At 63.2% G+C, this 109,981-nt stretch carries 119 protein-coding genes, 1 tRNA gene and 2 pseudogenes (1 of these 122 cut by a window edge); 55 read left to right on the forward strand and 67 right to left on the reverse strand.

Translation table 11 applies throughout. The features are described from left to right. Positions 1-160 precede the first annotated feature (160 nt). From NKJ75_RS20940 to NKJ75_RS20975, 8 genes are all read right to left on the reverse strand, one after another. The gene (locus NKJ75_RS20940; protein WP_352500134.1) at positions 161-361 is read right to left on the reverse strand and encodes a hypothetical protein; all 201 of its coding nucleotides are present in this window, start codon (positions 359-361) and stop codon (positions 161-163) included. Continuing rightward, entirely contained in the window at positions 358-795 is a 438-nt protein-coding gene (locus tag NKJ75_RS20945; protein ID WP_352500135.1) for a hypothetical protein, read from the reverse strand. The genes NKJ75_RS20940 and NKJ75_RS20945 overlap by 4 nt, the downstream gene beginning before the upstream one ends. Beyond that, positions 792-1,628, reverse strand: a complete 837-nt coding sequence (locus NKJ75_RS20950) for a hypothetical protein (RefSeq protein WP_502903904.1) — start codon at positions 1,626-1,628, stop codon at positions 792-794. Before NKJ75_RS20950 ends, NKJ75_RS20945 begins: the two co-directional genes overlap by 4 nt. Positions 1,629-1,657: 29 nt before the next feature. Next, entirely contained in the window at positions 1,658-1,837 is a 180-nt protein-coding gene (locus tag NKJ75_RS20955) for a hypothetical protein (protein WP_352500136.1), read from the reverse strand. Beyond that, positions 1,837-2,034 (reverse strand): helix-turn-helix transcriptional regulator, encoded by a 198-nt coding sequence (locus tag NKJ75_RS20960; RefSeq protein WP_352500137.1) that lies wholly within the window; start codon positions 2,032-2,034, stop codon positions 1,837-1,839. Before NKJ75_RS20960 ends, NKJ75_RS20955 begins: the two co-directional genes overlap by 1 nt. Positions 2,035-2,121: 87 nt before the next feature. Beyond that, positions 2,122-2,799, reverse strand: a complete 678-nt coding sequence (locus NKJ75_RS20965) for a hypothetical protein (protein WP_352500138.1) — start codon at positions 2,797-2,799, stop codon at positions 2,122-2,124. A gap of 23 nt (positions 2,800-2,822) precedes the next feature. Further along, positions 2,823-2,899 (reverse strand) — tRNA-Arg (locus NKJ75_RS20970). Positions 2,900-3,094: 195 nt separating this feature from the next. Beyond that, positions 3,095-4,627, reverse strand: coding sequence for an ATP-binding protein (locus NKJ75_RS20975; RefSeq protein WP_023728827.1), 1,533 nt, complete (start codon positions 4,625-4,627; stop codon positions 3,095-3,097). A gap of 301 nt (positions 4,628-4,928) precedes the next feature. Between NKJ75_RS20975 and rpmH the strand changes: the two genes are divergently transcribed. From rpmH to yihA, 6 genes are all read left to right on the forward strand, one after another. Continuing rightward, complete coding sequence (gene rpmH, locus NKJ75_RS20980) at positions 4,929-5,063, forward strand: 50S ribosomal protein L34 (RefSeq protein ID WP_008833937.1); 135 nt, start codon at positions 4,929-4,931, stop codon at positions 5,061-5,063. Between the two features lie 16 nt (positions 5,064-5,079). Next, entirely contained in the window at positions 5,080-5,433 is a 354-nt protein-coding gene (gene rnpA / locus NKJ75_RS20985; protein WP_352500139.1) for a ribonuclease P protein component, read from the forward strand. 14 nt (positions 5,434-5,447) lie between these two features. Further along, complete coding sequence (gene yidC, locus NKJ75_RS20990) at positions 5,448-7,262, forward strand: membrane protein insertase YidC (RefSeq protein WP_023828837.1); 1,815 nt, start codon at positions 5,448-5,450, stop codon at positions 7,260-7,262. Positions 7,263-7,602: 340 nt separating this feature from the next. Beyond that, complete coding sequence (locus NKJ75_RS20995; RefSeq protein ID WP_023696020.1) at positions 7,603-8,169, forward strand: fasciclin domain-containing protein; 567 nt, start codon at positions 7,603-7,605, stop codon at positions 8,167-8,169. A gap of 319 nt (positions 8,170-8,488) precedes the next feature. After that, the gene (locus NKJ75_RS21000) at positions 8,489-9,127 is read left to right on the forward strand and encodes a CatB-related O-acetyltransferase (RefSeq protein WP_023744902.1); all 639 of its coding nucleotides are present in this window, start codon (positions 8,489-8,491) and stop codon (positions 9,125-9,127) included. Then, positions 9,124-9,783: a ribosome biogenesis GTP-binding protein YihA/YsxC gene (gene yihA, locus NKJ75_RS21005; RefSeq protein ID WP_352500140.1), complete on the forward strand. Its 660-nt coding sequence runs from the start codon at positions 9,124-9,126 to the stop codon at positions 9,781-9,783. The genes NKJ75_RS21000 and yihA overlap by 4 nt, the downstream gene beginning before the upstream one ends. A gap of 66 nt (positions 9,784-9,849) precedes the next feature. Here the strand turns inward: yihA and NKJ75_RS21010 are convergent, their stop codons facing one another. Continuing rightward, positions 9,850-10,593 (reverse strand): TetR/AcrR family transcriptional regulator, encoded by a 744-nt coding sequence (locus NKJ75_RS21010; RefSeq protein ID WP_023748263.1) that lies wholly within the window; start codon positions 10,591-10,593, stop codon positions 9,850-9,852. Between the two features lie 146 nt (positions 10,594-10,739). On the opposite strand from NKJ75_RS21010, the gene NKJ75_RS21015 reads away from it, so the two are divergent. Further along, positions 10,740-11,921, forward strand: a complete 1,182-nt coding sequence (locus NKJ75_RS21015) for an HlyD family secretion protein (RefSeq protein ID WP_023732747.1) — start codon at positions 10,740-10,742, stop codon at positions 11,919-11,921. Between the two features lie 21 nt (positions 11,922-11,942). Further along, positions 11,943-13,544: a DHA2 family efflux MFS transporter permease subunit gene (locus tag NKJ75_RS21020; protein ID WP_023755369.1), complete on the forward strand. Its 1,602-nt coding sequence runs from the start codon at positions 11,943-11,945 to the stop codon at positions 13,542-13,544. A gap of 117 nt (positions 13,545-13,661) precedes the next feature. On the opposite strand, the pseudogene NKJ75_RS21025 reads toward NKJ75_RS21020, so the two are convergent. The 5 genes and pseudogenes from NKJ75_RS21025 to NKJ75_RS21045 form a co-directional block, all read right to left on the reverse strand. Then, a pseudogene (locus tag NKJ75_RS21025) lies at positions 13,662-13,796 on the reverse strand (aromatic-ring hydroxylase C-terminal domain-containing protein); the annotation flags it as partial. Between the two features lie 7 nt (positions 13,797-13,803). After that, a complete protein-coding gene (gene msrB, locus NKJ75_RS21030; RefSeq protein WP_023834591.1) occupies positions 13,804-14,298 on the reverse strand; it encodes a peptide-methionine (R)-S-oxide reductase MsrB in 495 nt (164 codons plus the stop codon). Between the two features lie 211 nt (positions 14,299-14,509). Beyond that, positions 14,510-15,067 (reverse strand): fasciclin domain-containing protein, encoded by a 558-nt coding sequence (locus NKJ75_RS21035; protein WP_023739778.1) that lies wholly within the window; start codon positions 15,065-15,067, stop codon positions 14,510-14,512. Positions 15,068-15,290: 223 nt separating this feature from the next. Further along, a complete protein-coding gene (locus NKJ75_RS21040; protein WP_023736962.1) occupies positions 15,291-16,013 on the reverse strand; it encodes an anti-sigma factor in 723 nt (240 codons plus the stop codon). After that, positions 16,010-16,549 (reverse strand): sigma-70 family RNA polymerase sigma factor, encoded by a 540-nt coding sequence (locus tag NKJ75_RS21045; RefSeq protein ID WP_023673234.1) that lies wholly within the window; start codon positions 16,547-16,549, stop codon positions 16,010-16,012. Before NKJ75_RS21045 ends, NKJ75_RS21040 begins: the two co-directional genes overlap by 4 nt. A gap of 410 nt (positions 16,550-16,959) precedes the next feature. On the opposite strand from NKJ75_RS21045, the gene NKJ75_RS21050 reads away from it, so the two are divergent. Both NKJ75_RS21050 and argB read left to right on the forward strand, forming a co-directional pair. Next, complete coding sequence (locus NKJ75_RS21050; protein WP_023732753.1) at positions 16,960-17,118, forward strand: hypothetical protein; 159 nt, start codon at positions 16,960-16,962, stop codon at positions 17,116-17,118. A 100-nt stretch (positions 17,119-17,218) separates the two neighbouring features. Further along, positions 17,219-18,112 carry an acetylglutamate kinase gene (gene argB / locus NKJ75_RS21055; protein ID WP_013528489.1) on the forward strand — a complete coding sequence of 298 codons (894 nt, stop codon included), beginning with the start codon at positions 17,219-17,221 and terminating at the stop codon, positions 18,110-18,112. 42 nt (positions 18,113-18,154) lie between these two features. Here argB and NKJ75_RS21060 read toward each other — a convergent pair whose 3' ends face one another. From NKJ75_RS21060 to NKJ75_RS21070, 3 genes are all read right to left on the reverse strand, one after another. Further along, a complete protein-coding gene (locus tag NKJ75_RS21060) occupies positions 18,155-18,553 on the reverse strand; it encodes a RidA family protein (protein ID WP_352500141.1) in 399 nt (132 codons plus the stop codon). A gap of 108 nt (positions 18,554-18,661) precedes the next feature. Further along, the gene (gene bchE, locus NKJ75_RS21065) at positions 18,662-20,209 is read right to left on the reverse strand and encodes a magnesium-protoporphyrin IX monomethyl ester anaerobic oxidative cyclase (protein ID WP_023834589.1); all 1,548 of its coding nucleotides are present in this window, start codon (positions 20,207-20,209) and stop codon (positions 18,662-18,664) included. A 111-nt stretch (positions 20,210-20,320) separates the two neighbouring features. Beyond that, the gene (locus tag NKJ75_RS21070; RefSeq protein WP_023834588.1) at positions 20,321-20,797 is read right to left on the reverse strand and encodes an Lrp/AsnC family transcriptional regulator; all 477 of its coding nucleotides are present in this window, start codon (positions 20,795-20,797) and stop codon (positions 20,321-20,323) included. A gap of 139 nt (positions 20,798-20,936) precedes the next feature. Here NKJ75_RS21070 and phhA point away from each other — a divergent pair, with 139 nt between their 5' ends. Then, complete coding sequence (phhA, locus tag NKJ75_RS21075; protein WP_023834587.1) at positions 20,937-21,773, forward strand: phenylalanine 4-monooxygenase; 837 nt, start codon at positions 20,937-20,939, stop codon at positions 21,771-21,773. Positions 21,774-21,970: 197 nt separating this feature from the next. On the opposite strand, the gene NKJ75_RS21080 is transcribed toward phhA, so the two are convergent. The 3 genes from NKJ75_RS21080 to NKJ75_RS21090 all read right to left on the reverse strand — a co-directional run bounded on the left by NKJ75_RS21080 (position 21,971) and on the right by NKJ75_RS21090 (position 24,516). Next, positions 21,971-23,410 carry a GMC oxidoreductase gene (locus NKJ75_RS21080; protein WP_023744895.1) on the reverse strand — a complete coding sequence of 480 codons (1,440 nt, stop codon included), beginning with the start codon at positions 23,408-23,410 and terminating at the stop codon, positions 21,971-21,973. Beyond that, positions 23,407-23,577 carry a hypothetical protein gene (locus NKJ75_RS21085; protein WP_023673226.1) on the reverse strand — a complete coding sequence of 57 codons (171 nt, stop codon included), beginning with the start codon at positions 23,575-23,577 and terminating at the stop codon, positions 23,407-23,409. The genes NKJ75_RS21080 and NKJ75_RS21085 overlap by 4 nt, the downstream gene beginning before the upstream one ends. Positions 23,578-23,754: 177 nt before the next feature. Then, positions 23,755-24,516, reverse strand: coding sequence for a GGDEF domain-containing protein (locus NKJ75_RS21090; RefSeq protein ID WP_023681345.1), 762 nt, complete (start codon positions 24,514-24,516; stop codon positions 23,755-23,757). A gap of 175 nt (positions 24,517-24,691) precedes the next feature. Between NKJ75_RS21090 and NKJ75_RS21095 the strand changes: the two genes are divergently transcribed. After that, a complete protein-coding gene (locus NKJ75_RS21095) occupies positions 24,692-25,411 on the forward strand; it encodes a pyrimidine 5'-nucleotidase (protein ID WP_023834586.1) in 720 nt (239 codons plus the stop codon). Positions 25,412-25,491: 80 nt separating this feature from the next. On the opposite strand, the gene NKJ75_RS21100 is transcribed toward NKJ75_RS21095, so the two are convergent. Continuing rightward, entirely contained in the window at positions 25,492-26,337 is an 846-nt protein-coding gene (locus NKJ75_RS21100; protein WP_023681343.1) for an LOG family protein, read from the reverse strand. Positions 26,338-26,484: 147 nt separating this feature from the next. Here NKJ75_RS21100 and dapD point away from each other — a divergent pair, with 147 nt between their 5' ends. Genes dapD through NKJ75_RS21115 form a run of 3 tightly spaced genes read left to right on the forward strand, consistent with a single transcriptional unit; the run spans position 26,485 to position 28,532 of the window. Beyond that, complete coding sequence (dapD, locus tag NKJ75_RS21105) at positions 26,485-27,339, forward strand: 2,3,4,5-tetrahydropyridine-2,6-dicarboxylate N-succinyltransferase (RefSeq protein WP_023744894.1); 855 nt, start codon at positions 26,485-26,487, stop codon at positions 27,337-27,339. After that, a complete protein-coding gene (locus NKJ75_RS21110; RefSeq protein ID WP_081726158.1) occupies positions 27,336-27,740 on the forward strand; it encodes a DUF805 domain-containing protein in 405 nt (134 codons plus the stop codon). The genes dapD and NKJ75_RS21110 overlap by 4 nt, the downstream gene beginning before the upstream one ends. A gap of 21 nt (positions 27,741-27,761) precedes the next feature. Beyond that, positions 27,762-28,532, forward strand: a complete 771-nt coding sequence (locus NKJ75_RS21115; protein WP_023732758.1) for a hypothetical protein — start codon at positions 27,762-27,764, stop codon at positions 28,530-28,532. Positions 28,533-28,597: 65 nt separating this feature from the next. On the opposite strand, the gene NKJ75_RS21120 is transcribed toward NKJ75_RS21115, so the two are convergent. Next, positions 28,598-29,611 carry a 2-dehydropantoate 2-reductase gene (locus NKJ75_RS21120; RefSeq protein WP_023744892.1) on the reverse strand — a complete coding sequence of 338 codons (1,014 nt, stop codon included), beginning with the start codon at positions 29,609-29,611 and terminating at the stop codon, positions 28,598-28,600. A 115-nt stretch (positions 29,612-29,726) separates the two neighbouring features. On the opposite strand from NKJ75_RS21120, the gene dapE reads away from it, so the two are divergent. After that, the gene (dapE, locus tag NKJ75_RS21125; RefSeq protein ID WP_023732760.1) at positions 29,727-30,917 is read left to right on the forward strand and encodes a succinyl-diaminopimelate desuccinylase; all 1,191 of its coding nucleotides are present in this window, start codon (positions 29,727-29,729) and stop codon (positions 30,915-30,917) included. A gap of 2 nt (positions 30,918-30,919) precedes the next feature. Further along, complete coding sequence (locus NKJ75_RS21130) at positions 30,920-31,525, forward strand: hypothetical protein (protein WP_023696038.1); 606 nt, start codon at positions 30,920-30,922, stop codon at positions 31,523-31,525. Here NKJ75_RS21130 and truA read toward each other — a convergent pair. The 6 genes from truA to def form a co-directional block, all read right to left on the reverse strand. Continuing rightward, positions 31,522-32,277 (reverse strand): tRNA pseudouridine(38-40) synthase TruA, encoded by a 756-nt coding sequence (truA, locus tag NKJ75_RS21135; RefSeq protein ID WP_352500142.1) that lies wholly within the window; start codon positions 32,275-32,277, stop codon positions 31,522-31,524. The two genes, NKJ75_RS21130 and truA, sit on opposite strands and share 4 nt — an antisense overlap. An 11-nt stretch (positions 32,278-32,288) precedes the next feature. Continuing rightward, positions 32,289-32,795 carry a GNAT family N-acetyltransferase gene (locus NKJ75_RS21140; protein WP_023692998.1) on the reverse strand — a complete coding sequence of 169 codons (507 nt, stop codon included), beginning with the start codon at positions 32,793-32,795 and terminating at the stop codon, positions 32,289-32,291. Continuing rightward, the gene (gene fmt / locus NKJ75_RS21145; protein WP_023725313.1) at positions 32,792-33,742 is read right to left on the reverse strand and encodes a methionyl-tRNA formyltransferase; all 951 of its coding nucleotides are present in this window, start codon (positions 33,740-33,742) and stop codon (positions 32,792-32,794) included. Before fmt ends, NKJ75_RS21140 begins: the two co-directional genes overlap by 4 nt. A 38-nt stretch (positions 33,743-33,780) precedes the next feature. Next, positions 33,781-34,206 carry a type II toxin-antitoxin system VapC family toxin gene (locus NKJ75_RS21150; protein ID WP_023732763.1) on the reverse strand — a complete coding sequence of 142 codons (426 nt, stop codon included), beginning with the start codon at positions 34,204-34,206 and terminating at the stop codon, positions 33,781-33,783. Next, positions 34,203-34,490, reverse strand: a complete 288-nt coding sequence (locus tag NKJ75_RS21155) for a hypothetical protein (protein ID WP_023739789.1) — start codon at positions 34,488-34,490, stop codon at positions 34,203-34,205. Before NKJ75_RS21155 ends, NKJ75_RS21150 begins: the two co-directional genes overlap by 4 nt. Before the next feature lie 99 nt (positions 34,491-34,589). Then, positions 34,590-35,120: a peptide deformylase gene (def, locus tag NKJ75_RS21160; protein ID WP_023739790.1), complete on the reverse strand. Its 531-nt coding sequence runs from the start codon at positions 35,118-35,120 to the stop codon at positions 34,590-34,592. A 103-nt stretch (positions 35,121-35,223) separates the two neighbouring features. Between def and NKJ75_RS21165 the strand changes: the two genes are divergently transcribed. Next, positions 35,224-36,477: a DNA recombination protein RmuC gene (locus NKJ75_RS21165; protein WP_023692996.1), complete on the forward strand. Its 1,254-nt coding sequence runs from the start codon at positions 35,224-35,226 to the stop codon at positions 36,475-36,477. Positions 36,478-36,576: 99 nt separating this feature from the next. Here NKJ75_RS21165 and NKJ75_RS21170 read toward each other — a convergent pair whose 3' ends face one another. The 4 genes from NKJ75_RS21170 to NKJ75_RS21185 all read right to left on the reverse strand — a co-directional run bounded on the left by NKJ75_RS21170 (position 36,577) and on the right by NKJ75_RS21185 (position 39,821). Next, complete coding sequence (locus NKJ75_RS21170; protein ID WP_023687477.1) at positions 36,577-37,383, reverse strand: class I SAM-dependent methyltransferase; 807 nt, start codon at positions 37,381-37,383, stop codon at positions 36,577-36,579. A gap of 81 nt (positions 37,384-37,464) precedes the next feature. After that, entirely contained in the window at positions 37,465-37,869 is a 405-nt protein-coding gene (locus NKJ75_RS21175; protein ID WP_352500143.1) for a GFA family protein, read from the reverse strand. 78 nt (positions 37,870-37,947) lie between these two features. Beyond that, complete coding sequence (locus NKJ75_RS21180) at positions 37,948-38,901, reverse strand: cation diffusion facilitator family transporter (RefSeq protein WP_023687479.1); 954 nt, start codon at positions 38,899-38,901, stop codon at positions 37,948-37,950. Positions 38,902-39,011: 110 nt separating this feature from the next. Further along, positions 39,012-39,821, reverse strand: a complete 810-nt coding sequence (locus NKJ75_RS21185) for a transglutaminase-like domain-containing protein (protein ID WP_023687480.1) — start codon at positions 39,819-39,821, stop codon at positions 39,012-39,014. Between the two features lie 212 nt (positions 39,822-40,033). Between NKJ75_RS21185 and NKJ75_RS21190 the strand changes: the two genes are divergently transcribed. Together NKJ75_RS21190 and sugE are read left to right on the forward strand one after the other, a co-directional pair. After that, positions 40,034-40,159, forward strand: a complete 126-nt coding sequence (locus NKJ75_RS21190) for a hypothetical protein (protein ID WP_006200611.1) — start codon at positions 40,034-40,036, stop codon at positions 40,157-40,159. Positions 40,160-40,365: 206 nt separating this feature from the next. Beyond that, positions 40,366-40,680 carry a quaternary ammonium compound efflux SMR transporter SugE gene (sugE, locus tag NKJ75_RS21195; RefSeq protein ID WP_023681326.1) on the forward strand — a complete coding sequence of 105 codons (315 nt, stop codon included), beginning with the start codon at positions 40,366-40,368 and terminating at the stop codon, positions 40,678-40,680. Between the two features lie 85 nt (positions 40,681-40,765). Here the strand turns inward: sugE and NKJ75_RS21200 are convergent, their stop codons facing one another. Then, a complete protein-coding gene (locus tag NKJ75_RS21200) occupies positions 40,766-41,194 on the reverse strand; it encodes a DUF6481 family protein (RefSeq protein ID WP_023673205.1) in 429 nt (142 codons plus the stop codon). 234 nt (positions 41,195-41,428) lie between these two features. On the opposite strand from NKJ75_RS21200, the gene NKJ75_RS21205 reads away from it, so the two are divergent. The 7 genes from NKJ75_RS21205 to pmtA all read left to right on the forward strand — a co-directional run bounded on the left by NKJ75_RS21205 (position 41,429) and on the right by pmtA (position 49,438). Further along, entirely contained in the window at positions 41,429-42,490 is a 1,062-nt protein-coding gene (locus NKJ75_RS21205; protein WP_023744890.1) for an LLM class flavin-dependent oxidoreductase, read from the forward strand. Positions 42,491-42,600: 110 nt separating this feature from the next. Beyond that, positions 42,601-43,770 carry an AI-2E family transporter gene (locus NKJ75_RS21210; protein ID WP_023741322.1) on the forward strand — a complete coding sequence of 390 codons (1,170 nt, stop codon included), beginning with the start codon at positions 42,601-42,603 and terminating at the stop codon, positions 43,768-43,770. Positions 43,771-43,852: 82 nt separating this feature from the next. Continuing rightward, positions 43,853-44,056 carry an arylamine N-acetyltransferase gene (locus tag NKJ75_RS21215; protein WP_023703806.1) on the forward strand — a complete coding sequence of 68 codons (204 nt, stop codon included), beginning with the start codon at positions 43,853-43,855 and terminating at the stop codon, positions 44,054-44,056. Positions 44,057-44,078: 22 nt separating this feature from the next. Next, on the forward strand, positions 44,079-45,077 hold the full coding sequence (locus tag NKJ75_RS21220) for an LLM class flavin-dependent oxidoreductase (protein ID WP_023744889.1): 999 nt from the start codon (positions 44,079-44,081) through the stop codon (positions 45,075-45,077). 371 nt (positions 45,078-45,448) lie between these two features. Next, on the forward strand, positions 45,449-47,365 hold the full coding sequence (dnaK, locus tag NKJ75_RS21225; protein WP_023673200.1) for a molecular chaperone DnaK: 1,917 nt from the start codon (positions 45,449-45,451) through the stop codon (positions 47,363-47,365). A gap of 219 nt (positions 47,366-47,584) precedes the next feature. After that, positions 47,585-48,715: a molecular chaperone DnaJ gene (gene dnaJ, locus NKJ75_RS21230; RefSeq protein WP_023681322.1), complete on the forward strand. Its 1,131-nt coding sequence runs from the start codon at positions 47,585-47,587 to the stop codon at positions 48,713-48,715. Between the two features lie 117 nt (positions 48,716-48,832). Then, positions 48,833-49,438 carry a phospholipid N-methyltransferase PmtA gene (gene pmtA, locus NKJ75_RS21235; protein WP_023687484.1) on the forward strand — a complete coding sequence of 202 codons (606 nt, stop codon included), beginning with the start codon at positions 48,833-48,835 and terminating at the stop codon, positions 49,436-49,438. A 95-nt stretch (positions 49,439-49,533) separates the two neighbouring features. On the opposite strand, the gene NKJ75_RS21240 is transcribed toward pmtA, so the two are convergent. Then, the gene (locus tag NKJ75_RS21240; protein ID WP_023681320.1) at positions 49,534-50,442 is read right to left on the reverse strand and encodes a LysR family transcriptional regulator; all 909 of its coding nucleotides are present in this window, start codon (positions 50,440-50,442) and stop codon (positions 49,534-49,536) included. Positions 50,443-50,564: 122 nt separating this feature from the next. On the opposite strand from NKJ75_RS21240, the gene NKJ75_RS21245 reads away from it, so the two are divergent. The 4 genes from NKJ75_RS21245 (at position 50,565) to NKJ75_RS21260 (ending at position 52,904) form a co-directional block, all read left to right on the forward strand. After that, positions 50,565-51,176 carry a LysE family translocator gene (locus tag NKJ75_RS21245; protein WP_023687486.1) on the forward strand — a complete coding sequence of 204 codons (612 nt, stop codon included), beginning with the start codon at positions 50,565-50,567 and terminating at the stop codon, positions 51,174-51,176. Positions 51,177-51,296: 120 nt separating this feature from the next. Next, the gene (locus NKJ75_RS21250; RefSeq protein WP_352500144.1) at positions 51,297-51,893 is read left to right on the forward strand and encodes an NADPH-dependent FMN reductase; all 597 of its coding nucleotides are present in this window, start codon (positions 51,297-51,299) and stop codon (positions 51,891-51,893) included. Further along, the gene (gene pyrF, locus NKJ75_RS21255; protein ID WP_023725308.1) at positions 51,890-52,603 is read left to right on the forward strand and encodes an orotidine-5'-phosphate decarboxylase; all 714 of its coding nucleotides are present in this window, start codon (positions 51,890-51,892) and stop codon (positions 52,601-52,603) included. Before NKJ75_RS21250 ends, pyrF begins: the two co-directional genes overlap by 4 nt. Before the next feature lie 13 nt (positions 52,604-52,616). Beyond that, positions 52,617-52,904, forward strand: a complete 288-nt coding sequence (locus tag NKJ75_RS21260; RefSeq protein ID WP_023687489.1) for a DUF1330 domain-containing protein — start codon at positions 52,617-52,619, stop codon at positions 52,902-52,904. Between the two features lie 18 nt (positions 52,905-52,922). Here the strand turns inward: NKJ75_RS21260 and NKJ75_RS21265 are convergent, their stop codons facing one another. The 8 genes from NKJ75_RS21265 to NKJ75_RS21300 all read right to left on the reverse strand — a co-directional run bounded on the left by NKJ75_RS21265 (position 52,923) and on the right by NKJ75_RS21300 (position 62,107). Continuing rightward, positions 52,923-54,176 carry a low temperature requirement protein A gene (locus NKJ75_RS21265; RefSeq protein ID WP_352500145.1) on the reverse strand — a complete coding sequence of 418 codons (1,254 nt, stop codon included), beginning with the start codon at positions 54,174-54,176 and terminating at the stop codon, positions 52,923-52,925. Between the two features lie 90 nt (positions 54,177-54,266). After that, a complete protein-coding gene (locus tag NKJ75_RS21270) occupies positions 54,267-55,328 on the reverse strand; it encodes a D-alanine--D-alanine ligase family protein (protein ID WP_023696052.1) in 1,062 nt (353 codons plus the stop codon). 103 nt (positions 55,329-55,431) lie between these two features. Next, on the reverse strand, positions 55,432-56,307 hold the full coding sequence (locus NKJ75_RS21275) for an SMP-30/gluconolactonase/LRE family protein (RefSeq protein ID WP_352500146.1): 876 nt from the start codon (positions 56,305-56,307) through the stop codon (positions 55,432-55,434). Next, positions 56,307-56,948 carry a 2-dehydro-3-deoxy-6-phosphogalactonate aldolase gene (locus NKJ75_RS21280; protein ID WP_023741331.1) on the reverse strand — a complete coding sequence of 214 codons (642 nt, stop codon included), beginning with the start codon at positions 56,946-56,948 and terminating at the stop codon, positions 56,307-56,309. Before NKJ75_RS21280 ends, NKJ75_RS21275 begins: the two co-directional genes overlap by 1 nt. A gap of 22 nt (positions 56,949-56,970) precedes the next feature. Then, positions 56,971-57,915 (reverse strand): 2-dehydro-3-deoxygalactonokinase, encoded by a 945-nt coding sequence (locus tag NKJ75_RS21285; RefSeq protein WP_031246042.1) that lies wholly within the window; start codon positions 57,913-57,915, stop codon positions 56,971-56,973. 5 nt (positions 57,916-57,920) lie between these two features. After that, on the reverse strand, positions 57,921-58,688 hold the full coding sequence (locus NKJ75_RS21290) for an SDR family NAD(P)-dependent oxidoreductase (RefSeq protein ID WP_023741333.1): 768 nt from the start codon (positions 58,686-58,688) through the stop codon (positions 57,921-57,923). A gap of 169 nt (positions 58,689-58,857) precedes the next feature. Continuing rightward, the gene (locus NKJ75_RS21295) at positions 58,858-60,207 is read right to left on the reverse strand and encodes a putative bifunctional diguanylate cyclase/phosphodiesterase (protein WP_023681311.1); all 1,350 of its coding nucleotides are present in this window, start codon (positions 60,205-60,207) and stop codon (positions 58,858-58,860) included. Between the two features lie 100 nt (positions 60,208-60,307). Further along, positions 60,308-62,107 (reverse strand): GtrA family protein, encoded by a 1,800-nt coding sequence (locus tag NKJ75_RS21300; protein ID WP_352500147.1) that lies wholly within the window; start codon positions 62,105-62,107, stop codon positions 60,308-60,310. Between the two features lie 124 nt (positions 62,108-62,231). On the opposite strand from NKJ75_RS21300, the gene NKJ75_RS21305 reads away from it, so the two are divergent. From NKJ75_RS21305 to gshB, 3 genes are all read left to right on the forward strand, one after another. Further along, positions 62,232-63,236 carry a glycosyltransferase gene (locus NKJ75_RS21305; protein WP_023673183.1) on the forward strand — a complete coding sequence of 335 codons (1,005 nt, stop codon included), beginning with the start codon at positions 62,232-62,234 and terminating at the stop codon, positions 63,234-63,236. Positions 63,237-63,240: 4 nt separating this feature from the next. Next, positions 63,241-63,615, forward strand: a complete 375-nt coding sequence (locus NKJ75_RS21310) for a GtrA family protein (protein ID WP_023703819.1) — start codon at positions 63,241-63,243, stop codon at positions 63,613-63,615. A gap of 134 nt (positions 63,616-63,749) precedes the next feature. Further along, complete coding sequence (gene gshB, locus NKJ75_RS21315) at positions 63,750-64,703, forward strand: glutathione synthase (protein WP_023673181.1); 954 nt, start codon at positions 63,750-63,752, stop codon at positions 64,701-64,703. Between the two features lie 92 nt (positions 64,704-64,795). Here gshB and NKJ75_RS21320 read toward each other — a convergent pair whose 3' ends face one another. After that, positions 64,796-65,869 carry a glycosyltransferase family 2 protein gene (locus NKJ75_RS21320; protein ID WP_352500148.1) on the reverse strand — a complete coding sequence of 358 codons (1,074 nt, stop codon included), beginning with the start codon at positions 65,867-65,869 and terminating at the stop codon, positions 64,796-64,798. Positions 65,870-66,053: 184 nt separating this feature from the next. On the opposite strand from NKJ75_RS21320, the gene NKJ75_RS21325 reads away from it, so the two are divergent. Both NKJ75_RS21325 and NKJ75_RS21330 read left to right on the forward strand, forming a co-directional pair. Next, positions 66,054-67,118, forward strand: coding sequence for a glycosyltransferase (locus NKJ75_RS21325; RefSeq protein ID WP_155923590.1), 1,065 nt, complete (start codon positions 66,054-66,056; stop codon positions 67,116-67,118). Positions 67,119-67,366: 248 nt separating this feature from the next. Next, complete coding sequence (locus NKJ75_RS21330) at positions 67,367-68,899, forward strand: YifB family Mg chelatase-like AAA ATPase (RefSeq protein WP_023819274.1); 1,533 nt, start codon at positions 67,367-67,369, stop codon at positions 68,897-68,899. Between the two features lie 205 nt (positions 68,900-69,104). On the opposite strand, the gene NKJ75_RS21335 is transcribed toward NKJ75_RS21330, so the two are convergent. Beyond that, positions 69,105-71,276: a malate synthase G gene (locus NKJ75_RS21335; protein WP_352500149.1), complete on the reverse strand. Its 2,172-nt coding sequence runs from the start codon at positions 71,274-71,276 to the stop codon at positions 69,105-69,107. Between the two features lie 123 nt (positions 71,277-71,399). Next, positions 71,400-73,421 carry a hydantoinase/oxoprolinase N-terminal domain-containing protein gene (locus NKJ75_RS21340; RefSeq protein WP_023832234.1) on the reverse strand — a complete coding sequence of 674 codons (2,022 nt, stop codon included), beginning with the start codon at positions 73,419-73,421 and terminating at the stop codon, positions 71,400-71,402. 195 nt (positions 73,422-73,616) lie between these two features. Here NKJ75_RS21340 and NKJ75_RS21345 point away from each other — a divergent pair, with 195 nt between their 5' ends. The 3 genes and pseudogenes from NKJ75_RS21345 (at position 73,617) to NKJ75_RS21355 (ending at position 75,600) form a co-directional block, all read left to right on the forward strand. Next, the gene (locus tag NKJ75_RS21345; protein WP_023673293.1) at positions 73,617-74,594 is read left to right on the forward strand and encodes a threonine ammonia-lyase; all 978 of its coding nucleotides are present in this window, start codon (positions 73,617-73,619) and stop codon (positions 74,592-74,594) included. A gap of 8 nt (positions 74,595-74,602) precedes the next feature. After that, positions 74,603-74,983: pseudogene (locus NKJ75_RS21350) on the forward strand (nuclear transport factor 2 family protein). A 17-nt stretch (positions 74,984-75,000) separates the two neighbouring features. Then, complete coding sequence (locus tag NKJ75_RS21355) at positions 75,001-75,600, forward strand: DNA-3-methyladenine glycosylase (protein WP_023681283.1); 600 nt, start codon at positions 75,001-75,003, stop codon at positions 75,598-75,600. Between the two features lie 4 nt (positions 75,601-75,604). On the opposite strand, the gene NKJ75_RS21360 is transcribed toward NKJ75_RS21355, so the two are convergent. The 4 genes from NKJ75_RS21360 to NKJ75_RS21375 are packed head-to-tail and all read right to left on the reverse strand — an operon-like array spanning position 75,605 to position 79,309. Further along, complete coding sequence (locus tag NKJ75_RS21360) at positions 75,605-76,741, reverse strand: ABC transporter permease (RefSeq protein ID WP_023805820.1); 1,137 nt, start codon at positions 76,739-76,741, stop codon at positions 75,605-75,607. After that, the gene (locus NKJ75_RS21365; RefSeq protein ID WP_023805821.1) at positions 76,738-77,658 is read right to left on the reverse strand and encodes an ABC transporter ATP-binding protein; all 921 of its coding nucleotides are present in this window, start codon (positions 77,656-77,658) and stop codon (positions 76,738-76,740) included. The genes NKJ75_RS21360 and NKJ75_RS21365 overlap by 4 nt, the downstream gene beginning before the upstream one ends. Next, positions 77,655-78,608 (reverse strand): HlyD family secretion protein, encoded by a 954-nt coding sequence (locus NKJ75_RS21370; protein ID WP_023805822.1) that lies wholly within the window; start codon positions 78,606-78,608, stop codon positions 77,655-77,657. The genes NKJ75_RS21365 and NKJ75_RS21370 overlap by 4 nt, the downstream gene beginning before the upstream one ends. After that, positions 78,605-79,309: a CerR family C-terminal domain-containing protein gene (locus NKJ75_RS21375; protein WP_023805823.1), complete on the reverse strand. Its 705-nt coding sequence runs from the start codon at positions 79,307-79,309 to the stop codon at positions 78,605-78,607. The genes NKJ75_RS21370 and NKJ75_RS21375 overlap by 4 nt, the downstream gene beginning before the upstream one ends. 92 nt (positions 79,310-79,401) lie before the next feature. Here NKJ75_RS21375 and NKJ75_RS21380 point away from each other — a divergent pair, with 92 nt between their 5' ends. The 3 genes from NKJ75_RS21380 to NKJ75_RS21390 all read left to right on the forward strand — a co-directional run bounded on the left by NKJ75_RS21380 (position 79,402) and on the right by NKJ75_RS21390 (position 81,793). Next, positions 79,402-79,899: a CYTH domain-containing protein gene (locus NKJ75_RS21380; protein WP_023681278.1), complete on the forward strand. Its 498-nt coding sequence runs from the start codon at positions 79,402-79,404 to the stop codon at positions 79,897-79,899. A gap of 86 nt (positions 79,900-79,985) precedes the next feature. Beyond that, positions 79,986-80,924, forward strand: coding sequence for a CHAD domain-containing protein (locus NKJ75_RS21385; protein ID WP_023825829.1), 939 nt, complete (start codon positions 79,986-79,988; stop codon positions 80,922-80,924). A 41-nt stretch (positions 80,925-80,965) separates the two neighbouring features. Further along, positions 80,966-81,793 (forward strand): C40 family peptidase, encoded by an 828-nt coding sequence (locus NKJ75_RS21390; protein WP_023710375.1) that lies wholly within the window; start codon positions 80,966-80,968, stop codon positions 81,791-81,793. 50 nt (positions 81,794-81,843) lie between these two features. On the opposite strand, the gene NKJ75_RS21395 is transcribed toward NKJ75_RS21390, so the two are convergent. Next, positions 81,844-83,220, reverse strand: a complete 1,377-nt coding sequence (locus tag NKJ75_RS21395) for an adenylate/guanylate cyclase domain-containing protein (protein ID WP_352500150.1) — start codon at positions 83,218-83,220, stop codon at positions 81,844-81,846. A gap of 116 nt (positions 83,221-83,336) precedes the next feature. After that, positions 83,337-84,137: a helix-turn-helix domain-containing protein gene (locus NKJ75_RS21400; RefSeq protein WP_352500151.1), complete on the reverse strand. Its 801-nt coding sequence runs from the start codon at positions 84,135-84,137 to the stop codon at positions 83,337-83,339. A gap of 115 nt (positions 84,138-84,252) precedes the next feature. Here NKJ75_RS21400 and NKJ75_RS21405 point away from each other — a divergent pair, with 115 nt between their 5' ends. Then, positions 84,253-85,110: an SMP-30/gluconolactonase/LRE family protein gene (locus NKJ75_RS21405; protein WP_352500152.1), complete on the forward strand. Its 858-nt coding sequence runs from the start codon at positions 84,253-84,255 to the stop codon at positions 85,108-85,110. Positions 85,111-85,128: 18 nt separating this feature from the next. Here the strand turns inward: NKJ75_RS21405 and NKJ75_RS21410 are convergent, their stop codons facing one another. The 4 genes from NKJ75_RS21410 to NKJ75_RS21425 all read right to left on the reverse strand — a co-directional run bounded on the left by NKJ75_RS21410 (position 85,129) and on the right by NKJ75_RS21425 (position 88,544). Continuing rightward, a complete protein-coding gene (locus NKJ75_RS21410; RefSeq protein ID WP_352500153.1) occupies positions 85,129-86,850 on the reverse strand; it encodes a SulP family inorganic anion transporter in 1,722 nt (573 codons plus the stop codon). Positions 86,851-86,929: 79 nt separating this feature from the next. Beyond that, a complete protein-coding gene (locus NKJ75_RS21415; RefSeq protein ID WP_023673276.1) occupies positions 86,930-87,199 on the reverse strand; it encodes a helix-turn-helix domain-containing protein in 270 nt (89 codons plus the stop codon). A gap of 288 nt (positions 87,200-87,487) precedes the next feature. Then, positions 87,488-88,198: a phosphatase PAP2 family protein gene (locus NKJ75_RS21420; RefSeq protein WP_023687516.1), complete on the reverse strand. Its 711-nt coding sequence runs from the start codon at positions 88,196-88,198 to the stop codon at positions 87,488-87,490. A 4-nt stretch (positions 88,199-88,202) separates the two neighbouring features. Further along, positions 88,203-88,544 (reverse strand): hypothetical protein, encoded by a 342-nt coding sequence (locus NKJ75_RS21425; protein WP_023681268.1) that lies wholly within the window; start codon positions 88,542-88,544, stop codon positions 88,203-88,205. 230 nt (positions 88,545-88,774) lie between these two features. Here NKJ75_RS21425 and NKJ75_RS21430 point away from each other — a divergent pair, with 230 nt between their 5' ends. Further along, the gene (locus NKJ75_RS21430; RefSeq protein WP_023673272.1) at positions 88,775-88,999 is read left to right on the forward strand and encodes a hypothetical protein; all 225 of its coding nucleotides are present in this window, start codon (positions 88,775-88,777) and stop codon (positions 88,997-88,999) included. A gap of 119 nt (positions 89,000-89,118) precedes the next feature. Here the strand turns inward: NKJ75_RS21430 and NKJ75_RS21435 are convergent, their stop codons facing one another. The 3 genes from NKJ75_RS21435 to NKJ75_RS21445 all read right to left on the reverse strand — a co-directional run bounded on the left by NKJ75_RS21435 (position 89,119) and on the right by NKJ75_RS21445 (position 91,821). Next, positions 89,119-89,799, reverse strand: coding sequence for a GNAT family N-acetyltransferase (locus NKJ75_RS21435; protein ID WP_352500154.1), 681 nt, complete (start codon positions 89,797-89,799; stop codon positions 89,119-89,121). Next, positions 89,796-90,281: a MarR family winged helix-turn-helix transcriptional regulator gene (locus NKJ75_RS21440; RefSeq protein WP_023687520.1), complete on the reverse strand. Its 486-nt coding sequence runs from the start codon at positions 90,279-90,281 to the stop codon at positions 89,796-89,798. Before NKJ75_RS21440 ends, NKJ75_RS21435 begins: the two co-directional genes overlap by 4 nt. Positions 90,282-90,675: 394 nt before the next feature. Further along, positions 90,676-91,821, reverse strand: coding sequence for a flavin-containing monooxygenase (locus NKJ75_RS21445; protein WP_352500155.1), 1,146 nt, complete (start codon positions 91,819-91,821; stop codon positions 90,676-90,678). Between the two features lie 187 nt (positions 91,822-92,008). Here NKJ75_RS21445 and NKJ75_RS21450 point away from each other — a divergent pair, with 187 nt between their 5' ends. Then, complete coding sequence (locus NKJ75_RS21450; protein WP_023703862.1) at positions 92,009-93,040, forward strand: phosphatidylglycerol lysyltransferase domain-containing protein; 1,032 nt, start codon at positions 92,009-92,011, stop codon at positions 93,038-93,040. Between the two features lie 192 nt (positions 93,041-93,232). Here NKJ75_RS21450 and NKJ75_RS21455 read toward each other — a convergent pair whose 3' ends face one another. Together NKJ75_RS21455 and NKJ75_RS21460 are read right to left on the reverse strand one after the other, a co-directional pair. After that, on the reverse strand, positions 93,233-93,994 hold the full coding sequence (locus tag NKJ75_RS21455) for an ABC transporter permease (RefSeq protein ID WP_023703863.1): 762 nt from the start codon (positions 93,992-93,994) through the stop codon (positions 93,233-93,235). Next, complete coding sequence (locus NKJ75_RS21460; RefSeq protein WP_023692970.1) at positions 93,991-94,917, reverse strand: ABC transporter ATP-binding protein; 927 nt, start codon at positions 94,915-94,917, stop codon at positions 93,991-93,993. The genes NKJ75_RS21455 and NKJ75_RS21460 overlap by 4 nt, the downstream gene beginning before the upstream one ends. Before the next feature lie 270 nt (positions 94,918-95,187). On the opposite strand from NKJ75_RS21460, the gene NKJ75_RS21465 reads away from it, so the two are divergent. After that, positions 95,188-96,549 (forward strand): cytochrome ubiquinol oxidase subunit I, encoded by a 1,362-nt coding sequence (locus tag NKJ75_RS21465; RefSeq protein WP_352500156.1) that lies wholly within the window; start codon positions 95,188-95,190, stop codon positions 96,547-96,549. A 108-nt stretch (positions 96,550-96,657) separates the two neighbouring features. Next, entirely contained in the window at positions 96,658-97,662 is a 1,005-nt protein-coding gene (locus tag NKJ75_RS21470; RefSeq protein ID WP_023673264.1) for a cytochrome d ubiquinol oxidase subunit II, read from the forward strand. Positions 97,663-97,827: 165 nt separating this feature from the next. Here NKJ75_RS21470 and msrA read toward each other — a convergent pair whose 3' ends face one another. The 3 genes from msrA to NKJ75_RS21485 form a co-directional block, all read right to left on the reverse strand. Beyond that, positions 97,828-98,553, reverse strand: a complete 726-nt coding sequence (gene msrA, locus NKJ75_RS21475) for a peptide-methionine (S)-S-oxide reductase MsrA (protein WP_352500157.1) — start codon at positions 98,551-98,553, stop codon at positions 97,828-97,830. 111 nt (positions 98,554-98,664) lie between these two features. Next, entirely contained in the window at positions 98,665-98,949 is a 285-nt protein-coding gene (locus tag NKJ75_RS21480) for a hypothetical protein (RefSeq protein WP_023816156.1), read from the reverse strand. 78 nt (positions 98,950-99,027) lie between these two features. Further along, positions 99,028-99,729, reverse strand: coding sequence for a DUF1223 domain-containing protein (locus NKJ75_RS21485; RefSeq protein ID WP_502896468.1), 702 nt, complete (start codon positions 99,727-99,729; stop codon positions 99,028-99,030). Positions 99,730-99,923: 194 nt separating this feature from the next. Here NKJ75_RS21485 and NKJ75_RS21490 point away from each other — a divergent pair, with 194 nt between their 5' ends. From NKJ75_RS21490 to NKJ75_RS21515, 6 genes are all read left to right on the forward strand, one after another. Further along, positions 99,924-100,295 (forward strand): endonuclease domain-containing protein, encoded by a 372-nt coding sequence (locus NKJ75_RS21490; RefSeq protein ID WP_023681256.1) that lies wholly within the window; start codon positions 99,924-99,926, stop codon positions 100,293-100,295. 141 nt (positions 100,296-100,436) lie between these two features. After that, positions 100,437-102,242, forward strand: a complete 1,806-nt coding sequence (gene lepA / locus NKJ75_RS21495) for a translation elongation factor 4 (RefSeq protein ID WP_023824050.1) — start codon at positions 100,437-100,439, stop codon at positions 102,240-102,242. A 1,077-nt stretch (positions 102,243-103,319) separates the two neighbouring features. Next, positions 103,320-103,652, forward strand: coding sequence for a hypothetical protein (locus NKJ75_RS21500; protein ID WP_352500158.1), 333 nt, complete (start codon positions 103,320-103,322; stop codon positions 103,650-103,652). A 1,150-nt stretch (positions 103,653-104,802) separates the two neighbouring features. Beyond that, the gene (locus NKJ75_RS21505; RefSeq protein WP_352500159.1) at positions 104,803-105,060 is read left to right on the forward strand and encodes a hypothetical protein; all 258 of its coding nucleotides are present in this window, start codon (positions 104,803-104,805) and stop codon (positions 105,058-105,060) included. Positions 105,061-105,463: 403 nt separating this feature from the next. Further along, positions 105,464-105,811, forward strand: a complete 348-nt coding sequence (locus tag NKJ75_RS21510; protein WP_352500160.1) for a hypothetical protein — start codon at positions 105,464-105,466, stop codon at positions 105,809-105,811. Positions 105,812-106,129: 318 nt separating this feature from the next. Beyond that, positions 106,130-106,501, forward strand: a complete 372-nt coding sequence (locus tag NKJ75_RS21515; protein ID WP_023701920.1) for a hypothetical protein — start codon at positions 106,130-106,132, stop codon at positions 106,499-106,501. A 194-nt stretch (positions 106,502-106,695) separates the two neighbouring features. Here the strand turns inward: NKJ75_RS21515 and NKJ75_RS21520 are convergent, their stop codons facing one another. Continuing rightward, positions 106,696-107,016, reverse strand: coding sequence for a hypothetical protein (locus NKJ75_RS21520; RefSeq protein ID WP_023692961.1), 321 nt, complete (start codon positions 107,014-107,016; stop codon positions 106,696-106,698). 164 nt (positions 107,017-107,180) lie between these two features. Between NKJ75_RS21520 and mbfA the strand changes: the two genes are divergently transcribed. Beyond that, on the forward strand, positions 107,181-108,164 hold the full coding sequence (gene mbfA / locus NKJ75_RS21525) for an iron exporter MbfA (RefSeq protein WP_023681248.1): 984 nt from the start codon (positions 107,181-107,183) through the stop codon (positions 108,162-108,164). Positions 108,165-108,323: 159 nt separating this feature from the next. Here mbfA and NKJ75_RS21530 read toward each other — a convergent pair whose 3' ends face one another. From NKJ75_RS21530 to NKJ75_RS21540, 3 genes are all read right to left on the reverse strand, one after another. Next, the gene (locus NKJ75_RS21530) at positions 108,324-108,668 is read right to left on the reverse strand and encodes an antibiotic biosynthesis monooxygenase family protein (protein WP_352500161.1); all 345 of its coding nucleotides are present in this window, start codon (positions 108,666-108,668) and stop codon (positions 108,324-108,326) included. Beyond that, complete coding sequence (locus NKJ75_RS21535) at positions 108,665-109,021, reverse strand: NIPSNAP family protein (protein ID WP_352500162.1); 357 nt, start codon at positions 109,019-109,021, stop codon at positions 108,665-108,667. Before NKJ75_RS21535 ends, NKJ75_RS21530 begins: the two co-directional genes overlap by 4 nt. An 84-nt stretch (positions 109,022-109,105) precedes the next feature. Further along, positions 109,106-109,252: a DUF1127 domain-containing protein gene (locus NKJ75_RS21540; protein ID WP_352500206.1), complete on the reverse strand. Its 147-nt coding sequence runs from the start codon at positions 109,250-109,252 to the stop codon at positions 109,106-109,108. Between the two features lie 126 nt (positions 109,253-109,378). Here NKJ75_RS21540 and NKJ75_RS21545 point away from each other — a divergent pair, with 126 nt between their 5' ends. Further along, positions 109,379-109,981: the 5' portion of an ArsR/SmtB family transcription factor gene (locus tag NKJ75_RS21545; RefSeq protein WP_352500163.1), read on the forward strand. Its footprint extends 102 nt past the window's final position; 603 of the gene's 705 nt are visible here — the first part of the coding sequence; its start codon is at positions 109,379-109,381; the stop codon falls past the right edge of the window.

Genomic DNA, 109,981 nt, shown 5'->3' on the forward strand with positions numbered 1-109,981 from the left:
GTCGCTCGGCGGGTCGGGAAAAAACCCACTTCCGATATTTCCGGGCTGCGCAAATTTTTCGTGAACATGAGCCCCGAGCGGTTGGACCCCCGTGACCGCCCAGAGATTGACCTCCCCCCCCCCGGGGTGGGTCCTTCATTCCCTTCCGGGCGCGGTTGGGTCATTCGATGACCTCCCGATCTCGCCGCTGCAATTCGCGGTCAAGCACGCCGGCGACGAGATCACCGGCGGCCGATCGGCCTGACCTGGCGATGTCGTCGAGCTCGGCCCGCAGGGTGCGCGACGGCATCTCCTGCGCTCGCTCGGCGAGCTCGGCGAGCGCGTTGTCGACGAGGCGGAGAGCGAGCGCGGCGGCGGTCATGCGGCTCTCTCCATCGCGTTGTGCTTGTGCACGAGGTCCACAAACCACTTCTGTTGCTTCTCGGTGAGCCAGACTTGATCATCATCGCCGCCCGCCAGAGCGGTTCGAATCACGAAGGCAACAAAGCCAGCTTCCTTGTCCGGCAATCGGCATTTGTGCAGGAGGAAGCGCGCCAACTTCAGCACATCGCCGCGACAGAGCGGCTCCAGTTGATCAGCGCACCTTGGGCTTTGCTGGACAGGGCGATCGCGATAGACGATGCGGTCGAGCGCCGGCCTGTCGAGCGCAGCAACCAGGTCGTGCAGGTCGGCGCCGGCAGCGCCGAGCGTTCTGATGATGGCGCGCGCTGTGGCGACGACCTCTCCATCGTGATCACTTGCGAGGCGCGGGATTAGCTTTCCGATCTTGGCGATTTGCTCCCGACCTATGGTCATTGTGGAGGTTCTTTCGTTACTCGACGCGTGTCTGTTTCGGTCGCGCGGCTGTAGTGCGAGTCAGTTGGAGACTGGCTTGAAGGGCGCGGCGTTGCCGGTGGGCGTGGCGCATTGCCGAAAAGCCATTGCCCGAACGATTCACCGTTGGTGGGGCCCGCAGAGGTCTTGGTGTGTGGATCTCTCGGAGTGCCAGAGCGATTACTCGCTGCGTGCTCGATGTCGGTGAGCGCGCCCCGGAGGGCGCGCGCCGCCTCGGCTTCAGTCGCGAACCGACCGAGGGTAAAATCAACGCCGTCAAGTCGAACCGCTGCACGCCACGCTGAACGTTTTCGATCCAGCCAGACACGGCCGGAGGTGTGGTGATTTAAGCCGACTTTTGAGGGTATAGATTCTACTTCCCCGCGCGAGGGCTTGGGAGCAACCGCTTTTCGTGCCGGTAACAATGCCGGTTGCACCCACGTTTCCGTGCCGGTTGCACCCACATGGTGTAACCGGTCTTTCGTGCCGGTTGCACCCACACTTCTAAGCGAGGTCACTACCTCCCGAGAAAGGTCGAACGACTGCTCGATTGACAGGTGAACGAGGTCAGTCATTCGACCGGCCTTGCCGCCGCTGCTGCGTCGGTCCCGGGTGATCATGCCTACATGATCGAGCAGCTTGATCGAGTTGCGAACTGCTCGCTCTCCAAGGCCGGCATGGTGCGCGATTCCTGTCTGGGACTTGTTGCAGCGGCCGTTTTTATCAGCGAGGTCAGCCATGGCGCGCAGCACCAGGAGCAGCGTGCCGTCGGCGACGTGCTGTCGATCCAGCCACTTTCGTGCCGCTGCGCTCACGATCGATCAACCAATCCGTCGGCGCCGCGTCACGCGGACACCTCGCGCCTGTGCGGCGAAGCCTCGCGCAGGATCGCAACGGCCTCGATCGGACCGGCGTCGAAGCGCCTCCGGATCATCGGGATCAATGGACGTTCGGCCGTCGACCAGTTCTCACGCAGCCAGGCGACGGCGCTCGCATGGTCGGCCGGCGTGAGAGACGTGGTCATCACGCAGCAGCTCTGTCGCGCGCTTCGATCCGAGCCTGAAGCCAAGCTTCGATATCGGCTTCCGGCCAGCCAACACGACGGGCCGTGAGTTGGATAGGCTTCGGGAAGCGTCCATCCGATATTTCTTGGTAGAGGGTGCGACGCGAAAGACCGGTGCGGTCAAGCACCCCATCGATGGGAAGAATACGAGTCGACATCAAATGCGCTCCATTTTCTGAAGGAGTGCATGGAAGCGCTAATTCGTGCCGTTGTGCAGTGGCGAGAGTTAGCTGGGTTTAGGCGCGTTATTCCGCCACGTCCCGGATCGCGGCTAAGATGGCTCGGCTACCTTCCTCCTGATTTCGAGAAAAGCGCTGATAATCCCGGATCGCATGTGACGACATTTCCGGCGTCATGCTTCCGCCCAGGTTCTCAGGCGCGCGGACCAGCTTTACCGGGCCGGCCGCAGCGACCAAGAACGCGACCATTGGACCGCCGACCTCGTCGCGCTTCTGGCGCCGACCGACCGGCTGGCCGAGACGGCGGTCCCAGAAATGGCAGAGCTCCCATAGGAATTGCCGCCACGACCAGTTGGCATTCGCATGGGGGATTTCGTCCTCGGCGTGGGCGGCCGCATGCTCTGACCAGTTCGCCAGCCCGAGCAGCTGAGATATTAGGTCCGATCGCTCCGGGTAGTCGTCCACCCATTGTTCTTGCGACCAGTGCCCGCCGGCCTCGAGCTCCTCGAGCAGCTGCACTGCGGCCGCATTGATGCGCCGGCAACTGGCCTGAAATTCGGTCCAGCTTTGCTTCCGTTCCACCGTCGTCGGCGTTTGGAGGTAGTGGTGGGCAAGCATTTCGAGGGATTCGACCTCCGGGCATCCAGCCGCCAGCAAGGCGGCACGCTCGTCGACGGAATAGCGGAAACCAAGGCGTTCCTGTGCCCCCTGTGTGCCCCCAGCTATTTCGCGACTTTCGGGCATTGGGCTCAAACCCTTGGAAAATATGGCGCGCCCGAAGAGATTCGAACTCCTGACCCCCAGATTCGTAGTCTGGTGCTCTATCCAGCTGAGCTACGGGCGCGCAACAGGCCATGCTTTACATAGCCCCGCTAACCGATCCTGACGACCGGCCGCGACAAGACGTGTTCCCTAGCGACTGAATTTCCGAAAAGCAAGCCAATCCGGCAAAAGTTTTGTCGCAGCTGCTTTCGACGGTGCCGATCAAGGTGTGCTGAGATTCAGCTAAGTCCGACTTCGGCTGAATATCAAATACAGCTCAGGCCGGGCGGCGCAGGCCGCTGCGGGCCTGGTCGAGGCGGACCGGCTGGTCGGGGATGGTGACGGCGAAGGTGGTGCGTCCGCCGATCGATTCGACCAGCTCCACCGTGCCGCCATGGGCGCGGATCAGTTCATGCGCGATGGCCAGGCCAAGGCCGGTGCCGCCGCTGCGGGCCGAGCCGCGAAACGCCGCGAACAGGTTTTCTCGCGCCTTCGCCGGCAGGCCGGGACCGGTGTCGGTGACAATGATGCGGCTTACGCTGCCTATGCGCTCGGCCGATACGGCGAGCCGGCGCACCAGCGCGCTCTCGGCGTCGGCCGCCATCGCCTGGACCGCGTTGCGACACAGATTGGTGAGCACGCGAAACAGCTGGTCGGAATCGGCATCGACCTCGAAGGCGAGCTCGACGGCATTGACGAATTCGATGCCGTCCTCGATGTCGAGCAGGCCGTGGACGTCGTCGACCAGCTGGCGCAGCCGCAAGCGGCGGCGTGAGGGCGCCGGCTCCTGCGTGCGGCCATAGTGGAGCACGCCTTCGGAATAGGAGACGGCGCGGTCGAGCGCGCGCAAGAGCTTTGGCGCGAAGGCCTGCACGGTCGGGTCCTTGACCAGGCGCAGGCGGTCCGACATCAGCTGCGCCGAGGCCAGGATGTTGCGCATGTCGTGGTTGATCTTGGAGACGGCGAGGCCAAGGTCGGCAAGGTGCTTCTGCTCCGACAGCATCTTTTGCAGCCGTTCCTGCATCTGCGACAGTTCGCGCTCGGCAACGCCGATCTCGTCGGCGCGGGCGGCCGGGTGGATGATGCGCCCTGGATCGTCGGGCGCCTCGGAGAAGGACAGCATCGAGCGCGTCATGGTGCGGATCGGGCCGATCATGATCAGGTCGATCGCGGCATAGACCAGCATTGCGGTGAACAACGAGATCAGCAGCGAGACGAAGGCGACGTTGCGCGAATAGCGCAGCATGGCGTTGCGCAGGGAATAGTCGGGCATGATCAGCTCGAATTCCTTGTCGCTGTCGCCGACCGGGCCGAACACCCTGAGCATGCGCTTGCCGCCGAAGAACAGCGTATCCAGCGCCCCGGTCATGCCCTTGATCATGCCGACATTGGCGATATCGATATGCTCGTCGACCTGCGGCGGCATCTCGGCCACCACCAGCAGGCGCGACACGCCGCCGTCGCGCACCGCGATCGCCTTGGCGCCGATTGCCATCAGCACGTCGTTCTGGGCGGCGCGGGAGAGCGAATTGGGCTCGCCCTGCACCAGCACGATCGACACCGCGGCAGCGGTGCTTAGCCGCTCCTTCAGCCAGGCCAGGCGGTAGCTGGCGATCCAGGGCAGGAAAATGAGGACTTCGGCCAGGAGCACGAAGACAATGGTGAGCAAGAGCAGCTTGGTCGACAGGCCGCGCGCCAAGGGCACTGAACGATTGGGCACCGAACGGCTCGCAACCGGGCGAACGGTCGCCGGGCTGGCATCGGCTGTCGCCGGGCCGCTCCCTTCATCCGCTGATGCAACTTCGCTCATTAAGGCCTGTCTTCACAAACGCTTGATCGGTTGAGATTAGGCGATTGCGGCTTTTTTGCCAATTTCATCCTTCGTTGGACGATGGTGCCAGCAATAAAAGACCGCCTCGAACTGGGTGTTCGCGCTGCGACGAACTCATAGTTCGCGCTGGATTGACTCCCAAAACCCTTCTTTCTATAAGCCGCTCACGCTCGGGCCATTCGTCCCGGCGCGGTTTCGATCGCGCCAATGCCGGCCCGGCAAAGCTCCTGTTACACAGTGACAGAATCAAGAAGGGCCGCACCCCGCGGTATTAAAACAAATGAAGCGTACCTACCAACCGTCCAAACTCGTCCGCAAGCGCCGGCACGGTTTCCGTGCTCGCATGGCCACCAAGGGTGGTCGCGGCGTCGTCGCAGCTCGCCGCAACCGCGGCCGCAAGCGGCTCAGCGCCTGAACGGAAGACGAGATCGTTGCCCGCAACCGGCAAGCCAGTGGGACCAAACCCCAAGCGGCTTCTGAAACGTGCGGAATTCCTGGCCGTCCGCCGCGGTGAAAAGCGGCGCGGGCGGCTTTTTCTCGTCGAAGTTCTCGACCGCAATGACGGCCTGCCGCCGCGCGTCGGCTTCACCGTCACCAAGAAGGTCGGCAATGCGGTTGTCCGCAACCGCGTCAGGCGGCGGCTGAAAGAAGCCGTGCGCACCCATGCCGCAAGTGACATGGCGCCCGGCAATGACTATGTCATCGTCGGGCGTGAAGACGTGCTCACCATTCCGTTCGGCCAGTTGGAGGCCGAACTCTCCCGCCGTCTCAGCGGAACACGATAGGCCAAGGGCTTTCGATGGAAAACAACCGGAACTTCTACATCACCATCGTCTTGTCGGTGCTGATCCTCGGGCTGTGGCAATATTTCTATGTGCTGCCGCGCAGCGAACAGCAGCGCGAGGCGGCCCGCATCGAAGAGCAGCGGGCGGCGGAGCAGAAGAAGGCGGCCGAGGCCGCCAACCCCGGCGGCACGCCGGCGCCCGCAGCGCCCGGCGCCATTCCAAACGCGCCCGGCACCTATGTCACGACGCCGGAAGGCCGCGCGCAGGAAGTGGCCAAGACGGCCCGCGTCAACATCGACACGCCGAGCCTGTCGGGCTCGATCAACCTCACCGGCGCCCGCCTCGACGACCTAAAGCTCAAGCACTACACCGAGACGGTCGACAAGACATCGCCGCAGATCCAGCTGCTCAATCCGCAGGCGCTGCCCACCGGCTATTATGCCGAGATCGGCTTTGTCGGCAGTGACACGACCGGCACGGTGCCAGGCCCGGAAACGGTCTGGAGCGTCGACGGCAATGCGACTCTGACGCCGGCGACGCCAGTGACGCTGACCTTCACCAACGACAAGGGCCTGACCTTCAAGCGCACGATCTCCGTCGACGGCGACTACATGTTCACCGTTTCCGATGCGGTGCAGAATTCAGGCTCGGCCCCGGTCACGCTGTCCAATTACGGCCGGGTCATCCGTTTCGACAAGCCGGCCGTCGCCAGCTCCTATGTGCTGCATGAAGGGCTGATCGGCGTCACCGGCACGGAAGGCCTGCAGGAGCACAAATACGCCGACATCGAGAAGAACAAGCTCTATACGCCGAGCAAATCGACCGATGGCTGGCTTGGCATCACCGACAAATATTGGGCGGTTACCCTGGTGCCGACCGAGAAGCAGCCGTTCCAGCCGCACTATGCCTATTACGACAATGGCCGCCCGCGCTACCAGTCGGACTTCCTCACCGACCCGATCACCATTGCCGCCGGGCAGTCGGCGACGGTCGAGACCGAGATCTTCGCCGGCGCCAAGGAAGTCAACAAGATCAACGCCTACGCCCAGGACCGCCAGATCAGGCTGTTCGACCGGCTGATCGATTGGGGATGGTTCATCTGGATCACCAAGCCGATGTTCTACCTGATCGACACGCTGTACAAATTCTTCGGCAATTTCGGTCTGGCCATCCTTGCCACCACCGTCGTCGTCAAAACCCTCTTCTTCCCGCTCGCCAACAAATCCTATGCGTCGATGGCGAACATGAAGAAGGTGCAGCCCAAGATGCTCGAGATCCGCGAGAAATACGCGGACGACAAGATGAAGCAGCAACAGGCGATGATGGAGCTGTACAAGACCGAGAAGATCAATCCGCTCGCCGGCTGCTGGCCGGTGGCGCTGCAGATCCCGGTGTTCTTCTCGCTCTACAAGGTGCTCTACATCACCATCGAGATGCGGCACGCGCCGTTCTTCGGCTGGGTCCAGGATCTGGCCGCGCCCGATCCGACCTCGGTCTTCAACCTGTTCGGCCTGCTGCCCTTCGCGCCGCCGGCATTCCTGCCGCATATGGGCGCCTGGGCGGTGGTCATGGGCATCACCATGTTCCTGCAGATGCGCATGAACCCGACGCCGCCGGATCCGACGCAGGCGCAGATCTTCACCTGGATGCCGGTGATCTTCACCTTCATGATGGGCAGCTTCCCGGCCGGTCTCGTCATCTACTGGGCCTGGAACAACACGCTGTCGATCCTGCAGCAGGGCGTGATCATGAAGCGCCAGGGCGCCAAGATCGAATTGTGGGACAATCTGACGGCATTGTTCCGAAAGAAACCCTCGCCGGCTGAATAAACGGCGTGGCAATCAAAGCCCCGGCTCGTCCGGTGTTTTTTGTGGACGAGGCGCTCATCACGTTCCCGTGAGGCGCGAAACTTGCGGCGTGCAACCGGCGTGGCTGCTGCTTGTACCGCCAAGGCCGATCAACACCGATCAGCCCTAATCCGAAGACCGTTGTTTTTGATCCGTGACCCCGTCATGTCCATCGCGGGGATGCGGCGCGTGGAATGGGCATTCTCCTTTAAGTATTTGTTATCATTATCATTTTTTACGCTGCACCGAAACTTTCCCGCAATCGCCGCGTAACTCTTCCCGACAATCGAATCAACAATTGTCGCACCAGAAGGGTTCTCCAATGGCAAAGTCCATCCTCAAGGCATTATGCTTTTCCGCCGGCCTGGCTCTATCGGGCCTCGCAGCGACGACGGCCTATACGCTCGCCAATCCCGCCGTTGGCGGCGCTGCGATGCTGACCTCCAAGAACATCGTCGAGAACGCCCTCAACTCGCCGATCCACAAGACGCTGGTTGCCGCCGTCAAGGCCGCCGGCCTGGTCGACACGCTGGAAAGCGCGGGACCCTTCACGGTGTTTGCGCCGACCGATTCCGCCTTCAAGAAACTTCCGGCCGGCACCGTCGCCACGCTGGTGAAGCCCGAAAACAAGGACAAGCTGACCAAGATCCTGACCGCCCATGTCGTGGCCGGAAAGATCTCGGCCAAGGAGATGATGACCAAGGCCAAGGCGATGGGCGGCAAGTATGAGATGAAGACCGTTAGCGGCGACACGCTGATCGCCGAGGTCAAGGGCGGCTCGCTCTACATCGTCGACGAGTCCGGCGGCGCCGCCAAGGTGACGGTCGCCGACGTCAACCAGTCGAACGGCGTCATCCACGTCGTCAACAAGGTGCTGTTGCCGAAGTAACGGCTTTACGCAACGGGGAATGACGGCGGGCTACGACGGGCTTTCTCGGTCTGCCTTCCCCACCTCACGAGGAGGTGCCATTCTTTTGAAGCCGTCTTCGACACCACCGGGGTCCTGCTTGTCCTTCGCAGGGCCCCGTTTTTTTGGGTTTCAGGGCGCCTTAGCCGACGGCGGCGGTCGACCTGATCGTGATCTGCCGCGGCACGAACTGAACATCGAAGCCCAGCAGGGCTCGCTCATCGGGCGATTGGTGCTATAGGGCGGATCACGCCATCTAGAATGGCGGCTTTAATTTGCGCCACTCTCGACGGATCTCGCCATGGACGGACCCAACCCAGACATCAAACACCCCATCCCGATGCACACCCGCGTCGGCTTCCTCAAGCCCCTGGTCACCGCGCCGAATATCGAGATCGGCGAGTTCACCTACTATGACGATCCTGACGGACCGGACAAATTCGCCGAGCGATGCGTGCTGCATCATTATCCCTTCATCGGCGACAAGCTGATCATCGGCAAGTTCTGCGCCATCGCCGAGGGCGCGCGCTTCATCATGAACGGCGCCAACCATGCCATGTCCGGCTTTTCCACCTATCCGTTCAACATTTTCGGCCATGGCTGGGAGCAAGGCTTCGACCCGAAGACGTGGTCGCAGGAAGTGCGTGGCGACACGGTGGTCGGCAATGATGTATGGATCGGCATGGATGCGGTGATCATGCCCGGCGTGTCGGTCGGCAATGGCGCCATCGTGGCGGCGAAATCGGTGGTGACGCATGACGTGCCGGACTATGCGATCGTCGCCGGCAATGCGGCAAAGGTGGTGAAGATGCGTTTCGACGACAGGACGGTGCGGCGGTTGCTGGCTGTGGCGTGGTGGAATTGGCCGGTGGACAAGATCGGCCGCAACCTCAACGCCATCCGAGGCGCCGATATTTCCAGGCTGGAGGCAGCAATTTGAACGCGCCGGGCAACACCGTCATCGGCACCGACCTGTTCACCAAGGGGTGGATCTTCATCCGCGGCGTGCCGGCGATGAAGTTCCTGCCGCCGGAGGGGCCGCCGGAGATCGCCTTTGCCGGCCGCTCCAATGTCGGCAAGTCGTCGCTGATCAATGCGCTGGTCGGCCATAACGGGCTGGCGCGCACCTCCAACACGCCGGGCCGCACGCAGGAGCTCAACTATTTCGTGCCGGGCGGGTTTTCCGGCGAAGGCGCCGACTTGCCGCCAATGGCGCTGGTCGACATGCCGGGCTACGGCTATGCCAGCGCGCCGAAGGAAAAAGTCGACGATTGGACCAAGCTGGTCTTCGATTATCTCAAGGGCCGCGTGACGCTGAAGCGAGTCTATGTGCTGATCGATTCCCGGCATGGCATCAAAGCCAAGGACGACGAGGTGCTGTCACTGCTCGACAAGGCGGCGGTGTCCTACCAGATCGTGCTGACCAAGACCGACAAGATCAAGGCCGCCGGCGTGCCGCGGCTGATCGAAGAGACATTACTGAAGATCAAGAAGCGACCGGCGGCGTTTCCGTTCGTGCTCGCCACGTCGTCGGAAAAGGGCGAGGGTCTGGACGAACTGCGCGCGGCGATCGTGCTGGCGGCCAATGGCGGTTAAAAGCAACTCCGGGAAAAGTGTGAAGCGGTTTTCCGTCCGGAGTTGCGAAAAAAGACCTTTGGCTAACTAGGCCTTTGCCTTTGGCTTCGCCTCCACGGCGATCATCTGGTGGCTTTCTTCCTCGGCAAGCTTTTCGGTGCCGTAGGACTTCAGGAACAGGCTGACGCCCGACCGCACGATGTGGTCGATTTCATCCTGGCTCGGCGCCTTGGTGCGGTAGGCGAAGATGCACTGGCGAAACAGGCCGGCGAGGCACAGTTCGGTGAATTGATAAGCGGCAAGATCGACATCATCGATCTTGAGCAGGCCGCGTTCGATGGCTGCATTGAGGAACTTGACCACCTTGTCGTGGCCGCGTTTGGGGCCACGTTCGTAAAACCGCGCGCCCATGTCCGGTATCCTGTCGGAGGCGCCGATCACGGTGCGTTGCGCCTGGATGACCTTGGCCGAGGTGATCTTCATCGACAGCACCTTGCCGAATTTCACCAGCGTCTGGCGCAGATCGTCGGCGCGGTCGAGCATGTCGTACATGTTCTTGAAGATGGTGCCGCGCTCTTCCTCGATCAGCGCCTCGAACAGCTCTTCCTTGTTGGCGAAGTAGACATAGATCGTGCCCTTGGAGACGCCGGCCTCGCGGGTAATGTCGTTCATCGACGCCGCTTCGAAGCCCTTGTCGATGAACACGCGCCGCGCGCCCTCAATGATCTGGCTGCGCTTGACCGGATCCTGGCCCGCCGCCGGGCGGCCGCGACGCGCACTATCCAGCACATCGCAGGGATCATTTTCGACGTCGGGTAACGTGTCGGCCATTAAAGTCACACCTCGCGAAATAATTCGAACCGAGCGGTTCGATTGCTCTTGATATGGGCCTGCTTTAGCGCTATGTCAACGTTCGCATCGAACCGAACGGTTCAGTATAACACATTTTCCTTATGTAGCTACGGTAGCGAGATATCATGTCCTCGAACACGCCAACCACCGCCGAAGTCCGCCCCTTTCCCAACGCCAAGGTCTCGCCGGTTATCGAAGCGCCGGAAGCGCCCATCAAGCCTGCCGCCGAAGTTTTGGCCGAGGTGCCGGCCAAGAAGAAGCGGTCGGCTCGCTCGTTCATGCTGCCGATCATCGGCCTCGCTCTGCTCAGCGCCGGCGCCTGGTATGGCTATAATTACTGGACCGACGGCCGGTTCCTGATCTCGACCGACGATGCCTATGTCCAGGCCGACATGTCGTTCGTCTCGCCGAAGATTTCCGGCTATGTCGATCAAGTCAAGGTCTCGGAGAACCAGCAGGTCAAGGCCGGCGATCCGCTGCTGACGATCGACGACGGCGACTACAGAATAGCCGTTGCCCAGGCGGAGGCGCAGATCGCCACGCTGGCCAAGACGCTCGACCGTATCGACGCGCAGACCAAGGCGGCGCAAGCTTCGCTGCAACAGGCGCAGGCGCAGAAGGTCGCCGACCAGGCGGCAGCCGACAACGCCGCTCGCGCCCAGCAGCGCGCCGCGCAACTGGTCAAGACGCATGTCGGCACGCAGGCGCAACTGGACGATGCCCAGACCGCTCTCGACCAGGCCAATGCGGCCCTTGTCGGCGCCGACGCGCAGATTGCAGCCGCACAGGCCAATATCGGCGTGTTCGAAGCGCAGCGCGCCGAATCGGCCAGCACGCTGGCTTCGCTGCGGCTGAACCGCGACAAGGCCGCGCGCGATCTTTCCTTCACCGTGCTCAAGGCGCCTTATGACGGCGTGGTCGGCAACCGCTCGGTCGAGCAGGGCGACCTCGTCAGCCCCGGCCAGAAGCTCGCCGTCGTGGTGCCGCTGGACAAGCTCTACATCGTTGCCAACTTCAAGGAGACGCAGCTGGCCAAGCTGGTGCCCGGTGAGAAGGTGCGGGTCTCGGTCGACGCCACGGACGGCCATGATTTCGAAGGCACGGTGTCGTCTCTGGCGCCGGCTTCGGGTGCGGTGTTCTCGCTGCTGCCGCCGGAAAATGCCACCGGCAACTTCACCAAGGTGGTGCAGCGCATCCCGGTTCGCATCGACGTGCCGGCCGATGTGCTGAAGGCAGGCAGGCTGCGCGCCGGCCTGAGCGTCGTCGTCGCCGTCGACAGCCGCACGGCTCCGGCTACGGCGAACTGAGCGAAAGCCGGGAGCAACGCCATGGCAACCGCAACCATAACTGCAGGAGCGGCGCCGGCGCCTGCCATGCCGGCGGTACCGACGACCATCTCGACGCGCCGCCTCATCGCCTTCCTGGCGATGGTGTTCGGCATGTTCATGGCGATCCTCGACATCCAGATCGTCTCAGCCTCGCTGGCCGAGATCCAGGCCGGCCTCAGCGCCAGTTCCGACGAAATCCCATGGGTGCAGACCGCCTATCTGATCGCCGAAGTGGTGATGATCCCGCTGTCGGGCTTCCTCAGCCGGATGCTGTCGACGCGCGTGCTGTTTGCAGGCGCTGCGGCCGGCTTCACGGCGGCCAGCGCGCTGGCCGCGACCGCCACCAACATCGACCAGATGATCGTCTACCGAGCCATCCAGGGCTTTATCGGCGGCGGCATGATCCCGAGCGTTTTCGCCGCCGCCTTCACCATTTTCCCGCCGTCGCGCCGCGCCATGGTGTCGCCGATGATCGGCCTGGTGGCGACGCTGGCGCCGACCATCGGCCCGACCGTCGGCGGCTATATCAGCCATGCCATGTCGTGGCACTGGCTGTTCCTCATCAATGTCATTCCAGGCATTCTGGTGACGGTCACGACTTGGACCCTGATCGATTTCGACAAGCCCAATCTCGGCCTGTTCAGCAAGTTCGACTGGTGGGGCCTTGCCGGCATGGCGGCGTTTCTCGGCTGCATGGAATATGTGCTCGAGGAAGGTCCGAACCATGACTGGCTGCAGGAACAGGCCGTGTTCATCTGCGCCATCATCATGGTTGTCGGTGCGGCGCTGTTCTTCTGGCGTGCCTTCACCGCCGAGGAGCCGATCGTCGATCTCAGGGCCTTCACCAACGTCAATTTCGCCTTCGGTTCGTTGTTCTCTTTCGTCATCGGCATCGGCCTGTACGGTCTGACCTATCTCTACCCGGTGTTCCTCGGGCGCATCCGCGGCTACGATTCCTTGATGATCGGCGAAGCCCTGTTCGTCAGCGGCCTGGCGATGTTCGTCACTGCGCCGATTTCCGGCATCCTGTCGAGCAAGATGGATTTGCGCATCATGATGATGATCGGGCTGTTCGGTTTCGCTGCCGGCACATGGTGGATGACGCATCTGACCGCCGACTGGGATTTCTGGGAATTGCTGATCCCGCAGATCCTGCGCGGCAGCTCGATGATGCTGTGCATGGTGCCGATCAACAACATTGCGCTCGGCACCTTGCCGCCGGACCGGCTGAAGAACGCGTCGGGCCTGTTCAACCTGACCCGCAACCTCGGCGGTGCGGTCGGCCTTGCCGTCATCAACACCGTGCTGATCGATCGCAGCGCCTTCCACTACGCCAGGCTGGCCGAGCATGTGGAATGGGGCAGTGCGGCGGCGCAGACCAAGCTGCAGAACATGACGCTCGACTTCCAGCAGACGCCTGGTCTCGACGCCACCAAGGCCGCGATCTCCAAACTGTCGGGCATGGTCCAGCAGCAGGCGTCGCTGCTGTCGTTCATGGATGTGTTCACCATGCTGACCGTGCTGTTCGCGACCATGGCGGTCTTCACCCTGGTCATCGCCAAGCCGGCGCCGCCCGCGGGCAGCGGTGGCGGAGGCCATTGAGCGCGCCGGACCCCCCGCCTGGCGCCCTCATGTGTGACGCCGGAAATCACCCCCGATTTCCGGGGTCACGCTTAAGCATCGATCGTTATCAAGCTCCTTGGTCGAACACCCGGCGCGCTATGCTGCGGCAGGCGGCCCAAACCATTTGGTCAGCGAGTCGGTTAGCCCGGCTGCTTCAGGGCCGCCGACCCAGGCCACATAACCGTCAGGCCGGACCAGCACAGAGCCGGGTGCTTTGACCGCGCCCAGCACCGAACGGTCAGGCAGTGGCCGGCTTGAAGCTGAGCGCCACGCCGTTGATGCAATGGCGCAGGCCGGTCGGCGCCGGGCCATCGTCGAAGACATGGCCGAGATGGCCGCCACAGCGGCGGCAGTGGACCTCGGTACGGGTCATGCCGAGCGAACGGTCCTCGGTCTTGCCGACGGCGTTGGCAATCTCCTGCCAGAAGCTCGGCCAGCCGGTGCCGGACTCGAACTTGGTCTCCGAGGAATAGACCGGCAGGTCGCAACCGGCGCAGGCGAAAATGCCCTTGCGGTGCTCGTTCAGCAGCGGGCTGGTGCCGGGATATTCGGTGCCTTCCTTGCGCAGCACGTTGAAGGCTTCGTCGGACAGGATGGCGTGCCATTCGGCGTCGGTCTTGGTGACCTCGAAGGTTTCGGCAGCCTTAGCGGGCCCGCCCATGCGCAACGTTGCCGCCGCGCCGGCCACGGCAGCGATGGCGGCGCCGCTCAAAAGCAAATCTCGACGGTTCATGACAGAAATCCTCCTGCGGGTTGTTTTGCCAAATTTGGCCGCCACTGGAAAATCAAAAGCCGGTGACGGTTGTCCTGCAAACGAACGCTCCACACCGGCTCCGCGCTTGTTGCGGACGGGATGGAGCGCTCGGTCGTTTGCTCGGCCCACGGGGGCGGGGCCGCGCAATCTGCAGGAGCTTACCGCCTGTTCGTCGGCGGCAGGGGCTTTGTTACATCTTCGGCAGCAGGACCTTGTCGATGACGTGGATGACGCCGTTCGACTGCTCGACATCGGCGATCGTGACATTGGCGACATTGCCGTTCTCGTCGGCTACGGTGACCTTGCCGCCATCGGCCTTGAGCGACAGCTCGCAGCCGCCAACCGTCTTGACCTTATGGGTTCCGCCATCGGCCTTGGCCATCGAGGCGACATCGGCGCCCATCGCCTTGGCGCCGATGACATGGCAGGTCAGAATCTTGGTGAGCTTGTCCTTGTTCTCGGGCTTGAGCAGCGTCTCGACCGTGCCAGCCGGAAGCGCGGCGAACGCCTCATTGGTCGGCGCGAAGACGGTGAACGGGCCGGCGCCCTGCAGTGTCTCGACCAGGCCGGCAGCCTTGACCGCGGCGACCAGCGTGGTGTGATCCTTCGAATTGACGGCGTTCTCGACGATGTTCTTGTTGGCGTACATGGCGGCGCCGCCAACCATCGGATTCTCGGCATAGGCGATTGTGGCGAGGGCGGAGACGGCAATGGTACCGGCGAGCAAAAGGGTGGCGATTCTACGCATAGGTTCGAACTCCTCGGGGTTATTGTTTCCTCTTTCGGGAACATGAGGAGATACGGAATAGAACTGCCTGAGTTTCCGCGCGCCGGGAAAAATTTATCCTTTATCTTGTCGGCGAATTATCTCCGGAGATCGAATCTCTAATCTCCAGCAGCGTATCCAAAACGAAAACAGCGGAAGATCTACTTCCGCTGACTTCATTATCACGTCATGGTTTTACGATCTATCAGATGCCCTTCAGGTCGCCCGCGGCAACGACCGGTCCGGTCGGCTGTCCCGTCGTCGAACCGCCCGTCGGCTCGACGCTGACAGCAAGCACGGCGCCCTGCGCCAGCTTCTGCTGCACGGCCGGGGTAACCGGGATATGGGCGACCTGGCCGGCGGGGATGACGCCCATCGAGACCGGAGCATTCTTGCCTTCGATCATCCACAGTTCGAAGTCCTTGCCGGCGGCGCGTTCGCCCGAAACCAGCGACAGGCCGACATCGCGGCGGGAAGCGTCGTAGACGACAAGGTATTTGACATCGCTGCCTTCGGCAGCCAGCGAGGCGACGAGGCGCTCCTGCGGCACGACGACCGGCGACCTGACGTAAGGCACGGCGACATAGAGCACCAGGGCCGCGAGAGCCGCTGCGGTGAGGCCGCGCCAGAAGCTAAGGCTGGACCACAGGCTGCCGCTCGGGGCCGTCGTCGACGCCGCGGTGGAGGAGAACAGCCGGCGATCGATAGCCGGCTTGATGGTGGCCGGCGGCTCTACCTCAGCATAAGCGGCAGCCATCGGCGAGAGATTCACTTCCCAGGAATCGACGAGACGGGCAAAGCCGGTCTCCGCGTCGATGCGTCCGGAGGCTATCTGGCGCTCATCCGCCGGCAGCACGCCGAGAACGTATTCGGCTGCGAGCAGGTCGTCGCCTCCACGTTCCGGTCCATTTTCTTCTGCCAGGGTCATCTTTCCAGACATTCTCTAAGTTTCAACAGGCTGCGGCGCAGCCATGTCCGCATCGTGTTGAGCGGAACCTTGTGACGTTCCGCGAGCTCGGCGTAACTTTCGCCGTTCAAATACGCACCCCGAACGGCTTGCGCCCGGTCTTGTTCCAACTCTTCAAGGCACTGATAGATGCGCTCGGATTCACCGCCCGCAACAACCATAGCCTCTGGCCCGGGACCGGGGTCAGCCACGTCGAGCGCGGCATCGATATCGGCAGCAGGCTTGCGTCGCGACCGGATGCGATCAATCGCATGATTGCGTGCTATGGCCACCAGCCAGGAGATTGGGCTGAGATCAGAAACAGCGAAACGATCCGCCTTCGTCCACACTTTGACGAAGACCTCTTGCAGCGCTTCTTCCGCATCTCCGCGATCCTTCAATACACGAAGGCACACGCCGAAAAGTTTCGCACTGGTTTGCCGGTAAAGCAGATCGAACGCAGTCCGATCCTTCATCGAGGTCCGGACAATCAGGGTGGAGATATCCTGCGGCGTCATACGGACAAGCTAAGCGATCACAATTTGTTTGCAAAGGCAGAAATCTTGTTGTCCACGCAATCGATGTCGCGCCCAATCGCCAGTAATCGCCGGTCGGTTGCCAAGGAAATCGGCTGTCGTTAGCCTCCCGCAAATAGGGGAACAGCAATGTCGGCCGAACGGATGCTGTGGGAGAACGATGCGACCGGCTTGGCAGAGCTGTTGCACAGAGGCGAGATCTCGCCGCCGGACGTTGTCGATGCTGCGATCGCGCGCGCCGAGGCAACCCGATCATTGCGCATCCGCCGCTTGCCTGCGCGCCATGGACCCGAAGAGGGCCGACGAGCTCATCGAAACCTGCTCGAAAAATTGCATCTGACCCGTGCCTTGGAGATCAGATCCCTGTTTGGGCGATTGATGGACAAGAGCCTGTGGTTCACCACTGGCCGGCGATCCAGAATGGCCTGCCGCTCGACATCCAGGGCGTCGGCCGCCCCGGCGACGAGCAGACGGTTTTGTCGCTCGCCGCGCAGATGGAGAAGATTTCCGGGTGGCTGACGCGGCGGGCGCCGCTCAAGGTGCCGGCCTGATCCGGCAGATTTCATCATCGTGATAGCAAAGCTGTTTGCGGCCTGGGCCAATTCCCGCTAAGACGCCGCCGTCCTTACCCACATCCAGGGAACCATGCCGATGACGGAGATCACCGCCACCGCCGAAATGCAGGCCGCCCTGCTCTCGCGGGCCCTGCCCTATATGCAGCGCTACGAGCACAAGACGGTGGTGGTGAAATATGGCGGTCATGCCATGGGCGATATCGAGCTCGGCAAGGCTTTCGCCCGTGACATCGCGCTGCTGAAGCAGTCCGGCGTCAACCCGATCGTCGTCCATGGCGGCGGGCCGCAGATCGGCGCCATGCTGGCCAAGATGGGCATCGAATCCAAGTTCGAAGGCGGCCTGCGCGTTACCGACCAGAAGACGGTCGAAATCGTCGAGATGGTGCTGGCCGGTTCGATCAACAAGGAGATCGTCGCGCTGATCAACGCCGAGGGCGAATGGGCGATCGGCCTGTGCGGCAAGGACGGCAACATGGTGTTCGCCGAAAAGGCGCGCAAGACCATGATCGACCCGGACTCCAACATCGAGCGTGTGCTCGATCTCGGTTTCGTCGGCGAGCCGGTCGAGGTCGACCGCACCCTGCTCGACCTGCTGGCACGCTCGGAAATGATCCCGGTGCTGGCGCCGGTGGCGCCGGGCCGCGACGGCCACACGTACAACATCAATGCCGACACCTTCGCCGGCGCCATCGCCGGCGCCTGCCAGGCGACGCGCCTTTTGTTCCTGACCGACGTGCCCGGCGTGCTCGACAAGAACAAGAAGCTGATCGACGAACTGACAGTGGCCGAAGCCAAGGCGCTGATCAAGGACGGCACGGTGTCGGGCGGCATGATCCCCAAGGTCGAGACCTGCATCGAGGCGATCGAGCGCGGCGTCGAAGGCGTCGTCATCCTCAACGGCAAGACGCCGCATGCGGTGCTTTTGGAACTGTTCACGGAACACGGCGCCGGCACGCTGATCGTGCCCTGAGGTGCAACTGGCTTGGCGGCCAGTCGATCGGCTGGCCAGCCGTTAGGCAGGCTGGGGCAGGCGCGCGATGACCTTTATCTCGAAGTCGAAGCCGGCTAACCAGTTGACGCCGACCGCCGTCCAATTGGTGTAGGGCGGTTCACCGAACACCTTCAGCTGAACGGCATCGATCACGGGCCATTGCGCTGCCGGATCCGTGTGGAAGGTGGTCACGTCGACTATATCGTCGAACGTGGCGCCCGCTGCTTTCAGCACGGCCGCGAGATTATCGAAGGCAAGCTGGACCTGCTTTTCGAAGACAGGTTCGGGCGACCCGTCCTCGCGGCTGCCGACCTGGCCCGAGACAAACAAAAGATCGCCTGATCGGATTGCAGCAGAATAGCGATTTATCTCGTAGAGAGCCTGCCGGCCGGCAGGAAAGATCGCGTCGCGTTTTGTCATTTTCACTCCATTGTCCGGGGCACTCACATACGTCCCGTATGCATGAGGTAGGTACATACGCTGCGTATGTCAATATGCATACGGTAGGTATGAAGGGCAGCGAGCCCGTCAGGCGCCGGCCGAGATCGCGACAGCCGCTTCGGCCGGCTTGAGCGGCGGGCGCATGACGACCATGGATTCCTCATCGGCATCCTGCGGCGCGCCCCAGAACTCAGCCAGCGTCGGACCATCCTTGAGGCGGCGGTCGCGGGCCAGAAAACCCCAGACCTCGCGGAACCACACGCGGCGGCCCATTTGCGTGTACCAGCGCATCGAATGGCGCTGTTCGGGATCGGGGTGGAAGAGAATGCGCGTCAGCGCCTTCGGCCGCGACTGCACCGCGACCTCGATCAGCTTGATCGAGAAGAACAGCATCCACGGTTTCAGCCGGGTCATCTGCAGCACCTGGTGCTTGTAGTCCCACAGCCGGGCATCCGTCTGAATCACCTTGCGGTTCTTGGCGATGCGGAAGAACGGCGTCCAGCGGTGCGGCGTGACATAGAGCGCCTGGATCTGGTCGGGGTCATAGGCAAGCAGCTGGCGAAAGCCGCGCCACAGATCGCGAAAGGTCTCATCCTCGAACCCGGCCACCCAGGTCGCCATGGACAGTATGCCATGCTGGCGGAGCAGCCGGACTGCCTCGCGGTCGGATGAGGTGCTGCCGCCCTTGCGGATTAATTGAAACGTCTGTTCGTCGGTGTTTTCCATGCCGAGCAGCCAGCGGATGACGCCGGCCTTGCGATAGAGGTGCAGGATGTCGGCATCGCGCACGATGTCATCGGCCCGGGTCGAGCCGACGATCAGCACCGGCACGTTCTCGGCGATCAGCGCATCGAGAAAGGCGCGCCAAACCTTCTTCGACACGGTCGGGTTTTCGTCGGCGAGGTTGATCAGTTCGACGCCGTGCTGGCGGTGCAGCCAGGCAATCTCCTGCGCAAATTTCTTGGGGTCGCGATGCCGCCAGCGGGTCCAGAAACCGCGTTGGCCACAATAGTTGCACAGATGCGGGCAGCCCCGCGAAAACTGCATGACCACGGCGCGCTTGCCGCCCCAATAGCTGTAGCGGCGGTGATCGATCAGCTCCCAGCCGACGCGGTACTCGTCCAGATCGGCAATGGTCCCGGCCGGCCGCGTCGCGAAGGGGCGGCCGAGATCGTCGCGATAGGCGATGCCCGCGACATCGGCCAGTGGCCGGCGATTGTCCAGTGCCACGACCAGGGCAAGGATGGTTGCCTCGCCCTCGCCGCGCACGATGAAGTCGAAGACATCGCTCGCCGCCAGTATGTCGCGCCAGTGATAGGTCGGGAACACGCCGCCATAGATCACCAGCGTCGCCGGCTCGAGCGCCTTGACCATGCGGGCGATCGCGAGCGCGGTGGGATGCGCCGAGGTCGAGCCGGAATGGCCGATCAGGATGCAATCGGGCTGGCCGCTGAGCGCATCGCGCACCAGCGTTTCCAACGGCATCGGCCCGAATTCGGCATCGACCAGCCGGACTTTATGGCCGGCTTCGATAAGCGGGCCGCCCAGTGCCAGCAGGCCGAGCGGTGGCAGATGGTCATCGGGCACGCGGCTGCCGATGGCGGTGTGCGGCGGATTGATCAGCACGATGTTCATGACGGACCTTTGAGCGACGGTCCGCATGGCGTAGCCGGCGTTTCAGTTTCGCATTTGGGCTCCGTTCAGCAGTTTGCGTGCAGCTTTTCCGCAGAAATGGCGGTGCGTGTCCTACCGCCTGAGGTGGGCGAGCGGCACGTGGCCCGGGCCCTTGATGTTCTGCAGCACCAGCTGGGTGTGAACGTCGCGCACGCCGGCAAGGCGCATCAGGCGGTGCATGACGAAGGCGTTGAGTTCGTCGACCGACGGCACCATGACGTGCAGCAGGAAATCGTGGTCGCCGGTCATCGTCCAGCATGACGACACTTCATCCATGCGTTGCACGGCGGCGATGAAGGTTTCGGGCGAACCGTCGCTGTGGCTGGTGAGCCGCACCTGGATGAACACCTCGACCATCAGGCCGACGGCGCGGCGGTTGAGCACGGCGGCAAAGCCCTTGATGATGCCGGCCCCCTGCAGCGCCTCGAAGCGGCGGGCGCAAGGCGTCGTCGACAGGCCGATCTCCTGCGCCAGTTCGGACACGGGCTTGCGTCCATCGCGCTGAAGCACATCCAGCATCTTGATCTCGAAATCGTCGAACTGAGGCATTTTCACTCTCTTTCAGCTTCTGTTCGGTGGTTTTTACCTCAAATCATGGACCCAAGCCATCATCAAAGCTGAATTGCCTCGCCGGCCGCCGCTAGACTCTGCGGACAGATTAAAGTGTCACGATCAGGGGAGAAGAACCATGACGACGATGAGCGTTGCCGAATATGCCCGTGATTGCGCGGCGCAAGGCCTGCGTGGCGACTATTCGGTCTGCCGTTCCGATTTCACCGTGGCGCAGGGCTACAACTACAGCGCTGACGAACAGGCGGTGTGGCGCACGCTGTGCGACCGGCAGACCAAGCTGACGCAGAAGCTGGCGCACCATTCCTATCTCGATGGGGTCGCCGCACTCGGCCTGCTCGACAAGATCCCGGATTTCGGCGCGGTCTCAGACAAGCTGCGCAAGCTGACCGGCTGGGAAATCGTCGCCGTGCCTGGCCTCATCCCGGCCGCGCCCTTCTTCGACCATCTCGCCAACCGCCGCTTCCCCGTTACCAACTGGCTTCGCACCAAGGACGAGCTCGACTACATCGTCGAACCCGACATGTTCCACGACTTCTTCGGCCATGTGCCCATACTGACGCAGCCGGTGTTTGCCGACTTCATGCAGATATATGGCGAAAAGGCCGAGAGCGTGATTGCGCTGGGCGGTGACGAGATGATCACCCGTCTCTACTGGTACACCGCCGAATACGGCCTGATACAGGAGGAGGGCCAGAAGCTGAAAGCTTTCGGCGCCGGGCTGATGTCGTCGTTCACCGAATTGCAGTTCGCCGTCGCGAGCGCGGACGCGCACCACGTGCCCTTCGACCTCGAAACGGTGATGCGCACCGGTTACGAGATCGACAAGTTCCAGCGCGCCTATTTCGTGCTGCCGTCTTTCGACGTGTTGCGCGATGCGTTCCGGACCGCCGATTTCAAGGCGATCGTCGCCCGCCGCAAGGGGCAGCCGGCGCTGGACCCAGCGACGGTTTAGCAAATCCTGAAGGGTTGCGCGGCACCTATCCCCACCCTTAATCCCTCCCCACAAGGGGGAGGGAGATCTCGTTGGCGCTGATTTCCGAGGGTTTCGACACCAAGGCATGGGTAGCGCCGGCAGCAATCCTGTCGCGCCGTTCGCTTTTTTGACAATCAGACGGTGATGACTTCGTCACACCCGGGGGGATGACTTCGTCACACCGTGATTACTTTGGTCAGATGGTCGCCTAGCCGGCAGGCAAGTGCGGTGATCGTCGTCGTCGGGTTGCATTCGCCCGACGTGCAGAATACCGAGGAACCGCCGACATAGAGATTGTCCATGCCGTGCACCTTGCAGTTGGCGTCGACCACGCTCTTGGTGACATCGGTGCCCATGCGCGTGCCGCCCATATGATGGTGGCCGGCCAGTTCCTCATCCGTCGGGTAGTCCTCGCCATTGGTCAGCCAGTCCATGATGCGGACGCGGCCGAGGTCCTTCTCGATCAGCGTCGTTCCGAACAGCTTGAGCCCCTCGAGGATGGTGCGGCGCTCCAACGGCGACTTCTTCCAGTGCAGCTCGATGCGCGGCACGCCGGCACGGTCGACATCGGTCTTCGACAATTCGATATGGTTCGAGGCCAGCGGCGCCTGTTCCCAGGCGACGTAGAGCTGGGCCGCACAGCGCAGGTTTTGGCTGAGCTGGTAGGCGACCCATTCGGCGGCCTCGGGCGCGGTGCAGGCGAGGTCGGCAATCAGGCTCTTGACGCCGGCATAGGGCATCTCGATCAGGCGTATGCCGAAATTCATGATCTGCAGCCGCTCCATGGCGGCGAGCGTCGGCGAGAAGAACGCCTCGTTGACGGCGTCAACCTCGAACTCCCTGTAATCGGCCAGGATGGCATTGCCGCCCTCGAAGGTCGGGTGCTCCATCCAGTAGCGGCCAAGTGCCGTGGCGTTCGGCACCACGCCGCCATTCGAGCGCTGGTTCGACCATAGAAGCAGCCGCGAATTCTCCAGCCCGCCGGCGCAGACGATGAAATAATCGGCGCTGAAGGCGCCGGCATCCTTGCCGTTCGACCACAGCCTGGCGCCGGTCACTCGTTTGCCGTCCCCGGCAAGTTCGGTGGCATAGGTGTTGAGCACGAGCGCTATGTTCTTGCTCTTGTCGAGCTCGTCGGAGAATTTCTCGCCAAAGCGCACGGCCGGGCTCTTGATCAGCTGCACCCAGCGTATGTCGTCTGAAATCGGCACATCGGGCTTGAAGTCGGGAAGCTCGAGTATGTCGTGCACCTCGGACAGATAGGGCTCGATGTCGGTCCGGGCGATTGGCCAGCCGGTGTCCGGCGCCCATGCCTTGGGCTCAAAGTCCTGCTTGTCGAGCACGCGGCACCAGCCGGCCCAGTGGTTCGACGACCCGCCCATGAAGCGCAGCCGGGTGATGTCGAGATCGAAATATTGATCGCCGACCGTGGAGCCGCGATAGAAATCCTGAGATTCATCGCTGAATTCACGGGAACCGGCTTCCAGCATCACCACCGGAATGCCGGCGGCGCCGAGCTTTCTGGCGATGGTGGTGCCGGCAGGCCCGGAGCCGAGAATGCAGACCTTGGGCTTGAAATCCGAGGCTCGAAACGCCTCATAGCTGTCGAAGATCATGCCAGGTCGCTCCGCTTCAGGATCCAGCCATTGACCACGACGATCTCGTCGGGATCGGCCGGGGGGCGGTCGCTGTCAGGCAGCTTGCGAAAAAGCTGTAGCGCCGGCATCGCAATCAGCGCCTGCACGATGGTGCGGCGCGACATTTTCCTGATGAAGAAACTCATGACACGTCTCTGGATGGGGGCTTCGATCCACGCATGGCGTTCCCTGAACGGCACAGGTACCGGCCAGACATGCCATTCCCGTGCCAAGCCTTGCCTGTAAACGAGTTACAACCCGGTAAACGGCGCAGTTGCGTGGAAACAATGTTGGCGAACCGTTAACAGCCCCACCACCAACACCTAGGCAGCTTCGGAAATGTCCCGGTCGAGGATCGACAAATTGCGGCCGCGGTGCTTGGCCTCGTAGAGCCGGCGGTCGGCGGCGCGCATCAGGTCCGAGACATCGGCATCTTGCGCACAGGTGATGCCGCCGATCGAGACGGTCAGCGGCACCGTGCGCTCGTCGACCGGACGAAAGCGGACCAGCTCGACTTCACGGCGGATGCGCTCGGCCACGCGCCGGGCTTCGGCTTCCGTAGCGCCGACCAGGAAGGCGCCGAACTCCTCACCGCCAATGCGGCCGAGCACGTCGCCGCTGCGGACGCCGCGCTCGATGGCGCTGGCGATCAACACCAGTGCGTCATCGCCGGTCAGATGGCCGAAACTGTCGTTGATCGCCTTGAAATGGTCGGCGTCGATGATCAGCAGCGCGCCGCGATCGGATTTGCGCCGCGAGCCGTCCAACGCGGCAAAGAAGCTCTCGCGGTTGAGCATGCCGGTCATGTCGTCGCGGCTCGCCTTCGCCGACAGGCGCCGATGCGCGGCGGCGAGCTGGGCATGCGCGCGGGCGAGATCGCGATGCGCGTTTTTCAGTCGGTCGCTCTGCCAGAAGGTGCTGGCGCAGGCGATCCAGGCGAGCGCCAGCGGGCACACCGTCGATGTCAGCCAGACAGTGCGGTCGACCGGAAAACCCATGGCGGGAACGATGATCAGCGTCAGCAAAAGCGAGATGGCTACCGAGCCGAATGCGACCGCGGCGGACTTTAAGACTATGCGACTCATCGCTGGCTCCCACTGAACCGTCTCTGTGCCAGCAAGCCCTGAAGGCCACCTTTCCGTGATGGCTAAAATTTGAATGGTGAGCCCATTTTTACAACTCTAGATGCACATAGGTTGTGGATAAGCTCTACATCAGAAAGGGGTTCGAACGGCAGATATTTCATGCCATAAGGACGCCATGACCACGCTGCCCGATCCCGCCCGCTTCGCCCATGTCACCGACTGGGTGTTCGACCTCGACAACACGCTTTATCCGCACCATTCGAATCTGTTTTCGCAGATCGACGTCAAGATGACGGCCTATGTCGGAGAACTGCTCACGCTGCCGCGCGAGGAAGCGCGCAAGCTGCAGAAGGAACTCTATCTCGAATATGGCACGACGCTGAACGGGCTGATGACGCGTCACGGCATCGACCCCGACGACTTTCTCGAAAAGGTGCATGATATCGACTATTCGTGGCTGGTGCCGGATCCGGTGCTGGGCACCGCTATCCGCCAGCTGCCCGGCCGCAAGTTCATCTTCACCAATGGCGACCGCAGGCACGCCGAGCGCACCGCGCGCCAGCTCGGCATACTCGACCATTTCGACGACATTTTCGATATCGTCGCCGCCGGGCTGACGCCGAAGCCGTCGCGGCAGACCTATGAGAAGTTTGCCGAACTGCACGCCGTCACCGGACACAATGCGGTGATGTTCGAGGATCTCGCCCGCAACCTCGAGGTGCCGAAATCACTGGGCATGACCACGGTGCTGGTGGTGCCGCGCAATTTCGAGCCGACCTTTGCCGAGATCTGGGAACGCGATCCGGCCAATGAGGACGACGTCGATTTCGTCACCGACGATCTCGCGGCGTTTCTGACGGGGATAGTGGAGGGGGTAGAGGAATTGAGGAGCTGAAGAATTGAAGAACTGGTGAAAGGGAGACCGATCCGGACCTCCTTTTCCTCAATTCTTCAGTTCTTCAATTCCCGGTTCCCCTACTCCCCCAACTTGTAGAAGCGGCTGATGATCCCCCAGGCCTCGTCGGCGGTGTCGACAAAGTCGATGATATCCTGGTCGCCGGGCGTGATGGTGCCTTGTTCGGCCAGGAAATCGAGGTCGATCGCGCGCTGCCAGAACGCCTTGCCGAACAGGATCACCGGCACGCGCTCCATGCGGCCGGTCTGGATCAGCGTCAGCGTCTCGAAGAATTCGTCCATGGTACCGAAGCCGCCCGGAAACACCGCGACGGCCTTGGCGCGCATGACGAAATGCATCTTGCGGATGGCGAAATAGTGGAAGTTGAAGCACAGCTCCGGGGTCACATAGGCGTTCGGCGCCTGCTCGTGTGGCAGGACGATGTTGAGGCCGATCGACGGCGCGCCGACATCGTCGGCGCCGCGATTTCCCGCCTCCATCACGCCTGGGCCGCCACCGGTGACGACGACGAATTCGCGGTAGTAGGACGTGGCCGATTGCTGTGAGCAGAGGCGGGCGAATTTGCGCGCCTCCTCGTAATATTTGCTGTTTTCCTCGAGGTTTTTCTTCTGCGTCTCGTTCTTGGCGGCCCAGGCCTCGCCGCCGGGCTCGGGAATACGCGCGCCGCCGAACAGGATCACCGTCGAGCGGATGCCGCGCTCGGCCAGGATCATTTCGGGCTTCAAGAGCTCAAGCTGCAAGCGCACAGCGCGCAACTCCCGGCGCGTCATGAAGTCGGGATCGTTCCAGGCCAGCCGGTAGGTTTCGGCGCGAGTCTGCGGCGTGTCGGGTACGCTTTTCGAGCGCTCCAGATCCTCGTCCGAATGCGGCAGCGGCGTCCATCCCGCCTTTTCCATAGGAGTCATATGCTTCTACCCGTCCCAACAGTTCACTTGCGCCGTCCCATGGCGCACCCGCGATTGACCCCCAATACGCCTTAACATAGGGTCCGCGCGACTTTCAAAACAAGGTTAAGGCCGACGGCCTTAACAGCGTGGTAACGGAGCGAATTCATGTCGAAGCCTGATCTGGCCAGCCTCGAAAAGATCATCGAGAAGGCCTTCGAGGAGCGCGACACGATTTCGACCGCGACCCGTGGCGAAACGCGCGACGCCATCCAGTCCTCACTCGACCTGCTCGACCGTGGCACCGTGCGGGTCGCCGAGCGCCAGCCGGATGGCAAATGGCATGTCAACCAGTGGCTGAAGAAGGCGGTGCTGCTCTCCTTCCGGCTCTATCCGATGGAGATCATCAAGGGCGGCCCCGGCCAGGCGGTCTGGTGGGACAAGGTGGCGTCGAAGTTCGACGGCTGGAGTGCGGTCGATTTCGAGAAGGCAGGCTTCCGCGCCGTGCCGTCTTCGATCGTGCGCCGTTCTGCCTATGTCGCGCCGGGCGCGGTGCTGATGCCGTCCTTCGTCAATGTCGGCGCCTATGTCGACAGCGGCACCATGGTCGACACCTGGGCCTCGGTCGGCTCCTGCGCCCAGATCGGCAAGAATGTGCACCTCTCGGGCGGCGTCGGCATCGGCGGGGTGCTGGAGCCGATGCAGGCCGGCCCAACCATCATCGAGGACAATTGCTTCATCGGCGCGCGCTCCGAAGTGGTCGAGGGCTGCATCGTGCGCGAAGGCTCGGTGCTCGGAATGGGTGTGTTCATCGGCCAGTCGACCAAGATCGTCGACCGCGCCACCGGCGAAGTGTTTTATGGCGAGGTGCCGCCTAATTCGGTCGTCGTCGCCGGCTCGATGCCGGGCAAGGCCTTTCCGAACAACGAGCCGGGCCCTGGCCTCTACTGCGCCGTCATCGTCAAGCGCGTCGATGCCAAGACCCGGTCGAAAACCTCGATCAACGAACTGCTGCGTGATTGATCCTGTCCGAGCAACCAGAGCGCTCCAGATTGCCCAACACACCACCACTTCCCTGGCTTTTCTTCAGCCTCTCAGGGCGCGTCAGCCCAAGTGCCTACGTGCTCGCCGGGCTGCTGCTGGTGCTTGCACAGTTTTTCCCGCTCTACCAGTTGTCGAGACTGGAACCCGGCACCGCAACCAGCCAGAACTGGGCACTTGTGTTCTGGGTCGTTTTGCTGATCTCGACATGGTCGAGCTTTGCGGTAACCGCAAAGCGGTTTCATGATTTCGGCAAGCCGACTTATTTCGCGTTGATCTCTCTTATCATCGGCCCCATTCTTCTCATCGTTCTAGCGTGTTTCCGCGGTGACCCCGGTCCGAACCGCTACGGCAAACGCAGCAACGCGCCGGCTGAACCATGAGCGCCGACCGGATATCTCGCCATGCGCTACCGCACGCTTGATCCGAAACTGATCATCGACACCGCCGAGCGGCTGGAAGAGCGCGTCGCCGAGCGTTTTCCCGATGCCGGCCTGCGCGGCGTCGCCGCCGAACTGGTGTCGCTGTCGCGCGACCTGGCCAAGGCGGCGCAGGCGCTCGAAGCGCCGATCTGGTGGCTCCGCGGCGCCATCGTCGCCGCTGTTGCCGCCGGCGCGCTGATCTTCCTGTTCGTCGGCACCATCCTGCCGCTCATCCATATCTCGCAGGCCGACGATGCGGTGCAGTCGGTGCAAGGCATCGAAGCCACGATCAACATGATGATCCTTGCCGTGCTTGGCCTGCTGGCGCTGATCCGCACCGAGGAGCGCATCAAGCGCAAGCGGGTGTTTCGCCAGCTGCATGGGTTGAGATCGCTGATCCATGTCATCGACATGCACCAGCTGACCAAGGATCCGGCAGCATTGTCCGCCAATTTCAGGCCGACCGCGCATTCGCCGGCGCGCATCACCAATGCCGCCGACCTGGCGCGCTACCTCGACTATTGCTCGGAGATGCTGTCGATCACCGGCAAGATCGCGGCGCTGTTTGCGCAGTCGGTCAATGACGATGTGGTCATCGACGGCGTCAACGACGTCGAGAACCTGGCGTCCAACCTGTCGCGCAAGATCTGGCAGAAGATCACGCTGATCGAGAACCACCCGGCTGCGCAGCCCCTGCCGGCGCCAGGCTCGGCGAGCAAAGCGCCGGCTCCGAGGCGCGCACCAAAGCTGTGACGCGGCGGGCCCACGCGCCTATTTTCGGGCTATGCGGGCCAAGGCCCGAGGCTCGCGCAAGCAGACTATCCAGTGACGGCTTCCGGCGTCAGCCCGGGTGAGCCGCGCTTTTCCCGCTCGGCCTGCTGCACCAGCGCGGTGACCCGCTTCAGCAGAGGCGCCGGCGTGCCGGCCTTTTCGGCGAGGCTCAGGACGGCCCCCTGCAGGTCACCGATCTCGGTCGGCCGACCGCGCTGGAGGTCGTCCCACATGGACGAGCGCGCCTGCGGGTCGATGGCGAGCATGCGGCGGGCGACCAGCCGGAACAGCCAGTCCGGCAGCCGGAGCAGCTTCGACAGCAGGCCGGGACGCAAGCCGCCGATCCGCGCCGGCGCGATATGTAACGCCTTCATCGCCGCCAGGGCCTCGTCGATCTGACCGGCCAGGATCCGCCGCCAGCGGCGGTCGGCAAGTTCGCTCGCCAGCGGCAGGCCGGACAAGGCGACAAGCGCGTTGTTGAGGTTGATCAGCAGCTTGCCCCACTGAACGGCTTTCATGTCGGGATGGGTTTCCACGCCAAGCCCTTCGACATCGAGAAGGCCGGCAAGGCCGGTCACGCCATCTTCGATCATGACCTTGCCGTCGCTGGCGCGATGCACGTGAAGCGGCAAATTGCCTATGGCCGACTGGACGACATTGAACGGCACCATGCCGGCGAGTACAGTCCGGCCACCGAGCACGGCGCGTAACCGGTCGGCATTGCCGACGCCGTTCTGCAGGCTGACCACCACGACATCGCCGCGCGCATGTCCGGCAACAAGCGACGCCATCTCCTCGGTAGCGCCGTTCTTGACCGTCACCAGCACCACGTCGGCGCTGGCGAGGGCAGCGGCGGGATCGGTGGTGACGGACTCCGGCCGGATGGATCGGTCGCGACCATCGAGATCGGTGATGCGCAGGCCACCGCCCAGCAAGGCCGTCGCTATGTCTGGCCGCGCCAAAAACACCACCTTGCGTCCGGCCAGCGCCAGGCAACCACCGACATAGCAGCCGATGCTGCCGGCGCCGGCAATGACGATGGTCTTTTCGGCGTTGGCCATGCGATTATCTCGTGTTGGCCTGCACTATACGACAGGAAAACCATAATGTCGGCGGCAGGATCGGTCATCATCTCTGGCCGTGACAGGCCTTTCGCTTTCGACTATCGCTTTGCCCATGAAACTGCCGACCGATCCCGCCGCCAACCTCGCGACCCTCATACGCTGCGCCTCCGTAACGCCCGCCGAGGGCGGCGCGCTGGCTGCCTTGGAAGGCATGCTGAAGCCGCTCGGCTTTTCCGTCGAACGCCCTGTGTTTTCCGAAGACGGCACCCCCGACATCGAGAACCTCTACGCGCGTCGCTCCGGCAACGGGCCGCATCTGATGTTTGCCGGCCATACCGACGTGGTGCCGGCGGGCGACGAGGCGTCGTGGACGCATCCGCCCTTCGCCGCCGAGATCGCCAAGGGCGAGATGTACGGCCGCGGCGCCGTCGACATGAAGGGCGGCATTGCCTGTTTCATCGCTGCCGTGGCGCGCCATGTCGAGAACAAGGGTGGTCCGAAAGGCTCGGTCTCGCTGCTGATTACCGGCGACGAGGAGGGGCCGGCCATCAACGGGACGACAAAACTGCTCGACTGGGCGGCGGCCAGGGGCGAGAAATGGGACGCCGCGATCGTCGGCGAGCCCACCAATCCGGACACGCTCGGCGACATGATCAAGATCGGCCGGCGTGGCTCGATGTCGGGCAGTGTCACGGTCAACGGCCGCCAGGGCCATGTCGCCTATCCATTGCTCGCCGACAATCCGGTGCGCGGCCTGATCAGCCTGGTCGACGCCTTGCTGTCGCCCGTCTTCGACAAGGGCACGAAGGATTTTCAGCCGACCAATCTGGAAGTGACCTCGATCGATGTCGGCAACCCCGCGACCAATGTTATTCCGGCCAAGGCGACAGCCACCTTCAACATCCGCTTCAACGACACATGGACTGCCGAGACGGTGCAGGCCGAGATCCATAACCGCCTCGACCAGGCGGCGAAGCGCAAGAAATACCGGACCGGCAAGACGCCGGTCGACTACGAGTTGATCTGGCGCGACCGGCCGAGCCATGTCTTCCTGACGCGCGACGACAAGCTGATCGGGACGCTGCGCGGCTCGATCAAGGCGACGGTCGGCAAGGAGCCGGCGCTGTCCACCTCGGGCGGAACCTCGGATGCGCGTTTCATCAAGGACTATTGCCCGGTGGTCGAGTTCGGCCTGGTCGGCAAGACCATGCACATGGTCGACGAGCGCGTCGCACTGGCCGACCTCGAGACGCTGACCCAAATCTACCAGCGCTTCATCGATGACTGGTTCGAGCAGGGCTGATCATGCTTTCGGTTGACGAGACCTCTTCATCGCTTAACGGCGCCTGGCGGCTGATGCTCGGAAAGGCCGACGGCTTGCGGCTGCTCGACCTTTCGGCGGACGGCTTCTGGAATTCCTTCTTCGCCATCGTCGTCGCAGCGCCGGCGATGATCGTCGGGTGGGTCGGCACGGCCAACGAGATCGGCGATCCCAATGCGTTCGCCGGCCGGCTGGGCATGTTGGTTCGCCTGGCGACCGTCGACCTCGGCTCGTGGCTGCTGCCCCTGTTTGTGCTTGCCCTGGTCGCATCGCGCGCCGGCATCGGCGACCGCTTCGTCCACTATGTCGTTGCCAGCAACTGGGCGTCGGCGATCACCGCCTGGATGCTGCTGCCTTCAGCGCTGATCAGGCTTTTCCTGCCGTCCGGCAACCCGGTTGCCGAATTGGTGTGGCTGGTTCTGGTGGTGCTTTCGCTGGTACTCTCCTGGCGGATGACCAACGCCGCGATCGGCAAGGGCGCGGCTGTCGGCAGCGCCGTGTTCGCAGGCATGTTGGTGGTGTCTCTGGCCGTGTTGTTCGGCCTGGTGGCGCTGCTCGGCATCACTGTGCCGACCGCCGCTCCGGCCTAGAACTTTTCCGGATAGTCTACACCGACGAGAAAAAGCCCGTCGGGCGGCGCCACCTGGCCGCAGGCGGCGCGGTCTTGTGCAGCGAGCGCGGCCTTGAGGTCGGCGGCGGTCCAGCCGCCGTCGCCGACGCGTTTCAGCGAACCGACCATGGAGCGCACCTGGTTGTGCAGGAAAGAGCGCGCCGAGGCCCTGACTTCGATCAGGTCGCCCTGGCGGCTTACATCGAGCCGCTCCAGCGTCCGCACCGGACTATTGGCCTGGCATTGCGTCGAGCGGAAGGTGGTAAAGTCATGTCGGCCGAGCAGGACTTTCGCCGCTTCGTGCATGGCGTCCGCATCGAGCCGCTTCGGCACCCACCAGACCTTGCCCTTTTCCATCGCTGCAGGCGCGCGCCGGTTGAGGATGCGGTAGAGATAGTGCCGTCCGGTGGCCGAGAAACGGGCGTCGAACTCATTGGGGACAACCGTGGCCTGCAGGATGGCGATGCGCGCGCCTGCCGCCTGCAGGTGCGCGTTGACGGCGTCGCGCACCTTGTGGTTTGGCCATGCCTTGGCGAGGTCGACATGCGCCACCTGGGCGGTCGCATGCACGCCGGCGTCGGTGCGGCCGGCGGCGCGTATCCGCACCGCCTCACCGCAAAATTTCTCGATCGCCTGCTCTATCGCCTGCTGCACCGAAGGCTGATCCGCCTGGTGTTGCCAGCCGGCGAAGAGGCTGCCGTCATATTCGATATCGAGACGAAAACGCGGCATACACCCTTCGTTCAGGCGGCGAGTGCGGTAAAGGCCTGGGCGTAGACCAGTTTGCCTTTTTCGGGTGCGTCACCCCAGGCCAGCGCCTGCAGCGCTTCGCCCTGATATTCGCTCTCGAACTTTTCGGCGCGCGCATGGCTGTAGCCGAAGCGGCCGTAATAGGCCGGATCGCCCAACACAACGGCGAGCGTCTCGGCGCCATCCCTGAGGCGGATATGCGCCTCGCGGATCAGCGCACCGCCAATGCCCGAGCCGTGGAACGAAGGTTCCACCGCCAACGGCGCCAGCGCCACGGCTGCGAACTGCTTGCCGCCGTTCTGGACGAACAGCCTGGAAAACAGGATGTGGCCGACCACCTGGCCGTCTTCTTCCGCCACCAGTTCGACAACGGCGTCGCCGCCGGTGACCAGAGCGTCGACCAGCCCGGCCTCCGCCTGCTGGCCGAATGCGTGTTCCTCGACCAGGCGTATGGCCTCGCGGTCCCGCGGCGTCGCGCCGCGTATCGACATCATGCTCATGAGAACTTCATTCCTTTTTCGATCTTGGCCCCGCGCAGAAACTCCTGCGCGGCAGCGGGCTTTCCGCCTGCCCGTTGAACTTCGACCAGCCTGACCGCGCCCGACCCGCAGGCGACCGTCAGCCGGTCATCGAGAATTCCTCCCGACTCGCCCATGCTTTCAGAAAGCGTGCCTTCCAAAAGCGTCGAGCGAAGCAGTTTCAGCCGTTCCGTGCGGCCGCCGATGTCGGCCTCGCACCAGGCGCCGGGAAATGGCGACAGGCCGCGAATGTGATTGTGGACCTCCGCAGCCGGGCGCGTCCAGTCCACACGTGTCTCCGACTTATCGATTTTCCTGGCGTAGGTCACCCCGTCAGCCGCCTGCAAAGTCGATGCCAGGGTATTTGTCTCCAATCGGGACAGCGCTTCCACCATCAGCGTGGCAGCAATGTTCATCAAGCGGTCGTGCAGATCGCCGGCCGTCATGTCGGGCTCTATGGCGCATTTTTCAACCAGTGCCACCGGACCGGTGTCCAGGCCCTCTTCCATGCGCATCACCATCATGCCGGTTTCGACGTCGCCGGCCATAATGGCTCGCTGGATGGGAGCTGCACCACGCCAACGCGGCAAAAGCGAGGCGTGGCCATTGAGGCAGCCGAGGCGCGGAGCCTCCAGAATAGCCTTCGGCAACAGCAAACCATACGCGACGACGACTGCGACATCGGCACGCAACGCATGGAAAGCAGCTTGCTCGCCCTCGCCCTTCAGCGACAGCGGCGTGCGCACTTCGATGCCCAGCCGCTCAGCCTCGCGCTGCACCGGCGACGGTGTCAGCTCCAGCCCGCGGCGGCCCGCGGCGCGCGGCGGCTGCGTGTAGACGGCTGCTATCTCGTGCCCGGCCTCGGCAATCGCGCGCAGCACCGGCACCGAAAACTCCGGCGTGCCCATGAAGATGACGCGAAGCGGCATTTTTCGTCCAGTATCCTGTTCTGCGCGCGGCAGTCCGCTCAAGCGTCTGCTTCAAACGGGTTTACGATCTTGAGGTCAAGCTCTTCGAAGTCCTTAATATTGCGCGTCGCCAGCATAGCGTCGTGCGACAGGCAGATGGCAGCGATCATGGCATCGGAAAGGCTGATCGGCCGGCCGATAGTTTCCCGCATTGCCCGGAGCTTGCCCGCCAGACGGGGAATGGGACCGGCAAATTCGACGACACGTCCCGAAAACTGCTTCGAAACCAGGTGGTCAAGTGCACGGACGTGGCGGTCCGAGCCGGTCTTGTTCAGAAACCTTTCGGCTCCAAAGGACTGCTCCATGACAACAGGACCGCAGAGATAGAGGTCGAGCAGGTCCTGTCTGCGAAACCACTTAGCGACGTTTGGATCGGGCGCGGGCCGGCTCGCTTCCGAGACGACATTGGTATCGAGGATTATCACTCGAAATTCTCAATGGTGCGGCCAAAGTCGCGTTTCCGTTCCGCTTCGATCTCATCCATCATCTGCGCAAATTCGTCGCTGATTGCATTTTCCGAGGCGAAGGCAGCGCGAATCGCATCCCAAGCCGTGAGTCCAGGCTCGGCCTTGCCTTCTTTTTCCGCAACCATGCCTTTTCGCAATAAATCGATCGCCTTGAGCGAGAGGCTTTGGCCGCCCTTGCGTGCCGCATGCTCGATTTCACGCTTCAACGGCTCGGGAATATCTCTGATCAACATATCGCCCATCTGAGTCTCCAGTCTGATATCAATGATATCACGCAAGGAAGCGTCTCTCAATAGGGGCGGGTCGAGACGGGATTTTGTGCGAGTCGCCGAAAGCAGGGCCTATCCCACCAGCTTGCCCGGCCCCTTGTCCTTGGCGAGCTTCTTGAACTTCTTGACCACCATGTCGCGCTTCAGCTTCGAGATGTGGTCGATGAACAGCACACCGTTGAGATGGTCGATCTCGTGCTGCAGGCAAGTCGCCATCAGGCCTTCGGCCTCGATCTCCTGCAGCTTGCCGTCGCGGTCGAGATATTTCACGCGCACCGAGGCGGGACGCTCGACCTCGGCGTAATAGTCCGGGATCGACAGGCAGCCTTCCTCGTAGACCGAGCGGGCGTCGGCGCTTTCGAGGATTTCGGGATTGATGAAGACATGCGGCGCCGGCGGCTCGTCTTCCTTGGCGAGGTCGATGACCAGCATGCGCAGCGGCTCGCCGATCTGGATTGCGGCCAAGCCGATGCCCGGCGCATCATACATCGTCGCCAGCATGTCATCGGCCAGTTTGCGCAAAGGCGCGTCGACGCGTTCGACTGGTTTGGAAACCTGGCGCAGGATGGGATCGGGAAGGATGATGAGCGGCTTGATCGACATGGCGCCTCACCTAAAACGTCGCAGGAGAAGCGTCAACCGGTGCGAATCGGTCTCGTTCACGTTTTGATCTGTGCCAGGTCTGCGAATCGGCTATGCTGGCGGGATGAACGACCTGAGCACCATCCTTTCCGAACCCGTTGCCCGGCTTGGCGCCACGACGATCACGCTCGGCCATGCACTGGCCCTCGGCGCGCTGGTGTTTCTCGGCCTGTTCCTGGCGCTTGTCGTGGCGCTGTGGCGATCGGCCAAGGCGCGCACCATCGCCGCGGCGGAAGCCGCCGACCACGCCCGCGACGCCGAGGCGCGGATGGCCGGCATTTTGCAAAGCCAGGCCGAGATGCAGGGCCGCATGGGCGCCATCGCCGACGTGTTCGGCGCAAGGCAGGCCGAACTCAACCAGTCGATCGGCCAGCGCCTCGACGCCATGACCGGCAGGCTCGGTCAAACCATGACCGAACAGACCAAATCGACGCATGAGAGCCTCGCCAAACTGCAGGAACGGCTGGCGGTCATCGACACCGCGCAAGGCAACATTCAGTCGCTGGCCGGCCAGGTCGTGCAATTGCAGGCGATCCTGTCCAACAAGCAGACGCGCGGCGCCTTCGGCCAGTCGCGCATGGAGGCGATCGTCGCCGACGGCCTTCCGATGGGCGCCTACGAGTTCCAGGCAACACTGTCAAACGGCAGCCGTCCCGACTGCCTGGTCAGGATGCCGAACGGTGCGCCGCAGCTTGCCATCGACGCCAAGTTTCCGCTGGAAGCCTGGAACGCCATCCGCGCCGCCGATGGCGCCGAACAACAGAAGATCGCGGCCCAGGCTTTCCGCCGCGACATCGAAATTCACGTCCGCGATATCTCGGAAAAATACCTGATCCAGGGCGAGACGCAGGACACCGCCTTCATGTTCGTGCCGTCCGAATCGGTGTTCGCCGAAATCCACGAGAATTTCGACGCCGTGGTCCAGAAGGCGCACCGGGCGCGTGTCATCATCGTCTCGCCGTCGCTTTTGATGCTGTCGATCCAGGTCATCCAGGCCATCCTCAAGGACGCCCGCATGCGCGAACAGGCGCATCTGATCCAAGGCGAGGTGATCCGGCTGATGGAAGACGTCGCGCGCGTCGACGAACGCGTGCGCCGGTTGCAGACGCATTTTGGCCAGTCGGCCAAGGATATCGACGAGATACTGGTGTCGACGTCGAAGGTGACCAAGCGCGGCCAAAAGATCGAAGCGCTGGAGTTTGGCGAAAGCGAAGCCGAAGTGCGCGGTGGCGGACCCGCCAAGGCCGAAGCCGGGGTGCGGGTGGCGGATTCCAAGACGGGGCAGCTCAGGCTACGTGTCGTCGAAGGCGACGATTAAAGCGCGTCGCGCTGAAACGGATTCATACGACGCGCTTAAGTCTTTGTTTTGATGCATGTCGTTGTCCCGGAACCGCGGCACACTTCTGGGCGACATGCATTAGACCGTAGCCACGATCACGTGCGCCTGGATCTTGGCCGCAACCTCGCCGCTGCCGTGCCTGGCTGCAATCACGGACGCGGCGTGATCGGTTGCGGCTTCCAGTTTTCCTCTGGCCTCGATTTCGTTGCGAAGCGGAGTTCCCTGGCAATAGGCAACCGCCGGAAGGCGCGGCGAGGAGGCACGGCTTTGTTCGGCCCTCGTCTCGATCACCACACGGGAGAAACCTGCGGCTTCCAACTCGCCGCGGATCAATGCAGTGTCATTGTAGCCGTGCGGCGTGCGGGCGAGAAAGCGGGGCGGATCGTTCGGAAAAATCTCCGCAAGAGCATTCGTCACATCATTGGCGAATACATTCTCTTCGATGCGATCCCACACGTTGAACAGGAAATGGCCGCCGGTCTTCAGGACCCGCTTTGCTTCGCGATAGCCGGCGGCTCGGTCGGGAAAGAACATCGCGCCGAACTGACAGCAAACGAGATCGAAAGCCGCATCTTCGAACGGCAGCGCCAGAGCATCCGCCTGACGCCATTGTATGCGACTGTCGGGAGCTTGTCGCGAGGCCGCGTAGTCGAGCATAGGCTGGTTGAGGTCGGTCACGACATAGCTTGCGCCAGGGGACAGTTTCGGCGCCAATGCGCGGGTGACAACGCCGGTGCCGGCGGCGACTTCCAGGACGGCGCCGGGCGACAAGGACGCTGCCCGTCGTGCCAAATCCGCGGCGAACGGCTCGAAGATCAACGGCACCATGTAGCGGTCGTAGTTTTCCGGAATCGAGCCGGCAAACACTTTGTCCGTTTCCGACATTGCTATCCCCCGCCATCCGTTTGATGGCGAGCCTAGCACATAATTGGCTGGTTTGGGCCGCGTTTAACCGGGAGGCAGGTGCTACTGCGCCTCTACGATGCTTACGCCCTCGAATTCCGGAAGCCAGTGCAGGGCCGATCGGTGCCATTTCTGTTGGGTCGGAACGAGATCCTCGCGTTGCCGCGCGGTCCCCGCCCTGATCCCATAGACCTTCGGCCCGTCGTCAACCGACGTTGCGTAAAGATGCGAACCGCAGTCGCCGCAGAACGCCTGGGCACGCTTGGCGCCGCTCGATCCCGTCTTGATATAGACCTTCGGTGTGCCCTTGGTGATCCTGTAATGATCCTCAGGCGCGGGAACAGTGACACGAAAGGCCGCGCCGGTCAGTTGCTGGCAGTCGGTGCAATGACAGATAGAGGTCTTTTCCGGGTCGACGTCTGCTTCATAAGTTATGGCGCCGCAATGGCACCCACCATCGATTTTCATGGTTGATTCTCCGAAATCCGTCGAGTGATCTTAGCGGGACCAGGCGATGGGGCCAACGGTGGACTGCTGGTCCAAGAACTAGTCCGACGCCGCCTCGACCTGCTTGCGCCGGTGCTCCCAGGTTCCGGTCGTCTGCGGCTTGACGAACAGTCTGGTGATCTCCGGCATTTCTTTTTTCAAGAGCGCCTCGATGCGCTCGACACAGGCTTCGATCTCAGGCGCCGTCAGATGGTCCTCGAATTCGATGCTCAGCCCAGCGACGATCTGTTGCGGGCCGAGATGGACGGTGAGAACGCCGTTGGCCCGCTGCACCGCCGGATCCTGCTGGGCGATGGCCAGCACCTTGGCCTGCACTTCCGCCGAGGCCGGCTCACCGATGAGCAATCCCTTGCTTTCGCGCGCCAGAAAGATGGCGGTGGCGCCGAGGATCATCGCGATGCCGATCGAGGCGACGCCGTCGAGTTCGGGCATGTCGAGGAGTTCGGCCGCCAATATGCCGGCGAAGGCGACGAACAGACCGAGCAGGGCGGCGCTGTCCTCGAACAGGATCGTGTAGACGCTCGGATCCTTGCTCGATTGCACGGCCTGCAGCCAGCCTTGCTTGCCCTTCTGCTGGCGGAACTCCTTCAGCGCCACGTACCAGGAGCTGCCCTCGAACAGCATTGAGAGGCCCAGCACGATGTAGTTGATTTTGGGATTGGCGACCGGCTCAGGCGCCATGATGTGGACGACGCCTTCATAGAAGGACACGCCGGCGCCGAGCGCGAATACGAGCAGGGCGACAATGAAGCTCCAGAAATACAGCTCGCGGCCATGGCCGAGCGGATGCGTGCGGTCCGGCGGGCGGGCGGCGCGGTGCATGCCGTAGAGCAGCAGCCCGCCATTGCCGGTATCCACCAGCGAGTGCACGCCTTCCGACAGCATCGCCGAGCTGCCGGTGAAGAAGGCGGCGACGAATTTGGTCACAGCAATAGCGAGATTACCGGCGAGCGCCGCGTAGATGACCGTCTTCGACCCGCCATGTGCTGCCATGCTGTCCCTCCAAGGAACCTGATGTAACGCCCCTGAGCTCCACAGGCATCACAACGCACGAATCGCCCGGTCGTTCAGGGTCTTGTAGGCCAGCTTGCGGAAAGACGCCCCTATTCGATGATCTCGTCCGTCCACACCTTGAAACCAGCCAGCGTGCCCGGTCCGAAGATGTGGGTCAGCGGCACGTCGGCGGCGTCGCGGCCGGAGGCGATCAGGATGCGGCCGATGCGTGGCGAATTGTTGCGCGGGTCAAAGACATGCCAGCGGCCACCGAGATAGACCTCCATCCAGGCTGCGAAATCCATGCTCGCCCAAGGTTTGGGCAGGCCGATGTCGCTGATGTAGCCGGTGCAGTAGCGGGTCGGGATGTTGAGCGCACGGCAGAAGGTGACGGCGAGGTGGGCAAAGTCACGGCAGACGCCGCTTTGCTCCCGATAGGCTTCCGCCGCGGTGCGGGTCGGCCGCGCATTGCCGTAGCTGAAGACGATGTGGTTGTGGACGAAGTCGCAGACCGCCTGGACGCGCGCAATGCCAAGCGGCGTATGCCCGAACAGCCGCCAGGCTTCGCTGGCCAGCAGATCGCTCTCGCAAAAGCGGCTCGGCAACAGGAAGAGCAATGTGTCCGACGGCAGATCGCGCACCTCGTGCTGCCAGGCCATCAGGTCGCCCATCTCGAACGTGCCGGGGTCGCGGATTACCGAATCGGTGCCGAAGGTGAAGCGACCGGGCGGGGCGACGAAGCGGTTGCACCAATTGCCGAAACTGTCGCGGTAGCTCTGGATCGGCACCGGCGGGTTGGAGGTCAGGAAATCCGGGCGCTCGAGATCGGAGGCCCTGGAGTAGTGGACGTTGAGCATCGCGATTAGCGGCGTTTCCTGCGGAAAATCGAAACTCATCTCGCTGCCGATGCGGATTCGCATTGTCGTCCTGACCGCACTGCCTGATCATCGCCGGGCGAAGGCATGGCCGATGCTGCAGTGCGAAGGCAACCATGGCACGGACCGGAATGGTTTACGAGCAAATTAGAAACCGGTTGAAAGCGGCCCGACGGCGCCGGCGACAGACGCAGCCCTCTTGCAGTCCGGCGTTTCTCTTGTTTCACTTGGCCTCCCAGCAACTGGAGGAACGAATCATGGCTAAAGGTGCGATGAAGGCGGGCAAGGAAGCTCGGAAGCCGAAAAAAGACGCCAAGAAGCCCGCAGCGGCTCCGGCACTCAAGGCGCCGCCCGTCAAGGCGATGAGGCTCAAGGAAAAGTAAGCCCGCCTCGGAAGATCTTGGACGGTTGAAATCCGGACAAACCGTTTCGGCGCAGATTTTGACACCGGCGGCATGAACGATGCGGCCGGTGTTTTTGTTGATCGCACCGGCGCAGCCGCTTGTGTCGAAGCGGCGAGGACGACCTCGCGCCTTCCCATAAATCGGCCGGGACGGCCCGCCATGCTCATGGAATGGAGTGCATCCCGATGTCGTGGATTTTTCTGTTTTTCGCCGGCCTGTTCGAAATCGGCTGGGCGATCGGCCTCAAATACACCGACGGCTTCTCGAAGCCGCTGCCGACGGTGCTCACTGTCGCCTCGATGATCATCAGCCTCGGGTTGCTCGGCCTGGCGCTCAAGACGCTGCCTGTCGGGACGGCCTATGCGGTGTGGACCGGCATCGGCACGGTCGGCACGGCGCTTCTTGGCATCTGGCTGCTGGGCGAGCCTGCGACGGCCATCCGGCTCGCCTGCATTGCGCTCATCGTCTGCGGCATTATGGGGCTGAAGCTCGCCGCCTGAGCAAAGCAACCAAGGAAATCGACGCACAAACACATTCACGGCCGCTGGAAGGCGACCCTGATGTCCGATCGTTTCGATCGAAGCGTTAGCGGGCGGAGAAGCCCGGAGGCGTCCTGCCGGTACGCTGCTTGCGCGCCGCATAGCGTGCGTCGCGCTTGGCCTTGCGTTCGGCTTCGTCGGCCAGCAAACGGGCAATGCGCTCGTTTTCTTCGGCTTCCTTGATCTTCGCTTCAGCCTGCGCTGCCTCTTCGGCCGCAATACGCGCCGCTTCGGCTGCTGCCTCGCGCTCGGCCTTCTCGACCGCCTCGCGTGCCAGCTTTTCCTGCTTCAGCCTGGCCTTTTCGGCCTCGCGTATTTCGCGAGCCTCAAGAATCGCCTTGCGTTCGGCCTGTTTGGCCAGAACCGCAGGATCATCAGCCGCCGGCTTTGACTTGAAGCGCTCCAGAAGCGCCTTCTTTGCCTCGTTCGCGGCATTGCGCCGCTCGAAAATGTCTTTTTCCCTGTAGATAGCCAAGTCCACTTCCCTGAAGTCAATTCGCGACGCTTACATACGCGCGAAAACCGAGAGTTCAAGCGCCAAAACGGTATGCCAGCCATGAAAGTTTATGCTGTTGCAGCCGGGAGACGCGTTTTCCCTGAAACAAAGCCGGCCGAAACCGACATGCACTGTTCACTATCCGCCCCTCTGGCGGCCGGGGCGGCTCGCCGCTACCTCTAGCGGCAAATCAGAACATTTGGATGACATGCCATGGAACTCGGTCTCTACACTTTTGCCGACGTCAGCCCGGAGCCCGGCCCCGGCGCGATCGGCCCGCATCAGCGGCTGCGCAACCTGATCGAGGAGGTCGAGCTGGCTGACCAGGTCGGCCTCGACGTCTTTGGTCTGGGCGAACATCACCGCCCCGACTATGCCGCGTCCGCGCCGGTGGTGGGGCTGGCCGCCGCCGCCGAACGCACCAAGCGCATCAAGCTGACCAGCGCGGTCACCGTGCTGTCCTCCGACGATCCGGTTCGCGTCTTCCAGCAGTTCGCAACGCTCGACCTTTTGTCGGGCGGCCGGGCCGAGATCATGGCCGGGCGCGGCTCGTTCATCGAATCCTTCCCGCTGTTCGGCTACAATCTCGAGGACTATGACGAGCTGTTCGCCGAAAAGCTCGATTTGCTGCTGGCCATACGCGACAGCGTCAAAGTTACCTGGTCCGGCAATCTGCGCGCGCCGATCAACGACCGCGGCGTCTATCCGCGACCGCTGCAGGAAAAATTGCCGATCTGGATCGCAATAGGTGGAACGCCGCAGTCTGCTGCCCGCGCGGGGGTGCTCGGCCTGCCGCTGGCGCTGGCCATCATCGGCGGTGAGCCGGCGCGGTTTGCACCGCTGTTCGACATTTATCGCGATGCCGCCAGGCGGGCCGGTACCGACCCCTCGGGCCTTGCCACCAGCATCAATGTGCACGGCTTCATCGCCGGCACCACTGAACAGGCGGCCGACGATTTCTATGGCCCGCAGGCCGAAGTGATGAACCGCATCGGCCGCGAGCGCGGCTGGGGCCCGACCTCGCGGGCGCATTTCGATCAGTCGCGTGGTCCGAACGGCGCGCTGTTCGTCGGCGATCCGGAGCAGGTGGCGGAAAAGATCGTCGCCCAGCACAAGATCTTCAACAATGACCGCTTCCTGCTGCAGATGGCGATCGGCGCCATGCCGCACGCCAAGATCATGAAGGCGATCGAACTGTACGGCACCAAGGTGGCGCCGATCGTGCGCAAGGAGACCGCCAAGCCCGGCGTCGCCGTTGCAGCGCCAGCCGCCTGAGCGACGGGCGGCCCGGATTGAGGGCCTTGCCGGCTAACGGAACCTTGGGCTTGCAGAGGCGTTTCCGTCAGGGGAAAGCACCAATTGCGGTGCGCCGCTGAGGGAAAATCATGAAAGCCGAACCCGCCGCTTTGGGTGCTGGCCTTGCCGAGACCGAAGAGGCGAGAGTTGTGGCGCGTGCCGACACGCATCTGATGCGTTCGCTGCTCATCGGGATCTTCCTGTTCATGGCCATCTACGCGCTGTATTTCGCGCGTGCTTTCTTCATGCCGGTCATCCTCGCCTTCCTGCTGACGCTGACGCTGACACCAATCGTGCGCTTCCTGCGCAAGCGCGGCATTCCGGAAGTGGTTTCGGCGACAATGTTGGTCGTGCTGTCGATCTGCGTCTTCGGCGTTGCCGGCTATCTGCTCAGCGGCCCGGTCATCGACCTTCTCAACAACACCTCGTCGATCGGCCAACAACTTACCGAACGGCTGGCGCAATTGCGGCGTCCGCTCGAGAGGATCATGCAGATCTCGCATCAGATCGAACAGATGACGGAGACCTCGCAGGAGCCGGGCATCCAGAAGGTGGCGATGGCGCAGTCCGGCGTCCTGTCGGCCGCCGCCAGCAACGTCCTGTCGGCGGGGACAAGCCTGACCATCATCTTCGTGCTGTCACTGTTCCTGCTGGCGTCAGGCACGATGTTCTATGAGAAGATCATCCAGTCCTTCGCCAGCCTCAGCGAGAAGAAGCGGGCCTTGCGCGTCGTCTATGACGTCGAGCGCGAAATCTCGCATTATCTGCTCACCGTCACCGTCATCAATGCCGGTCTCGGCGCGGTTATCGGCCTTGGCCTGTGGGCGCTCGGCATGCCCAACCCGCTCGTCTGGGGAACGATGGCGGCGCTGCTCAACTTCCTGCCCTATGTCGGCGCGCTGATTACCATCGTGCTGGTCAGCGTCATTGCGATGATCAGCTTCGACTCGATTACCTACGCCCTCTTGGCGCCGGGCTTCGTGCTTTTGTGCGACATCGCCGAAGGCCAGTTCGTTACACCGATGGTTGTCGGCCGACGCCTCGAGATCAACGCCGTGGCGATCTTCATCGCCATCGCCTTCTGGTCCTGGCTTTGGGGCTTTGTCGGCGCGCTGATGGCGGTGCCGCTGCTGGTCGTCGTCAAAGTGTTCTGCGATCATTTCGATGGCCTCAGCCATGTCGGCAATTTTCTCGCCGCACAGCAGACGGCCGTGGTGGAGGAGGAAGCGGCCGAAGAGAACGGAAAGGCCGCGCCATAAGCTTGCCGCGCCTGTCCGTCATCTCGCATTTGTTGTCTTCAGGCGGAGTGCCTATATCGAGCCGGTCAACCCGGACCCTGCGATGAACGATGCCTCCTTCGACCTCGATTCCTATTTCGACCGCATCGGCTATCGCGGCCCGATCGATGCTCCGCTCGGCACGCTGAGCGCGTCGCATCGCCAGCGTCCGCAGGCGATCCCGTTCGAGAATATGGACCCGTTGCTTGGCACCAGCTCGACATCCTCATTCCCGACCGCGCCTTCGAAACCAGGGTCAGGCAGTTGAACATCGTAAAGGCTTGAGGCCCATGACCGCACTTTCCGTTCTCGACCTGTCGCCGATCGTCGAAGGCAGCGACGCCTCGCAATCGCTGGCAAATTCGCTCGACCTGGCCCGCCATGCCGAGCGGCTCGGCTACAAGCGCTATTGGCTGGCCGAGCACCACAACATGCCGGGCATCGCCAGCGCGGCGACCGCCGTGGTCATCGCCCATGTCGCCGGCGGCACCAAGACGATCCGCGTCGGCGCCGGTGGCATCATGCTGCCCAACCATGCGCCGCTGGTGATTGCCGAGCAGTTCGGCACGCTGGCGGCACTGCACGCCGGCCGCATCGACCTCGGCCTCGGCCGCGCGCCCGGCACCGATATGGGAACAGCGCGCGCGCTGCGCCGCAATCTCGAGGCGTCAGACAATTTCCCCCAGGATGTCGTCGAGCTGATGGGCTATTTCCAGCCGGCCGCGGAAGGCCAGCGTATCCACGCCGTGCCCGGCGAAGGCCAGAAGGTGCCGGTCTGGATCCTCGGTTCCAGCCTCTATGGCGCGCAGCTCGCCGCCATGCTCGGCCTGCCCTATGCGTTTGCCTCGCATTTCGCGCCGGCCGAACTCGACCATGCGCTGGAGATCTACCGTTCGCGCTTCCAGCCTTCGGAACAGCTGGACAAGCCCTATGTCATGCTCGGCCTCAACGTTTTCGCCGCACCGACCGATGGAGAGGCCAAACTGCTGTTCACCTCGTTGCAGCAGGCCTTCGTCAATCTGCGCACCGGGCGGGCCGGCCGCCTGCCGCCGCCGGTCGAGGGCTATGACCAGACGCTCGAGCCGATGGCAAAAACCATGATTTCGCAGGCGCTGTCCTGCGCCGTCGTCGGCTCTCCCGAAACCGTCCGGCAAGGCATAGACGCGTTCGTGCGCCGCACCGGCGCAGACGAGCTGATGGTGACCGCGCAGATCTTCGACCATGCGGCACGCGTGCGCTCGTTCGAAATCCTGGCCGAGGCGCATAAATCGCTGTCGCAGGCCGCGTGACGCTTTTGCCTGTGTCTGCTGTGGGCAGGCGCCTTCCTCAGCCAGGAGCCGCCTCTCTCACGCATAGGTGACGTTTTCTTGTGGTTTCGAAGCCCTGACTGGGCGCTTCGCCGGGGGATCGCGCAGATCCTGGGGTTTTGAGCGCGGTTTGAGCACATCCGGGCCGCCGGGCGGCTGTTCAAAGGCGCCAAGCGCGGCGCGGTGGATGCCATGCGCAGAATGCTTGCGCCCGATGCCGCCTGTTCTTATATACGCGCCAAGCCGCCCAGTGCCGGAATGCCGGTTGCCGGAGCGGAATTTCTTGTGAACAGGGGCTTTCGTCGGAACGCCTTACGGGTCCTGAGAGCCTGCTTAGCGGAGAGACTAGAAAAATGGCAAAAGTAATCGGTATCGATCTCGGCACCACCAACTCCTGCATCGCCATCATGGATGGCAAGGAGCCCAAGGTCATTGAAAATGCGGAAGGCGCGCGCACGACGCCTTCCATCGTCGCCATCTCGGGCGACGGCGAACGTCTCGTCGGCCAGCCGGCCAAGCGCCAGGCGGTCACCAATCCTGAAAACACCATCTTCGCGGTCAAGCGCCTGATCGGCCGCCGCTATGACGACCCGGTGACGGAGAAGGACAAGAAGCTTGTCCCCTACAAGATCGTCAAGGGCGACAATGGCGATGCCTGGGTCGAGGCCGGCGGCAAGAAGCAGTCGCCCAGCCAGATCTCGGCCATGATCCTGCAGAAGATGAAGGAAACGGCGGAGGCCTATCTCGGCGAGAAGGTCGAGAAGGCGGTCATCACCGTTCCGGCCTATTTCAATGACGCCCAGCGCCAGGCCACCAAGGACGCCGGCAAGATCGCCGGCCTTGAGGTGCTGCGCATCATCAACGAGCCGACGGCTGCAGCACTTGCCTACGGCCTCGACAAGAAGGATGGCAAGACCATTGCCGTCTATGACCTTGGCGGCGGCACGTTCGACATTTCGGTGCTCGAAATCGGCGACGGCGTGTTCGAAGTGAAGTCGACCAATGGCGACACCTTCCTCGGCGGCGAGGATTTCGACATGCGTCTCGTCGAATACCTGGCGGCCGAGTTCAAGAAGGAACAGGGCATCGACCTGAAGAACGACAAGCTTGCGCTACAGCGCCTCAAGGAGGCGGCTGAAAAGGCCAAGATCGAGCTGTCGTCGACGACGCAGACGGAAATCAACCTGCCCTTCATCACCGCCGACGCGACCGGCCCCAAGCACCTGACGCTGAAGCTGACCCGTGCCAAGTTCGAGCAGCTGGTCGACGATCTCGTCCAGCGCACCATCGAGCCCTGCAAGGCGGCGCTCAAGGATGCCGGGCTGAAGGCTGGCGAGATCGACGAAGTGGTCCTGGTCGGCGGCATGACCCGCATGCCCAAGATCCAGGAGATCGTGAAGCAGTTCTTCGGCAAGGAGCCGCACAAGGGCGTCAACCCGGATGAAGTCGTCGCTTTGGGCGCCGCCATTCAGGCCGGCGTGCTGCAGGGCGACGTGAAGGACGTGCTGCTGCTCGACGTGACGCCGCTGTCGCTCGGCATCGAGACGCTGGGTGGCGTGTTTACCCGCCTGATCGAACGCAACACGACGATCCCGACCAAGAAGAGCCAGGTGTTCTCGACCGCTGAAGACAGTCAGTCGGCCGTGACCATCCGCGTCTTCCAGGGCGAGCGTGAAATGGCTGCCGACAACAAGGCGCTCGGCCAGTTCGACCTGGTCGGCATTCCGCCGGCGCCGCGCGGCGTGCCGCAGATCGAGGTCACTTTCGACATCGACGCCAACGGCATCGTCAACGTTTCGGCCAAGGACAAGGGCACCGGCAAGGAGCACCAGATCCGCATCCAGGCCTCTGGTGGCCTTTCGGACGCCGACATCGAGAAGATGGTCAAGGACGCCGAAGCCAATGCCGAGACCGACAAGCAGCGGCGTGCTTTGGTCGAGGCCCGCAACCAGGCCGAGGCGCTGGTGCACTCCTCCGAGAAGTCGCTGAAGGAATATGGCGACAAGGTTTCGGAAACCGAGCGCACGGCGATATCGGAGGCTATCACGGCGCTGAAGGCTGCTGCCGAAGGCGACGATGCCGCCGACATCGAGGCCAAGTCGCAGACGCTTGCCGAAGCATCCATGAAGCTCGGCCAGGCCATGTACGAAGCTTCGCAGAAGGAAGCGGCGGAAGCCGACGCCAAGGCGGACGCGGCCAAGGATAGCGATGTGGTCGACGCCGATTTTGAGGAAATCGACGAAAACGACGAGAAGAAGAAGTCGGCCTGACCGGTTGACGGCAAATAAAGCGGAAAGCCCGGCGCAAAGCCGGGCTTTTTTGCAACCCTCGCTGAAAAAGTGCGGGCCTTGCCGAAAAAGTCACTGAAAAACACAGGCACAAGCGCGCCGGCCCTAGCATCCGGGCAGCACCGCTCCTAAATCGAGACAACGTGCCGGCAAACGACGCAACATGCATCAAGACGTTGAGCATCCGGACTGCGGGAAAAGATGAAAGCTGATTTCTACGAGACGCTGGGCGTGCAAAAGGGCGCCGACGAGAAGGAGCTCAAGAGCGCTTTCCGCAAGCTGGCCATGCAGTTCCATCCCGACCGCAATCCCGGCGATCACTCATGCGAGCATAAGTTCAAGGAAATCAACGAAGCCTACGAAACGCTGAAGGACCCGCAGAAGCGCGCGGCCTATGACCGTTTCGGTCACGCCGCCTTCGAGCAGGGCGGCATGAATGGCGGCGCGCAAGGTTTTGGCGCCGGCGGCTTCGCCGACATTTTCGAAGATATTTTCGGCGACATGATGGGCGGGCGCCAGCGCCGCTCGTCGGGCGGCCGCGAACGCGGCGCCGATTTGCGCTACAATATGGAAATCACGCTGGAAGAAGCGTTTGCCGGCAAGACCGCGCAAATCCGCGTGCCGGCCTCGATCTCATGCACGGAATGCTCCGGGACCGGCGCCAAGCCCGGCACCCAGCCGGTGACCTGCTCGATGTGCCATGGCCACGGCAAGGTACGAGCGACGCAAGGCTTCTTCTCGATCGAGCGTACCTGCCCGCAATGCCAAGGCCGCGGCCAGACGATCAAGGACCCGTGCCCGAAATGCGCCGGCCAGGGCCGCGTCACCGAGGAACGCTCGCTGTCGGTCAATATCCCGGCCGGCATCGAGGACGGCACCCGCATCCGGCTTGCCAATGAGGGCGAGGCGGGCCTGCGCGGCGGCCCATCGGGCGACCTCTATATTTTCCTGGCGGTGAAGCCGCATGAATTCTTCCAGCGCGACGGCGCCGATCTCTACTGCAAGGTGCCGATATCGATGACGACGGCCGCCCTTGGCGGCTCGTTCGAGGTGACGACGCTGGACGGCAGTCAGACCAAGGTGAAAGTGACCGAAGGCACGCAGAACGGCCGCCAGTTCCGCCTCAAGGGCAAGGGCATGCCGGTGCTGCGCCAGCCCAATGTCGGCGACCTCTATATCCAGACCGCGGTCGAAACGCCGCAAAACCTGTCGCGCCGCCAGCGCGAGTTGCTGGAAGAGTTCGAGCAGCTGTCGTCGAAGGACAATTCGCCCCAGTCGAGCGGCTTTTTCGCCCGCATGAAGGACTTTTTCGAATCCTTCGGCGAGCACTGAACCCAAGCCAAGGCCGCCACGCTTCCCGAACGTCATCAACATCTTATGCCAGATCGCGCCTTGCCTTGGACCTGTTAGCTGCTAAGTAGCGTTCGGGGAGTGTTGAGGAGAACTTGCATGGCACGTGGTCCGGGATTGCGGAAGGCGCTGGCGGAAAAGTTCGACGACGAACTCAAATTCTTCAAAGGCTGGATCGACAAGCCGAAGTCGGTCGGTTCGATCGTGCCGACAAGCTCTATCACCGCCCGCAAGATGGCTTCCATCGTCAATCCGAAGTCCGGCCTGCCGGTGCTTGAAGTCGGACCCGGCACAGGCGTCATCACCCGTGCAATCCTCGCCCAGGGCGTTAAGCCCGAAAACCTGTACGCGGTCGAATATTCCACCGATTTCGTGCGCCATCTGCGCCAGCTCTATCCCGGCGTCAACGTCATCGAGGGCGATGCCTTCAATCTCAACGCCACGCTTGGCGAGAAGAGCGGGATGGTTTTCGATTCCGTCGTCTCCGGCGTGCCGCTGCTCAATTTTCCGGTCGCACAGCGGATCGCCTATATTGAAAGCCTGCTAGACCGCATCCCGGTTGGACGGCCGATCGTGCAGCTGACCTATGGGCCGTTGTCGCCGATCCCGCCCGGCCGCGGCAATTACACGGTCAAGCATTTCGACTTCATCTTCCGCAACATCCCGCCGACGCAGCTGTGGATCTACCGGCGCGAAGCGCATTAGCTGGTATTGGGGGCGGGAGAAGTCTCTGGCGCCTTGTAGAGGATCGACGTCTCCCGAAGGAAGCTCGATTGAGGGTCGATCCACATCCTTGACTGTTATCCGCCTCGCAAACTCGTGGCGACCTCTCTGATCGCCGCGCACATGGCCCGCACGGCCGTTGCTTCGGCGCTGCTGGAGAACAGAAGCAGCAGAGGCCGACGCGCACGCGGCTCAAGAGGACGCCTCGCGACGGTTCGCTGCCAATCGGCCGGAAACGCCAGGCCTGGCGCAATCGACAAACCGCGCCCGGCCCCAACCAGAGCAAGCAGCGCCGCCATATCGCTCGCCGACAGGATGACAACTGGCGCAACGCCAAAATCCTGGAACAATTCGGCAAGCATTGGTCCGCAGCCGCCGCTCGACATGATGAATGGCTGGCCGTCGAGAGCGCGGATCGGAAATGACCCCCCTTGGACTGAGTTCTTTTGCGATGACGCCACAAAGAGTTCGTCGTCGACAAGTTCCTCGGCTTGGCAATTGCCGGCGATGTAGGACAGTCCAATATCGGCGGCACCGCGATCGACCCACTCCGCCACCTCGGTATCCGTGCCCAAGAGCAGTTCGACAGCAAGCTCCGGGTGCCGGACGGAAGTAATGTTCAACGCATATGGAGCAATCTTTACCGAGGCGCTGCTGACCAGCGCGAGCCGTACTCTGCCTTTGATGGAGTGTTCCCGTAGGCCGACAAGACGGCCTAAAGCATGCAAAGCGGCGCGCGCCGCGTCCAAAGCCGCCTCGCCGGTTGCGGTGAAAGCGACACCGCGCCGATCACGTATGACGAGGGGCGCGCCAACGATCTCCTCCAGCGCCTTCATTGCATGGCTTATGGCCGATTGAGAAAGACAGAGCCGCTCGGCGGTTTTGGTGAAGCTGCGCGTCTCGCTGAGCGATGTCAGGACGCGCACCATCGTGATGTTGATATTAGCTTTGTTCATGGCTGCCGAAATATCTTTCATTTCGCTCATATTAAAGAGCGCTGTAGGTTTTGTGAAGGTGAGGGAAACGACCCTCGAAATCGGCGAGCGGCTTTACTGGCCTCTCCGGCATGCAGGCGTGGGGTACGACGAGACTGAAACTGGAGTATCGCATGAGCTACCTTCCGCAATTCCTGACCCTTGCTTCGGTCTTCCTGCTCGGCGCCATGAGCCCAGGACCCGATTTCGTAGCCGTGACTTCCCATGCGCTGATCAGCCGTCGCGCGGGGTTCCATGTGGCGCTTGGCATTGCCGCAGCGATCATGGTGTGGGCGGCTCTCGCGATGTGTGGCCTGGGCCTCGTACTGACGCAGATTGCATGGGCTCACCTTGCCGTCCGGATCGCCGGTGCCGTGTATCTCGGTTACCTGGGCAGCAAGATCCTTTTGTCGGCTTGGCAGGCGCGGCCACCGCTGGCCGTCGGTGGCGCAGAGACTACGGCTCCTTGGCGAAGCGGATTCGTTGTCGGAATTACAAATCCGAAGACGGCCGCGTTCTTCGCGAGCCTGTTCATATCGGTATTGCCGATGCAGGCTCCGATCTGGGTCCAGGCAGTGTCGCTGGCCATAATCGGGCTGGTCGCGATGGCGTGGTTTGGGCTTGTCGCGCTAATGTTCTCCACAAGAAGGGTTCGGTCGGTATATGGCAGCGTCCGCAGGCCGATAGATGCCTTGCTCGGAGTTGCACTCATCGCGCTGAGTGCAAGAATTGCGGTCACCCACTAGCAATAGCCCAGCTGCTCGGCACACCTTCGCGCGCTTGGCCCCCGATCGTTTCCGTTTTTTGAGCCAGTGCGTTGATTTGCGCAGCCTCTGGCTGTACCTGTCCGGGAACAAGAGTGGCCAATGGCTGTGATCGCGAAAATCCTCGTCTTCGCCGGCTCGGTGCGCAGCGGCGCCTTCAGCGGCAGGACCGCCGATGTGGCGCAGAAGGAGCTGGCCATGCAAGGCGCCGAGGTGACACGCATTTCGCTGGCCGACTATCCGCTGCCGATCATCGACGAGGACCTCGAAAAGGAAAAAGGCGTTCCCGACAACGCCGTGAAGCTCGGCCGGCTGATCGCCGCCCATGACGGGCTGCTGATCGCGACGCCGGAATATAATGGCTCGATCCCGCCACTGCTCAAGAACACGATCGACTGGGTAAGCCGGGTGCGCCTCGATGGCGGCTGGCCGGTGAGGCCATTTGTCGGCAAGGTCGCCGGCCTGTGCTCGTCTTCGAACGGACATTTCGCCGGGATCCGCTGCATCAACCATCTGCGCGCCGTGCTGGTGCGCTGCCAGCTGGAGATGGTGACGCCGGAATGCTCGGTATCCGATGGCGGCAGTGCCTTCGACGGCGACGGCAATTTCAGGGATGAGAGACTGACCAAATCGATGGAGCACCTATGCCGCACGCTGATCGAAACCTCGCGCATGCTGTCGACCCGGACCGGGGCATGATTTCCACAGCCATGCAGGCCCATACGATGAGAGACAGGCTGATCGTCGGCCTCGACGTGCCGACGGTGAAAGAGGCCGAACAGGCGGTGCAGGAGCTCGACGGCGTTGTCTCCTTCTACAAGATCGGCTATCAGCTGGCCTTCGCCGGCGGGCTCGACTTCGCCAGGGAGTTGGCCAGCGGCGGCACGAAAATCTTCCTCGACATGAAGCTGCTCGACATCGACCACACCGTGGCGAAGGGTGTCGAGAACATCGTGCGCATGGGCATGACCATGCTGACCATCCACGCCTATCCCAAGGCGATGCGAGCCGCGGTGGAGGCCGCCAGGGGCAGCGACCTCTGCCTGCTGGCGGTCAGCGTGCTGACCTCGATGGACGAGCAGGACGTGATCGACGCCGGCTATGAATACGACCCGCACACGCTGGTGCTGAGACGCGCCGAACAGGCGCTGCATGCCGGCATGGGCGGCGTCGTCTGCTCGGCCGAGGAGGCGGAAGCGGTGCGCCGCATCGTCGGACCCGACCTGGCGGTGGTGACGCCGGGGATACGGCCCAAGGGCAGCGACCATGGCGACCAGAAACGCGTGGTGACGCCCGGCCAGGCGATCCGCAACGGCTCCAGCCATCTCGTGGTCGGCAGGCCGATCGTGGCGGCAAGCGACAGGCGCGCGGCGGCGGAAGCCATACTGGAAGAGATGCGCGCCGCGTAACGAGGAGAAGAAAATGCCCAAGGGATACTGGATAGCCCGCGTCGATGTGCGCGACGCCGAAGGCTACAAGGACTATGTCGCTGCCGCCAAGCTCGCTTTCGACCGTTTCGACGTGAAGTTCCTTGCCCGTGGCGGTGAGCATGAAAAGGCCGAGGGGGCTGGCCGCGCCCGCAATGTCATTATCGAGTTCGAATCGCTCAGCGCGGCGCACGATTGCTACCACTCGCCGGAGTACCAGCGCGCCGTCGCCATCCGTCAGAAAGTAGCCGATGGGGAGATCGTGCTGGTCGAGGGTATCTGACGCGCGAAGCTGCTCTGCTCAGTGCGGCGCTTCCTCCTGCGCCAGCACCTCCAGTCGATGGCGGTGCCCCGACAGCTCATAGCCGACAACGGTGACGGCCGGCGCTAGCGTCAGTAAGATGAGGCAGACCGCCATGTCGACGCCGGCAAGGGCGGCGATGATGGCAAGTGCGACGAGCGCAGCCGTTCCCGCCAGCAGCCAGACATGGAGGGGATCGAAGCGCTGGACGAGATAATAATACAGCGCGTAGATCGCCCCCAGGAACACGCCTAGCGGAATGGCAACTGACAGCAGCGTCGCCACCGGGCCGATATGGGTCTTGTGCTCGATGAAATAGGCCGCGACATGCAGCCCGGCGCCGGTGGCGACGATGGCAGCGACGATCAGCATCTGGCCATAGCCCCAGATAAAAGAGCGATTGCGGTGCTGGTGCAGCACCGTCCCCGAGGGCAGCATGTAATAGACCCACCACATGCCGAAGGTGAGACCCATTCCGGCAATGCCGATCAAGGCGGCATCGAGGTTCCAGCCCTGCTCCTCGACCACGGCCGACAGCGTCGCCAGCGTGCCGACCACCCCTTCGCCCAGCGCGATGATGGCGAACAGGCTGTAGCGCTCGGCGACGTGGTGCGCGTGCCAGGGCGTGCCGCCATCCCTGCGCTCGGCGATCGCCGGCCCGGCAAGCTCGATGAGAACCAGGATGGCGCCGAAAGCCAGGCTGGTCTCCAGCGAGAAATCGACCAGTATCTGCACCACCCAGCCGATCTGGGCGATCGCAATGGCGACGGCGTAGGTCAGGCAGGCACGCCGCCGCCCAGGGTCCTGCCGCGCCGCGCGCAGCCATTGGAAGATCATGGCGACGCGCATGATGACGTAGCCCAGCACCATCACCGAATTGTTGAGGTGTTCGCCATGCTCGATCGAGGCGAACATGCGCGGCAGGCCGATGGCCAGCACCAGCACGCCGATCATCTGCACCATGGTGACGAGGCGGAAGATCCAATCGTCGGTGTCATAGGCGGAGGAAAACCAGGAGAAATTGATCCACGCCCAGCAGATGGCGAAGCTGGCAAAGCCGAAGCCGATCAGCGCCGCCGCGTAGTGGCCCTCGGCCAAGGCATGCGCCAGTTGCGACGAGGCAAGGCTGAAGGCGGTGACGAAGGTCAGATCGAACAGCAGCTCGAGCGGCGTGGCGACGCGATGCGCCTCGTGCGGATCGCGCCCGGCCATGCGCCTGATGTGATGGTGGAGGGAGCTTGCTGGTGTGCTCATCGCGCGGCCTTGCCTGAGGACTGTCCCGCGACACTAAAGGTGGAGCAAAAGCCGTCAAGGCGCGGTAGGTCGCGCTGGTCCCTCGACCGTTCAGATCGCCTGTCGGTTCAGTCGGTTCGCCGCCGTCTCGGCAACCGCATCGGCCAGCGTCATGCCCCATTGCATCAGGCAATAGGCGCGGAAATCGAAGCAGGGCAGGCCGGGACAGACCTCGAACTCGATGAGGTGGACATGGTCGTTAGCCTCGACCCTGAAATCGAGGGAAAACACGTCTCGCAGGCCGAGCCCGCTGACCAGCCGCTCGGCGATGCGGCGGATGGTTGCCGCGGCTGCCGGCTGGGTGTCGGCAACCGCCTCCAGCACCGGCTCGCTGTATAGTCCAGCCGCCTTGGCGGCCTCGCCGGTGTCGCCGTAAAGCGCCATCGAGTCCGCCATGGTCTGGAAATCGCCGCCGGAGTCGACGAATGCAACGCCGAGCGCTTCCGCCCCGGCATCCGTTTGCAGCCCAAGGAAGCTGGCGCGGACATTGCGACCGCCGACATAGGGCTGGACGACGACATCGTCGCGATAAGCGGCATAGACCCGCCGGCTAAGCTCCAGCGCATGGGCCAGGTCGTTGCAGCGTGAATCCGGCCAGATGCCTACCTTGGAGCCGAGCCGGTTCGGCTTGACGAACCAGCCGGCTTCCGAAGCTGGCGGGTCGGCCAGCCAGCGGCCGTCGCGGGCCAGGCCTGCCTGCGGCGCCGGCAGGCCGAGCGCGCAAAGCACGGCGCCGGAACGGAACTTGTCCTGGCAAATCGCGAACAGCGCATCGTCGGCTCCGATGGTTCTAAGCCCATTCAGCCTGGCAAGTGCGGGCGCTGCAGCACCGCGGAAATAGGCAATGCCGTCGGTCAGCGTCCAGACCAGCGTGGTTGCGGGATCGGCCTTCGCCAGCGCGCTTGCCGCATCGTCGAGTGCAACCGGCATAAAGGCGAGGCCGCGCTTTTCACAAGCGGTCGCCAGTTGATCGAACTCAGGAGCGAGATCGGTCGACTGCGCCAGATAAGACGAGATTTCCAAGGCGCGCTCGGCGGGAAAGCCGTCGGCGACCAGCCTGTCGAAACAGGCCTTTTCCGGCTCGTGGACGAGGATCAAGGTCGGGCGCGGCATGGGTCAAAGCTTCTCGGTGATGCAGCCACACCATCGCACGGCCAATGCGATCGGCTTGCGCGAAATCGACCCGCGCCCGCCGCCTGCACGACAACCGGTACGCTCAGGCGATGACCACGCGCGGCTCGAAGCGGCCGTTGACGGGGATGTCGAGCAGGAAGGTCATGCCGGCCTGTGGGTCGAGCTTGCGCTGCTTGTCGTCCTTGCCTTTCCAGGCCGAGGTCACCGCCAGCCGATCGGCCTTGGCCCCGACAAAGGCCGGGCACGAGGACTGCCCCGCCGGCACGGCAATTTCGCGCAACAATGTGCCATCTGGCGAATAGGCCTTGACCGCCTTGCCGCCCCAGACGGCGTTCCACAGCACGCCGTCGCGATCAACGACCGAGCCGTCGACAAAGCCCTTGGACGAGCGATGGTCGACGAACACTTTGGACTCGCCGATCGGCAGACCCGTTGCCGGATCGCAGGCGACGCGCATCAACAGGCCGGTCGAGGTATCGGTGTAGTAGGCGATCGTTCCATCCTGCGAGAAACAGATCGAGTTCGACACGGTGATGCCGGTGTAAAGCGTGCGCAATTCTCCCTTGAAGAACCAGTAGATGGCGCCCGCGCCCTTCTCCTCACCCTTGCCCATCGTGCCGACCCAGAAGGCGCCACAAGGGTGGACGCGCGAATCGTTGGAGCGGGTCAGCGCATTGTCGGCCTCGATAGGCGTATGCAGCGTCAGCTTGCCGGTCGAGACGTCGCGGACATGCAGGCCGGTCTCGGTGGCGATGAGCTGGCGATTGTCGTCGATAATGGCGATGGCGCTGGCCATCTGGCCGAGCTCATGGACCTTCCGCGCGCTGGACGTGACACCCTGCTCCAGCAAAAGCCCGTTGACGATGTCGAACCAGAACAGCGTGTCGGTGGCGGGATCGTAGCTCGGCCCCTCGCCGAGTTCACAGACATGGTCCGAAAAAACCGAAACCTTGTCCATCATGCCGCTCCGCCGAAGGCCGCATCCCAGGCCGTCACCGCCGCCTGCGCGCGCGAGGCCACCTCGTCGACGCTCATGCCGGGTTTGAACAGGCTGGAGCCAAGACCAAAAGCAGTCACCCCAGCGGCTTTGTAGCCGGCAAAGTCTTTGTCGGAAACGCCGCCGACGGCGCCGACCACGGTATCGGCCGGCAGCACGGCCCGCATCGCCGAAATGCCGCTGGGCCCGAGCACGCTTGCCGGGAAGAATTTGAGCGCCGAAGCCCCAAGCCTAATCGCCTGAAAAGCTTCGGTGGGGGTGAACACGCCTGGCATCGTCACCATGCCATGGTGCATGGCGCGGGCCATGACTTCGGCATCGATGTTGGGGCTGACCAGCAGCCTCCCGCCGGCCTTGGCCAGGGCGTCGACATCGGCTGAAGTCAGCACCGTGCCGGCGCCGACCAGCGTTGTCTTGGGCACTGCGGTGACAATGCTGGCGATCGATGAAAACGGCTCCGGCGAATTGAGCGGCACCTCGATAGCTTCGATGCCGGCGTCAAACAGCGCCTGGCAGATGGCAACCGCCTCGCTGGGTTTGAGGCCGCGCAGAATGGCGATAAGACCACGCTTGAGCTTCGGGAAGGGGGCGGTCTGGGTCACGCTGTCACTCCACTCTGGTGAGTCATTTGGCGATCATGCCATTTTCCCGCGCTGCCTCGATAAGGCCGGCACGCACCGCCTCGTCGGCGTCGACTGTCCTGACGGCAAGCCCTGCAAGGTCGAGCGCCTGGCGGTAGAGGGCTGCTAGCGACCCCGAGGCGACCAGCACGATTGCGGTGGTGCTTTCGCCATAGCGGCGGCCCGCCGAGGCGATCTCGCCGCCGATCAGCAGGCCGGACAGGCAAGCGGCGGCATCGTCGGCCTTGAGGTCCTGCAGCAGGCCGGCGGCGCGGATCGAGAACAGCCGCGAGGTGACATCGCCGCCCTCGGCCAAAGCCTTGCGGCACCATTCCTGGAAGAACGGATTGTCCGGAATGACCGGCTTCGGGCTCTCGCCCAGCGAATGGCGCAGGATCGAGTGAGTGGCCAGCACCGAAAACAGCTCGCCGGTCGGCCAGGTGCAGAAGCCGTCGACCGCGCCGTCTTCGACCAGAACCCATTTCGAATGGGTGCCGGGCATGCAGACGAGATGGCGACCTTTTGCCGGCAAACCGGCGCCGGCAAGCTGGGTTTCCTCGCCGCGCATTACGTCCGGCGCATCTTCCAGGCGCTGCGCCAGGCCAGGCACGATGCGGATGTCGCGGCGCTGGCCGGGAATGCGGGCGGCCCCCGCGAGGATGGCACTGAGCGGCGCCGGCACGGTGACGTAAGGCGCTTCCAGCCAACCCTGGCGCGAGCCGGCCATGCCGCAGATGATGACCGGCAGTGTGTCAGGTGCGCCGAGCGCCGCCAGATGGCCCTCGAGGATGGTCGAAAAGCCTTTTTGCTGCGCGGTGATCAACCCATCATCGCCGCGACGCTCGGCAAGCACCCCGCCCGCCTCGTCGACCAGCCAGACCCGCATGCGGGTCGTGCCCCAGTCGACGGTGGCGACTGCCGGCGTGCCTTTTGCCGGATTTTGATTCACCGGGCTCACAGGAAACCCCCGTCGACGATCAACATCTGCGCCGTCAGCATACGCGAGGCGTCGGAGGCCAGGAACAGCACCGTGCCGACGATGTCGTCGGGCTGCATGACCTGCTTGATGCATTGCTTGGCGACATGGGCGGCGAGCCTCTCCTCGGTGACCCAGAGTTCCCTTTGCCGGTCGGTGATCACCCAGCCCGGCGCAACGGCGTTGACGCGAATGCCGTCGACGCCGAGCTTGCCGGCCAGCCCCTTGGTGAGGCCCAGAATGCCGGCCTTGGCGGCGGTGTAGGCCGGCATATCAGGATGGTTGATCAGATAGGAGGTCGAGGTGAAGTTGATGATCGACCCGCCGCCGGCCCGCTTCATGCCCGGCGCCACCGCCTGTGCGGTGAAGAAATGCGGGCGCAGATTGACGGCGAGATTGTTGTCCCAGAACTCGACGGTAACGTCGGCGACGTCGTGGCGTTCGTCCCATGCGGCATTGTTGACCAGCACGGTGACGTCGCCATGCGCCTCAGCCGCTTTGGCGGCCGAAGCGCGCAACGCCTCGACGTCACGCAAATCGGTCTTGAGGTAGAGCGGTCGCCGGCCAAGTTCTTTTTCGACGCGGTCGGCAAGCAGCGTGCTTGGGCCATCGGCGATGTCGATGAAGGCGACATGGGCGCCTTGGCGAACGAAGCCCTCGGTCAGTGCCGCACCAATTCCGGAACCGCCGCCGGTGATCAGCACCGAGGCTCCCCTGAGGTCGGCAAAATCGGCCGATGGCATCATATCTTCATCTCCCGGTCCGGTCGGCGCGCATCCTATCCAGCCAAGTCCGGGGAGCAAGGGCGAAAACGGCGATTTGATTGGCTTATGTCAGACAAAAGGCCGCAAGATGGCGGCCACAGTCGATCTTGGCTCGCGCCGCTGACCTGCTCGACGCAGGCCAGACCGCCGGTCAGACTGCCTTGGCGTAGAGGGCGCCGCGGTAGGAATCGCGGAGGTAGCCGAGCGTGGCGTCGGCATCGACCGGTTTGCCGAAGAGATAGCCCTGTCCGCCGGCGCAGCCGAACTGGACGAGGCGGTCGGCCTGCGCCTCCTCCTCGATGCCTTCGGCGACGACATCCATGCCGAGCCCTTCGCACATGGCCAGAATGGCGCGGATGATGTGTTCCGACGGGCGGTCGTCGAGGATCGAGGAGACGAAGGCGCGGTCGATCTTGAGCTTGTCGAAATGGAATTCGCGCAAGCGGCCGAGCGAGGACTGGCCGGTGCCGAAATCGTCGAGCGAGACTCGGATGCCGACGCGACGCAGGTCCTCGACGATCTTCTCGGCCGAGGCCGGATCGTTCATCAGGCCGGTTTCGGTGATCTCGATCTCCAGCCGTCGCGGATCGAAGCCGGTGCGGTCGAGGATCGACAATATGTGCAGGCCGGTGTTCTGGTCGACGAGCTGCGAGGGCGACAGGTTGAAGGACAGGAACAGGTCCTTCGGCCAGCTGCGCGCCGCTTCGGTCGCCTTGCGCAGCACCAGCTGCGATAGCGGGCCGATGATGCCGCGCTCTTCGGCGATCGGGATGAACACGGTCGGCGGCACCACGCCGAGGTCGCGATCGGTCCAGCGCGCCAGCGTCTCGAAGCCGATGGTGCGGCGGGTGGTCAAATCGACGATGGGCTGGAAATGCGGTTCGACCTCACCGGCCGAGACGGCACGGCGCAGCGCCTGTTCGATGCGGGTGACGCGCTTGGCCGCCTCTTCCATTTCGCGGGTGTAGACGACGACGCGGCCACGGCCCGAACGCTTGGCGTGGTAGAGCGCCGTTTCGGCCTTGTTGACGAGGATTTCCGTGGTTTCGTCGCCGGAATAAAACAGCGAGCAGCCGACCGAGGCCGAAAGCCTGGCGGTGCGTTCGCCGACATCGTAGGGCGCCGACAGGATTTCGATCATCATGCGCGACTTCTCGGCCGCCGCCTCCTCCGAGAACACCATCGGGTAGAGGAAGGCGAATTCGTCGGCACCGATGCGGCAGACGGTGGAGTGGCTGTCCATCGAGGCGCGCAGCCGCATCGCCACCTGGATCAATATGTCGTCGCCGGCCTTGTGGCCGAACAGATCGTTGATCGGCTTGAAGCCGTCGAGGTCGAGAATGCCGACCGTGAACGGCGCGGGATCGTCTGCACGGTCGCTGATCAGGCGATCGACCTTGTCGAAGAAGCGGCGATGGTTGCCAAGCCCGGTCAGCGCATCGGTGAACGCCAGATCCGAGTTTTCCCTGCTTGCCTGCCCGGTGCCAAACGTCGTTTGCATCGGTATCCCTGTTTGTGACGCCCGAAATTTAGGCTGAGACTGGCAGCAAAGCGTTTAGGAAGCGTATCGCGAAATCGATTTTTCGCTGGCGAATGATGCTTTAGCGGACGCGGTAGAGTTCGACCGGGGTTCCGCGCGTTTCGGCCACCGGTTCGAGCCAATCGGGGACGCTTCCCTGCATCAGCCCGGCCAGGAAGCCTTGCGGCGCCTTGGCGGCGAGCACCTTGCTTTCGGCGCTGCCGCGGCACAGCGCCACCAGGCCGACGTGATGAGCCGCTGCGATCGTCCCCGCCTGGTCCGCCGATCCGAGGAAGGCATCGAGCGCAAGCAGATCGCCGGCGATGTTGCGATGATAGGGGCCGGCAAAGACGCGGTGCCCGGAATATGCAAGGATGGGCGAGCCGAGATTGGAAATGGCAAGCACCGTGGTGTCCGGCAGCCGGGCCAACGCCGCGAAGGAGGCCTTGCGCTCGCAGGACGGATCGCTGTCGGTGTCCTGTGCCTCGACCGAGACCTTGCTGGCCTCGAATACGTTCGACGTCGCGGCGGCAGCGCCGGCCCAGACGGCATTCACCGACACCAGCCAGACCGCCGCCATGCGCAGCGATACGCTGCGCGCAGGGCTGATCCTCGCCCGTTCGCGCCAGCTTGCGATCCAGGCCGACAGCGGGATGACGGCAAAGGCGATCGAGAATGTCGAGCCGCGGACCTGCCAGGCGCTGACGATGAAGGCGCCGACCAGCAAGGCGCCGACGAGGATGTCCTGGCGGCGCCATGGTCCGCGCAGGCGAAGCGCCATCAGCGCGATCGCCACCAGCGGCGTGACATAGCGCGCCGCCAGCGACGCCGGCTCATTGACGGCAATACTGAACAGCGACTGCGCCTCGTCGATGTGATCGAGCCACAATTCCTTGAGGCGCGGATCGAGGTTTGCGTAGGGAGCCGCAAGGCATTGCGGAAACAGCGCCACGATGACGGCGCCCAGCCCAAGCGCGAGCAGGCTAAGCGAGATCAGGCGGCGGCTGGCCGTGCCATTGGACACCGTGAGCGACGTCACGGCGGCAAGCCCCAGTCCGGCGATTGCCGCCACCACGAACTGCACAGCCGAGAAGGCATCGCACTGCGGCTGGCCCATGGCCGATGGCGGGATGGTGGTGACGAAGACGAGGGCTGAAACCCCGGCAAAGCCGAGACCGAAATCCCTGGCGATCCGGCGTTCGCCGCCGGGATCGACGACGAACAGCAAAGCGATGCAGGCGCCGATGGTGGCGACATAGGGCGCGGTTTCCATGCCGACGGCCAGCGTCAGGGCCGCGCACAGGCCGGAAGTCAGGGCCGCCCAGCGACGCGTCGGCGCCTCGAGCAGCAGGCTGAGGCTGGCCATGGTCAGCGTCAGCTGGACATTGTGATGATCGAGCGCACCCGGCAAGAAAATGCCGATGAAATGCAGCGCCGCCGCGCCGATGACCATAGCGGGCAGCACGGCGCCGACGCCGGCGAAGCTGCGTGCCGCACGGGCTGTAAAAAACACCGCCAGGCAAAACAGCAGCGACGGCCACAGCACCTGTGCGATCACTTCGGCCATGGCCATGCTGCCGGTCAGCGCCGAGGCGGCGAGGATGATGGCGGCGAGCGGTGCGTCGACCAGCCGCGACCAGTGCATGACGAAACCGCCTTCCGGCCCCATCCTGTACTGATGCAGGTCGAACCAGCCCTGGCCGGCCAGCATGTCGCGAACCTCGACCAGCCGCAGCAGGCTGTCATTGTCGCCGCCGGCATTGCTCAATTCGCGAAATCCCGTGGCGGCATTGACGGCCAGCACCACCAGCATGGCAAGCAGCGCCAGCGTCATATCGGACTTCCAGGAGGAAGCACCCGCCTTGGCTGCGTTCATCATCATGACCTTCGTCGGAAAGACTGCGGCCTTAAACCTAGCCTTAACAGCTTCAATAAATAGTAAAGTCGCCTGAGCGAGTCCGCATATGAGCGCGGCCGGAGGCTCCGCCGGGTGTCGGGAGACGGAAATGCCGCACGAAGTCCGCCACGAGCCGGCCATTGCCGTGCTCCTGCCTTGCTACAATGAGGAACTGACCATCGCCGAGGTGGTGCGGCGCTTTCGCGAGACGCTGCCATCGGCCGACATCTATGTCTATGACAACAATTCCAGGGATTTGACCGCGCTCAAGGCGCGCGCAGCGGGCGCCATCGTCGTCCGCGAGCCGCGCCAGGGCAAGGGCAATGTCGTGCGGCGCATGTTCGCCGACATCGATGCGGACATCTATCTGATGGCCGATGGCGACGGCACCTATGCGCCGGAAGATGCCTCGCTGCTGATCAACATCCTGCAGACCGAGCGCTGCGACATGGTGGTGGGCACCAGGCGCGGCGTCACCGACGATGCCGGCCGTTCCGGCCATGCCTTCGGCAACCGCATCTTCAATAGCCTCTACAAGCGGCTGTTCGGCGCCGACTTCACCGACATCTTCTCCGGCTACCGCGTCTTCTCGAGGCGCTTCGTCAAGAGCTTTCCCGCCGTTTCCGGCGGCTTCGAGATCGAGACCGAAATGTCGGTGCATGCCTCGCAGCTGAAACTGCCGGTGAGCGAGATCGCGCTCGATTATGGCCGCCGGCCTGAGGGATCGTCGTCGAAGCTGTCGACCTATCGCGACGGCGCCAGGATCCTGTGGATGTTCGCCATGCTGATGAAGGAGACGCAGCCGCTGCGCTTCTTCGGCGCCTTCGCGATTTTCTTCCTGGCATCGAGCCTTACCCTGATGACGCCGGTGCTGATCGAATTCGCCCAGACCGGCCTCGTGCCGCGCATGCCGACCTGGGTGCTGTCGGTCGGCCTGCTGCTCTTGTCGATGCTTGCGATGGTGACCGGACTGATCCTCGATTCGGTATCGCGCGGACGCGCCGAGCAGAAGCGCATTTTCTATCTCTCCGTCCCGTCGGGCCGGGTCGAACGGCGCGAACGCACGAGCGAAACAGCGAAGGCCGAACCGGGCAAGACGCCCCGGGCCGCCTGAGGCCGTGAGCCGGCTCGCCCGCTTCGTCCTGGCCGGCGGCGTTGGTTTCGTCGCCGATGCCGCGGCGCTCTGGCTGTTCTTGGCGGTGACGCCGCTCGGTCCCTTCGTCGCCCGTGTCCTGTCGATCGGCTTTGCGCTGTGCGTCACCTGGCAGATCAACCGGCACCTGACCTTTTCGCCGTCGAGCCGCGGCGTGGCGCAGGAGGGCGCGCGCTATGGCGGCGTCGGCATCGCCACCAGCATTGTCAACTATCTCGTCTACTGCGCCATCCTGTTCGCGCTGCCGGCAATGCCGCCGCTGGCGGCACTTGCCGTCGCCTCGCCGGTCGCCATGGCGCTGTCCTTCCTCGGTTACTCCCGGCTGGTCTTCGACCGGTAAAGGTCTGGGCCAAGCAAGCGCGATTGGCAGAAGCCGCCAAGTTCCGTATATCGGCGACTTGCCTTGCCGCAATTCCGGACGGAAAACCACTACGCACTTTTCCTGGACTTGCTCGACCCGCTGGAGACCAGAAGATGACCCTGAAGATCGCCGTCCAGATGGACCATGTCTCCACCGTCTCGATCGCCGGCGACACGTCCTTTGCGCTGTCGCTGGAGGCGCAGCGGCGCGGCCACCAATTGTTCCACTACACGCCCGACCGGCTGTCGATGCTGGGCGGCAAGGTGTTTGCCCGCATCGAAGAGATGAAGCTCCGCGACGAGAAGGGCAATCATTATACGCTGGGCGACAAGGTGCGCACCGACCTGTCGGAGATGGATGTGATCCTGCTGCGCCAGGATCCGCCCTTCGACATGAATTACATCACCACCACGCATATTCTGGAGCGCATTCACCCGAAGACATTGGTCGTCAACGACCCGGCCTGGGTGCGCAACAGCCCGGAAAAGATCTTCGTCACCGAATTCCCCGATCTGATGCCCGAAACGCTGATCACCAAGGATCCCCAGGAGGTCGCGGCCTTCCGCAAGGAATTCGGCGACATCATCGTCAAGCCGCTCTATGGCAATGGCGGCGCCGGCATCTTCCATCTCAAGGAAGACGATCGCAACCTCGCCTCACTGCTCGAAATGTTCGCCCAGCTGTCACGCGAGCCGTATATCGTCCAGCGCTATCTGAAGGATGTGCGCAAGGGCGACAAGCGCATCATCCTGATCGACGGCGAGGCGGTCGGCGCCATCAACCGCGTGCCGGCCGACCACGATTCTCGCTCCAACATGCATGTCGGCGGCCGCGCCGAAAAGACTGAGCTGACGGAGCGCGAACGCGAGATTTGCGCCCGCATCGGCCCGTCGCTGAAAGAGCGCGGCTTCATCCTGGTCGGCATCGACGTGATCGGCGACTACATGACGGAGATCAACGTGACCTCGCCAACCGGCGTGCGCGAAGTGCAACGCTTTGGCGGCGCGGATATCGCCAGCCTGTTCTGGGACGCGGTAGAGGCGAAGCGGCGGAATTTGGCCGCGTAGTGTGCGTTGCTACGGAGGACTTTGGTGGGTCCAGAGAAGCATCGAAAGATGCTCTTTATCGGGTAAGACTGCCGAGCAAGCGGCTCATCAAATCAAACTATGTCCCGGAAGCGCCGAGGCCTCAGTTTCGGAGGAAGGAGACCGATAAGTCTGGTCTGCAATTTTCGCTGTGGTGTTGCCCAGTCTTTCAGCAGAAAACCCGCATCGGAGTTCTTTTCCAGCAATGCAAAAGCCGCAGACAGTCCGATCAGGTCGACCAAGGTCCTGCGCATTGAGTGGCGGGAGATTAAATGCGCCAGTCCCGGCGCCACTTCGCACCAACGATTGGCCAGTGCCCGCCGTATCGCTATTTCAGTATCAGGCGACATCCTGCCGAGGTCAACTCCGGTACCCAGGATGCGCCCGTCCGCCCAGCCATTGCCGCCGTGAAGCCGATAACTGCCAAGAGCCCGCCCAATCCTCACGGTTCCGCCGATCATATGGGCGGCACGAGCCATATAACCATCGGCACATATCTTTATTTCGTCCGGATCGGATGGACGCATGATTTCAAGCGGAGCTCGACGAAACATCATCCCCGATGTGGTTGACCAAAACCAACCCACGGTACCCCGATCAATAAATAATAATGTCGGGTCAGCTTCGGTGTCGACATGCAGGTAGCCGCTCATTTTCGGCATCGATCGCGGGTCGTTCAGGTGGAATACGGGATGACCGCCCGCAAGCAGGTTGCCGGCCGTATCTATCACCACCTCATCGGAGCTCGACATTGCCGCGATACGGGTTTGGCTGAGATGCGCTCTCACATGGCATTCTATGAAGTCAGGATGCCAAGCATCGTCACCGTCAAGAAAGGAGATCAGGGGCCCGGCTGTCGCGTCAAGCCCGGTCATCATTGCTGTCAACTGCCCGCCATTTTGCAGTCGGGGCAGAAAGCGGAAACGACTGTCGCCAAGCTGGGACAGACACTCTTCAATCCTTCGGCGGGAACCGTCGGTCGAAAAATCATCGACCACCACGCATTCGAACGCAGTGTATGTCTGCGCCGCTACGGATCGGATCGCAGTGTCGATGAATGCCTCTTGATTGAAACAGCCTACGCAAACGGATACGGTTGGTAGCGCGATGTGAGAACCAGCTCCGCTTGGGACGATGTTTTCTTTCAAGAGGCGCTTCTCCGTACACCAGATTTGATCGCCTGAGATATTCCGTCGATCAACTGGCGGTGTTTCTTTGCCAAATTTCTCTCTATCGAAGCGAGTTTTTCTCCGCACTCAAGATCGCAATTGCCGCATGTTGACCCTACAGCACGGGTATCGCCCTCCTACCAAATTCGAGATTGTCAGAGCCATGCTGCGTCATGGCCACAACCTCAGAAAAGGGCACCCTTCCGCGAAGTCGCAACCTGCTCTTCAGGCCAGTTTGCTGTCGGACGATCCGTTCATATCCTATTCGGGAATGTCCGGTACGCCGCTCGGATTAGCAAGTCATATGCCTTTCCGTCCACGCAGCCACCGCGCCTGGTTTCTCATCTCGCCAACCTGGTCCATCGAAAACAGTGCTAGCGTCAAAACCATCCGGACCTATGCCGTTCTGCATAGACTCAAGAACCCCCGTCACTCGCTAATCTTCCTTTCCAACACTCAGCCAGAGGCTGATCTGTTGAACCAGTCCGGCGAGGCCGCCGTCCTGCACAACAAGACGTCAACAACCTCCGAACACATATTCAGGCCTCTCGATGACGTCCCTGTAGAATTTGATGCAATCTACAATGCGCAGCTGGCTCCGTGGAAGCGCCATGACTTGTCGCTTGGCATCCAGCGTTGCGCATTTGTCTTCTATCGAGATTCAAGCGGATCCTCCACGACGGAGTCGGAAAGAGCGCGAATAAATCGGCATAGGGAGCTCGCGCCGCATCACGTCTTTATCAACGAGTTTGACGGCACCGGCAAGCCTGTCCGATTGGCACCGGCTCAGGTGAACACGCATCTAAATCGTGCAGCCGTGGGAATCTGTCTCTCTCACCTGGAAGGACCAATGTTCGCAAGCACGGAATATCTTCTCGCGGGGCTTCCAGTGGTCACGACGCCGAACCATGGCGGCCGAGACCTTTATCTGGATGACGACTATTCGCTTACAGTTCCACCCGATCCTCGATCCATCGCGGAGGCTGTCTTAGCGCTGAAGGAGCGACGAATTCCCCGGGATTACATTCGTTCGCAAACTTTGAAACGAATCGAACGAGACCGCGGGCGGTTCATAGACCTTGTAAACGAGATTTTTCTGGAGAGCGGCTCTTCGCGCCGGATCGCCCTGCCTTGGCCTTTCAGATATCCTGTCATGGAGTGGCTTCCACCGCAGGTCGCGATCGATCGATCGCTTTCAGGTTCGGTCGATGCCTTCATCACCGTTTAGAAGCAACACCCTCAGATTGCCGAAGGGCCTAGTCGCCTTGTTAACGCGGTCGAGGAGGCGGAGCAGCCGTTCCATTTTGCTCAACCATCTTCCGTTTTTGCAACCGGCACAGCGCGCTGCAACCACCACGAATGCATGTTCCTGTAATGTTCTTGTCTTGGCCTGAAATCTATGGTTGTCTTGTCCTGACGTCGCTCGCGGTCTGAACCACAAGGCCGAGGCGAGCCGATATCCGGGGGCAGAGCAAGATGGTGGCGCGGGTTCGCACGGTTGCTTTCCAGGGCATCGAGGCCGTACCGGTCGATGTCCAGGTGATGATCGCGCCGGGCAAGGTCGGCATGCAGATCGTCGGGCTGGCCGACAAGGCGGTGGCCGAAAGCCGCGAGCGCGTGCAGGCGGCACTGCATGCGTCGGGGCTGTCGATGCCGTCGAAGAAGGTGACGGTCAACCTCGCTCCGGCCGATCTGCCCAAGGAAGGCAGCCATTACGATCTGCCGATCGCGCTCGGCCTGATGGCCGCCCTTGGCGCCATTCCGGGCGACATGCTGGCCTCCTATGTCGTGCTCGGAGAATTGTCGCTCGACGGCACCATTGCCACGGTCGCCGGTGCGCTGCCGGCGGCGATCGGCGCCAATGCCGAGGGAAAAGGCCTGATCTGCCCGTTCGGCTGCGGGCCGGAAGCGGCCTGGGCGGGCAAGGATTTCGACATATTGGCGCCGCGCAGCCTGATTGCCATCGCCAATCATTTTCGCGGCACGCAGGTGCTGTCGCGGCCCGAGCCCGGCATCCATGTCTCGGCCCGCGACCTGCCCGACCTTTCAGACATCAAGGGCCAGGAAAGCGCCAAGCGGGCGCTGGAAGTGGCGGCGGCCGGCGGCCACAATCTGTTGATGGTCGGGCCTCCCGGCTCGGGAAAATCGATGCTGGCGCAGAGGCTGCCTTCAATTCTGCCGCCACTGGCGCCCAAGGAACTTCTTGAAGTCTCGATGATCGCCTCGGTGGCCGGCGAGCTCGGCGAAGGCAAGCTCACCGACCGGCGGCCGTTCCGCGCCCCGCACCATTCGGCTTCGATGGCGGCAATGGTCGGCGGCGGCATCAGGGCGCGGCCGGGCGAAGTATCGCTTGCCCATAACGGCGTCCTGTTCCTCGACGAGTTTCCCGAATTCACGCCGCAGACCTTGGATGCGCTGCGCCAGCCACTGGAGACCGGCGACTGCATGATCGCGCGCGCCAACCACCGCGTCACCTATCCAGCGCGCATCCAGCTGGTGGCGGCGATGAACCCGTGCCGTTGCGGCATGGCCGGCGAGCCCGGCTATCGCTGCCTGCGCGGTGAGCGCTGCCGCACCGACTACCAGGCGCGCATTTCCGGCCCGCTGCTCGACCGCATCGATCTCAGGATCGAGGTACCGGCGGTCTCGGCCGCCGACCTGATCCGGCCCGACCGAGCGGAGAAAAGTGCCGCCGTTGCCCAGCGCGTGGCGCGCGCCCGCACCATCCAGCGCGAACGTTTCGAGCGGCTGGGCGTGACCAGCGCCACCACCAACGCCCATTGCTCGCCTTCTGTTATCGAGGACATCGCGATGCCGGATGCCGCCGGCCTGTCGCTGCTGAAAGACGCCAGCGAGAAACTCGGCTTTTCCGCGCGCGCCTATCACCGCGTGCTCAAAGTGGCGCGCACACTGGCTGACCTCGACGCCAGCGAAACCGTCGGCCGAATTCACCTGGCCGAGGCGATTTCCTACCGCATGATGTCGGAGCGGGTAGCGCAGGCGGCGTAACGCTCCTCCTTGAGGGGAAGGTGGCCCCGAAGCGGCAGGGTGGGGGTCGCCGAAGAATGGTCGATCTTTTTGGAGCCGAGCCGAGAAGGGGCCTCTGCAATGACATTGCTTGTAGTGTCGTCCGAAGGGAGTCGCCGCACTTCACGCAGGACCCCACCCGGCCCTTCGGGCCACCCTCCCCTCGAGGGGGAGGGAAACGCAGGCGCTAATTCGCCCGCTCTTTCGCCTTCAGCTCCAGCCTCCGCGCGTGCAGCACCGGCTCCGTATAGCCGTTCGGCTGTTCGCGGCCTCTAAACACCAGGTCGCAGGCGGCCTGGAAGGCTATGGAATTGTCGAAATCGGCGGCCATCGGGCGGTAGAGCGGGTCGCCGACATTTTGGAGGTCGACGATCGCTGCCATGCGCCGCAGCGAATCCATCACCTGGATCTGCGAGCACACCTTGTGGTGCAGCCAGTTGGCGATGTGCTGCGAGGAGATGCGCAGCGTGGCGCGGTCTTCCATCAGGCCGACATCGTTGATGTCGGGCACTTTCGAGCAGCCGACGCCCTGGTCGATCCAGCGCACGACATAGCCCAGAATGCCTTGCGCATTGTTGTCGAGCTCGCGCTGGATCTCGTCGGGGGTCCAGTTCGGCCGCACCGCCACCGGCACCGACAATATATCATCGAGCTTCGCCTTCGGCCGGCTCTTCAGCGCCGCTTGGACGGCGTGGACATCGACCTTGTGATAGTGCGTGGCGTGCAGCGTCGCCGCTGTCGTCGACGGCACCCAGGCGGTGTTGGCGCCGGCCTTGGGATGCGCGATCTTCTGTTCCAGCATCGCCGCCATCAGATCCGGCATCGCCCACATGCCCTTGCCGATCTGGGCATGACCGGCGAGCCCGCATTCGAGCCCGATGTCGACATTCCACGCCTCATAGGCGGAGATCCAGGCGGCCTGCTTCATGTCGCCCTTGCGGATCATCGGCCCGGCTTCCATCGAGGTGTGGATCTCGTCGCCGGTGCGGTCGAGGAAGCCGGTGTTGATGAACACGACGCGCTCCTTCGCCGCGCGGATCGCCTCCTTGAGGTTGACGGTGGTGCGCCGCTCCTCGTCCATGATGCCCATCTTGATGGTGTTTGCCGCCATACCGAGCAGCGCTTCGACGCGGTCGAAAATCTCGACTGCGAAGGCGACTTCCTCCGGCCCATGCATCTTCGGCTTCACCACATACATTGAGCCCGCGCGGGAATTCATCCGACGCCCGTTGGCGCCGACATCGTGCAGCGCGATCAGCGCCGTCATCGCCGCATCCAAGATGCCTTCCGGCACCTCGTTGCCATCGCGGTCGAGGATGGCCGGATTGGTCATGAGGTGACCGACGTTTCGCACCAGCATCAGCGAGCGGCCAGGCAAGCTCAGCGCGCCACCACTGGGCGCGGTCCAGGCGCGGTCCGGATTGAGCTTGCGCGTGAAGGTTTTGCCGCCCTTGCTGATTTCCTCCGCCAGATCGCCCTTCATCAGGCCGAGCCAGTTGCGGTAGACGATGACCTTGTCCTCGGCATCCACCGCCGCGACCGAATCCTCGCAGTCCTGGATGGTGGTCAGCGCCGATTCCAGGATCACGTCGGCAATGCCGGCCGGGTCGGTGCGGCCGATCTGGTTGGTGCGGTCGATGAGGATCTCGATGTGCAGGCCGTTCTGGACCAGCAGGATGGCTTCCGGGTTGGCACCGTCGCCGCGATAGCCGGCAAATTGTTTCGGGTTGGCCAGCGTGGTGCCGCCGGCGCCAGCGCCGAGCCGCAAGGTGCCACCCGAAACCGTCAGCCCGTTCACGCCGGCCCATTTGCCCGAGGTGAGCGGCACGGACTCGTCCAGAAAACTCTTCGCCCAGGCAACCACCTTGGCGCCGCGCACGGGGTTGAAGCTTTTGCCCTTCTCGGCGCCACCGGTCTCGGCAATGGCGTCGGTTCCGTAGAGCGCATCGTAGAGCGAGCCCCAGCGAGCATTGGCGGCGTTGATCGCATAACGCGCATTCATCACCGGCACCACCAGCTGCGGCCCGGCAACGCTGGCGATCTCGGGGTCGACATTGTCGGTCGTCACGGAGAAGGCCGGCCCTTCGGGCACGAGATAGCCGATCTCACGCAAGAAGCTTTTGTAGGCCTCCATATCGATGGGCGCGCCATTGGCGCGGTGCCAGGCGTCGATCTGTTCCTGCATGGCGTCGCGTTTGGCCAACAACGCCCGGTTCTTCGGCGCGAGATCATGGACGATAGCCGAAAAGCCGTTCCAGAAGGCGTCGGCGGCAATGCCGGTACCCGGCAGCGCTTCGCCGACAAAGTCATGCAGTTCGCGGGCAATCCGCAATCCGGCGATCTCGACGCGATCGGTCATCAGGGCTTCTCCAGATGAAAGGCTTTGCGGCCTTTGGCATGTCAGGGGTGAAGGGTCAATTCAGCTTAGGGTGAAGGCGGGGAATTTGAAGCTGCTGATCTCCCCCCTCGTGGGGAGATTACCCTAAACCGCGATCCTCGGCCGACCCGATGCAACCGCCACCACATGCGCTTCGATAAACATCCGTTGGGCCTCAACCGTAGACACCTTGAACTCGGTCGAAACGTCGATCTCGGCATTATCCGTGCCGGCATCCTTCGCGCGCGCGGCTACGATCGCCCGCACATCAGCCTCCGCTGCCGCGATCGCCTTGGCCTCGTCGGTGAAGTCGCGCACCGTTTGCCCCGACGCGACCCGGAACAAACCTTCCTTGGGCTGGCTGACGCGGGCTTCGGCCGAGACGCGGACCTGGCCGACGACGGCGCCGAGCGCGTTGGCGACGTCGGTATCCTCCGGCACCACGCACTCATTACCGACCAGCTCGGCCAAGCCGGCATAGTGCAGCGGCGCCGAGGCGCCGAGGCCAATGACCGGACGATCGAGCGCGACGCTGAGCCTTGCGATGCCGGGATGGGAATCGACGGCGCGCTGCACCAGCGCGTGCGCGACGGTGGCGGCGCCATCCAGCCCATCCTCGGCAAAGGCTGTCTCCAGAATGTATTCGGCCGACCAGCGCGTGAGCGTCAGCAGCACCCGTTCGGAAATCACCTCTGGAGACGGCGCGATGTTCTGGCCTCGCCCATCACGCTTGCGGGCAAACAGTTCGGCGCCGAGCCGGGCCGCAAGCGGGTCCCAGTTGGCCTGCTTGCCGAGCACATGGGCGGCGTCCGAGGGGGTGAAGCCCGAGATATGCACAAGACCGCGCGAGACCAGCCGGTTCAGCGTGGCGTTCTGGGCGTTCGAGGTGAGCAGCCTGTCGATGGCGAGCGGCACGGCACCAATCAGTTCATACAGTTTCGCCTCGGGCGCGGTCAGGCCGGCGGCGAGCCTGTCCGGCACGCCGGTGCGCAACGCAAAGCGGCTGTCCATGCGGCCGGGGTTGGGCGCCCTGAGCTGGCGCTCGAGCTCCGATGTCACTGAAGCACCATGCATCATGCCGGCCAGCGCCAGCGGCACCAGGCGGCGCGGCCCGAGCAGGATTTTCGGGTTGAGCGCGCCATCTTCCAGCGCCACTTCGGAATCGCCGCCGAGGCCGAAGGTGCGCATGGCGACCGCCTCGACCATGGTGCGGAAGCCGCCGACAGTGGCGCCTTCGGGATCGAGCCGAGGACGGCCGCCGTCGAGCACGGCGACATCGGTGGTGGTGCCGCCAATGTCGGACACCATGGCGTTGTCCAGGCCCGTCATGTGGCGGGCGCCGACCAGGCTGGCGGCCGGGCCGGAGAGGATGGTCTCGATCGGCCGCTGGCGGGCAAACGCCGCCGAAACCAGCGCGCCATCGCCGCGCACCACCATCAGGGGCGCTGCGATGTTGCGGGCTTCCAAAAATCCTTCGGTTGCCGCCACCAGCCGGTCGATCATCGAGATCAGCCTGGCGTTGAGCAAGGTGGTGAGCGCGCGACGCGGACCGCCGAGCTTGGCCGACAATTCATGGCTGGCGGTCACCGGCAGGCCGGTCTTTTCGCGGATGAGGTCGCGCGCGGCGAGTTCATGCGCCGGGTTGCGGGTGGCGAAATAGGCGCAGACGGCAAAGCCCGACACCGAGGCGCCGAGTTCAGGGAGTGCTGCTTCCAGCCCCGACAGATCGAGCTTGGCCGCATTGCCGTGCACGTCATGGCCGCCCGGACAAAACACCACCGGATCGGTGCCGAGCGCCGTCTTCAGCCCGTCGCGCGCAAGGTCGGCCCCGGTAAAGCCGATCATGATGAGCGCCACACGCCCACCCTGGCCCTCGACCAGCGCATTGGTGGCGAGCGTCGTCGACATCGACACGAGTTTGATAGCGGCCGGATCGGTGGCGGATTTTCCCAGCACCGCATCGACCGCGCCGGAAATGCCGACAGCAAGATCGTGCCGCGTGGTCAGCGCCTTGGCCTTGGCCAGCACCTTGCCTTTTGGCCCGCCTTGTTCCGACCACAGCACGGCATCGGTATAGGTGCCACCGGTGTCGATACCGAGAAACAGGGGTTTTGGCTTGGCGGTCATGTCTGGCGGTCCGGGATTCTGCTCCCCCGCCCTTAGCCGATACGGCCCAGCTGATAAAGGCGGGAGAGGTGGGCCAGTTTGACCCTCGTCGCCGCTCATGCCCGCCAAACTTTGTAACGGTCACATTTTTTCATTGGTGCGTGGCCTGCCTTTGCGTGCACCATGCGCCGATCTCATCCCTTTCAGGACTTCGCCATGACCACGCTTCCCGGGATCGCCGACATCCATGCCGCCGCCGCGCGGCTCTCCGGCCTGATCGCCGAAACGACCTTGATCGAATCGCTGGAACTCAACAAACGCTTCGGCGGCCGCATCCTGTTCAAGCCGGAGACGCTGCAGCGCACCGGCTCGTTCAAATTCCGCGGCGCCTACAACAAACTGTCTTCGCTGAGCGAAGAAGAGCGCAGCCGCGGCGTCGTCGCCTTCTCCTCAGGCAACCATGCTCAGGGCGTCGCCGCGGCGGCTGCCATGTTCGGCGTCAAGGCGGTCATTGCCATGCCGGCCGACGCGCCGGCGATGAAGATCGCCAATGTCCGCAAGATGGGCGCCGAAGTGGTGCCGTTCGACCGCTTTCGCGACGACCGCATGACGGTGGTGCGACCCTACATGGACAAGGGCATGGTGCTGGTGCCTCCTTTCGACGATCCGGCCATCATCGCCGGCCAGGGCACGATCGGTCTCGAACTGATGCGCCAGGCAAAAGCGCTCGGCGTCAGCCTCGATGCGGTCGTCATTCCCTGTGGAGGCGGCGGCCTGACGAGCGGCATTTCGATCGCCGTCAAGGATGCCTCGCCGGCCACAGCAGTCTGGGCCGTTGAGCCCGAGCATTTCGACGACACCCGCCGCTCGCTGATCGAGGGAAAAAGGGTTTCTAACGAGCCCGGCCACAGTTCGATCTGCGATGCCATCCTCACCGCAGAGCCCGGTGCCATCACCTTCGAGATCAACCGCAAGAACCTCGCCGGCGCCATCGCCGTCTCCGACAAGGCGGCCGCACAGGCGGTGCGCGACGCCATGGCCCATCTCAAGCTGGTGGTCGAACCCGGCGGCTGCGTGGCGCTGGCGGCGCTCTCGTCAGGCGAGATCGAACTGTCGGGCAAATGCGTCGCCGTCGTGCTGTCAGGCGGCAATGTCGATTTCACCACCTATGCCGAGATCATGGCCGCGGCCTGAGAACCGATATGGCAGACGCTGAGATAAGGGCGGCTCTCGATCGCCATTGGGCTGCCTCCGATGCCAATGATCTGGAGACGGAGCATCAGATCTATCGCGAGGACGCGGTGCTCGATTATCCGCAATCAGGCGAGCGCATCAGCGGACGGCACAACATCCAGTCGTCGCGCGCCACGCAGCCCAACCGGAAGCGCTTTGCCGTGCGGCGGATCACCGGGTCAGGCGACCTCTGGATCACCGAATATGTACTGACCTATGACGGGATTCCGTCCTATACGGTGAGCATCATGGAGTTCGTCGATGGCTAGGTGGTTCGCGAGACCCAGTATTTCGGCGATCCGTTCGAGCCGGGGCAGTCGCGCGCGCAATGGGTCGAACGGATACCTTGAAACACGGCGGCGGTAGCATGACCGGCCACCATCCGCTCGATCGTGCCGAACTGCCTGATGATACGGCCGATCTCGCCCGCTATCTCATCGGCAAGCTCGTGGTGCGGGAGCTGCCGGAAGGCATCGTCAGCGGCCGTATCGTCGAGACCGAGGCCTATGTCACCGGCGACGCCGCCGGGCACGGCTATCGCGGCATGACGCCGCGCAACCGTTCGCTGTTCCTCGGGCCCGGACACGCCTACGTCTACCTCGCCTATGGGGTCTCCTGGATGCTCAATGTCTCGAGCGAGGGGCCGGGCACCGGCACCGGCGTGCTGATCCGGGCGCTGGAGCCGCTCGAAGGCATCGCCATCATGCGGCTGAACCGGGGCGTGGAGCGCCTGCGCGACCTGGCGCGCGGGCCGGGGCGGCTCGCCCAGGCATTGCGGATCGACCGTTCGCTGGACGGCCTCGATCTGTGCCGCCAAGGCCCGCTATGGCTGGCAGCCGACGAGCACGAGCCCGGCGACATCGGCCAAGGCATCCGCATCGGCATCACGAAGGATGCGGACCGCCCGCTGCGGTTCTATGTCAGGGGCAGTCCGTTCGTCAGCGGTCCGCCATCGCTCAATTCCTGAACGCTCAGTCGAGCGTGCGCCTGAACCGCACCAATGCGACGCCGGCAAACAGGGCCACGAACCCGACCAGCCAGGCGATCTCGCCCGCAACCGCCGGCAGTTCGGCGCCCTTCAGCATCACCGCGCGGGTGATGCGCAGAAAATGCGTCAGCGGAAAAATCTCGCCGAAGGTCTGCGCCCAGCCCGGCATGCCGCGATAGGGGAACATGAAGCCGGACAGCAGGATCGACGGCAAGAAGAAGAAGAAGGTCAGCTGCAGCGCCTGCATCTGCGTGCGGGCGATGGTCGAGATGGTGTAGCCAAGCAGCACCAGCGCCAGCACGAACACCAATACGGCTGTAAGCAGCAGCGACATCGAGCCGGTGAAAGGAATGGCGAACAGAAGCTTCGACGCCGCCAGCACCACCACCACCTGGACGCCGCCGACCACCAGATAGGGCAGCACCTTGCCCAGCATGATCTCGAACGGGCTGGACGGCATGGCGAGCAGGTTTTCCATAGTGCCGCGCTCGGTCTCGCGGGTCAGCGCGATCGAGGTCATCATCACCAGGGTCATCTGCAGGATGACGCCGAGCAGGCCGGGCACGATGTTGTATTGCGAGATGCCTTCCGGATTGTAGCGCTGGTGCACCACCACATCGAGCTGGCCCCTGGCGGCCTCACTCGCCGCCTCCTGCATGCCTTGCGCCCGAAGCAGCGCCTGGCTGGCCACTTTGCTTAGCGTCGAGATGGCGCCGCTGGCGGCGGCCGGGTCGGTTGCGTCGGCCTCGATCAGGATCTGCGGATTGTCGCCGCGCTCCACCCGACGGCCGAAATCGGCCGGGATGGTGACGACGAAGGCGACATCGCCGCGCGCCATCAGGAATTCAGCATGCTCGGCACTTTGCGCGACATGGTCGAAGCGGTAGTAGCCGGTCGTCTGCAGAGCCGCGACGATGGCGCGGGTGTAGGGGTCGTTGCTGGTCGCCACCAGTGCGGCAGGCAGGCTTTTGGGATCGTTGTTGATGGCGTAGCCGAACAGCACCAGCTGCAAAAGCGGCACGCCCAGCATCATGGCGAAGGTGATGCGGTCGCGCCGCATCTGGATGAATTCCTTGATCAGCAGCGCACCGAGCCTGGCGAAGGAGAAGACGCTGTTCATGCCATATTGTCCTTCGAGCCGGACATGAACTGGATGAAGACGTCCTCGAGGCTGGTCTCGCCGGGTTTTACGCTGACACCCTTGTGCTCCTTCTCGACATCGGCGAGCGCCTTTTCGAGCTTTGCCTTGTCGGAGCCGACGACATGCAGCGTCGCGCCGAACGGCGCCACCTGGTCGACGCCGGGCCGGTCCCTGAGTGCATCGGCGACCTGGTCGAGGCGCGGTCCCTGCAGCACGAAGGTGGTCAGACCGGCATTCGTCACCACCTCGTCCACCGTGCCGGTGGCCAGCATCTTGCCGTAGGAGATGTAGCTGATTCGGTGGCAGCGCTCGGCTTCGTCCATGTAGTGGGTGGACACCAGCACGGTCAGACCGCCGCTCGCCAGCCGGTGGATCTCGTCCCAGAATTCGCGCCGCGCCTTCGGATCGACGCCGGCGGTCGGCTCGTCGAGCAGCAGCAGCTTCGGCTTGTGCATGATGCAGGCGGCCAGTGCCAGCCGCTGCTTCCAGCCGCCCGACAGCGTGCCGGCGAGCTGGTTGCGGCGGCTCGTCAGGCCAAGCTCTTCCAGCGTTTTCGACACATGCTCCTCGACCGGCTTCAGCCGGTAGAGCCGCGCCACGAATTCGAGATTCTCGCCGATCGTCAAATCCTCGTAGAACGAGAATTTCTGCGTCATGTAGCCGACTTCGCGCTTGATGCGGAGCGACTCGGTGCGGATGTTGAAACCCAGCACCGTACCTTCGCCCTCGTCGGGCGTCAGCAGGCCGCACATGATGCGGATGGTCGTCGTCTTGCCGGACCCGTTGGGCCCGAGAAAGCCGACGATCTCGCCCTCTGCCACCTTCATCGTCACATGGTCGACGACAGTCTTGTCGCCGAAACGCTTGACCAGGCCATGAACGTCGATGGCGTTCATTTTGCGGAGGCCGCCAGCTCGACATCGACGATCTGTCCCGGCTGCAGCGCTTGCGCCTTGCCCTCAGGCCGCGCCTCGACGAGGTAGACCAGCTTCTGCCGGTTCTCGAGCGAGTAGATCACCGGCGGGGTGAATTCCGGGTCGGGCGAGACATAGCTGACGCGCGCCTTCACCTCCGGCCCGCAGCCGTCGCAATGGACGACAAGCAGCGTGCCGACCTTGATCGACGAGAACGCACTTTCCGGGACATAGACGCTGAGCTTTACCGCACCGTCCGGCAACATCGAAATGACAGGCGCGGTCGGACCGGCGGTGTCGCCGGGATTGCGGATGACGTCATTGATGCGGCCGGGCGAGGGTGCCGCCAGCACGCGCTTCGATAGCCGCCACTCAGCCTGTTCCAACGCCGACTGCGCCTGTTTGACCTGATTGTCTGCCGCCTTGATCGTTTCGGGACGCGCAGGCAGACCGCCGACGGCGAGGTTGGCCTGCGCCTGGCCGACCTGCGCATTGGCGGTCTCCAGCGTCGCGGCGGCGGTGTCGTAGTCGGCCTGCGTGCCGGCACCGCGCTTGAACAGGTCGGCGGCGCGGTCGTATTTGCGCTTGGCATCCGTGGCCTGGGCCTTGGCCATGTCGACCTCGGCCTTCAGCACCGCGATCTCCTCCGGCCGCTTGCCGATCTGCAGGTCGGCCAGCTGCGCCTGCGCCTGGGCGAGCGCGGCATCTGCCTGGGCGACGGCGATTTTTGCGTCGGCGCTTTCGAGAGTCACCACCGGCGTGCCTGATACAACACGGTCGCCGCGCTTGACCGCGACGGTCTCGACCTGCGCCACTTCGATCGGCGCCAGCAAGACATAGTCGCCCTCGACATAGCCGACGGCAAGCGGCGCTGCCGGCGCGCAGGCGCCGAACAGCTGGGCTGCGAGCGGCAGGGAACAGAGAAAACTCATCGCTTGCCCTCCTTGCGGGCGACCGGATTGCGGGCCGCCAGTATGGCGCCAAGATTGCTTGTGACCGCCGCCACCACCTTGGCGGCTTCGGTGTTACCGATCTCGCGCCAGCCCATACGACGCATCACTGCTTCGCGGCCGATGCGGAAATAGATGACCTGGCCGATCAGCGTGAAGACTACGAGCTTGGTGGCCTCGCTTTCGGCCGGCTCGCCCGTCGCCTGTTCCCAGATCTGGCAGAGGCGGCGATGCGTCGGTTCGAACACCCCGTCATAGATGCGGTCGAGGGCGGCCGTCGGATGCGACAACTCTCTAAGTACGAATTGTACGATCTCGCCAGCTTCCGGTCTGGCTACGATAAACGCCACCATCGCTTCCAGCGCGGCGAACAATTGTGCCCTCGCCGCCTCCGGGCCGGCTTGACCCGGCAATTGCGTGCCGCCGAGCGCCTGGCCGGCAACCGACTGGATGGTTTCGACGATGTGGTCGGCGGCGGCCGCGCGCAACCCTTCCTTGCCGCCGAAATGATAGGCGATCGAGCCGATGTTGGCCTTGGCCTCGGCGGCGATCTCACGCGTCGACGTGCCGTCGAACCCTTGCCGTCCGAACAGCTTGAGCGCCGAAAGCACGAGTGCGGCGCGCGTCTGCTCTGCGGGGGATGTCTCCTGGCGGGGCGTTTTATCGGCTACGGTTTTGATCATGCTGGGCACTTTAATCAATCGATTGATTAAAGTCAAATTGATTATCCGCGGCGGCTTGCCATGTCGGGCCGCAGACGCTTTAGTGCGCGGCCATGGGCAAGGAAGTCGAGCGCAAGTTCCTGGTCTCCAGCGCCGAATGGCTAGAAATGGCCGAGGCGAATATACGCATTCGCCAGTTCTATCTTGCCGCAGCACCTGGCCGCACCGTGCGCGTGCGCATCAGCGACGGCAGTTCGGCGAAGCTGACGCTTAAATTCGGCAGCAAGATCCGCGAGCGCGACGAATACGAATATGAAATTCCTCTGACTGATGCCGAGGAGATGCTGGCCTTCGCCATCGGACATGTCATCGAGAAGACACGCCACCATGTTAGGCATCGCGGCTATCTCTACGAAGTCGATGTTTTCGGCGGGATCCTAGCCGGCCTTGTGGTGGCCGAACTGGAGACGCCGGAGGATGTACCTGACGAAATGCTGCCTGATTGGCTCGGCCGCGAAGTGACCGGCGAGCAGAGATTTTACAACGCGTCGCTCGCCCTAGAGCCGGATGATTTTAGGTCGGGTCGACCTAAAATCGGAATCCGGCTCTAAATCAAAAGAGATGGACCATGATGTCGTCCGAAAACCGCTTCACACTTTTCGGCATCATGCTCTAGGGGGATTCCGGAGATCGCCGCATGAGCTTTCGCATCGATCCGCGCCTGCCGCTGACCGGCGAGGTCAGGCGTATCCTTGGCGAGGAGATCGGCAAGGCGCTTGCCCATCTGGCCGTCGCGCGCGACCAGCCGGAGCAGGCATTGCACAAATGCCGCAAGCGGCTGAAGAGCGCGCGCGCCTTGCTGCGGCTGGTCCGTTCCGGAAATGAAACATTCTGTCCGACTGAGAACCAATGCTACCGTCAGGTGGCGGCGCTGCTTGCCGGGCCGCGCGAGGCGACCGCGCTGGTCGAGACCGTCGACCGGCTGGCAGCCGCCTTTCCCGAGCAGGTTGCCGGCGGCGGCCTCGACAGCGTGCGCGACCGGCTGATTGCCCGCCAGCATGAAATGCATGCCGGCGCCGGCCTCGACGCCGCCATAGGCGCGGCCACCGCCGCCTGCGAGGAAGGCCTGATCAGGATAGAGCGGCTGCTGCTCCCCGATCTGCCTGAGCATGCAGCCGATGTGCTTGCGGAAGGCGCTCGCAAGACCTTGCGCCGTGCCAGGAAGGCCCTGGACCGGGCGGGATCGCGCGGCGAAGGAGAGGATTTCCACGATCTGCGCAAGGCTGCCAAGACCCACTCGATGCATTTGTCGCTGCTCGGCCGGCTGTGGCCGACGCCGATCAAGGTGCGGCGCAAGGCAGTTGATGAACTTGGCGAAAAACTCGGCGAACTGCACGACGTCTTCGTCATGCGCGTGTTGCTCGAGGCCGACGGTGAGCCGCTCGGCGATGCGCAGGACACAAGGCTTCTTGGCAAGCTTTTGAAGCGCTCGGAAAAAAGCCTGAAGAAGAGCTGCCTTGCCGGAGCGGCCGAGTTGTTCGGCGACAGCCCCAAGCGCTCGACGAAGAAACTCGCGCGCAATGCGCGCGACGACCTCGCCGGCCCGGCATCGTCGGAAGAGGTCCCGGTCGGTTGATCATGGCCGAGGACGTCACCTCGTGCTAGTCACACTTTGCCATGACCGCGCCGCGCGACACGCTTCTCGACCGCCTTGGCCGCTGGCTTGCCGGCCGGCTGCAGGACGAATCCTCCGGCTATGAGCCCTACACGCCGTCCGACGCCGAGACGTTGCGGCGCACGCTCGAGCCCGGCGACATCCTGCTCATCGAAGGCAACCAGAAGATCTCGGCGGCAATCAAATACCTGACACAGTCGACCTGGTCGCATGCGGCTTTCTATATCGGCGATGCCTTGTCCGAGCCGGAGGACGGATCGGAACGGCGTCGGCTGATCGAAGTCACGCTCGGCGAAGGCTGTGTCGCCGTGCCGCTGTCGCGCTACCGCACCTACAATACCCGTATCTGCCGGGCGAGCGGGCTGACCCCGGAAGACCGCGACCATGTCGTCGCCTTCATGATCGGCAAGCTCGGCCTGAAATACGATCTCAAGAACATTTTCGACATGCTGCGCTTTTTCCTGCCGACGCCACCGGTGCCGGTGCGCTGGCGCCGCCGCATGCTGGCTTTCGGTTCCGGCGATCCGACCCGCGCCATCTGCTCGACGCTGATCGCCGAAGCCTATGGCGAGATCCGCTACCCGATCCTGCCCGAGATCACCCGCGCGCCCGGCCGCGCCTCGGCGCAGTCGAACTATTCGCGCCGCGAAATCCTGCACATCCGCCACCACTCGCTCTACACGCCGCGCGACTTCGACCTGTCACCCTTCTTCCGCATCGTGAAACCGACGCTGGAATTTGGGTTCGACTACCGGGCGGTGACCTGGGAGGACAAGGCAGGCACCGACGCCGCAGCCGCGAAGGCTGGCGCAATCGCCTCAGACACGTGATGGCTTCGGCCTGAGTCATGAGGTTCAGGCGTCTCACATGGCGGCCTGCATCACGCCGAAACCGCAATGGCGCCCTGGTTTTCGGCCCTGTGTTCGACCCAGACATGGACCGGTTCGTCCCGGCCGCGGATGCTCACCGGCCCATGGTCGCGCGCATTCAGCTGTGTCCCGAGCGATTCCGCCTTCGCGGCCTCGATCAGTCGTGACCCAAAGCAAATATTCGCCTGAAGCTCACGGCAGAGCGCCTGCAAACGGCTGGCGACGTTGACGGTGTCGCCCACCACCGCGAAGGACAGGTTGCGCTCGCTGCCGACCGCGCCGAGGACGACGGCGCCATATTGTGCACCGATCCGAACGTCCAGCGGCGGATATCCCCTGGACACACGCTGGACATTCCAGTCTTCGATAGCGGCGATCATCGCTTCAGCGCACCGGATGGCCCGGGTTGCGTCGTCATGGCTGGCTTGCGGAACCCCGAAGGTCGCCATGATGCAATCGCCGATATAGTTGTCGACGGTGCCATGGTGGTCGAAAACGACCTGCTCCATGCGACGGTGGAACTGACGCAGTAGTTCGAACACTGCTTCGGCCGGATGATCCTCGGAATAGTGTGTGAAGCCGACGATGTCGGCGAACAGCACCGCGATATCCTGCCGGCGGACCGGGCCGAAGGGCTCGTCATCCGTGGCGAGCTGGTCGACGACATTGGGCGAAAAATGCCGGGCGAGATTGGCGCGGGCGCGCTCCGCCTTGACATAGTCTTCCGACAGATGCCGGGAACGGGAGACGACCAGCGCCATGATCGCGCCGATAATCAGGACAACCAACACATTGGTCGCCTGCGCGAACGTATCGACGAAATTGGGGTTGAGATAGAGATTCAGTCGCTCTGTCATCGGCAGCGAATAGAGGTTCGTTGCCGGAATGACGGTTCCCACATGAAAAACCACCCATCCCACCCCGATCGTCCACGTCAAGGCCGCGAGCGCGCCGAGATAGAGCGCCAATCGTGTCGAAAGGGTCAGCGCGCCAAGGCATACGAAAATCAGCAGGAATTTGAAGCTGCCCTCGCGCAGTTGCATCGCGGCCGGCGCGACCTCGAGGGAAAACGGGTTGGGCGTTACCAGCAGAACGGTCAACAGAATGATGTCCAGCGTACCGACGAGGTAACCGATCCACCATGGCGCGTTGCGACGGCGCGCAAAGCGAAACTGGATCAGGCCGACGAGTTGGAACAGCGCGAGGCCCGCCAGCACGAAGAGCAGCGAGGCATCCCAACGGCTGATCAAGGAAAAGAAGCAGGAGATCACGGCGAGCGATGCCGTGCGCGCCCAGAACTGCAATGCAGCACCCTGGCGTTCTGCGCGCTCCCGCAAATTTTTCAGGCGCGAATAGCGGCGAAGTTCAAGTGTTGGCGCGGTCGGCATAGGATCACTTCGATTTTGCGGGGACGGTCACGCATTCGGCAAACCCGCCCCGTACAGTCTGGCAAATCAGCGCGCGAACTCTATCATGGTTTCGTTTTTGAAACGCGGCTGGCGCGTCAAGCCGGCAACGGGCGGCGTCCCTTTGCCGGAGCGGTGGGCCGGTCGGACGCACCGGCATCCCTGGGGTGCGGGCCGATCGGCATGATCGCCGGAAACGGGGTTGCGCCAAAAGCAAACGTCCATTTGTAGCCGGTCAGCCCGTCTTCCGGCGTCGTGTTCTGGTCGTGATGGGCGAGCAGTTTGGCGCGCTCGGCCAGTTCCTCCGCCTCGCGCTTCACCATCTCCGCCGTCTCCGGCCGCATCCGCCTGGAGAATGAGACGAAGGTCGCTTCCCGCTCCAGATGGGTGATCGCCCAGCCGATGAAATTCTTGTTTGTCATCTCGAACAGCGGCCTGAGCGGCCCTTCGAAATTCCACTGGATCGGTGTGTCGACCAGCAGCCGTGCCGACAACCCGCTGCCCAGCGCAATGAGGCCGAGCGCTTCGAGATCGCGCAGATAGAGGAACATCGACGCTTCGCTCAAGCCCTGCGAGCGCATGACGCCCTCGGGCGTGAATTTCTCCGATAGCATGACGAAGATGAACAGCAGCGCCGGCCGTCCGGCAAGCTTGCGCTCGACCTCTGGCGCGATGCGGTTGACCGGTCCCGGCCCCCGATTCATCGACCCCAGCACGTTTTCCAGCTCGACGCCGGCGGCAGCGCAGATCCCGACGAGACGGTCGAGCTTGCAGTTGCGCTCGTGGAAGATGCGCTTGACCGTCGGCTCGGAAACGCCCATCCGCCCGGCAAGCTCACGATAGGTGACGCCCTTGGCCTTCAGCGTCCGCTTCAGCGCCTCGAAGATCAGGCCGTTCATGGAATGCACCTCTTTTGCGCCATTTCGTATCGGTTTCCGATACTAGCTCGAATCGTCCTTCCGGAAAAGTATCGAAACTCCTAGCTCTCCGCCATCCATCACAGGAGACCTGGCCATGAAAACCCTCATCACCTCGATTTGCGTCGCCGCCTTCGCTATCGCGCTCGCACCTGCGGCCGAGGCCGCCGAACTCTGGCGCGCCTCGGGCTTCGAGCAACCGGAATCGGCGCTGTTCGATGCCGCCAACCACCGCATCATCGTCTCCAACATCGTCGGCAATCCCGGTGAAGCCGACGGCAACGGCTATCTCTCGGTGCTATCGCTGGACGGCAAGGTCGTTAGCCGGCACTGGACCGCCGGCATGGATGCACCGAAGGGCTCGGCAATCTCCGGCGGCAAGCTCTACGTCGCCGACATCACCAAGGTGCGCATCGTCGATCTCGCCAGCGGCAAGCTCATCTCGACCATCGATGTGCCCGGCGCCGTTTTCCTCAATGACGTGACATCGGACTCATCGGGCAAGGTTTATGTCACCGACATGCTTGCCGATGCGATCTACCGCATTGATGGCGACAGGCCGGAACTTTTCGTGAAGGATGCGAAGCTCGCCGCACCCAACGGCATCTTTGCCGATGGAGGTCGGCTGATCGTGGCGTCCTGGGGCAAGGGCATCAAGCCGGACTTCAGCACTGCCGCGCCCGGCGGCCTGCTGTCGGTCGATCTCGCGACGAAAGCCGTGACGCCGCTGCCTGGCGCACAAAACTTTGCCGACCTCGATGGCGTCGTCGCCATCGGCGACAGCATCTACGCCACTGCCTTCATGACCGGCACGCTCTATCGGTACAAAGTCGGCGAGGCGCCGGAGGCTGTAGAGCAGTTCAAGCCGGGCAGCGCCGATATCGGCACAGATGGCACGCGGATCTTCGTGCCGCTGATGAACGAGGGCGAGATCGCGGTGCTGAGCCTGGACTGACGGCGCACACTTGCCGGCTCAGCCAGCGGGCGCGGCTTTGAGTTGCGCCCGCGAATCCTTGATCGAGGCGGCAAAGGTCACCAGCGGCCGCTTGACGCCGTGGTTGATCAGCATGCGCCGTGTCTGCGGCGAGGCGCCGGCGATGATGAAACGCACGCCGGCGCGTTTCGCCTTGTGCGCCGCGCCCTCGATGACATTGGCCGCGGTGGAATCGAAGAACGGCACCGCCGAACAATCGAGGATGAAGTTCTTGCGCTGGTCGGCGATGCGGTCGAGCACCGTGCCGACAGTCGAGGCGGCGCCGAAGAAGAAGGCGCCGGAGATGCGATAGACGACGGTGTCGGCGTCGCTTGCCTCGCTTGCATCGTAGGCGCGGCCGCTGCTGTCGGCGACATCGTCCTGCACCAGCGGCAAATCCGCCTCCACGGCGATCGACTTGGCCATACGATCGATGAACAGGATCGAGCCTAGCGCGAAACCGACGACGATGCCTTCGGTGAGGTCGCGGAAGACGACGATCAGGAAGGTTGCCATCAGCACCAGGGCGTCGCCGCGCGAAGCGCGCAGCAACGTGGCGAAGGCCTGCTTCTCGAACATGTTCCAGCAGACAACCGCCAGCACACCCGCAAGGGCGGCAAGCGGGATGTAGCTGGCCAGCGGTGCGGCCACCAGCATGAAGACCAGCAGAAAAAGCGAATGCAGCATGCCGGAAACCGGCCCATGCGCGCCGGCCCGCACATTGGTGGCGGTGCGGGCGATGGTGCCGGTGGTGCAGATGCCGCCGAACAGGGCAGACGCGATGTTGGCAAAGCCTTGCGCCACCAGTTCGCAATTGGAACGGTGACGCCGCCCGGTCATGCCATCGGCGACCACGGCCGAGAGCAGCGATTCGATGGCACCGAGCAGCGCAAAAGCCACCGCATCCGGCAGCACCGCAATCGCCTTGTCGAGGTTGAGTCCCGGCAGTGCCGGCAACGGCAGGCTGCGCGGAATGCCGCCATAGCGCGTGCCGATCGTTTCCGCCGGCAGCGAAAGCAGCGCCACGACAAGGGAGGCCAGTCCGACGGCGATCAGCATGCCCGGCCAGCCGGGCCGCCAGCGCTTCACCCCGACGATGGTGGCGATGGTCAGCGCCGCCACCAGCGTTGCCGAGATATTGAGCGTGCCGGCCGCGTGGCCGATCGCCATCAGCTTCGGCAGCAGCGGCCCGGGCTCCGGCCCGGCAAGCCTCAGCCCGAACAGTTCCACGATCTGGCCGGAGAAGATGATGATCGAGATGCCGGCGGTGAAGCCGACCGTCACCGGGTAAGGGATGAATTTGATATAGGTTCCGAGCCGGAGATAGCCGATGGCGAGCAGGAAGATGCCGGCCATCATCGTCGCCAGCAGCAGTCCGTCGACGCCTTCGCGCTGCACCGTCGCCGCCACCAGCACGATGAAGGCGCCGGCCGGGCCGCCGATCTGGAAGCGGCTGCCGCCGAGCGCCGAGACGATGAAGCCGCCGACAATGGCGGTGAACAGGCCGCGCTCCGGCGTCACGCCCGAAGCAATCGCAATCGCCATCGACAGCGGCAACGCGACAATAGCGACGGTCAGCCCGGCCATGAAGTCGGCCTTGAACTGCGGCAGGCGGTAACCTTCGCGCCAGACCGTCACCAGCTTGGGCGTGAACAGCTCTGAAAATGTCGGCTTTGCCGACTTCTGGGCCGGTTGATGCACTGCCCGCCGGATCTGATCCATGGACTGCCTTCCGCTTGCGTGAAGGCGGCGGGATCGTCGGCAGGACTGTCGGCGGTCGCCGTCGCGACTATATGCCGGCTCAGCCTTGCGGGTTCGGCGGCGCGACCGGCTTGAGGCGCACGCCCCGGCCGCCGCGCTCGCTGGTCTGGTTCTCGCCGATGAGCTCCACCCCGGCCTCGTCGAGAGCCTGGATAACCTTCATCAGCGTATCGACCACACCCCTGACCACGCCGTCACTCGCTTCCATGCGCTGGATTGTCGGAAGCGAAACGCCGGCACGCTCGGCGAGTGTCTTCTGATCGATGCCGGCCAGCGCCCTCGCGGCGCGCATCTGGGCGGCAGTGATCATCGGTCGGAACCCCCGTCTGAGTCTGCGGAGACGACGTGTAATACAATCATAGTGATGTTTCAACCATCATAAAGCATACATGAAACATGATCTCCTCACAAAGCCGGATGGCGGGATACGGGATGAGCATGCTACGTTAACCGCCTTGGCTCTTATTGGCGGGGAAATATCAGTTGAAGATTTTCAGGACCTTGACGACGTCGGCAGCCTTGCTGTCGGCGGTTTTTCTGCTGGCAGGCTGCGGACACGGGCTGATCAACCGGCTGATTTGAATGTCGCTCCGGATCGTCAGTCTTCGGGCTCGTTGCCATCGGCCACCGCCTTGTTCCGCTGCAGCATTCGCGCCGCCAGCCAGCACAGCGTCGCCCAGGTGAAGCCGGCGCACCATCCCGCCAGCACGTCGGAAGGCCAGTGGACGCCGAGATAGACGCGGCTGACGCCGACCAGCAGCGTTACCAGCACCGCCAGGCTGAGGACATAGATTTTCGTCGTTCGTCCCGGCAGGAAGCGCGCTGCCAGTGAGCCCAGCGTGAGATAGGTCACCGCCGACAGCATGGCGTGGCCGCTGGGAAACGACAGCGACGTCTCGTTGGCCAGGTGCGAGACAAGATCGGGGCGCGGCCGGTCGATGCCGGCCTTGAGCAAGGTTGACAGCAGCTGCCCGCCGGCCACCGCGACAAAGATCAGCAGCGCCGTCCTCGGCCTGCGGATCAGCAGGAGGTAGACGATCACCGCCGTTACGATCAGCACCAGCACGCTGGAGCTGCCGAGGCTGGTGATGTCGCGCATCGCGCCTTCCAGCCATGCCGGGCCGACGGGAACATCCGGCTGACCCACTTTTCGGAAAGCGAGCAGGATCTCAGTATCGAAAGCGTGCGGCGTGGTGGCCCGCGCCACCTCCATCAGTTCCTCGAAGCCCCACAGCCCGGCGGCTATCACCAGCCCGGCCAGCAGCACCGGAAATTCAAGCCAGTTGGTGAACGCACGCGGGGTCTTCATCGGACTACAATCGCCCCTGCAGGTAAGGCCCGAGCGAGATCAGCACCACCGCCGCGATGGCCAGCACGATGCCGGTCGCCTGCAAGGCGTTGACGCGTTCGCCGAAGAACACCAGCGCCACCACATTGACCGCCACCAGCTGGATCACCGCCGACAGACTGAACGACACCGACATGCCGAACTCACGAACCAGCCGCAGCATCATCAGATTGCCCGCCGTATAGAGCGCCAGTGTCAGCACGATCTTGCCAAGGCTTGGCGCCAGCCCCCATTGCTTGGCCGCGATGGCCGCCAGCAGGAAGATCACCGTCGAAATGACGAGCTGCGCCAGTCCCCAGAAACTCACTTTTGTGCCTCGCTGTCCTTTGTGGCAGCTCTTGTTTCGCAAGCGTGGCGGCACGTCAAGCAGACTGCGGCGGAACAGGCCACGGCCGAGGTGCTGAATGAATGGCAGCGCGATCGCGGTCTGACTGCCACGCTCGGTCGGATTCGTGCAAACCCAGGCAGCTGCGCTCAAGCATTGGAAAAGAATGGACTTTTAAACATGGCGCCCTACCTCTTCTGGAGGAGAGTGCCATGCCAAAGTCCGTCTATGACCGTGGCCTGCTGAAACCCGACGACATCGCCAGGCTGCAACGCGTGTTCGACGAAGCCTGCCGCAGGCGCGACGTGCATCCCGATTCGGCGGAGGCGCGGGAGATCGCGCTGAACCTGCTTGCGCTGCACAATGCCGGCATGGTCGAGGAAGATATGCTTATGGAAACCGTGGGTTTCCGCCGGTTGGAGCCGAAATCAGCCTGAGGCCCGCAAGGCGGCCCTGGAGCGATTCCAGGAAAAGTGTGAAGCGGTTTTCCGTCCGGAATTGCGTAAAAATAAAGGCCTAGGAGCGGTTCGCCGTTTCCGTGAAACGGTGAAACGCTCTAGCCGGCGCGCTGCACGACGGCCACATTCATCTCTGCCCGCAGCCTGAAGCCGATGGATTCGTACAATCCAACCGCGTTGGCATTGCTGGCATAGGCATGCAGGTAGGGAACTTCGCCGCGCGCAAAAATTCGGTTGGCCACGAACACCGACAGCAGCCGGCCGAGGCCGCTGCCGCGAAATTCGGGATGCGAGCAGACGCCGCTGAGTTCGCTGTAGCCGGGCTGCTTCATGCGCTCGCCGGCCATCGCCGCCAGCCGGTCGTCGATTTTCACGCCCCAGAACTCGCCGAGGCTCAGCGCCTTGAGCGTGAACGGGCCGGGCTTGGTCAGTGACGCCAAAGCAAGCATCTCGGCCGCGTCGTCCTGCGTCAGCTGCTGCACACGCTCGTCCGACACGGAAGGCAATGGCGCCTCGGCAACCATCTGAACGCCGAAGGCGGTCACGGTCGCGGTCAGTTCCGGCGGCAAGGCAACGGGGTCCGCCTGGAGCATGAACACGCTCTCACCTGCAGGAATGAGGCTTGCGAGCGCCTGCAGACTCTCACCGTCGTCTGCCCCGGAAGCCGCGAAGGGGACGATCGAGGAGGGATAGCGCCTGGCGAGCCTGTCGCCATACGCAAAGATCCGATGCCGCGTGTCGAGCGCGCTCCAGACCGGACGATCGAGGACATGGCTCATGGCGCGACATCCTGTTTCACACGGCGGTCGAGCGGGGCCGCCGCCAGGCCGTCCTCCATTGCCGAGAGTTGTTCGAGAAGCGGCCCTGCAAGGCCTTTGCACAAGTCGGCAACGGCGTTCTCGATGCGCGGCCAAACGTCCCGCTTCGCCTTATCGACCAGGCGCTGGCCGTTCGCGGTCAGCGAGATCATCCTGCGGCGCTGGTCGTCGTTCGATGGCGCGGCCTCGACCAGCCCCAACTCGGCCAGCAGCGCCACGCTGCGCGTCACCCCCGGCTGGGTGATCCCCAGTGACTGCGCCAGTTCGCCGACAGGCAGCGGCCCAAGCCGGTCGAGCGCGGCCAGCAGAGGATACTGGCTGGACTGCACCGGCACCTCCAGCCCATCGAGCATGCGCTGCGTATCGGCCTGCAACTGCTCGCCGATGCGCTTCAGCCTGCTGCCGAGGGTGAGGTAGCCAAGGGATCGAATGATGTCTTCCATGGGTGGTCCGTCTCCTGGATAACCATAACATGTTATATAACGATGCAATGAACGAGTTCAAGCGCCTGCTTTGGAGGTTGGCCGCAAGCATCTCAACTTCGTCATCCTTGGGCGAAGCAGGAGCGAAGCTCCGTCGCGGAGACCCAGGGATCATGCCTTGGCCGTGGAAGCAGCGGAGCAGAACCTGCAACGCAGCGTAGTTCAGAAGTCACGGCATGGATCCTCGGGTCTGCGCCGTCGCTACGCTCCTTGCTTCGCCCGTGGATGACGACGGGATCGGCGTTTCATTCAATCGCCAGGATATTCGATCCGTCTTGCAGATGCGTTGAACCACTAGTCCGCGCCATAGCAGCAGCCCGAAGTGCGCGGTGGTTCTCCGTCCAGAAGCGCTCGTCTACAACCCCTTGGCGATCTGACGGGCAATCGCTTCGGCCTGCAGGCCGGCGCTGTGAAAATAGCTGGTCAGGCTTGGCCGCATGCCGATGAACCACAGGCCGGGCTGGCCGCTCGGGGTGCCGCCATTGGCCTTCGGCACGCCCTTGGCGTCGAGCACGCCGAGATCGCCCAGCATGGCCTCCAGGCCGGTGCGATAGCCGGTTGCCGCGATCACCACATCCGGCTCGAGCACCGTGCCGTCGTTCAGCCGCACGCCGGCGCCTTCGAAAGCCGCCACCGGCGCCACCACCGAAATCCATCCGGCCTTCAGCGCGGCAACCGCGCCGTCGTCAACGGCGGCGATCTGCTCGACGCCGAGCCGGCTGGCGCCGCCTTTCGGCGCCGGCGGCAGGCCGAAGCGGGCGAGGTCGCCGAACACCAGCCGCTGCGTCGCGGCAATCGCGGCATCGGCAATCCACGTCGGCAGCATCGCCATGAAACCGCCGAAGCGCGCCACGGCGACCTTGCCGATCCGTTTCGGCATCAGCGACGGACCCTGCCTGGCTGACAACCAGATGGCCTTGGTGTCGGCACGGGCGAGGTGGTTGAGCACGTCGAAGCCGGAATTTCCGGCCCCGACCACCAGCACGCTTTTGCCCACATAGTCCTGTGCTGTGCCGAAATCGGCGGCGTGGCTAAGTTTGCCGGTGAAAGTCGCCTTGCCTTGCCAGTCCGGCGTCCATGGCAAGCGGTCGCGGCCGGTGGCGACGATGACATTGCGGGCGCTCAGCGTTTCCCGGCCCGTATGGACGAGCCAGCCATTGCCTCTGCGTTCGATCCGCTCGACGGCGGTGCCGAATTCGACCCTTATGCCGCGCGCGCGGGCAAAATCCTCGAGATAACCGATGATGGCATCCTTGTTCGGAAAGGCGGCGGTGCGGGGCGGATAGGCAAGGCCGGGCAGGGTCGACAGCGCGCGATGCGTGTTTAGGGTCAGCTTCTCGTGCCGCCGTCGCCACGGTTCGGCGATCCGCGGCTCCTTTTCAAGCACGACGACCCGCACGCCGCGCCGGCCAAGCGCGTCGGCGGCCGCCAGCCCCGCCGCTCCGGCGCCGATGACGATAACCGTATAGTCGGGTCCTTTCGGCCCCAGGACGATAGGCATCGTTTCGCTTGTCGTAGCCGCCATTCGGTCGAGATTTCCTTTCAGGTGCGCCATGGGGACCCGTCCTATATGGCACGTCCCATATGGCACAGGGGCGATATGATCGATAATGAGGTCGCGTCAATGCGACTGATTCGAGGCCTTGGGGGCAAGCCTCTGTTTATCATCGGCACGCGGAAGCTCGACCATGCCCTCCTTGCGCATCTTTCTCGACAGACTGCTGGAGGGCGCCGCAGCCAAGGTGCCGCGCCAGGATTTTTCGCATGTCGAGCGGCTGGCGCTTGTCCGCCAGCACGGCGACTTCTCGCTGGCCTATTCGACCGCCGTGCAGCAAAAACTGTCCTATTTCGGCGACGCCGACGGCTACATCGCCTTCGGCACCAAGATGAAGCACCATTTCGCGCTCGGTGACCCGGTGGCCCATCCGGCCGATCGGCCCGACTATATCAGGCGCTTTGTCGAAGCCGCCGACAGCCCGTGGTTCGTGCAGATCGGCGAACCGACGGCGCGCGTTCTGGCCGGGCTCGGCTACCAGGTCAACCGTCTCGGCGTCGACACGCGGCTGGAACTGCCGGCTCACGATTTTTCCGGCAAGCGCAACGAAACCGTGCGGTATTCCGAACGCTGGCTGTTGAAGAAGGGGTTTTCCTTTGGCGAAGGAGCGGTCTATCTCGACGAGGTCCAGCGCCTGTCACAGAACTGGCGGGCCGACCGCATCGTCAAGCGGTGGGAGATGGCGTTCCTCAACCGCCCCTTTGCCGATCATCTCGGCATCGATATGCGCCGTTTCGTGCTCTACAGCCCGGAAGGCGAGCTCGTCGCTCTGCTCGATTTCGATCCGATGTTCCGGGATGGCAAGGTGATCGGCTACACCACCTCGTTCAAGCGCAAGCACATCGATGCCTCGCCGCATGCCGAAATCGGGCTGACCAAATTCGCCGTCGACCGGTTTCGCAATGAGGGCATTTCGGTCGTCACGCTCGGCCTGTCGCCGATGCTCGAGGTCGGAGCCAACGGCTTTGCCGAATCGAGCTTCTGGCGCAACGCCTTCGCGCGGGCCTATGAGTCGCCCTGGGTCAACCGCAGCAAGTTCAACCTCAAGGGCCAGGCGGCGTTCAAGCGCCGCTTCCACGGCATCGAGGAACCGACCTACATCGCCTTCCGCCAAGGCAGGCTGATCGAGATGCTGGGGTTGCTGCGCCTCATCAAGGCGATCTAGCAAGAACCGTGGCGGCCAACGTGGCCAATTTGCCCTCAGCAAAACTGTTGATTTGACCGGCGCACGGGCGATCGCCTATTTGCATGTCGCTCAAAAGTGGTCCCGATTTGAGCAAACGACATGCATAAAAACAAAGACCTAATGCGCGTCGCCTGAGTCCGTTCAAACGCGACGCGCTTTAGAGCGGCAGGGTCAGTTGCGCAGCCGGTAGCCGGTGCGGAAGATCCAGGCGACGATGGCGATGCAGATGGCGAGGAACACCGTCGTCATGCCCAGGCTGACGGCGACCGAGACATCGGACTTGCCGTAAAAGCTCCAGCGGAAACCGCTGATCAGGTAGACGACCGGGTTGAACAGCGTCACCGTGCGCCAGGTCTCGGGCAGCATGTTGATCGAATAGAAGCTGCCGCCGAGGAAGGTCAGCGGCGTGATGATCAACAGCGGCACCAGCTGCAATTGCTCGAAGCTTTTCGCCCAGATGCCGATGATGAAGCCGAACAGGCTGAAGGTCACCGCCGTCAAGACAAGGAAGGCCAGCATCCAGAACGGATGCTGGATGGTGAGCGGCACGAACAGCGAGGCCGTCGCCAGGATGATCAAGCCGAGGATGATCGACTTGGTCGCGGCGCCGCCGACATAGGCGATGACGATCTCCAGATACGACACCGGCGCCGACAAGAGCTCGTAGATGGAGCCGACGAATTTCGGGAAATAGATGGCAAAGGAGGCGTTGGAGATCGACTGCGTCAACAGCGACAGCATGATCAGGCCGGGCACGATGAAGGCGCCGTAGCTGATGCCGTCAATCTCGGTGATGCGCGAGCCGATGGCCGAGCCGAAGACGACGAAATAAAGCGATGTCGAGATCACCGGCGAGACGATGCTCTGCAGCACGGTGCGGAACGCACGCGCCATCTCGACCCGGTAGATCGCCCATACTGCTCGCCAATTCATGGCTCTTGCCTCAACAGATTGACGAAGATCTCCTCGAGCGAGCTGTTTTGCGTGTCCATGTCGCGGAACTGGATGCCTGCCGTCTCGAGTTCGCGCAGCAGCGATGCGACGCCGGGGCGTTCGCTCTGGTTGTCATAGGTGTAGGTCAGCTGTGTGCCATCGCCCGACAGCTCCAAGGCGTAGTGCGAGAATGCATCGGGAATGGCGGTGAGCGGGTTGCGCAATTCGACGATCAGGCGCTTGCGGCCGAGCTTGCGCATCAGTTCGGCCTTGCCCTCCACCAGGATGATCTCGCCGCGGTTGATGACGCCGACACGGTCGGCCATCGCCTCGGCCTCTTCGATATAGTGCGTGGTGAGGATGATGGTGACGCCGTCGTCGCGCAGCCGTCGCACCATCGCCCACATGTCCTGGCGCAGTTCGACGTCGACGCCGGCCGTGGGTTCGTCGAGGAACAGGATGCGCGGCTCATGTGACAGCGCCTTTGCAATCATCAGCCGCCGCTTCATGCCGCCCGACAGCGTGATCGCCTTGGCGTCCTTCTTGTCCCACAACGACAGGTCGCGCAGCACCTTTTCGACGAAGCCCGGATTGGGCGCCTTGCCAAACAGGCCGCGGCTGTAGGTTACGGTTGCCCAGACGCTCTCGAACGCGTCGATGGTCAGCTCCTGCGGCACCAGCCCGATCAGGCTGCGCGCGGCGCGGTAGTCTCGGTTGATGTCGTGGCCGTCGACGGTCACCGTTCCCGACGAACGGTTGACGATGCCGCAGACGATCGAGATGAGCGTCGTCTTGCCGGCGCCGTTCGGCCCCAGCAGCGCGAAAATCTCGCCGCGTTCGATGTCGAGGTTGATTTCCTTCAGCGCCTTGAAGCCGGTGGCGTAGGTCTTGGTGACCCCGGAAATCGAAATGATGGAAGGCAAATTAGTGGAAGACATGAGGCCGAAAACGACTGTTTGAAAGAGGCGGGGATTATTATTGCGCTGAATGTCGGTGCGCACGGCGCGAAGTCAATGCCGCTGCTGACAATTGTGGACAAACGTTCCCCTTTTGCCGTTTCGTCATGGGGGTATCGGGGCACTGACGGATTGATCCCATCTGCTGCGACAACGCGCCCCGCGTGACGCCAAGCCGCTTTGACCGGACCGCATCCGCCGCCTATTCTGCGCCAACAAACAGCAGCCGGAGCCCGCATGGACCCGCTCATCCTGTCGCGAATGCAGTTCGGGGCGAATATCTCGTTCCACATCCTGTTTCCGACCATCACGATTGCGCTTGGCTGGGTGCTGCTGTTCTTCAAGCTCCGCTACAACGCCACCAATGATTCCGCCTGGATGCGCGCCTATTTCACCTGGGTGAAAGTGTTCGCGCTGTCCTTCGCCATGGGCGTGGTCTCCGGCGTCACCATGAGCTTCCAGTTCGGCACCAACTGGCCGGGCTATATGGAGCATGTAGGCAACATCGCCGGGCCGCTGCTTGCCTACGAGATCCTCACCGCCTTCTTCCTCGAAGCGGCCTTCCTCGGCATCATGCTGTTCGGCTTCCGCCGCGTCTCCAACCGCGTCCACACGCTGGCGACGGTGTTGGTCGCCGGCGGCACCACGCTGTCGGCCTTCTGGATCATTGCGCTGAACTCCTGGATGCAGACGCCGGCCGGCTTCGAGATGATCGACGGCAAGGCGCATCCCGTCGACTGGTGGGCGATCGTCTTCAACCCGTCCATGCCCTACCGTCTGACGCATATGCTGCTTGCCTCCGGCCTGACGGTGTCGTTCCTGATCGCCGGCCTGTCGGCGCTGCGCTACCTCACCGGCGACCGGTCGGAATCGATGTGGAAGGCGCTGCGCACCGGCGTCTTCACCGCCGCCATCCTGATCCCGATCCAGATCTTTGCCGGCGACCAGCACGGGCTGAATACGCTGGAGCACCAGCCGCAGAAGATCGCCGCCATGGAGGCGAACTGGAACACCGGCCCCAACGTGCCGCTGGTGCTGTTTGCGCTGCCCGACGAGGCGGCGAAGGAAAACAAATTCGAGATCGCCATTCCCGACGGCGCCAGCCTGGTGCTGCGCCACGCCACCAGCGGTATCGTTCCGGGGCTCAACGACTACCCCGGCCTGCACCCGCCGGTGTTCCCAGTGTTCTGGGGCTTCCGCATCATGGTCGGCACCGGCATTTTGATGCTCATCGTCTCGTGGTCGGCGACCTTCTTCCTCAAGCGCCGGCACAGCCTGCCGAGGCCGCTGGCCATGCTGATGGTGCCGATGGCGCTCTCCGGCTGGCTGGCGACGCTCGCCGGCTGGTACACCACCGAAATCGGCCGCCAGCCCTGGCTGGTCACCGGCGTGCTGAAAACCGCCGACGCTATCGGCCCGGTCGCCGGCAGCCATGTCGCGCTGACGCTCGCCATCTATCTCATCCTCTATGTGCTGCTGTTGATCGCCTATCTCGGCGTGCTGGTGCACCTGGCGCTGAAGGCCGCCAAGGACGGCGATACCTCGCCGCTGCCGGGCGTGATGAAGACGGCGATGTCGCAACCGGCCGCAGCGGAGTGAGGAATGGTCCGCGTAGCGGACGAAAAGCCAACGATTTGGCTTTTCGAATGACGAACGCCCGGAGCCATAGCGAAGGGCAGAACCGTTGATGAGAGGGATGACAGACCGATGAGCTTCGACTGGCCAACCGCGCTGCCCCTGATCTTCGCCGGCCTGATGGGCCTCGCCATCCTGATCTACGTCATTCTCGACGGTTTCGATCTCGGCATCGGCATCCTGTTCTCGGTCGCCGAAGATGCCGAGCAGGACACCATGATCGCGGCAATAGGCCCGTTCTGGGATGCCAACGAGACCTGGCTGGTGCTGGCCGTCGGCCTGCTCCTGGTCGCCTTCCCGCTGGCGCATGGCGTCATCCTCACCGCGCTCTACATTCCGGTCTTCGTGCTTTTGGTCGGCCTCATCCTGCGCGGCGTCGCCTTCGATTTCCGCGCCAAAGTGCCTGCCGGCAAGAAGCATCGCTGGAACCGCATTTTCTTCCTCGGTTCCGTCATCGCCTCGCTGGCGCAAGGCTATATGCTCGGCGTCTATGTGCTCGGCCTCGATGTCGGTTTTGGCGGCATCGCTTTCGGGGCGCTGGTGGCGCTCTGCCTGTCGGCGGCCTATGCAGCGATGGGCGCGGCCTGGGTCATCTACAAGACCGAGGGCGAATTGCAGAGGAAGGCGGTGGCCTGGCTGCGCACGGCCCTTGTGCTGACCGCGCTCGGCATGGCGGCGGTGTCGCTGGCGACCCCATTCGCCAGCCCGCGCATCTTCGCCAAATGGTTCGTCTGGCCCGAAATGCTCTATCTGTCGCCGCTGCCGATCCTGTCGGCGCTGCTGTTTATGTGGCTGTGGCGGCAGACCTTCCACCTGCCCAAGCCCGACGACCGCCATGCGCTGCGGCCGTTCCTGACGCTCGCCACCATCTTCGCGCTCGGCTTTGCCGGGCTTGCCTGGTCGTTCTACCCCTTCGTGGTGCCCGACAGGCTGACCATCTGGCAGGCGGCGTCGGCGACGGAAAGCCTCGCCATCATCCTCGCCGGCACGGTGGTCGTGCTGCCGGTGATCATCTTCTATTCGTTCTATGCGTATCGGGTGTTTGGGGGGAAGGCGACGGATCTGACGTATGATTGAGGGGAGCTGATCTCCCCCCTTGAGGGGGAGATGGCCGGCAGGCCAGAGGGGGTCGCCGCGCGTGGAGCGCTAACCTTCTTCTGCCGCAGGAGGTCGCGTCCGGTCGGACCGACCCCCTCTGTCGCCTCCGGCGACATCTCCCCCTCGAGGGGGGAGATTAGGTGCTCAGCTCTTCCCCGCCAGCACGAGCACCGGCTTCTCGCTATACAACCCCGGGAACAGCGCCTTCAAATTCGCCACCTTGGGCAGATCGTTGTAGACGATGTAGGGGTAGGTCGGGTTCAGCGTCAGAAAGTCCTGGTGATATTCCTCGGCCGGATAGAAGGTTTTGCCCGTCTCCAGCGTGGTGACGATCGGCTTGGCAAACACTTTCGCCTGGTCGAGCTGGGCGATGTAGCTCTGCGCGATCTTCTGCTGCTCGCCATTCTCGGCAAAGATCGTCGAGCGGTACTGGGTGCCCGAGTCCGGGCCTTGGAAGTTCAACTGCGTCGGGTTGTGGGCGACCGAGAAATAGACCTGCAGCAGCTGGCCATAGGTCACCTTGGACGGATCGTAGGTGATCTCGACCGATTCGGCGTGGCCGGTGCGGCCGCTGCCCACCGTTTCGTAAACGGCGTCATCCTTGGCGCCGCCGGTGTAGCCGGAGACGGCCTTGGTCACGCCCTTGACGTGCTGGAACACGCCCTGCACGCCCCAGAAGCAGCCGCCGGCGAAGATAGCCTTCTCGCTGCCGCTGGCGGCCTTCTCGTCCACTGCCGGCGGCGGGATCACCACCGCGTCCTCGGCCGAGCGCGCCGGGCTCTGCCAGAAGGCGGCCGCCGCGGCGGCGACGATGAGCGCGGCAAGCGCGCTCTTGAAGATCGGCGTTCTCGTCCTTGCAATGCCGGTCATGTCTGATCTCCTTGATGGTGGCGAAGACTATACGACAGAACGTCCCGCCAGGTTTCTCAAATTGCCGTGCGCCGGCCCGGCCATTGTGCGGCCGGGCCATGGGATCAAGCCTTATTGCGCGGGCGCCATGGCGTCCGCCGGCTTCATCGCATCCGTTGCGGGCTTCATGGCATCGGCCGGTTTCATGGCGTCGGTGGCGGGTTTCATTGCATTCGTCGCCATTGGGTCGGCGGGCTTCATGGCATCGGTCGCCGGCGCCATGGCATCGGTCGCGGGCTTCATCGCCTCGGTGGCCATCGCCGGCTTCATGGCGTTGGTCGCTTCGTCGGCACGGGCGCCGGCGGCGAAGCCGGTCATCGAAAGCGTAAGGGCGAGCGCGGTCAGGGTCTTGCTCATGATGGTATTCCTCCTTGAAGAGGGCGCGCGGATGCGAGCCCGGTTATGCCGCGCTAGCGGCGTTGCGTAGAAAAAGAATCAGTCGGCGGCTGCAGCCAGGATCGGCCGACCACCCGGCGACTGCACCAGCACGGCGGTGCTCAAGCCGCCGGAGGCTGCCGGCAATGGCAGCGTGGTGGCGTCGCCGCTCCAGCTGCCGAGTTTCTCCAGCGAGTGCACGACATTGGCATGCGGCAGCGTGCGGCCGGTGTTCTCGCCGCGCGCCACCGGCACCTCGACGACGCCCTTGTTGTAGCGAACCAGCCAGACATCGGCGCGGCCGGCCGGCGCGGAACCGACGCCGATGCTGATCTTGCCGCCGTCTAGCGACAGCGTCGGCCCCTTCGTGCGGCCATTCGCGGAAATCAGCTGCTCGATCTCGCCTGGTGCCGCGCCCACCGCGTCGGCACCGCCATTGACCACCACTTGCGGCGTGAACGGGCCGGAGCGGCCGAGCGACGGCTCATAGCGCACCTGGCGCTGGGTGAATTCCTCGCGGCCGAAAATGTCCTTCCAGCCGAGATAGTCCCAGTAGGTGACGTTGAACGACAGCGCCAGAACGCCCGGCTGGTCCTTGACCTTGATCAGGTTGGCATTGGCCGGCGGACAGGACGAACAGCCCTGGCTGGTGAACAATTCGACCACGGTGAGCGGCTGGGCGAAGGCGGCGCCGCCAAGCATCATCAGCGCCGCGCCTACGGCAACCAGCATGCCGGCGCGTTTTGGGTTAAGTCCAGTCATCGGGGGTCTCCGTTGCGGCGGGTTCATCCCACACTTCGTCGCTGCCCGAGGCTTCGTTACATGGTTCACCGCTTCGTGATTGGGGGCGGACGCGTCGTTGCCTTCTCCCCTTGTGGGAGAAGGTGGATCGGCGCGAAGCGCCGAGACGGATGAGGGGTGTTCCAGCGGAGTGAGACGTTGGTTAATCTAACGTCATGCCACATCAGCCCGTCGCTCCTGCCAAACGAAACTTTGCCCGTTCGCTCCGACGTGAAATGACGGAGGCGGAAGACAAACTGTGGCACGAACTACGTGACCGCAGGCTCGATCGGATCAAATTTCGGCGCCAAGTTCCTGTTGGAAAATACGTCGCCGATTTCGCTTGTCTTGAATCACTCCTCATCATCGAGATCGATGGGAGTCAGCATGCGGACTCAGAGTCAGACCAGGCCCGTAGAACGGAACTGGAGGCGAGAGGCTTTCGTGTGTTGCGCTTTTGGAACGACGATGTCCTGAAAGACATGGACAGCGTCTGCACCACGATAATCGCTTATGTAAGGGATGTCAGTTTGCAGCCATGGCGGTGAAAGAACGCCGGCGTCAAGCTGGAACACCCCTCATCCGTCTCGGCGCTGCGCGCCGATCCACCTTCTCCCACAAGGGGAGAAGGCAAGGGCACCGCCACCCCGCTTGCCCCTGCAACCCGCCCCTGCTAAAGCCGCCCCATCATGAGCACGCCTCTCGACCACATCCGCAATTTCTCCATCGTCGCCCATATCGACCATGGCAAATCCACGCTTGCCGACCGGCTGATCCAGTCCACCGGCGGGCTGGAGCTGCGCGACATGAAGGAGCAGGTGCTGGACTCGATGGACATCGAGCGCGAGCGCGGCATCACCATCAAGGCGCAGACGGTGCGGCTGAAATACCGCGCCAACAATGGCGAGGACTATATCCTCAACCTGATCGACACGCCCGGCCACGTCGACTTCGCCTATGAAGTGTCGCGTTCGCTCGCCGCCTGCGAGGGCTCGCTGCTGGTCGTCGACGCCTCCCAAGGCGTCGAGGCGCAGACGCTGGCCAATGTCTACCAGGCGATCGACAACAATCACGAGATCGTCGTGGTGTTGAACAAGGTCGACCTGCCGGCCGCCGAGCCCGAGCGCATCCGCGAGCAGGTCGAGGAAGTCATCGGCATCGACGCCTCCAACGCCGTGCTGATCTCGGCCAAGACCGGCCTCGGCATTCCCGATGTGCTGGAGGCCATCGTCCACCAATTGCCGCCGCCGCGCGAAGGCGACGCGTCGGCACCCCTGAAAGCCATGCTGGTGGACAGCTGGTACGACGCCTATCTCGGCGTCATCGTCCTGGTGCGCATCATCGACGGCGTGCTGAAGAAGGGCGCGACCATCCGCATGATGGGTACCGGCGCAAAACATCTGGTCGAGCGCACCGGCGTGTTCACGCCCGCCCGCATCAATGTCGACGAGCTCGGCCCCGGCGAGTTCGGCTTCTTCACCGGCTCGATCAAGGAAGTGGCCGACACCCGCGTCGGCGACACCATCACCGAGGACAAGCGCCAGACCGCGCACGCGCTGCCCGGCTTCAAGCCGGCGCAGCCGGTGGTGTTTTGCGGCCTGTTCCCGGTCGACGCCGCCGATTTCGAGGATCTGCGCGCCGCCGTCGGCAAATTGCGCCTCAACGACGCCAGCTTCTCCTATGAAATGGAAACCAGTGCCGCGCTCGGCTTCGGCTATCGCTGCGGCTTCCTCGGCCTTTTGCATCTTGAGATCATCCAGGAGCGGCTGGAGCGCGAGTTCAACCTCGACCTGATCGCCACGGCTCCATCAGTCGTCTACCGGCTACTGCTTACCGACGGCTCGACGAAGGAGCTGCACAACCCGGCCGACATGCCCGACGTGGTGAAAATCTCGGCCATCGAGGAGCCGTGGATCCGCGCCACCATCCTGACCCCCGACGACTATCTCGGCGGCATTCTAAAGCTTTGCCAGGACAGGCGCGGCATCCAGGCCGACCTGTCCTATGTCGGCAAGCGCGCCATGCTGATCTACGACCTGCCGCTCAACGAAGTCGTCTTCGATTTCTACGACCGGCTGAAGTCGATCTCCAAGGGCTACGCCTCCTTCGACTATCATCTGACCGACTACAAGGAAGGCGACCTGGTGAAAATGTCGATCCTGGTCAATGAAGAGCCGGTCGACGCGCTGTCCATGCTGGTCCACCGCACGGCGGCGGAAAAGCGCGGCCGCCAGATGTGCGAAAAGCTGAAGGAGCTGATCCCGAACCATCTGTTCAAGATCCCGATCCAGGCCGCGATCGGCGGCAAGGTCATCGCCCGCGAAACCATCTCGGCGCTGCGCAAGGACGTCACCGCGAAGTGCTATGGCGGCGACGTCTCGCGCAAACGCAAGCTGCTCGACAAGCAGAAAGAGGGCAAGAAGCGGATGCGCCAGTTCGGCAAGGTGGATATCCCGCAGGAGGCGTTTATCCAGGCCTTGAAGATGGGGGATTGAGCGGTCCGGCCTTTTGGCCGGACGCATCGACCCGGTGGGTCGATGCGAGCGCAAATCCGGGTGGGAGCTGCCGCAGGCAGCGGGTCCCACCCCGGGGTTGCGGCAGTGGGGTGACCCGGTCGGCGGTTTGCACTTGCCAGTGACAGCTACCGACCGCTGTCCGTTTTATGCGAAGGGTCCATGAGTAGGTCCAATGGGCCCAACGTGTCTTCTCTCATCCAGATATTGATTGGCTCTAGGCTATCCATTGGGAAGTGACTTACCATTGCCCAGCCCGAGTAGTCTCGATGGACATACACGGGCCTATTTATGTCAAGGTCTAGGATTTCCATTGTTCCAAGGTGAAGTGCGGTAGGTGTGTCCCACATGACACCATGCAAAATGGAGCCGCCATTGACCCTCTCGATTCTTCTCACGATTAGCGGCAGGAAACCGTTCTCCTCTAGTACGGTTTTGAGCACCCTCAACTTTGGCCGGCCAGTACGGCCGAAGGGCGAATATGTGAGCCGTTTGTTGGTGCAGGGATGCAGCGTCCATGGTGGACCAAGGCAGTCGAAAAAGGCGCCTCCGCCCCGTGGCCCGGAAATGTAGTAGACGCCAACTTGACAGACGGGGCACTTGGACCACGGTCCGTTGCAGTAACTACGGATGGACGCGCGCTTCCATCCTTTCCATCGGAATGTGTGTGATCGCGAATGTCGCCCACCACTAAAGCCGCATGTGCAGTTAGGTTGATGGTTCCGACCGTTACAAGGCATGCTCGCCTCCAATAGAACTCAGCATACGCGAGTCGCACACCACCACAAAGTGCTCGACAATCCCGCAGCCAGTGGCTCGTTGCTTAGTGAAGTCGTTGGCTTAGAACCGAGCTAGCTCCAGTCTCCTGTAGCCATCCGCGTTGCGACTCCCTGCTGAAACCCCTACAGAAACTCTAGCGCCACAAGCACTGGTTGAAATTTGGCGAGCCCCTCACTCGCTCAAATGGTAAATAAACACGGTTAAGATTCGGTTGATTCCTCGGATTCGAATCGCTATATATGGATTCGCCGATGGATTCGAACGAGATATAGAGCCTGAATGCGTACGCTTGAAAACGATTTGATAATCCCCGCACTGGAAATTCTCTCCAATGCGGAACAACCGGAGATTGGAATGCCAACAGCCGAATTAGCCAGAAAGCTGCGCGAACAAGTCGAACCAACGCAGGAGGATCGCGAAATCCTCCAGGGCCGGAGGGACGACCGACTAAGTCAAGTCATTCGCAATCTGGTGAGCCACCGCACTTTGGAGCGTAGAGGCCTAGCCACCTATTACAAGAATCCAATCACCGGACGCGGCCACTATCGGCTCACCTCAATGGGAAATCGCACTCTCAGCGAGCCACCAAGCAATACTTCTATATCTAAATAAAAGGGGACCGCCTCTATGTCCCGCGCAGGGCACCTCGAAACAGCCAAAACACGGCTCGTTAGCGTGACCTCCGCGCACGGCATCGCACTCGCTCGTACCCTCGAACAAAAGATCGCTGTGGCTGGACCTTACGGTCAGCGTGTCAACCCTCACCTAATCACCGAAGCGCGAAACGAACTCGTTGAGAAAGGCTTCTTGGCTGCACGCAACATCCATGGTGTGGCTTGGTACCACCTGCCCGACGCCTCGGAAGAAGAGATAGGGCAGAGGTTGGCAGAACAGGAGCCTACATACCTGCGGGTCGCAGACAGAGCACGATGACAGCACTCTTTACAAAAAGGAAGAGCCCCCTTCCCACATAGGCGGCCGGTATCTTCCAGGAAAACAGAAACTAGACTTCCTTGTACGCGAGAAGAGTTTCTGGGCTGGTATAGAGGTAAAGAATACTCGCCCATGGGTGTACCCACAGCAGGATGAATTATTAGAGCTTTTGAGAAAATGTTGCCTGCTGGACATCGTACCTGTTCTGATAGCAAGACGTATCCCGTATGTTACGGGATATTTGTTTCGGCAATGCGGGCTGATTACATGGGAAACCTTACGTCAAAGGTACCCTACCTCGGATTCTGAATTGGCAGCAAATGCGCGACACAAAAGAATACTCGGATATGCCGACATCTCGCTAGGAAACGAGCCTGATGGTCCGCTAGTCAAATTTATCGGTACAAACCTTCCAAAGGTAATTCCCGAGGCGAGGGCACGCTTCGACGAGTACAAAGACTTGATTGCACCTTTTGCTTTCGGAGAAATGGCGTATCACGAATTCGCTGCCCGAGTTCGCCGACGGTCTGCCGGACAGGACGAGGACTTTGACGTCCCGATCGAGGATTGGCTTGAGCCGCCTTGGTAGAAAACCGACCGCAGGAGCAGCAACTACGCGGTAACGCCATTCGCATGAACCAGCGGGCTCGTCAGCGCCCTTCACCAACGGCCAACCCTGACGCATCCTCCACCAACTTGGGAAACATCCCATGCGCACCACCTCAGACACCGTCGCCGCGATCGACCTCGCCATAGGCGGTGCCTTCGGCCTAGCGGCACTTTCGTCGCCAGCGTTTCACTGCGCGAAACGCGCTGGGCGATCGACGGCGTGGCGCTCGTGGTGGCATCAGCACTTCTGACCATGAAATACCAGCGGCTGGGCAATGACTGCGTCGCGGCCGGATTCCTCCCCTTTCTTGCCGGCGAGAGCTTGATCATGGCCGGCAATGCGGTGGGCTGGAGGACAGCGTTGCCCTCCTATGTCGGCGGCATCTCGCTGTGGGCGGCAGCGCTCGTCCTCATCGGCACGGCGAACACTTTTGCCCTGTGGATGCGGCTCACCGGCGCGCCATCCTGTTTGTCGTGACGGTGGCCTGGTGCTGTAGGGCGCGCCGTTGCTGCCCACCTCGGCGCCGCTGCCCGCCGTCGGCTATCCGTTCCTGGTGCTGACCTTTGTCGGCTGGATCTGGACGTTGCTGAAGTCGCCGAGGTGATTGACGCGATCCGACGGCTGGCGCCGCAGGGTGAAGGTGGGGCGCTAATCTCCCCCCTCGAGGGGGAGATGTCGCCGAAGGCGACAGAGGGGGTCGCCTCGCGTGAAGCGCTAACCTCGATCTGCCGCAACAAGGCAACAAGGTAGAGCCCGGTCGGACCGACCCCCTCTGGCCTGCCGGCCATCTCCCCCTCAAGGAGGGAGATTACCCGCTCGACCGCCTCGCGTCGCTTCTCCGCTCATGCTCTAGTTCCCGTCTCCGATTCGGGACCCCGCCATGCTCCGCCTCACCCTTGCCGCCCTCCTCATCGCCACGCCGGCGCACGCCGCCGATATGGCGTTCTTCGTCAAGAACCTGCGCAGCCAGGCGGTGGCGGTGGAGCTGTTCAGCCGTGACCGCAAGATGTCGTGGCCGGGTGGTGGTCAGGTGTTTCTGATCGAGCCGAGCTCGCAGAAATCGGTGCCGATCTCGTGCAATCCGGGAGAAAACATCTGCTACGGCGCCTGGGTCAACGGCAATGATGCGGTCTCCGCCGGGGTCGGGCCGGATAATGACCAGCCATGCGATACGTGCTGTTTCATCTGCGTGGAGAAGACGACGGAGACGATCGATCTGGTGGAGTGAGGGGCGGGGCGCCGAAGCTGCTGATCTCCCCCCTCGTGGGGGAGATGTCCGGCAGGACAGAGGGGGGCGCGAAGGATCGCCAGCGTATGGATCAGCAAGCCTAAAATTGAAATGGCGCGGCTGCAGGAATGAGAGGTCGGCGGGACAGCGCCCCCCTCTGCCTTGCCAGGCATCTCCCCCACGAGGGGGGAGATCAGCAGCTCCACCAACCTCTCCCAATCCCCCCAAAATCAGTCACGCCCCGCCCTTCAATCTCCGCCGCCATCATGCGATGCTGATTCCCTCGGCCGGGGGGCCGATTTGCCTCGGGGGAACACCATGTCTTTCACTTGTCTGCGCCGCATCGTCGTCGCGCTCTCGCTGGCCGCGCTGTTTGCGCCGGCCGCGCACGCCGCCGACATCACCTTCGCCGTCAAGAACAGCCATCCCAACGCCATGCGCCTCGAGCTCTACAGCCAGGACCGCGACTATGTCTGGCCGGGCAACGACAAGGATTTTTATCTCGACGACGGCGAGACCAAGCAGATCCCGGTCTCGTGCGACGAGGGCGAGTCCATCTGCTACGGCGCCTGGGTCGACGGCGACGAGGGAACCTATTGGGGCGTCGGCCCCAACAACAAGGAAAGATGCGAGGATTGCTGCTACACCTGCAATGGCGGCGAGACGGAAGAGATTGAACTGACGCCGTAGGGCGGGCGAAGCTGCTAATCTCCCCCCTCGAGGGGGAGATGTCGCCGAAGGCGACAGAGGGGGTCGCCGCGCGTGAAGCGCTAGCCCTCCATCTGCCGCGCAGGACGTCGAGCCCGGTCGGACCGACCCCCTCTGCCTTGCCAGGCATCTCCCCCTCAAGGGGGGAGATCAGATGTCGCTTCGGCTTTCGCCAATTATCCCATCAACGCCCTCTGCCGCTTCGGCCCGCCCGCCTTGCGCCAGGAATTGAACCGGTGCGTGGCGGCGGCAAACGAGATCTTCATCTGCTGGGCGACCGAATAGCGCGACTTGCCTTCGTCGAACAGGCGGTAGCAGCATTCGACGCCCTCCTCGGTCAGCTTGCCGTCGGGCGCCTTGTTGTGCGGATTGGCGGGGTCGAATTTTTCGACTTGCTGTTCGACCAGGCCTTTCAGCCGCTGCAAATCGGCCTCGATGCTGGCGATCAGATCGAGGACGGGTTTCGGATCGAAGTGGTCGTGCGGCTTTGCCGTCATCTTGCTCATGCCTTTCGCTTGCGTGTCGCGACCGATATAGGTGAACATTTGCCGATAATGAAGGGCGCGTTGCAATCCGGCGCTTCAACATTTCTTGACCGGTGATTGACCGCGGAGATTGCAGCGCCTAGTTTAGAATTGTTCTAAACTGGGGTGAATTTCTCATGCTTTCCCGTGTCTTCGGTTTCGGTCGCCGTCCTTTCGAAACGCTGTCGGAACAGGAGATCCTGGCGCTGGCAATTTCATCCGAAGAGGATGACGGGCGCATCTACCGCGCCTATGCCGACGGGCTGGCGGACAGTTTTCCGCAATCGGCGAAAGTGTTCGAGGCGATGGCGGAGGAGGAGGACGGCCATCGCGATTCCCTGATCGAGCTTTACCGCAAGCGTTTCGGCGAGCGCATTCCGCTGCTGCGCCGCGAGCACGTGAAAGGCTATTACGAGCGCAAGCCCGACTGGCTGGTGCGGCCGCTCGGCATCGAGCATGTGCGGCGCCAAGCCGAAGAGATGGAGCGGCAGGCCTATCGCTTCTATGTCGAGGCGGCCAAGCGCACCGGCGATGCCTCGACGCGGAAACTGCTCGGCGACCTGGCCGCGGCCGAGCAAAGCCATGAGAATTCGGCGCATCGGCTGGAACAGAAACTCGTGCCGGGCGAGGTGAAGGACGAGGAAGCCAGCGCCGAGCAGCGCCAGTTCATCCTGACCTATGTGCAGCCGGGACTGGCCGGGCTGATGGATGGCTCGGTGTCGACACTGGCGCCGATCTTTGCCGCGGCGTTTGCCACGCACGACACCTGGCAGACGCTGCTGGTTGGCCTCGCCGCCTCGATCGGCGCCGGCATCTCGATGGGCTTTACCGAAGTCGCTTCGGACGACGGCAAGCTGTCGGGGCGTGGCTCGCCGATCAAGCGCGGCCTCACCGTCGGCATCATGACGACGCTGGGAGGCCTCGGCCACGCGCTGCCTTACATCATCCCGCATTTCTGGACGGCGACGGCGGTGGCGGCCGTGGTGGTGTTCTTCGAATTGTGGGCAATCGCCTTCGTCCAGAACCGCTACATGCAGACCCCGTTCCTGCGCGCGGCGTTTCAGGTGGTGCTGGGTGGGGCGCTGGTGTTTGCGGCCGGGGTGCTGATCGGGAATGCGTGAGCGCCAAGCGCCCCCTCACCCAGCCTCCGCTTCGCTCGGCTGACCTCTCCCCGAGGGGAGAGGAGATTTTCGAAGCCTGCGCCAGTCTCTTCTCCCCAGCGGGGAGAAGGTGGCCGCGAGCGGCCGGATGAGGGGGCCTGGCGCGACGCCGATACATAGTCACCCATTCACCGCCCGGCTGTCCGCCGGCGCTCCATCCCGCTCCGTCAGCCCATAGTCCCGCACCACATGCGCAATCCGCAGCCGGTAGCCGCCGAAGATTCCGCCACGGCCGGCCTTTTGCGCCTGCCGGTGCTCTTCCGTGTTGCGCCAGGCTTTCACCGCTTCCTCGTCGCGCCAGAAGGACAGCGACAGCACGCGGTTCGGGTCGACCAAGCTCTGGAAGCGCTCGATCGAGATGAAACCGTCTATGCCGTCGAGCAGCGGCCTGAGTTCCGCGGCGATGCCGAGATAGGCATCGCGCTTTCCCTCAGCCGGTTGCACCTCGAAGATGACAGCGATCATATCTCCTCCTTGACCGCGGTCTGGAACAGCTGCCGCGGTCCATGCGGCCCCGACACCAGCTTCAGGAAGATGCGGTCTTCTTTCAAGATGAACTTTTCGCGGCGGGCGAATTCGTAATTGGCCTTGCCGACGGGATCGGCGGCGAGACGGGCGCGGTAGGCCTCGTAGGCGGCGAGGCTGTCGATGCTGTAGGCGGCGTAGGCGGTGGTGGCCGAGCCCTCATGCGGGGCGTAGTAGCCGATCAGATCGGCGCCGCAGCGCGGGATCGCCTGGCCCCAGGCCTTGGCATATTGCTCGAAGGCCGGCTTGCCGAACGGGTCGATCTCATAGCGGATGAAGCAGGTGATGGTCATCGTGATCTCCTTGGGTTCGCGTGGATAGTTCGAGCGGCGTCGAAACGTTGTGCCGCAGTGTCTGCTAAGCAAAAGCGCTGGCGGTCAGGCCTGCCAGAAGGATTTTGCGCATTCGCGGCGCACATCCTCACGGGTCAGGCCGAGATCGCGCAGCAGATGGTCGTCGACCGCCGCGAGGTCGAGCCGCTGCACATGGCGGTCGTACCAGCGGGCGAGCAGCCGCCGTTGCAGCTAGGTGACGAACGGGAACGGCCGGCGGCTGGCGAGTGGGGCGGAAGCGGTTGGCATCGGCGTTCTCCTTGATCCCGCCCGACAATAATGCTTATCTGACGAGAATGCTTCGATGGAGACCTAACTATGCGTGAAGGGCCCGACATTGCCCGCATCGCCAGCCTGGTCGGCGATCCGGCGCGGGCAAACATGCTGAATGCGCTGATGGGCGGCACGGCTTTGACGGCCAGCGAACTGGCGCTGGAGGCCGGCGTCTCGCTGCCGACGGCGTCCTCGCATCTGTCGAAACTGATGGAGGGCGGGCTTTTAACTTTGGCCAGCCAGGGACGGCATCGCTATTACGGCCTCGCGGGGCCGCAGGTGGCCGGCATGATCGAGGCCATCACCGGGGTGGCCGAAGCGGTCGGCCCCAAGCGCGTGCGGCCCGGCCCGCGCGACGGCGCGATGCGCGTCGCCCGCGTCTGCTACGACCACCTCGCCGGCGAACATGCGGTGGCGATGCTCGACCGGCTCGTCGCGCGCGGCATCCTGTTGCGCGACGACAATGAGACCAGGCCGGGGGAGATCAGGCTGGGGGAGATCAGGCTCGGGCCGTCGGCGGCGTCATATTTTTCGGCCCTCGGCATCGATGTCGGCGCCAGGCCGCGCCGGCCGGTCTGCCGCGCCTGCCTCGACTGGAGCGTGCGCCGCTCGCACCTTGCGGGAACGCTGGGCGCGGCTATTCTGGAC

This window comes from Mesorhizobium sp. M0058 (assembly GCF_040323095.1).
In the GTDB taxonomy this organism is placed as follows: Bacteria; Pseudomonadota; Alphaproteobacteria; order Rhizobiales; family Rhizobiaceae; genus Mesorhizobium.

Coding starts and splice junctions, on each gene's coding strand:
- NKJ75_RS20945 (WP_352500135.1), bottom strand. CDS start 795: ATGACCATAGGTCGGGAGCAAATCGCCAAGATCGGAAAGCTAATCCCG.
- lepA (WP_023824050.1), top strand. CDS start 100,437: ATGAGCACGCCTCTCGACCACATCCGCAATTTCTCCATCGTCGCCCAT.
- msrB (WP_023834591.1), bottom strand. CDS start 14,298: ATGAACCGTCGAGATTTGCTTTTGAGCGGCGCCGCCATCGCTGCCGTG.
- NKJ75_RS21450 (WP_023703862.1), top strand. CDS start 92,009: ATGCCCTCCTTGCGCATCTTTCTCGACAGACTGCTGGAGGGCGCCGCA.
- NKJ75_RS21300 (WP_352500147.1), bottom strand. CDS start 62,107: ATGATGATGAACGCAGCCAAGGCGGGTGCTTCCTCCTGGAAGTCCGAT.
- NKJ75_RS21490 (WP_023681256.1), top strand. CDS start 99,924: ATGCCACATCAGCCCGTCGCTCCTGCCAAACGAAACTTTGCCCGTTCG.
- NKJ75_RS21385 (WP_023825829.1), top strand. CDS start 79,986: ATGAGCTTTCGCATCGATCCGCGCCTGCCGCTGACCGGCGAGGTCAGG.
- argB (WP_013528489.1), top strand. CDS start 17,219: ATGACGGAGATCACCGCCACCGCCGAAATGCAGGCCGCCCTGCTCTCG.
- NKJ75_RS21080 (WP_023744895.1), bottom strand. CDS start 23,410: ATGATCTTCGACAGCTATGAGGCGTTTCGAGCCTCGGATTTCAAGCCC.
- def (WP_023739790.1), bottom strand. CDS start 35,120: ATGTCGATCAAGCCGCTCATCATCCTTCCCGATCCCATCCTGCGCCAG.
- NKJ75_RS21415 (WP_023673276.1), bottom strand. CDS start 87,199: ATGATCACTGCCGCCCAGATGCGCGCCGCGAGGGCGCTGGCCGGCATC.
- NKJ75_RS20940 (WP_352500134.1), bottom strand. CDS start 361: ATGACCGCCGCCGCGCTCGCTCTCCGCCTCGTCGACAACGCGCTCGCC.
- truA (WP_352500142.1), bottom strand. CDS start 32,277: ATGCCGCGTTTTCGTCTCGATATCGAATATGACGGCAGCCTCTTCGCC.
- NKJ75_RS21390 (WP_023710375.1), top strand. CDS start 80,966: ATGACCGCGCCGCGCGACACGCTTCTCGACCGCCTTGGCCGCTGGCTT.
- NKJ75_RS21070 (WP_023834588.1), bottom strand. CDS start 20,797: ATGCCTCAGTTCGACGATTTCGAGATCAAGATGCTGGATGTGCTTCAG.
- NKJ75_RS21240 (WP_023681320.1), bottom strand. CDS start 50,442: ATGAGCGAAATGAAAGATATTTCGGCAGCCATGAACAAAGCTAATATC.
- NKJ75_RS21120 (WP_023744892.1), bottom strand. CDS start 29,611: ATGGCCAACGCCGAAAAGACCATCGTCATTGCCGGCGCCGGCAGCATC.
- NKJ75_RS21000 (WP_023744902.1), top strand. CDS start 8,489: ATGGACGGACCCAACCCAGACATCAAACACCCCATCCCGATGCACACC.
- pmtA (WP_023687484.1), top strand. CDS start 48,833: ATGGCACGTGGTCCGGGATTGCGGAAGGCGCTGGCGGAAAAGTTCGAC.
- NKJ75_RS21305 (WP_023673183.1), top strand. CDS start 62,232: ATGCCGCACGAAGTCCGCCACGAGCCGGCCATTGCCGTGCTCCTGCCT.
- NKJ75_RS21295 (WP_023681311.1), bottom strand. CDS start 60,207: ATGCAAACGACGTTTGGCACCGGGCAGGCAAGCAGGGAAAACTCGGAT.
- NKJ75_RS21060 (WP_352500141.1), bottom strand. CDS start 18,553: ATGACAAAACGCGACGCGATCTTTCCTGCCGGCCGGCAGGCTCTCTAC.
- NKJ75_RS21130 (WP_023696038.1), top strand. CDS start 30,920: ATGCTTTCGGTTGACGAGACCTCTTCATCGCTTAACGGCGCCTGGCGG.
- dapE (WP_023732760.1), top strand. CDS start 29,727: ATGAAACTGCCGACCGATCCCGCCGCCAACCTCGCGACCCTCATACGC.
- fmt (WP_023725313.1), bottom strand. CDS start 33,742: ATGCCGCTTCGCGTCATCTTCATGGGCACGCCGGAGTTTTCGGTGCCG.
- NKJ75_RS21345 (WP_023673293.1), top strand. CDS start 73,617: ATGACCACGCTTCCCGGGATCGCCGACATCCATGCCGCCGCCGCGCGG.
- rpmH (WP_008833937.1), top strand. CDS start 4,929: ATGAAGCGTACCTACCAACCGTCCAAACTCGTCCGCAAGCGCCGGCAC.
- NKJ75_RS21510 (WP_352500160.1), top strand. CDS start 105,464: ATGCTCCGCCTCACCCTTGCCGCCCTCCTCATCGCCACGCCGGCGCAC.
- bchE (WP_023834589.1), bottom strand. CDS start 20,209: ATGAACATCGTGCTGATCAATCCGCCGCACACCGCCATCGGCAGCCGC.
- NKJ75_RS21115 (WP_023732758.1), top strand. CDS start 27,762: ATGCGCTACCGCACGCTTGATCCGAAACTGATCATCGACACCGCCGAG.
- phhA (WP_023834587.1), top strand. CDS start 20,937: ATGACGACGATGAGCGTTGCCGAATATGCCCGTGATTGCGCGGCGCAA.
- NKJ75_RS21445 (WP_352500155.1), bottom strand. CDS start 91,821: ATGCCTATCGTCCTGGGGCCGAAAGGACCCGACTATACGGTTATCGTC.
- NKJ75_RS21520 (WP_023692961.1), bottom strand. CDS start 107,016: ATGACGGCAAAGCCGCACGACCACTTCGATCCGAAACCCGTCCTCGAT.
- NKJ75_RS21500 (WP_352500158.1), top strand. CDS start 103,320: ATGCGTACGCTTGAAAACGATTTGATAATCCCCGCACTGGAAATTCTC.
- NKJ75_RS21045 (WP_023673234.1), bottom strand. CDS start 16,549: ATGACGCCGCAGGATATCTCCACCCTGATTGTCCGGACCTCGATGAAG.
- NKJ75_RS21205 (WP_023744890.1), top strand. CDS start 41,429: ATGGAACTCGGTCTCTACACTTTTGCCGACGTCAGCCCGGAGCCCGGC.
- mbfA (WP_023681248.1), top strand. CDS start 107,181: ATGCTTTCCCGTGTCTTCGGTTTCGGTCGCCGTCCTTTCGAAACGCTG.
- NKJ75_RS21530 (WP_352500161.1), bottom strand. CDS start 108,668: ATGATCGCTGTCATCTTCGAGGTGCAACCGGCTGAGGGAAAGCGCGAT.
- NKJ75_RS20995 (WP_023696020.1), top strand. CDS start 7,603: ATGGCAAAGTCCATCCTCAAGGCATTATGCTTTTCCGCCGGCCTGGCT.
- NKJ75_RS21430 (WP_023673272.1), top strand. CDS start 88,775: ATGCCAAAGTCCGTCTATGACCGTGGCCTGCTGAAACCCGACGACATC.
- NKJ75_RS21095 (WP_023834586.1), top strand. CDS start 24,692: ATGACCACGCTGCCCGATCCCGCCCGCTTCGCCCATGTCACCGACTGG.
- gshB (WP_023673181.1), top strand. CDS start 63,750: ATGACCCTGAAGATCGCCGTCCAGATGGACCATGTCTCCACCGTCTCG.
- NKJ75_RS21515 (WP_023701920.1), top strand. CDS start 106,130: ATGTCTTTCACTTGTCTGCGCCGCATCGTCGTCGCGCTCTCGCTGGCC.
- NKJ75_RS21250 (WP_352500144.1), top strand. CDS start 51,297: ATGGCTGTGATCGCGAAAATCCTCGTCTTCGCCGGCTCGGTGCGCAGC.
- NKJ75_RS21270 (WP_023696052.1), bottom strand. CDS start 55,328: ATGCCGCGCCCGACCTTGATCCTCGTCCACGAGCCGGAAAAGGCCTGT.
- NKJ75_RS21220 (WP_023744889.1), top strand. CDS start 44,079: ATGACCGCACTTTCCGTTCTCGACCTGTCGCCGATCGTCGAAGGCAGC.
- NKJ75_RS20975 (WP_023728827.1), bottom strand. CDS start 4,627: ATGAGCGAAGTTGCATCAGCGGATGAAGGGAGCGGCCCGGCGACAGCC.
- NKJ75_RS21370 (WP_023805822.1), bottom strand. CDS start 78,608: ATGAGTTTTCTCTGTTCCCTGCCGCTCGCAGCCCAGCTGTTCGGCGCC.
- NKJ75_RS21360 (WP_023805820.1), bottom strand. CDS start 76,741: ATGAACAGCGTCTTCTCCTTCGCCAGGCTCGGTGCGCTGCTGATCAAG.
- msrA (WP_352500157.1), bottom strand. CDS start 98,553: ATGACCGGCATTGCAAGGACGAGAACGCCGATCTTCAAGAGCGCGCTT.
- NKJ75_RS20965 (WP_352500138.1), bottom strand. CDS start 2,799: ATGCCCGAAAGTCGCGAAATAGCTGGGGGCACACAGGGGGCACAGGAA.
- NKJ75_RS21040 (WP_023736962.1), bottom strand. CDS start 16,013: ATGACCCTGGCAGAAGAAAATGGACCGGAACGTGGAGGCGACGACCTG.
- NKJ75_RS20955 (WP_352500136.1), bottom strand. CDS start 1,837: ATGACCACGTCTCTCACGCCGGCCGACCATGCGAGCGCCGTCGCCTGG.
- dapD (WP_023744894.1), top strand. CDS start 26,485: ATGTCGAAGCCTGATCTGGCCAGCCTCGAAAAGATCATCGAGAAGGCC.
- NKJ75_RS21325 (WP_155923590.1), top strand. CDS start 66,054: ATGCTGCGTCATGGCCACAACCTCAGAAAAGGGCACCCTTCCGCGAAG.
- NKJ75_RS21290 (WP_023741333.1), bottom strand. CDS start 58,688: ATGATGCCATCGGCCGATTTTGCCGACCTCAGGGGAGCCTCGGTGCTG.
- NKJ75_RS21140 (WP_023692998.1), bottom strand. CDS start 32,795: ATGAGCATGATGTCGATACGCGGCGCGACGCCGCGGGACCGCGAGGCC.
- NKJ75_RS21375 (WP_023805823.1), bottom strand. CDS start 79,309: ATGATCAAAACCGTAGCCGATAAAACGCCCCGCCAGGAGACATCCCCC.
- NKJ75_RS21365 (WP_023805821.1), bottom strand. CDS start 77,658: ATGAACGCCATCGACGTTCATGGCCTGGTCAAGCGTTTCGGCGACAAG.
- NKJ75_RS21395 (WP_352500150.1), bottom strand. CDS start 83,220: ATGCCGACCGCGCCAACACTTGAACTTCGCCGCTATTCGCGCCTGAAA.
- NKJ75_RS21340 (WP_023832234.1), bottom strand. CDS start 73,421: ATGACCGCCAAGCCAAAACCCCTGTTTCTCGGTATCGACACCGGTGGC.
- dnaK (WP_023673200.1), top strand. CDS start 45,449: ATGGCAAAAGTAATCGGTATCGATCTCGGCACCACCAACTCCTGCATC.
- NKJ75_RS21165 (WP_023692996.1), top strand. CDS start 35,224: ATGAACGACCTGAGCACCATCCTTTCCGAACCCGTTGCCCGGCTTGGC.
- sugE (WP_023681326.1), top strand. CDS start 40,366: ATGTCGTGGATTTTTCTGTTTTTCGCCGGCCTGTTCGAAATCGGCTGG.
- NKJ75_RS21155 (WP_023739789.1), bottom strand. CDS start 34,490: ATGGGCGATATGTTGATCAGAGATATTCCCGAGCCGTTGAAGCGTGAA.
- NKJ75_RS21015 (WP_023732747.1), top strand. CDS start 10,740: ATGTCCTCGAACACGCCAACCACCGCCGAAGTCCGCCCCTTTCCCAAC.
- NKJ75_RS21440 (WP_023687520.1), bottom strand. CDS start 90,281: ATGGAAGACATCATTCGATCCCTTGGCTACCTCACCCTCGGCAGCAGG.
- NKJ75_RS21380 (WP_023681278.1), top strand. CDS start 79,402: ATGGGCAAGGAAGTCGAGCGCAAGTTCCTGGTCTCCAGCGCCGAATGG.
- NKJ75_RS20960 (WP_352500137.1), bottom strand. CDS start 2,034: ATGTCGACTCGTATTCTTCCCATCGATGGGGTGCTTGACCGCACCGGT.
- NKJ75_RS21100 (WP_023681343.1), bottom strand. CDS start 26,337: ATGACTCCTATGGAAAAGGCGGGATGGACGCCGCTGCCGCATTCGGAC.
- NKJ75_RS21035 (WP_023739778.1), bottom strand. CDS start 15,067: ATGCGTAGAATCGCCACCCTTTTGCTCGCCGGTACCATTGCCGTCTCC.
- NKJ75_RS21085 (WP_023673226.1), bottom strand. CDS start 23,577: ATGAGTTTCTTCATCAGGAAAATGTCGCGCCGCACCATCGTGCAGGCG.
- pyrF (WP_023725308.1), top strand. CDS start 51,890: ATGATTTCCACAGCCATGCAGGCCCATACGATGAGAGACAGGCTGATC.
- NKJ75_RS21410 (WP_352500153.1), bottom strand. CDS start 86,850: ATGGATCAGATCCGGCGGGCAGTGCATCAACCGGCCCAGAAGTCGGCA.
- NKJ75_RS21535 (WP_352500162.1), bottom strand. CDS start 109,021: ATGACCATCACCTGCTTCATCCGCTATGAGATCGACCCGTTCGGCAAG.
- NKJ75_RS21180 (WP_023687479.1), bottom strand. CDS start 38,901: ATGGCAGCACATGGCGGGTCGAAGACGGTCATCTACGCGGCGCTCGCC.
- NKJ75_RS21190 (WP_006200611.1), top strand. CDS start 40,034: ATGGCTAAAGGTGCGATGAAGGCGGGCAAGGAAGCTCGGAAGCCGAAA.
- NKJ75_RS21020 (WP_023755369.1), top strand. CDS start 11,943: ATGGCAACCGCAACCATAACTGCAGGAGCGGCGCCGGCGCCTGCCATG.
- NKJ75_RS21335 (WP_352500149.1), bottom strand. CDS start 71,276: ATGACCGATCGCGTCGAGATCGCCGGATTGCGGATTGCCCGCGAACTG.
- yidC (WP_023828837.1), top strand. CDS start 5,448: ATGGAAAACAACCGGAACTTCTACATCACCATCGTCTTGTCGGTGCTG.
- NKJ75_RS21470 (WP_023673264.1), top strand. CDS start 96,658: ATGAGCTTCGACTGGCCAACCGCGCTGCCCCTGATCTTCGCCGGCCTG.
- NKJ75_RS21090 (WP_023681345.1), bottom strand. CDS start 24,516: ATGAGTCGCATAGTCTTAAAGTCCGCCGCGGTCGCATTCGGCTCGGTA.
- NKJ75_RS21330 (WP_023819274.1), top strand. CDS start 67,367: ATGGTGGCGCGGGTTCGCACGGTTGCTTTCCAGGGCATCGAGGCCGTA.
- NKJ75_RS21400 (WP_352500151.1), bottom strand. CDS start 84,137: ATGAACGGCCTGATCTTCGAGGCGCTGAAGCGGACGCTGAAGGCCAAG.
- NKJ75_RS21420 (WP_023687516.1), bottom strand. CDS start 88,198: ATGAAGACCCCGCGTGCGTTCACCAACTGGCTTGAATTTCCGGTGCTG.
- NKJ75_RS21245 (WP_023687486.1), top strand. CDS start 50,565: ATGAGCTACCTTCCGCAATTCCTGACCCTTGCTTCGGTCTTCCTGCTC.
- NKJ75_RS21265 (WP_352500145.1), bottom strand. CDS start 54,176: ATGAGCACACCAGCAAGCTCCCTCCACCATCACATCAGGCGCATGGCC.
- NKJ75_RS21010 (WP_023748263.1), bottom strand. CDS start 10,593: ATGGCCGACACGTTACCCGACGTCGAAAATGATCCCTGCGATGTGCTG.
- NKJ75_RS21435 (WP_352500154.1), bottom strand. CDS start 89,799: ATGAGCCATGTCCTCGATCGTCCGGTCTGGAGCGCGCTCGACACGCGG.
- NKJ75_RS21215 (WP_023703806.1), top strand. CDS start 43,853: ATGAACGATGCCTCCTTCGACCTCGATTCCTATTTCGACCGCATCGGC.
- NKJ75_RS21210 (WP_023741322.1), top strand. CDS start 42,601: ATGAAAGCCGAACCCGCCGCTTTGGGTGCTGGCCTTGCCGAGACCGAA.
- dnaJ (WP_023681322.1), top strand. CDS start 47,585: ATGAAAGCTGATTTCTACGAGACGCTGGGCGTGCAAAAGGGCGCCGAC.
- NKJ75_RS21185 (WP_023687480.1), bottom strand. CDS start 39,821: ATGCGAATCCGCATCGGCAGCGAGATGAGTTTCGATTTTCCGCAGGAA.
- NKJ75_RS21465 (WP_352500156.1), top strand. CDS start 95,188: ATGGACCCGCTCATCCTGTCGCGAATGCAGTTCGGGGCGAATATCTCG.
- NKJ75_RS21170 (WP_023687477.1), bottom strand. CDS start 37,383: ATGTCGGAAACGGACAAAGTGTTTGCCGGCTCGATTCCGGAAAACTAC.
- NKJ75_RS21355 (WP_023681283.1), top strand. CDS start 75,001: ATGACCGGCCACCATCCGCTCGATCGTGCCGAACTGCCTGATGATACG.
- NKJ75_RS21175 (WP_352500143.1), bottom strand. CDS start 37,869: ATGAAAATCGATGGTGGGTGCCATTGCGGCGCCATAACTTATGAAGCA.
- NKJ75_RS21480 (WP_023816156.1), bottom strand. CDS start 98,949: ATGAGCAAGACCCTGACCGCGCTCGCCCTTACGCTTTCGATGACCGGC.
- NKJ75_RS21455 (WP_023703863.1), bottom strand. CDS start 93,994: ATGAATTGGCGAGCAGTATGGGCGATCTACCGGGTCGAGATGGCGCGT.
- NKJ75_RS21405 (WP_352500152.1), top strand. CDS start 84,253: ATGAAAACCCTCATCACCTCGATTTGCGTCGCCGCCTTCGCTATCGCG.
- NKJ75_RS21485 (WP_502896468.1), bottom strand. CDS start 99,729: ATGACTGGACTTAACCCAAAACGCGCCGGCATGCTGGTTGCCGTAGGC.
- NKJ75_RS21260 (WP_023687489.1), top strand. CDS start 52,617: ATGCCCAAGGGATACTGGATAGCCCGCGTCGATGTGCGCGACGCCGAA.
- NKJ75_RS21275 (WP_352500146.1), bottom strand. CDS start 56,307: ATGGACAAGGTTTCGGTTTTTTCGGACCATGTCTGTGAACTCGGCGAG.